Source organism: Rudaea sp. (assembly GCF_057139185.1).
On sequence record NZ_DBNHDN010000011.1, the window covers coordinates 1 to 81,810 of the forward strand.

Sequence of the window (81,810 nt, forward strand, 5' to 3'; positions counted from 1 at the left end):
TCGAGACTCGCGTCCTCCGGCACCTGCCCGGCCAGATAGACGACACCATTGTGGATGCTGGCCTCGGACATGCGCGGGCCGGGATCAATGCGTTGGATCATGAAGTTCCTGTGACTGGTTGCGAAAAGTCTACTCTGAAGACTCATGTCGCCGCCGCCTGCGCGTGGCGGTATGTTCGGACTTGCGAAGTTCTGAACATCCACTGTTCCGAATGCACTTCCCAACCAACGCCGAAACCAAACCCGGGACAGAGTCGACTTTCAATAAAAACCTGAAATTGGATTCGACCACACGCTACGCAGCAACCTGCTCAAACGAAAAATGCTTCGCGTCCATGCGTCGGCTCGCGTGCTCCATCGTCATCGCGCAGATGCGACCGTTGGCATCAAGCTCAAGCAATGTGTTTTCGTCGAGATCGCGCGTTTGCGCAATCGCATCGGCTCGAAATTCGATGTAAAGCGTATCGGTATCTTCGAAGTATTTGACTTTCATGGCTTGAAGTCCCGGTCAAAGAACGCGTTGTGAATCGTTTCGCCATCTTCGAGAAGCACAACGCGCAGATGGCGCCCTTCCGCCTCGTCGATCCTGACCCAGCGGCGGATTCGACCGTCGGACTGAACGACTTCCTTGATCGGCCTCTGGACGGCACGCTCGATCCACTCGTCGTGGATCATCGCACGATCCGGGCGCATGCGTGTAGCGAGAAAGTAGTGCGTGAATTTCATCCTTGAACCCTCGATCACATATTCCGCCGATACTCCCCACCCACCTCATACAACGCATGGCTGATCTGCCCTAGCGAGTAGTACTTCACCGCCTCGATCAACTGCGCGAATACATTCTTGCGGTCACGCGCCGTCTGCTGCAACGCACGCAACCCTTCCGGCATGAAACCGTTGCGGTTGCCGCGATAGGCTTCGATGTTGGCGATTTGCTGCCCCTTCTCTTCTTCCGTCGAGCGGATCAGTTCGATCGTGGTGGTGATGTCGCCGCCGTGTTCCTTGGGCAGGAAGGTGTTGACGCCGATCAGCGGCAAACTGCCGTCGTGCTTCTTGTGCTCGTAATACAACGACTCTTCCTGGATCTTCCCGCGCTGGTACATGGTGTCCATCGCGCCGAGCACGCCGCCGCGTTCGCTGATCGCTTCGAACTCCTTGTAGACGGCTTCTTCGACGATGTCGGTGAGCTTGTCGATGATGAAGCTGCCCTGCCACGGGTTCTCGCAGAAATTCAAACCCAGCTCGCGGTTGATGATCAGCTGGATGGCGACGGCGCGGCGCACGGATTCTTCGGTCGGCGTGGTGATCGCTTCGTCGTAGGCGTTGGTGTGCAGGCTGTTGCAGTTGTCGAACAGCGCGTACAGCGCCTGCAGTGTGGTGCGGATATCGTTGAACTGGATTTCCTGCGCGTGCAGCGAGCGGCCGGAGGTCTGGATGTGGTATTTCATCATCTGGCTGCGCTCGTTGGCGCCGTAGCGCTCGCGCATGGCGCGCGCCCAGATGCGCCGCGCGACGCGGCCGATGACGCTGTACTCCGGGTCCATGCCGTTGGAGAAGAAGAACGACAGGTTCGGGGCGAAGTCGTCGATGCGCATGCCGCGCGCAAGGTAGTATTCGACGATGGTGAAGCCGTTCGACAGGGTGAAGGCGAGCTGCGAGATCGGGTTCGCGCCGGCCTCGGCGATGTGGTAGCCCGAGATCGACACCGAGTAGAAGTTGCGCACCTTGTGGTCGACGAAGTACTGCTGGATGTCGCCCATCATGCGCAGGGCGAATTCGGTCGAGAAGATGCAGGTGTTCTGCGCCTGGTCTTCCTTCAAGATGTCGGCCTGCACGGTGCCGCGCACCTGGCTAAGCGTTTCCGCCTTGATGCGCGCGTAGGTTTCGGCATCGACGAGCTGGTCGCCGGTGATGCCGAGCAGGCCGAGACCGAGGCCATTGTTTCCGGCCGGCAGTTCGCCGCCGTAAGTCGGCCGCGTTTTGCCTTGGTAGAGTTCCTTGATCCTGGCTTCCGCCCCGGCCCAGCGCGTGGCATCGGCCTTGAGGTATTTCTCGACCTGTTGGTCGATCGCGGTGTTCATGAACATCGCGAGGATGATCGGCGCGGGGCCGTTGATCGTCATCGACACCGAGGTGCTCGGCGCGGCCAGGTCGAAGCCGGAGTACAGCTTCTTCATGTCGTCGAGCGTGGGAATGTTGACGCCGGAGTTGCCGATCTTGCCGTAGATGTCGGGGCGCCGATGCGGGTCTTCGCCGTACAGCGTGACCGAGTCGAACGCGGTGGAGAGGCGCGTCGCCTTCTGCCCCTGCGAGAGATAGTGGAAGCGGCGGTTGGTGCGCTCGGGCGTGCCCTCGCCCGCGAACATGCGCAGCGGGTCTTCGCCGGTGCGCCGGTACGGGTAGATGCCACCGGTGTACGGGTAAGCGCCCGGCAGGTTTTCCTTCATCAGGAAGGTGACGAGTTCGCCCCAGCTCTTGTAGGTCGGCGCCGCGACCTTCGGCACTTTCTGGTGCGACATCGATTCGACGTAGTTGCTGCCGTCGACCGGCTTGCCGCGCACGAGGTAGGTGTAGTGTTCGTCGCTGATCGATTTGAGCCGCGCCGGCCATTCGCGCAGCAGGTTGATCGCGTCGCTACTGAGTTGCTTGACCGCGTCGTTGTAATGCTGGCGCAGGGCGACGAGCGTGCCGCCGTCGTCCGTGTGCGCGGGGGCGAGCAGCGTCGCGTCGTAAAAATCGAGCGCCTTCGGCAAATGTTGGTCGCCGAGTTCCTTGAGCGCGGTCCACAAGGCCTGCGCGCGGTCGGCGATCCCGGCCTGGCGCACGATCTGGCCGTTGATGCCGCGGCCGCCTTCGGCGATCTCGGCGAGGTAGCGCACGCGGCTGCCGGGAATCAGCACGGTGGCGCGCGGTTCTTTGAGCGAGGTGTCGAGTTGCGGATCGAAGTCGCAGTGTTTCGAGGCGATGCCCTGCAGTTTCTCGCGCAGCAGCCGGCACAGGTTGACGAACATCCAGGTCACGCCCGGATCGTTGAACTGGCTGGCGATGGTCGGATAGACCGGCACATCCTCGTCTTTCATCTGGAACGCAACGCGGTTGCGCTTCCACTGCTTGCGCACGTCGCGCAGCGCGTCCTCGGCGCCACGCTTGTCGTATTTGTTGAGCACGACGAGTTCGGCGAAGTCGAGCATGTCGATCTTCTCGAGCTGGCTCGCCGCGCCGTAGTCGCTGGTCATCACGTAGATCGGGAAATCGACGAGATCGACGATCTCCGAATCGGACTGGCCGATGCCGGCGGTCTCGACGATGACGAGATCGTAGCCCTGCCCCTTCAAGAACGCGATGCTGTCTTTCAACATCACGCTCGTCGCTGCGTGCTGGCGGCGCGTCGCCATCGAGCGCATGAACACGCGCCTGGAACGCAGCGAATTCATGCGGATGCGGTCGCCGAGCAGCGCGCCGCCGGAGCGGCGCCGGGTCGGATCGACCGCGAGCACGGCGATGCGCATCTGCGGAAACGCGTGCAGGAAACGCAGCACGAGCTCGTCGACCGCGCTCGACTTGCCCGCGCCACCGGTGCCGGTGATACCGATCACGGGTGTCTTGCCGCCGGCGAGCTGCCATTCCTTGCGCAAGCGCGCGAGTTCGGCCTCGTCGTGGCGGCCTTCCTCGATCGCGGTCAGCGCGTGGCCGACGGCGATCTCGTCGTCGATCGCGACCTTGGCCTGCACGCTTGCGTGCGCCTTCGCTTCGCCGCCCAGGCGCGCATCCGCGGCCTTGCGCGCGCGCGCGACCACGTCCTCGATCATCTGCACCAGGCCCAGGTGCATGCCGTCGTTCGGGTGATAGATGCGTTCGACGCCGTAAGCCTGCAGCTCGGCGATTTCCTCGGGCGTGATCGTGCCGCCGCCGCCGCCGAACACGCGGATGTGCGCGGCGTTGTGCTGCTTGAGCATGTCGACCATGTACTTGAAGTACTCGACGTGACCGCCCTGATAGCTCGACAGCGCAATCGCATCGGCGTCTTCCTGCAGCGCCGCGCGCACCACGTCCTCGACGCTGCGGTTGTGGCCCAGATGAATGACTTCCGCGCCCTGCGCCTGGATCAGGCGACGCATGATGTTGATCGCGGCGTCGTGGCCATCGAACAGGCTCGCGGCGGTGACGAAGCGCAGCGGCGCGGCCTCCGTCGACGTGGCGCGCGCGGTGGGAATGGGCTGTGCGGTCGTGCTCATGGCGGATCCGTGTCGCGACGATCCGCCTATTCTACCCGCTGCGCCCGCGCGAAACTCCCGCGGACGCACACTTGCGCCGGGGCGATCAAACGATGCCGTACGGCAGGTTGGGCGAGGACACCACGCGTTCGCCGACGGTTTCGCCGCGCGCAAAACGCAGCGCCGCATCGATCACTTCGGAATCGTCGACGATGCGGTTGTGGCCGAGCCCGCTCGTGCTCAGCATGCGCGCGCCGGGCCAGTGGCGCGCGTAGCACTCGCCCTCTGCCCACGGCACTTCGCGGTCGCCGAGATCGTGCACGATCAGCACGGGCTGGCCAAGCGCGGGCAGATGCCGGAACGCCTGCATGTCGCGCGGATGCACGCCGGTGCGCTGCTCGCACCATGCGTAGAACGGCTCGCGCAGGCCGGGGCCGAGATGCATGAAGCGGAAGAAACGCTCGGCCGCGGCGATCATGTCGGCCGGCGGCGCGATCAGCACGAGACGGTCGGCATGCCAGGTTTCATCCAGTGCCATGCACACGGCCGGGCCGCCGAACGAGTGCGCGACCGCGAGCGCCGCATCGCCGAAGTGGCGGCCTACGGCCTGCACCGTGTCGGCGAATTCGGGCAGCGTGCTCAGCTCGCCGCTGCTGTTGCCATGGCCGGGCTGGTCGAACGTCACCACAGCGTAGCCGAGCGCGCGCAGGTGCGCGACCCAAGGCTGGAAGCGCAGGCCGAAGCTCGACCAGCCGTGCGCGAGCAGCGCATACGGCTGCGTCGCCGGATCGCCCCAGACGTAGGTCGCCACCGTGCGCCCGCCGCTGCGCAGCGACAGGCGCTGCATCTGTGCATCGAGTTGCGCCGCACGCGCGCGGCTGCGGCTGCTCGCGAACGGCGTGGCGAACAAGCGTGCCGCGCGCCGCGCCGTGCGCCGTGGCGCGATCACGCCGCCGATCGCAAAGCCGGCGCGCAGCGCGCCCAAGGTCAGAATGTTACGAACGATCGTGCTATTTCTTGCCGGAGTCGAGGTTGTCATGATTGACCTGCGGGGGTTTCAGCGGGAATGGGCGGCGATCAGGCGCTCGAATGCGCGTTCCGCCTGGGTACGGGCCAGCTTCGGATCGAACAGGCGCGTGTCCTGGTGCAAGGCAAGGGAAATGCCGAACACCTCGAATGCGAACTGGCGTGCGTCGGTGTCGGCGCGCAGCTCACGCGCGTCGACCGCGAGGGCTACCGCCTTCGCGCATTCGCTGCGCCACAGTTCCATCAGCGCGACGACACGGTCGCGCTGCGGCCCGGGGCGTGCGTCGTATTCGTTGACCGCGCCCATGAGCAAGCAGCCGTAACGGTTTTCGCGCACCCAGTCGAACCAGCCGTGGACAATCGCGCGCAGCCGCGGCAGGCCGCGTTTCTCACGCAGTGCCGGCACGAACACGCGTTCACCGAAGCGTTGCGCGCCGAATTCGAGCACGGCGAGCTGCAGTTCCTCGCGCGAACCGAAGTGCGCGAACACACCGCTCTTGGACATCTTCGCCGCCGCGGCGAGTTCACCGATCGACAGGCCCTCGAGACCCTTGCGCGAGGCCAGCACGTAGGCGCGATCAAGGATCATCTCGCGCGTCGCACTGCCCTTGTCGGTGGTTGCAGCGATTGCCATGAGCAGAGAATAGCACGATCGTTCGTTCTTTTCAACAAGCAGGGGCGATGTCGCACGCGCGCTGCCGCGGCGCCTTGCCAAGCCGCAGCGGCCGCTGCGCTATCATGTGCGTTCCACGTCGACCGGATAGTAAAGCATGCGCCCGTTCCCGCTCGGAGAAGAGCTCGACCTGCTGCGCGACACCGTCGCGGCGTTCGCGGACAAGGAAATCGCACCGCGCGCCAACGCGATCGACCACGACAACGTGTTCCCGTCCGACCTCTGGCGCAAGCTCGGCGAGATGGGCCTGCTCGGCATCACCGTGCCGCACGACTATGGCGGTTCGGGCATGGGCTACCTCGCCCATCTCGTCGCGATGGAGGAAATCTCGCGCGCCTCGGGCTCGATCGGCCTGTCCTACGGCGCGCATTCGAACCTCTGCATCAACAACATCCTGCACAACGCGAGCGAGGCACAGAAGAAGAAATATCTGCCCAAGCTGTGCAGCGGCGAATTCGTCGGCGCACTGGCGATGAGCGAGCCCGGCGCCGGCTCCGACGTGGTCGGCTCGATGACCTGCCGCGCCGAGCAGAAAAACGGTCACTGGATCGCCAACGGCTCGAAGATGTGGATAACCAACGGCCCCGATGCCGACGTGCTGCTGGTCTACATGCGCACCGCGCACCGCCCGGCCGGTTCGCGCTGCATGACCGCGTTCCTCGTCGAAAAAGGCATGAAGGGTTTCAGCACTGCGCAGAAGCTCGACAAGCTCGGCATGCGCGGCTCGAACACCTGCGAGCTGGTGTTCGACAATTGCGAGATCCCCGATGAAAACCGCGTGGGCGAGGTCAACGAAGGCGTGCGTGTGCTGATGAGCGGCCTCGACACCGAGCGCCTCGTGCTCTCGGGTGGTCCGATCGGGCTGATGCAGGCCGCGCTCGACATCGCCCTGCCCTATGTGCGCGAACGCAAGCAGTTCAACGCGCCGATCGGCACGTTCGGCATCATGCAGGCGAAGATCGCGGACATGTATACGGCGCTGCAGTCCTCGCGCGCCTATGCCTACCTGGTCGCGCAGAACTACGATGCCGGGGTGAAGTCGCGCATCGATCCGGCCTCGTGCCTGATGCACTGCTCGCAGAATGCCGTGCAGGTCGCGCTCGAAGCCATCCAGGCGCTCGGCGGCAACGGCTACATCAACGAATACCCGACCGGACGCATCCTGCGCGACGCCAAGCTCTACGAGATCGGCGCGGGCACCAACGAGATCCGGCGCATGCTGATCGGGCGCGAGCTGTTCCACGGCAAGAGTTGATTCTGCGCTTCCGCCGCCATTGCAGCGGCTGGGCGGAACGTCCGATTGCCGCACCGCGACAATGAGCCGATAATCGAGCCAACCACCTCCCCTTTTTTCACAAACGAGGAAATCGCCATGTCAGACGTCGTCATCGTAGGCGCCAAGCGCACCGCCATCGGTTCCATGCTCGGCCAGTTCACCGGCGTGCCGACGCCAACGCTGGGCGCGACGGCGATCAAGGCCGCACTCGACGAATCCGGGGTGCCGGCGGCCGACGTTTCCGAAGTCATCATGGGCTGCGTGCTGCCGGCCAACCTCGGCCAGGCGCCGGCGCGCCAGGCGGCGCTCGCCGCGGGCCTGCCGAAATCGGCCGGTTGCACCACGATCAACAAGGTCTGCGGCTCGGGCATGAAGGCGATCATGCTCGCCAACGACCTGATCAAGGCCGGCTCGGCCAGCGTCGTCGTCGCCGGCGGCATGGAGTCGATGACCAACGCGCCGCACATGGTCGCCGCGCGCACCGGCCTGCGCTACGGCGACGCCAAGCTCGTTGACCACATGGCCTGGGATGGATTGACGAATCCGTACGACGGCAAGTCGATGGGCGTGTTCGCCGAGGCGACCGCGGCCAAGTACGGCTTCACGCGCGAGGCGCAGGATGCGTACACGATCGAGTCGGTCAAGCGCGCGCAGGAAGCGATCAAGTCGGGCGCGTTCAAGGACGAAATCGTGCCGGTCAAGGTCGCGACGAAGAAGGGCGAGGTCGAGTTCGCCGTCGACGAGCAGCCGGGCAAGTCCGACGTGACGAAAATCCCGACGCTCAAGGGCGCGTTCGCGAAAGACGGCACGGTGACCGCGGCGAGTTCGTCGAGCATCTCCGACGGCGCCGCCGCGACCGTGCTGATGAGTGCCGACGAAGCGAAAAAGCGCGGCGTGAAGCCGATCGCGCGCATCGTCGCGCACGCGACCAATGCGCATGAGCCGGAATGGTTCACCACCGCGCCGGTCGGCGCGATGCAGAAGGTGCTTGACAAGGCGGGCTGGAAAGTCGGCGACGTCGACCTGTTCGAAGTCAACGAGGCTTTCGCAGTCGTCGCAATGGCGCCGATGAAGGACCTCGGTGTGCCGCACGAAAAGCTCAACGTCAACGGCGGCGCCTGCGCTCTCGGCCACCCGATCGGCGCCTCGGGAGCGCGCCTCGTCGTCACCCTGCTCAACGCGCTGCGCAAGCGCGGCGGCAGGAAGGGCGTCGCCGCACTGTGCATCGGTGGCGGCGAAGCGACCGCAATTGCGGTCGAACTGGTTTAAGCTAGGGGAGACGTGCACGACTGCCGCGGCCTGCGGCAGTCGTTTGTTTCGTTGCGGTTCCAACCAACCATGTGGAGAGGGAACATGAAGATCAAAGCCATCATTGCCGTCCTGGCGCTTGCCGTTACGCTGACCGCCTGCGACGACTCGAAACAAAAGGCGGAGCAAGCTGCGGCGCAGGCCAAGGCCGCCGCCGACAAGGCCGCCGCCGACGCAAAGGCTGCCGCCGACAAGGCCGCCGCCGATGCGAAGGCTGCCGCCGACGCCGCTGCGCAAAAAGTCGGCGACGCCGCGGCCGCGACGGGCGAGGCCGTCAACAATGCCGCCAGCACGGCCAGCGCGACCGCTGGCGGCGTGGTCCAGGACGGCAAGCAACTCGCCTCCGATGCCGCAAGTGCGACCAAGGATGCTGCCGGCAAGGCTGTCGATGCGACCAAGGCCGGCGCGCATGAAGTCGCCGAAGGCGCAAAGGCCGTGGCCGGTGACGTGAAGGACGCCGCGGTCAAGGCCAAAGATGCGGTGAAGGAGAAAGTCGAAAAACACTGACTTTCGATTGCATCTACGCGACGCCGGCCGCCACAGTGCGGCCGGTCTTGTTCAAGCTGGCAGCCATCCTGCCGACACCTGATAGAACGTCATTTCCGCTTTCACCGGGATGACGGCGGAGAATTACGTGCCCGCCATCGAATCGCAGATCGACCCGCGTAGCGACGAATTCCGGAGCAACGCGACGCAGTTGCGCGGCCTCGTCGATGACCTGAAAACGCAGCTCGCGCGGGTCGCGCAGGGTGGCGGCGAGAAGGCGCGCGCCAAGCACACCGAGCGCGGCAAGCTGCTCGCGCGCGAACGCATCCGCGCGCTGCTCGATCCCGGTTCGCCGTTTCTCGAACTCTCGCCGCTCGCCGCGCATGGCATGTACGAGGGCGCAGCGCCGTGCGCGGGCGTCATCACCGGCATCGGCCGCGTGCACGGCAGCGACGTCGTTGTCGTCGCCAACGATGCGACGGTCAAGGGCGGCACGTATTTCCCGATGACGGTGAAGAAGCATCTGCGCGCGCAGGAAATCGCGCTGGAGAACCGCCTGCCCTGCGTCTACCTCGTCGACTCGGGCGGCGCGTTCCTGCCGATGCAGGACGAAGTCTTTCCGGACAAGGAGCACTTCGGCCGCATCTTCTACAACCAGGCGCGCTTGAGCGCGCTCAACATCCCGCAGATCGCCGTCGTCATGGGTTCGTGCACCGCGGGCGGCGCCTACGTGCCGGCGATGAGCGATGAAACCATCATCGTCAAGGAACAGGGCACGATCTTCCTCGGTGGCCCGCCGCTGGTGAAGGCCGCGACCGGCGAAGTCGTCGACGCCGAGTCGCTCGGCGGCGCCGACGTGCACACCTCGATTTCGGGCGTCGCCGACCACTTCGCCGAGAACGACCAGCACGCGCTCGCGATTGCGCGTGACATCGTGGCGAACCTCAACCGGACGAAGAAGCTGCCGGTCGCGATCAAGGAACCTGCCGAGCCGAAATACCCCGCTGAGGAAATCTACGGCTGCGTGCCGGCCGATACGCGCAAGCCGTTCGATATCCGCGAGATCATCGCGCGCATCGTCGACGGCTCGGAGTTCCACGAGTTCAAGGCACGCTACGGCAAGACCCTGGTCTGCGGATTTGGCCATATATACGGCTATCCTGTCGGCATCGTCGCCAACAACGGCATTTTGTTCCCCGAATCCGCGCTCAAGGGCGCGCACTTCATCGAGTTGTGCAACCAGCGCAACATCCCGCTCGTGTTCCTGCAGAACATCACCGGCTTCATGGTCGGCAAGAAGTACGAACAGGCCGGCATCGCCAAGGACGGCGCGAAGATGGTCACCGCGGTCGCCTGCTCGCACGTGCCGAAGTTCACCATCATCACCGGCGGCAGCTTCGGCGCCGGCAACTACGCCATGTGCGGCCGCGGCTACCAGCCGAGGTTCCTGTGGATGTGGCCGAACGCGCGCATCAGCGTGATGGGCGGCGAACAGGCCGCCTCCGTGCTCGCCACCGTGCGCCGCGACGGCATCGAAGCCGGCGGCAAATCATGGGCGAAAGAAGACGAAGACGCGTTCAAGGCGCCGATCCGCGAACAGTACGAGCGCCAGGGCCATCCGTACTATGCCAGCGCACGCCTCTGGGACGACGGCGTGATCGACCCCGCGGATACCCGCCGCGTGCTCGGCCTCGCGATCTCCGCAAGCCTCAACTCCCCGATCGAGAAGCAACGCTTCGGCGTGTTCCGCATGTGACGTCCGCGGCGCGCCGAAGGCGCGTTGGCTGTCACCGGCTTTGCGTGTACCGGCGACGCGTGCGACGCCCCTGACTCTTCATTCCATGCTTATACGATCGGTTGCCAAAAGCAGACCTGATTGGCGTCGATCCTCAGCTCGTCATTCCCGCGAAGGCGGGACCAGCGCGAAGCGCGCAGAACAGCCGAAGGCTGGCTCCGAAGGGGCGAGCGAAGCGAGTCATCCAGCACCTTTGCTCCCTCGCTCGCGAGCAGTCAAAGCCAAGTCACTGGATGACCAGCCCTCCGGCCGTTGAAAGCCCCGTCATGCGTGGTTCGATCTTTTCATCAGCGGATTATCGACGGATCGTGTAAGCATGCTTCATTCTTCAACGCGCCAGGGGCGCGTTGAACTCGGCAACGCGGCCATCACGGTCGAAAACGATGCGGCCGCCGCTCTCGTCGGGGTAGTACCAGACATCGCCGAACACGCCGGTGATTTTCTTGCCCGCAGGACCGAGCACGTCCTTGACCTGGCTCCAACCCATTCCCTGCTTTATCTGCGCCCATTTTTCCGGACTTCCCCACACCGGCGGCGGTGCGGGTGCGCCGGGCTGCACGGCGTGCGGCACGACGGTTACCGCCGGCGCCTGTGCCGGCCTCGCCTCGAGTCTGGCCTCGAGCTCGGCTACACGCTGCTCCAGCGCTTTCACGCGCGCTTCCAGCGTGCCGTCGGCGGCCTTTTCCGCGCGAGTGACCAGCGGAACGCACAGCAGGACGCAGGACGCAAGCAGGGCGAGACGATTCGGCATGTCGACACCGGATGTGAGGATAGGCAAATACGTTACCACGCCCGGCACGGGTTTCATGCACGGGCGCATCGGTGGTCGATCATGCCGCCCGCCGCTCGCGTCGACCAGCGTACGTTGGTGCTATGCCGCGGCCGTCAGCCGGTCAACTCGATGTCCGCCTCCTCGACGGCCGCGTCGGGCACGAACTTGCCGCCGCGGTCGAGTTCGGCGAACAGGCCGCCGAGGCGCACGAGTTCGTCGTATTTTCCCTTCTCGACCAACTGCCCATCCTTGAGCACGAGGATCACGTCGGCGTTGCGCACGGTCGACAGGCGATGGGCGATCACGAACGTGGTGCGGTCCTTGGTCAGCGCGCCGAGCGCACGCTGAATGCGCGCTTCGGTGGCGTTGTCGAGCGCGCTGGTGGCCTCGTCGAGGATGAGGACCGGCGAATCCTTGAGCATCGCGCGCGCGATCGACAGGCGCTGGCGCTCGCCACCAGACAGTGAGCGACCGCGCTCGGCGACGAGCGTTGCATAGCCATCGGGCTTGACGATGACGAAATGATGCGCCTCGGCCGCGATCGCCGCCGCTTCGATTTCCGCCTCGGTCGCATCGGGCTTGCCGATGCGCAGGTTGTCGGCAATCGAACGGTAGAACAGGCCCGGATCCTGGAACACGACGGCAATGTGCTCGCGCAGCGAATGCAGGCTGACCTCGCGGATGTCGATGCCGTCGATCGTGATGCGACCGCCGCTCGGGTCGTAGGCGCGATAGAGCAGGCTCAGCGCCGTGGTCTTGCCGGCGCCGGTGGGGCCGACGATCGCGGCGGTCGCGCCCGCGGGCACCTTGAAATTCAGATGCTTGAGCGCGGGATGCGAGACTTCATAGCCGAACGAGACATCGTGGAACTCGACTTCGCCACGCACGTTCGGCGGCAGGTCGGGCGCGCCCGGCTTTTCGTGCAGCACCTCCTGGGTGTCGAGCACGGCGAAGAAATCGCGCAGCGAGTGGGTCTGGAAGAACAGGCTGGAAATGAAGCCGGCGAACTGCTCGAGGCGGCCGATCAGCTGCATCGAAAAGCCGACGAAAGTGACGATCGCGCCGACCGTGACCTCGCCCTTGCCGTTCAACTGCGCGCCGAGCGCGAACATGGCCACGATCGTGATCGTCGACATCGCGCGGTTCGCCACCGACAGCCAGGCCCAGCCGCGCAGCACGGGATATTGCGCGGTCAGCACCTTGCGCACCATGCTTCTGATCTCGGCGACCTCGGCGGAGATGCGCGAGAAACTCTGCACGACCATGACGTTGCCGAACACGTCGCCGACGCGCTCGGAAATCTCGTGGTGCAACTCCTCGACCTCGCCCTGCGCCTTGTGCGTGCGCCGCACCGCGATCGCATTGAACACGGCGAAGCTCGTCATCAGGCCGATCATCAACAAAGCGAGCTTCCAGTTCATCTTGATCGCAAGCGGGATCATGACGAAGATCGACAGCAGCGTGGTCAGGTGATCGCGGAAGAAGTTCAGCCAGATCTGGAACAGGTTGCTCGAACCCGAATGCATGATGCGCAACAGGCGCCCGGTATGGTGCTGGCCATGAAACGACAGCGGCAGCGCGATCGAGTGCTCGAAGAACTGGGTGATGACCGCGAGGCGGCGACGATGGGCGAGGCGGTCGGCATACAGCGAGACGAGCACGCTGGCAACGACGCCGGCAAAGCCAACCCCGGCCCACCAGCCGATGTAGCGCCACGCGTCGTTGTGACCCTGCGCGGTCAGCGCATCGACGACGCGGCCGAACAGCCAGGGCTCGAGGAAGAACACGCCGGCCAGGGCAAGGTTGGCAATCGCCAATGCGATCGCCAGCCATTTTTCCGGCGCGAGCAGCGCGAGCACGCGCAGATAGATTTTCAGTATCGACATGGGTATTCGCGACTACAGGCGGGGACGCCCGCTGGCGGCTAGCTTACCGATTTGTGCCGCGGGCGGCATCCCGGCCACGCCTGCGAACCGTTATGATGTGCGTCCCCAGACTGCGAGGTTGCAAACATGCCTGCCCCGCTTCAGGTCTCCATTCAGGGCCGCGTTGCCCGGCTGACTCTGGATCGTCCTGCGCACAATGCCTTCGACGATGCGCTCATCGGCGAGCTCGGCGCGGAACTCGGCAGGCTCGCACGCGATGCCGGAGTGCGCGCTTTGGTGCTCACCGGCAACGGCCCCTCGTTCTCGGCCGGCGCGGATGCCAACTGGATGAAGCGCATGGCGGCGGCGAGCGAAGCCGACAACCAGGCCGATTCCGAACGACTCGCCGCGCTGATGCGCACGCTGAATTTCTTCCCGAAACCGACGATCGCGCGCGTCAATGGCGCCGCGATCGGCGGCGGTGTCGGTTTGGTCGCCTGCTGCGACATCGCGATCGCGGCGGATACGGCAAAGTTCGCGCTCAGCGAAGTCAAGCTCGGCCTCGTGCCGGCAGTGATCTCGCCGTACGTCATCGCCGCGATCGGCCCGCGTCAGGCGCGGCGCCTGTTCGTCAGTGCCGAAATCATCGACGCGCACGAAGCGCTGCGCATCGACCTCGTGCACCGTGTCGTGGCGGCGGACAATCTCGACGAAACGATTGCGCGCGAACTGGACCTTCTGGCCAAGGGTGCGCCGCTGGCACAGCGTGAAGCCAAGCAGCTCGCACTCGCCATGAGCGGCATGACGAAGGCGCGCGCCGCGGCGACCGATACCGAAAACGCGGCATTGATCGCGCGCCTGCGCGTCGGCGCGGAAGGCCAGGCCGGGTTGAGCGCGTTCCTCGACAAGCAACCGCCGCCCTGGATCAAGGAGCCCTGACGATGGCCGCCAACGACAAGTTCGATCACATCGGCTTCACCGTGTCCGACATCGCACGAAGCAAGGCGTTCTACGCGCGAGCGCTCGCGCCGCTCGGCATCGGCCTGGTCATGGAAGTCACGGCCGAGATGACCGGCGGCCACGCGCACGCCGGCTACGGCCACGACGGCAAGCCGTATTTCTGGATCGGCAACGGCGACGGCGCGCTGCGCGGCAAGCTGCACGTCGCCTTCGCCGCGCCGAATCGGGCCACGGTCGATGCCTTCCACGCCGCGGCCCTCGCCGCGGGCGGCATCGACAACGGGGCGCCAGGCCTGCGCCCGCACTACCACGCAAACTACTACGGCGCGTTCGTGCTCGATCCCGACGGCCACAACATCGAAGCTTGCTGCCATCTGCCGGAGTGATTTTTAACGCAGATAAGATCTGATCGAAGCGGATAAGGGCGGATTGGTTCCAATTGACTCAACGAAGCCCCGCATGATCTTGGATGGAAATGGCTGGATCGATGCGGAGTTGACCGAACGTGTCATCGGCGTGTTCTACTCTGTTTATAACGAGCTTCAACCTGGGTTCGTCGAAAGTGTCTACGAAAACGCTTTGGCCTTTGCGTTACGAGAAGATGGGCTCCACGTTGCGCAGCAAACGCCTCTGTCCGTTACGTTTCGAGGCCAAATTGTTGGCGAATTTCGAGCTGATCTCGTTGTGGAAAGACGATTGTTGATCGAATTGAAAGTAGTCTCGAAGTTGAACGAGGCGCATGAAGCACAGCTTTTGAACTACCTGAAGACTACCGGCCTTCGCATAGGCTTGTTGCTTATCTTCGGCCCCGAAGCTCAAGTAAAGCGCCGGGTATTCAACCCCAAAAACCCGCTCTTATCCGCATCTATCCGCTCTGATCTGCGTTAAAAATCATGTTCAAAAAAATCCTCATAGCAAACCGCGGCGAGATCGCCTGCCGCATCATCCGCACGGCGCGGCGCCTGGGCATCCACACCGTCGCGGTGTACTCGCAAGCCGATGCGACCGCGCAGCATGTGCGCCTTGCCGATTTCGCGTATCCGATCGGCGGGCCGCGCCCGGCGGATTCGTATCTGCGCGGCGATGCGATCATCGAAGTCGCGAAGAAATCCGGCGCACAGGCGATCCATCCGGGCTACGGTTTCCTATCCGAAAATCCGGACTTCGCCGACGCTTGCGAGAAGGCCGGCATCGTCTTCATCGGTCCGTCGGCCGCGTCGATGCGCAAGATGGGCTCGAAAGCCGGCGCCAAGGAACTGATGGCCGGCCACGGCGTGCCGGTCGTACCCGGCTACACCGGCGAGGATCAGGACGCCGCGCTGCTTGCGCGCGAAGCCCAGCGCATCGGCTTCCCGCTGATGATCAAGGCCGCGTATGGCGGCGGCGGCAAGGGCATGCGCATCGTGCGCGCTGCCGAGGAATTCGCCGCGAACCTCGAATCCTGTCAGCGCGAGGCGAAGAGCGCGTTCGGCCGCGACCGCGTGCTGCTCGAGCGCTACGTGGAGAATCCGCGCCACATCGAGTTCCAGATCTTCGGCGACAGCCACGGCAACGCGATCCACCTCAACGAGCGCGAATGCTCGGCGCAACGTCGTTACCAAAAGGTGCTCGAGGAAACGCCCTCGCCTTTCCTCACCCCCGAGTTGCGCGCGAAGATGGGCGATGCGGCGATCAAGGCCGCGCGCGCGCTCGACTACGTCAATGCCGGTACGGTCGAATTCATCGTCGGGCCGCAGGGCGATTTCTATTTCATGGAAATCAACACGCGCCTGCAGGTCGAGCATCCGGTCACCGAAATGGTGCTGCATCTCGACCTCGTCGAGCTGCAGTTTCGCGTCGCCGCAGGCGAAGCACTGCCAGGCTCGTTGCTGCGCAACAAGTCGGTGCCGCAGGACGGCCATGCGATCGAGCTGCGCCTCTACGCCGAAGATCCGTCGCAGGGATTTCTGCCCGGCTCGGGCAAGTTGCAGCGCCTGCAACTGCCCGCAGCGAACGCGCATGTACGCATCGACTCCGGCGTGATCGAAGGCGACACGGTGACGATCTTCTACGACCCGATGATCGCCAAGCTGATCGTCTGGGACCGGGACCGACCTTCCGCGCTGCAGCGCATGCGCGAAGCGCTCGCCCAATGCGCGGTGACCGGGCCGAAATCGAACATCGATTTCCTCGAACGTCTGGTGCGCCATCCCGTGGTCACCGAGGGTCGCATCGACACCGGTTATCTCGACCGTCATCTTGCCGAATTCCTGCCGGCCGACGCTGCGCCCGATCACGCCACGCTGTTCGCCGCGGCGACCGCCGTGCTGCTTGACGAGGAAGCATCCGCACCGCAGCTCGCCCAAGCGAGCGGCGACCCGTACTCGCCCTGGGCGCGCGCCGATGCCTGGCGCATCGGTCACGCCGGCAAGCGCATCGTCTGCTTCGCTCACGACGGCCAGCGCATCGAAGTCGATGCGCACGGTTCCGAAGGCAGCTACGAATTGAACATCGGCGAGACGCGCTGCCAGATCGCGAACGCGCACCTCGCCGACGACGTGCTTACAGCCGAATTCGACGGCGAGGCACGCCGATTGCGCAGCGAAGTCGATGCCGACGGCGTGCTGCTGCACGACGGCGAACGCCGCGCCCGGCTCGCCCGCGTCGCCGCGTTCGCCTACGCGAAATCGGCGCAGACGAGCGGCGACCGCATTACCGCGCCGATGCCTGGCCGCATCGTGCTGGTCAAGGCCAGGCCCGGCGACGCCGTCGCCGAAGGCCAGGAACTGATCGTCATGGAAGCGATGAAAATGGAAATCACGCTCAAGGCCCCGCGCGCGACGACGATCGAATCGGTCAATGCCACACCAGGCGAGTTCGTCGAGGCCGATGCGGTGCTCGTGCGCTTCCGCTCTTGAGCCCTCCCCTTCAAAGGCGCGGTGCAATGAAGCGGCTCTGAAGCCCTCCCCTTCAAGGGGAGGGTTGGGTGGGGATGGTGTTGAAAAACTCACGGGCAAACGGAATGCAGTCATGCGAGGACAAACCAACCAGAAAATCCTTGGCGCGCACCTGCAGCGCAGATTGCGCAATGCGCCCACCAATGCAGAGTCCAGGCTGTGGCAACGCTTGCGCCACCGCCAACTCGACGGCTGCAAATTTCGCCGCCAGCATCCATTCGGCGACTTCGTTCTTGATTTTGTCTGCCTGGAACGCAAAGTCGTCATTGAGCTGGACGGCAGCCAGAATTTCGACGCAACGGCATACGATGAAAAACGAACACAGTTCCTCGAATGTGCCGGGTTTGTCGTGCTGCGATTCTGGAACAATGGAGTGTTCGAGAATATTGAAGGCGTGCTGGAAGTGATTCTGCGCAATCTGCGCGACAGAGCAACACCATCCCCACCCAACCATCCCCTTGAAGGGGAGGGCTAAAGCAGCCACACCATGAATGCAACTCCAGAAACAGTCCGCATCGTCGAAGTCGGCCCGCGCGACGGACTGCAGAACGAGAAGACCATCGTGCCGGCGGCGGCGAAGGTCGAATTGATCGATCGCCTTTCAGCGACCGGATTGCAGACCATCGAGGCGACGAGCTTCGTCAGCCCGAAATGGGTGCCGCAGCTTGCCGATGCCGCCGAGGTCTACACCGGAATCCGCAAGAATCCCGGCGTGCGCTATCCGGTGCTCGTGCCGAACCTGCAAGGCTACGAACGCGCGCGCGAGGTCGGCGTCGAGGAAATCGCCGTGTTCACCGCGGCGAGCGAGGCGTTCAATCGCAAGAACATCAACGCATCGATCGCCGAATCGCTCGAACGCTTCGCGCCGGTGATCGAACGCGCGAACGCGGACAAGGTAGCGGTGCGCGGCTATGTCTCGACCGTGCTCGGTTGCCCGTACCAGGGCGAGGTACCGCTGGCCGATGTCGTACGCGTGGCCACGGCGCTGCACGCGATGGGCTGCTACGAGATCTCGCTCGGCGACACGATCGGCATCGGCACGCCGGCCAGGGCGCGCGCGATGCTCGCCGCGGTCGCAGCGGAAGTTCCGATGTCGGCGCTTGCCATCCATTTCCACGACACGCGCGGGCAGGCGCTTGCCAACATCCTCGCCTGCCTCGAGCTCGGCGTCGGCGTGATCGACTCCGCCGTGTCCGGAGTGGGAGGTTGCCCCTACGCGCGCGGAGCCAGCGGCAACGTCGCCAGCGAGGACGTGGTCTACATGCTGCACGGCATGGGCATCGCAACCGGCATCGATCTGCCGAAACTGATCGAAACCGGACAATGGCTCAGCGCACAACTCGCGCGCGACAACGGCAGCAAGGTCGGCAAGGCGGCGTGACTCCCGCCCTGCCGGCCTGGCTATAATCGTGGTTTCCGCCATGCGAAGGAAACGTCTTGCCCGCCCGCCTCGCTCCCGACCAGTCCCGCGGTTATCTGATTCCGATCGGCACGCAGGCGCGACCCGACGGCTACGGCGAAGTCTTCCGCCGCCTGCTTGCGATGTTCAGTCAGCGACCGCAGGTGGTCGTGATCACTGCGCAGACTCCGGGCGAAGCGCCCGCAGACGAGGTTGAGACCGCGCTGCTTTCGCTCGGCGCGGGCCAGGTGCATCGGCTCGCGCTGAACAACCGCGGCGACTGCGATCATCCCGCCGCGCTGACGCTGCTCGAACGTGCCGACCTCGCCGTGCTCAGCGCCGACAATCCGCTGCGTCTGTCGACCTTGCTCGGCGGCACCCAACTCGCGCGCCTGCTGCGCCGGCGCAACGCGGACGGCGTCGCCGTCGCCGGCATCGGGCCGGGCGCGGCGATCCTCGCCGAGCACATGCTCGCCGGCGGCGCGCACGGGCCGACGCCGCGCATGGGCAGCGTCACTCTGGCGCCGGGCCTCGGCCTGTCGAACCGCCTCGTCATCGACCAGGGCGGTGCCGGCGCGGACCGGCTCGGGCGCCTGCTCGCCGCGCTCGCGCTCAATCCGTTCGCGCTCGGCATCGGCATCGATCCGGACACGGCCGCGTTCATCGGTCCCGACAACGTCGTCGACGTGGTCGGCCACGGCGGCATCACCGTGGTCGATCCCTCCGACGTCGGCCATTCCAACGTCGCCGAGGCCGGGCCGGCCGGGCCGATCAGCATCACCAACCTGCGCGTGCACGTGCTCGTGCACGGCTCACGCTACGACCTGGATTTCCGCCGTTCGATCAGTTGAGCGCCCGTTTGCACGCGATGCGAAAAAGTATATTTCTGGCATTCGGTCTGCTTCTGGCCGCCTGCTCCGCGCAGGCGGCGACGACGTTGCTGCGCCCCGCCCGTGTCTGGGCCGGCAATGCCAACGAGTCCGCGCACACCGGATGGGCCGTTCTCGTCGACGGCGAACGCATCTCCGCCGTCGGGCCGCTGGCAACGATCAGGGCGCCGGCCGGCACGAAGACAGTCGACCTGCCCGTCACGACACTGCTTCCCGGCCTGATCGACCTGCACGCGCACCTGTTCCTGCATCCGTACAACGAGACGAGCTGGAACGACCAGGTACTCAAGGAACCACCGGCCTATCGAACCCTGCTCGCCGCGCAGCATGCGCGCGACACGTTACTCGCCGGCTTCACCACCATGCGCGACCTCGGCAGCGAGGGCGCCGGCTACGACGACGTTTCGCTGCGGCGCGCGATCGACGAGGGCCTGATCGCGGGCCCGCGCTATTTCATCGCCACGCGCGCGATCGTCGCCACTGCCTCGTACGGGCCCGGCCCGCGCGGCTTCCGCCCCGACATCGATCTGCCCGGTGGCGCGCAGGAGGTCAGCGGCGTCGCCGCCGGTATCGCCGCGGTGCGCGAGCAGGCCGGCCATGGCGCCGACTGGATCAAGCTCTACGCCGACTACCGCATTGGCCCGGGTGGCGAAGTACGCCCGGCGTTCACCGAGGCGGAAATGAAAGCGATGATCGAGGCGGCGCATCTGTCCGGGCGGCCGGTCGCCGCGCACGCGACCAGCGACGCGGGCGTGCGCATGGCCGTGCTCGCCGGCATCGACACGATCGAGCATGGCGACGCGGCGAGCGCGGCCACGTTCAAGCTGATGAAGCAGCGCGGCGTCGCCTATCTGCCGACGCTGACCGCGGTCGAGGCGATCGCGCAGTACTTCGAGAAATACGAGGCCGGCAAGACGCCGCCCTCGAAGCGCATGCTGGAATCGGCCGATGCGTTCCGCACCGCATTGAAAGTCGGCGTGACGATAGGCTGCGGCAGCGATGTCGGTGTGTTCGCACACGGCACGAACTGGCGCGAACTCGAATGGATGGTCCGGCTCGGCATGACGCCAGCCCAGGCCCTGCTCGCCGCGACCAGCGTCGATGCGGCGATCCTGCACAAGCAGGACGAATTCGGCCGCGTCGCACCGGGGCTGCGCGCCGATCTTGTTGCCGTGAGCGGAGATCCGACGCAGACGATCGAGAGCGTGAAGCATGTGGTCTTCGTGATGAAGAACGGCGTGGTCTACCGCACCCCATGAACGCGGCCGCGAGGCTACGCGTGGCGACCGCCGGCGATGCCGCGGCGATTCGCGCGATCTACGCGCCGCACGTCGAGCACACGGCCGTCTCGTTCGAAACCGAAGCACCGGGCGTCGAGGCAATGGCCGCGCGCATCGAACGCCTGCTGCCGACGTACCCGTGGCTCGTCGCCCTCGTCGACGAGCGTGTCGCCGGCTACGCCTACGCCAGCCCGCACCGCGAGCGCGCGGCGTATCGCTGGTCGGTCGAAACCACGGCGTACGTGCATGCGGACTTCTACGCGCGGGGTATCGGCAAGCGCCTGTACGCCGCGCTGCATGCCGTGCTCAAGGCGCAGAAATACGTCAACGCGTTCGGCATCATCACGCTGCCGAACGCGGCCAGCGTCGCGCTGCACGAGGCCTGCGGCTTCCGCCGATGTGCGACTTTCCTCCACGCGGGGTACAAGTCCGGTGCCTGGCACAACGTCGGCTGGTGGCAGCTGCAGATCGCACCGCCCGCGCCGGTTCCGGCCGAACCGGTCGCCTTCGCGAAACTGGACCGCGCGACGCTGGCGCGGGCGTTGGGCGCAAACTGATCGCGCCGGCGCAAGTTCGCCAAGCGTGTCAACCGTCATCGTACGGCCGCGTTGCTTGAGCTATGCTCGGATCGGGAATCTGGAGCGACCTTCCGTTGCGGGAGTCTTGCATGCGACCGTTTTCTCTCCGCCGTTTGTTCTCCCGGCCCGGAACCGCGACCGCGATCGTTCCGGGCGGATGTGCCGGTCTCGCCGCGTTGCTGCTCTGCGCCAGCGCCGCGCAGGCTGCGAGCACCGCGCCGCGACTTCCGCTGCCGCCACACGATCCGACGCGCGGCATTCCCGGCCTCGATCTCGATGCGCCGGTGAACGACGCGCAGGCCGCGCGCTTCCTGACCATGGCCACATTCGGTCCGACGCCCGCGGCGATCGCCGAACTGCGCCAGCTCGGCTACCACGGCTGGATCGCCAAACAGCTCGCACTGCCGGCCACGCCGATGCGGCCCTATGTCGAATCGCTCGACAAGGCGGTGAAGAATCCGGGCCAGAACGACCGCATGGAGGCCTGGTTCAACAACGCGATCACCGCGCCCGACCAACTGCGCCAGCGCGTCGCCTGGGCGCTGTCGCAGATCATGGTTGTCTCCGACCAGTTCGCCGGGCTCAATCAGGACCCGATCGTCATCGCCGAATACTTCGACATGCTCGCGCGCGATGTCGGCGGCTGGACCGACGCGAACGGCATCGTGCATGCACCGACGTTCTCCAACCTGATCCAGGACGTCACCCTGAACCCGGCGATGTCGCGCATGCTTACCTACCTGCGCAACCAGAAGGGAAATCCGAAGATCGGCACCTCACCCGACGAGAACTACGCACGCGAAGTGATGCAGCTGTTCACGATCGGTCTCGTGCTCCTCAATCCGGACGGCTCGCAGAAGCTCAACGCGCAGGGCAATCCGATTCCGACCTACGTACCCAGCGTCGTCAGCGAATACGCGCGCGTGTTCACCGGCTGGAGCTACGCGAGCGGCTTCAACAGCAACCCGGCATCGTCCGACAACTGGTCCGTCGCCGAATACCAGCCATTGACCTGCTACGACAACTACCACGACTTCGGCGCGAAGACGCTTTTGAGCTACAGCGGCAACTACGGCGCGAACTCCGATGCGAAAGCACTGCCGGCAAGCCTGTCCTGCGCAGACGATCTCAGGCAGGGGCTGGCGATCCTCGTCGGCCATCCCAATGTCGCGCCCTTCATCTCGCGCCAGCTGATCGAGCACCTGGTCACGAGCAACCCGACACCGGCCTACATCACTCGCGTCACGACGGCGTTCAACGCGAGCGGCGGCGATCTCGGCCAGGTCGTCGCCGCGATCCTGACCGACCGTGAAGCATTGACCGGCACGATCCCGGCGCAATACCCGAACATCGTCTTCGGCAAGGCGCGCGAACCGCTGCTCAAGCTCACCGCGCTGTGGCGCTACTACGGCGCCGCCTCGACCAGCGGCCTGTATACTTTTCCCAGCCCGCAGTCGAGCTATGTCGAGCGTCCCGGCGGCGCTTCCTCGGTGTTCAACTTCTATTCGCCGAACTACCTGCCCCCGGGTGAGCTGGGCGACGCCGGTCTGTTCGGCCCGCAGTTCCAGATCCTCAGCGAGTCGAGCACGCTGAGCACGGCGAACGACCTGACCGCGCGCCTGGGCGCCTACACCGGCAACACGAAGAACACGGCAGCGACGATCGCGATCGACCTCACTGCGCTCATGGCGCTCGCCGGCGACGCCAACGCATTGGTCGAGCGTGTCAACCACGACCTGTTCTACGGGCAGATGGGCACCGCGACCAAGGCCAGCCTCGCGGGTGCCGTCGGCCTCATGCCGGCGAGCGACACCCTCGGGCGCACGCAGACCGCGCTGCAGCTCGCGCTCGTTTCCCCCGAATTCGCCATCCAGCGGTAAGCTGCCATGACTCCATTCTCGTCCTCGCGCCGCCACTTCCTGCGCAACGCCGCCTGCTCAAGCTTCGCCCTGTCAACCAGCGGCGCGCTGATGACCCAGTTCGGCATGCTCAACTCGGCACTGGCCCAGAGTTGCACGGGCTATGCGCCAGTCAGCGACTACAAGGCGCTGGTCTGCCTGTTCCTGCTCGGCGGCAACGACTCGTGGAACATGCTGATCCCGAGCGATAGCGCGCGCTACGCCACCTACAGCGCGGCCCGCAGCGGCGGCCCACCGACCGGCATGGCGATCGCGCAGAACACGCTTGTGCCGGTCAACGTGCTCGGTGGGCCCGGTGGTGAGAGCTACGGCCTGCACCCGAACCTGACCGAACTGGCAAACATCTTCAATGCCGGCAACGGTGCCTTCGTCGTCAACGTCGGTACCGCGCTGCAACCGACCAGCAAGACACAGTATTCGACGCCCGGTTATCCGTTGCCGCCACAGCTGTATTCGCACGCCGACCAACAGGCGCAGTGGCAGTACGGTCGGCCACAGCAGAACGGCGTGACCGGCTGGGGCGGCCTCGTCGCCGACCGCCTGCACGTGCTCAATCCGGGCATGAGCGTGCCGATGTCGCTGTCGCTCGCCGGGCAGAACCGCTTCCAGGTCGGCGAGGCCATCCAGCCGTACACCTTGACCAGCGCCGGCCCCACCGGCCTGTCCGGCTACAGCGGGACCAGCGGCGCGCAGCGCATGACTGCGCTCACCGACATGCTCGCGCAGACCTATGCCGACCCGTTCACGCGCACCTACGCGAAGACCGTGAGCAACTCGATCGGCTACTACCAGACCATGCAGAATGCCCTCGCCGCCGCGCCCGCGTTGACGACCGCGTTTCCGGCGAACAACCCGGTTGCGGCGGCGCTGCAGGAGATCGCGAAAATCATCGCGGTACGCGACAAGCTCGGCGCGAAGCGGCAGATCTTTTTCCTCGGCTACGGCAGCTTCGATTCGCACGACACACAACTGGTCAACCAGCCCAAGCTGTTCACGACGATCTCGCAGGCACTGGCGGCGTTCCATGCCTGCACCGTCAACGACCTGAAAATTCCGCAGTCGGTGACGACGTTCACCCTGTCCGAATTCGCGCGCACGCTCAACTCGAACGGCGACGGCACCGACCACGCCTGGGCCGGCATGCAGTTTGTCATGGGCGGCGCGGTCAAGGGTCAACGCCTGTACGGCGCACCCGCAGCGAGCGGCAGCGTGTTTCCGAACCAGGCGCTCAACGGGCCCGATTGCCTGTCGCGCGGGCAAATGATCCCCGCCGTGTCCTGCGACCAGTACTCGGCCACGTTGGCACGCTGGCTCGGCGTGGCCGACTGCGACATCGCGACGATTTTTCCGTATGTGAAGAATTTTCCGACCGCCGATCTCGGCTTCCTGTCCTGACCGGCAAGCGGCCGCTTGCCGCGCTACGGCACAAAGCGCACGACCGGCCCTGCCGCCGACTTGCCGGGCGGCAGATACGCCGGCGCGGGTGCACCGGCCGGGCCGAGCTTCTTCACGAACGCATAGATCGCCTTGAGATCGTCGTCGTTCATCGCACGCGTGTTGAACCACGGCATCGGCGGCCGTGGCTGCATCGTACGTACATGCGTGAGCCACTGCTGCTCGCTCATGTCGTTCATCAGCACGCGTAGGTTGGTCGCGTAGGTCGTGCCCCACGGACCTTGCCAGCCGAGCGCATCGCCGGTGAGCCACGCCTTTTCATCGACCTGACCGTTGTTCTGTACGTAGCCCGGCGTGTGGCAGTCGTTGCACCCGCTCACGCGAACAAGATAACGGCCGCGCTCCGCCTGCGTCGGTGCCGACGGCGTTTCCGCAGCCATCGCGGTGATGCTCGCACCGACCAGCGTCGCCGCGGCAGCCGCAAGCAGGGATTGCTTGAAGTTCATCTGGTGTTTCCTTTGCTGTCTGTCTTGCGATAACCATCGGAGCCGAACTGCCGGCCCGCAATAGGCAGCGCAGTCCGGCCCAATTCGGCTCATCGCCGCCGTCGCGACCGCTGCCATGGCGGGCGACGAGCCGGGTTTCCCTCGGCGCCGCCGACGCCGGCAAGGAAAATTGTTGCTGCGGCGACCCCGAAAACGAATGCCGTGATCAACGCACGAAGCTGCACCCCCGCGCCCACTTTGCGCTGCCCTGCCCCGCGATCTTGCCGCTGGCGAAACATGCGGTGAGCAGATAGCCGCCGGTCGGCGCTTCCCAGTCGATCATCTCGCCGGCGCAGAAGACACCGGGCAGCGAGGTGAGCATGAGGCGTTCGTCGAGCGCTTTGAAACGCACGCCACCCGCGGTGCTGATCGCCTCGACCAGCGGACGCGGGCGCGCCAACGTGAGCGGCAGCGCCTTGATGGCCGGTGCGAGATTTTCGGGATTCTGCATCGCGTTTTTCGCGAGCAATTCATAGAGCAGTCCGGTCTTCACTCCATCGATGCCCGCGTGTCGGCGCAGGTGTTCGCTGAGCGTGCGTTTGCCACGAGGCTGCGCAAGATCGCGCGTGAGGCGCTCGATGTCGCGCCCCGGCGCGAGATCGAGATGGACCGTCACGCCGCCATGCGCGGCAGCCGCATCGCGCAACTCGGCACCGAGCGCATAGATCAGGCTGCCCTCGACGCCGTGCGTGGTGATCACGAACTCACCCTGGCGACGAATCGTTTCACCGTTTGCGCCGCGCCATTCGATCACGACCGGCTTGACCGGCTGGCCGGCATATTTGTTCGCGAAGAAATGGCTCCAGCCCTCGACGCCAGCGCGCGCGATCTCGAAACCGCAGTTCGCCGGCTGCAGCGGCGCAAGGTCAACGCCGCGGGCCTCGAGAATCCGCGTCCACGATCCGTCCGTGCCGAGCACGGGCCAACTGCCGCCGCCGAGTGCGAGCACGACGGCATCGGCGCGCACGATACGCTCTCCGTCCGTATGCTCGAAGCGCAGCGCACCGTCGCCGCCCCAGCCCAGCCAGCGGTGGTGAACATGGAACTCCACTCCGCCCGAGCGCAGGCGGCGCACCCAGCCGCGCAGCAAGGGTGCGGCCTTCAGATCGACCGGAAACACGCGGCCGGAGGTGCCAATGAAAGTTTCCACGCCCAGCCCGCGCGCCCAGGCGCGCAGCGCTTCGGCATCGAATTGTTCCAGCCACGCGCGCATCTCACGTTCACGCCCGCGATAGCGCGCGACGAACCGCTCGAACGGATCGGAATGGGTCAGGTTGAGCCCGCCCTTGCCCGCGATCAGGAATTTGCGGCCGACCGAGCCCAGGCGCTCGTAGACATCGACGGCCACACCCGCCGCACGCGCTGTTTCCGCGGCCATCAGCCCCGCCGGCCCGCCCCCGATCACGGCAATCCGGCCCGATTGAACCTTGTTTTCGATCATCGATTTGCCGGATTCGGACGGACGCAGGGTTCCATTCATGCGGATTGTATCGGCACGTGGACCCAGACATGTTGTCAATGCCGTCCTCCGATCTGCGATCCAATCCATGAATATCGTCATTTGCCGCACCGGCGGGCACGTCGGCCGCGGCATCCTCAAAGAAGCGCTGGCGCGCGGCCACGACGTCGTCGCCGGCGTGCGCGATCCTGGGCGCGCGAACATCCGCGATTCGCGGGTCGGGCGATGCTGGCGATCCCGCCTCCTACAGCAGCGTACCGAGCGACGGCGATGCATTGATCGCGAGCCTGTCCGGGCACCGCGACGCCGATGCCGGCTGCATTCCGCAATACGCCGCGAGCCTGCTCGACGCGCTGCCGACTGCGCGCGTGAAGCGATTGGTCTGGGTCGGCGGCGCCGGCAGTCTCGAAACCGCGCCGGGCACACACGGCGGTATCCTCGTCGCCGCAGTTCCCGCAGGAATGGCTGCCCGAAGCGAACGGGCGGGCCGATGCGCTGAGAATCTTCCGCGCATCGAACGCAGAGGTCGATTGGACCCGCGTCAGCCCCGCCGCGCCGCCCGTCGATGGCGAGCGCGGCAGCACCTATCGTATCGGTGGCGACCAGTTGCTGGTCGATGCGAACGGCACGAGCCGCATCACGATTCCCGACTACGCGGCTGCCGTGCTCGATCGCATCGAGAAGCACGACAAGCCGCGCCAGCGCCTCACGGTGGCATACTGAAGCCATGAGCATCACGCGCATGCCCGTGCTGTTCGTCGGCCACGGCTCGCCGATGAATGCGATCGAGAGCAACGACTTCACCCGCGGCTGGCAGGCGCTGGCTGCGCGCCTGCCCAGGCCGAAGGCAATCCTCTGCATATCCGCGCATTGGGAAACGCGCGGAAACTTTGTCTGCGCCGCTTCGCAACCGCGGACGATCCACGACTTCTACGGCTTTCCGCAGGCGCTGTTCGACGTGCACTACCCTGCGCCGGGTGATCCCGCGCTCGCGCGCCGCATCGCCGGCATGGTGAAAAGCGCGAAAATGGAAGCGACGCCCGACCGGGGCCTCGACCACGGCGCGTGGAGCGTGCTCGCGATCATGTATCCGCAGGCCGACGTGCCGACGCTGCAATTGAGCGTAGACACATCGCGATCGGGCGCATTCCATCATGCCCTCGGCCGCGAACTCGGCGCACTGCGCGACGACGGCGTGCTGATTCTCGGCAGCGGCAACATCGTGCACAACTTGCGCGCGCTGAACTACCGCGATCCACGGCCCACCGACTGGACCGTGCGCTTCGACGAAACCGTGCGCTCGCGCATCGCCTCCGGCCGCGATGCCGAACTGTTCGACTGGCACGCGCTCGACCGCGATGCGGCGCTCGCCGTGCCCACGCCCGAACACTACCTGCCGCTGCTCTACGTGCTCGGTGCGCGCCGCGAGGACGATGCGGCGTCGTTCCACAACACCGGTTACTTCAGCACGATCTCGATGACCTCGGTGCTGCTGGCCTGACTAGAACCACAACCGCAGCCCGACAACGACCTGCGTTTCGCTGCGCATGACAGGCCCAAATCCGAACCCGTGTCCGTCGACGCCGCGCCGGTACTTGCGCACGACGCCGATGTACGGCGCAAGCTCGCGGCGGATCTCGTAGCGCAAACGCAGGCCGAGCTCGGCATCAGACAGTCCTGCCGCAACCGCGCGCGCGCGATCGCCGCGGCCGTAGAGATTGAGTTCGATCTCCGCTTGCAGGATCAGCCGCTGGCTCAGCAACAGCTCGTACTCGGCGCGGAAACCAAGCGCGGCGCGCCCTCCATCTCCGACATAGGCGGTGGCTTCGATTTCAAACCAGTACGGCGCCAAGCCCTGCACCCCGAACGCGGCCCAGTCGCGCGACGGGCCGTTGCCGGCATCGTGGCGCAGGCCGAGCTGCCAATCCCAGAAACTGGCGAAGGCGTGATTCCACAAAGCCTCGATGCGCGCATCGGTCTTCCCGTGCTCGCGTTCGCCTTCGCTGCGCAACAGCAGCTTGTCGAAATCACCGCCATACCAGGCCCGCGCGTTCCACGCGGTCGAATAGGCGTGGTCGCCCTTCGCGCGCTCGAACGTGTCGAGTTTGAACATGAACAGCTTCGCCGTGTCGTCCATTTCCATTGCGCGCGTCATCTCCGCATCCGACATCGGCGCCATCGGATGCTGCGCAGGATCCGGCGGGATGTGGGCATCAACGCTGACCTTGGCATCGTCGTGGACGGCCGGCGGCGTGGCGGCAGCGTCGTGGTGATGCGCCTGCCCGTCGCGGGCTTGCTCCTGCGCGGGCGCATCGAGCGACAGCACCATGAGCAGCCCCGACAACAACATCCGGCTTGCCGTACCCATCACCTCACCTCCACGACGCGGAACATGCCCGCTTCCATGTGGTAAAGCAGATGGCAATGATAGGCCCAACTGCCGAGCGCATCGGCGCTGACGCGATAGCTGAGCCTCTGCGCCGGTTGCACGACGATGGTGTGCTTCCTGACCTGGAACGCGCCCTGTGGCGTTTCCAGTTCGCTCCACATGCCATGCAAATGGATCGGATGCGTCATCATCGTGTCGTTGATGAGCGTGATGCGTACCTGCTCGCCGTGACTGAGCCGGATCGGCTGCGCATCGGAGAACTTTTTCCCGTCGAACGACCAGATGTAGCGTTCCATGTGCCCGGTCAGGTGCAGCTCGATCTCGCGCTGTGGAGCGCCGCTGATCGGTGCACCCGGCGTGTGCAGGTCGGCGTAGGTCAGCACGCGCCGGCCGTTGCCGCGCAGGCCCACTCCGGGGTCGTCGAGATCCGTGCGCGTCGTGGAGACGAGCATGTCGACCGTCGGCCCCATCTCCAGCGACGGCGTGGCGGCAGACATCGCCATGCCGCCACACCCCCCCTCCATGCCCTTCATGCCGGGCATGGCGCGATGATCCATGTTCGGGTGATCCATGCCCGGCATCGCGGCATGATCCATCGTGCCCATCATGTCGCGCATCGTCAGCAACGGGCGCGGATCGAGCGGCGGCACTTCGGCAAGCATACCGGCACGCGGCGCAAGCGTGCCGCGCGCGTAGCCCGAGCGATCCATCGATTGTGCGAAGATCGTGTAGGCCCGGTCAGCGTCGGGTTCGACGACCACGTCGAACGTCTCCGCATTGCCGATGCGGAACTCGTCGACCGTGACCGGTTCCACTTCCTGCCCGTCGGCTGCGACCACACGCATCTTCAGTCCCGGGATGCGCACATCGAAGAAAGTCATCGACGAGCCGTTGATGAAGCGCAATCTGACTTTTTCCCCAGGCGAGAACAGCCCGGTCCAGTTCGACGCGGGCGAAGCGCCGTTCATGAGGTAAGTGTAGGCGCATGCGGAAATGTCGGCGAGGTCGCTCGGGTTCATGCGCATCCGGTTCCACATGTGCCGTTCGGCGAGCGCGCCGCCCAAGCCCTGCGTACGCGCATCGCGCAGGAAATCGCCGACCGTCGGCTTGCCGAAATTGAAGTAATCGCCCTGCTTCTTCAACGTCGCGAACAGCCCCTCCGGATCAGCATCGCTCCAGTCGGACAGCAGCACGACATGATCGCGATCGACGCGCGTTCGTTGCTCGCGCGGTTCGATCACGATCGCGCCGTACAAACCGGTCTGCTCCTGGAAGCGCGAGTGGCTGTGATACCAGTACGTGCCGCTCTGGTTGACCTTGAAGCGGTAAGCGTAGGTCTCGCCGGGCGCGATGCCCATGAACGAGAGGCCGGGCACGCCGTCCATGTCGGCCGGCACGATCAGGCCGTGCCAGTGGATCGAGCTGGTCGTCGACAGCGTGTTACGCACGCGCAGCGTCACCGTGTCGCCCTCGCGCCAGCGCAGCACAGGCGCGGGCAGTGAGCCGTTGACGACCGTGGCGGTGCGCCGCGTGCCGGTGAGGTTGACCGGCAGCGTGCCGATGGCGAGATCGAAGTCGGTGCCGGCCAGCTCCGCGACTTGCGGTGCGGGCGCGGCCGTAGTGGCCGCCGGCGCGTCGAGGCCGAAGCCGACAGCGATGCCGCTGAGAGTCAGGCCCTGGACGAAGCGCCGGCGCGACGGCAGCGCGAGGCGTTCCGTCAAAGAGGTCCGGTTGTTTCTGTTCATGGTACTCATATGGTTTCGCGGCGCGCCGGGCGCGCCAGATCACGCGCACGCGCTTTCCGCGTGCGGAGCGAAGCGGACGAACGAGTCAGGCGATCGGCGGTCGCAACCGGCGCTCGCCGGCGGCATCGAGAAACGCGCTGCCGACCGGAATCGGCAATTGCGCCGGGGGAGCAGGCGCGAGATCGAACGAAATCGCAATCAACGCCGGCGAGCAGGAATGCAGGCAGACACAGGCACCGCCCACGCAACACGGACAGCCCTTGCCATGCGCGGACTGCTTCGCGCCGGTATCCGCCGCCGCAGCTGCCTCGTCGCAATGGTGATGCATCACGGCGGACGCCGACACGTGCGATGCGTCCATCCCGCGCACCGGAACGGCGGGCATTCCCCAGGCGGAAAGATTCACCAGCACCAGCAGCACCGCCATCGCATGCGCGAACGCGCGCGCGCAGGCACTACGCGCAAGTCGCTGCAAACGGAAGCGGCGGTGACGGCGACGGGTCATGCGCGCATGGTGCCCGCGTGCGGACCTCCATGCAAGCATGCGGATGCTACGATTCGAGCATGAACTACCGCCACGCCTTCCACGCCGGAAACTTTGCCGACGTCTTCAAGCACGCGATCCTGATCGGTTTGATCGACGCGCTCGCGGCCAAGCCGGCGCCGTTCTGCTACATAGACACGCACGCCGGCGCCGGCCGCTACGACCTGCGCGACGAAGAATCACGCAAGACCGGGGAGTTTGTCGACGGCGTGCGGCGTCTGCTCGTCGCGACGAGCCTGGCCGACAGCCTGCGCCCCTACTTCGACCTGCTGCGCGTGGCGAACTCCGCCGAGGCAAACGGCCATCTGAACATTTACCCCGGCTCGCCGCTGATCGCAGCCCTCGCCATGCGCGCGGGCGACCGCATCACGCTGTGCGAGGCGCAGGAGGCCGAAACGACTGCGCTCAAAAACCTGTTCGCCGGCGACCGCCGCGTCGGCGTGCACCGGCGCGACGGCTATGCGGCACTGTCCGGTTTCGTGCCGCCGCACGAGCGCCGCGGGCTGGTGTTGATCGATCCGCCGTTCGAAGCCCAGGAAGCGGAGTTCCGTGCCATCGAGTCCGCCCTCGCCGCCGCGTACTCGCGCTGGCCGACCGGCATCTACGCGATCTGGTATCCGATCAAGCTGCACCGGCAGGTGTTGCCGTTCCAGCGCTGGTTCGCCGCCCGCGACATCAGGAAGACCCTGGTCGCCGAACTGATGGTCGACGCTGACGACTCGCCGCTGCGCCTCAACGGCTGCGGCATGGTCATCGTCAACGCGCCGTGGCAATTCGATGCCTGCCTCGCACGGCTGCTGCCCGATCTCGCGCGCCTGCTGGCGCGCAGCCCGCGCGCGAGCCACCGCATCGAGTGGCTGACGCGGGAGTAAGCGCGAACCATACTGGAAACCACCGCCCGACCCACATGCCGGGTCGGCGAATTCCTACGCGATCGTACAGCCGGCACGCATATCGCAGTTCCGCGCCGCACCCTAATCTTGACCGCATCCTGACGAAGGAGTGGTCATGCGCAATTCTCCCGCGGCAAATCAGCTTGGCATCACGCTCATCGAATTGATCTTTACCCTTGCGATCGTCGCGGTGCTGGCCTCGCTCAGCGCACCGGCGCTCGGCAACCTGATCCAGCGCAGCCATGCGCGCAATGCGCACGACATGTTGGTCGGCTCGCTCAGCCTTGCGCGCACGAGCTCGGTCAGCACGCATCGTGAAGTGATCGTCTGCCCGAGCAATGACCATGCAACCTGCTCCGACGGCATCTGGTGGCAGCATGGCTGGATCGTGTTCGAAGACGCAAACCAGAACAACCACCGCGACGAAGACGAGCCGCTGCTCGAAGTCGTCGACAGTCAACCCGGCATCGCGATCGCGACCAGCAGCGGGCGCAAGTTCGTCCGCTATCGCCCGGACGGCAGCGCCAGCGGAACCGACCTCACGTACACGATCTGCGACCGCCGCGGCGCAGGCGAGGCCGCCGCCGTGATCGTCAGCAATCCCGGCCGCGTACGCGAAGCGCGGCCCGATCCGGCACGGGCCACGGTGGCCTGCGCAGGCCTCGGCCGATAACTTCTTTCCCCGAGCTATTGACTGAATTCGACGCGTCGAAGACAATAAGCGGCTCGCTTATGCGATTCCCCGATAGCTCAGTCGGTAGAGCAAGTGACTGTTAATCACTGGGTCGGCGGTTCGAGTCCGTCTCGGGGAGCCATTTCAGACAAGGGCCTGCGGAAACGCAGGCCCTTTCGTTTTGGCCATCCGCCCGGAGCCGGCCCGATGGCCCGCGTCGCCACATCATGAATCGCGCAGGGAAATCCATTTGCGCTGGCCGCGCCGGTCCGCAACGAACCGTTGCGCGCAGCGGTACCACACGACCAGTGGAGAGTGCGCGGCACTGCAGGCGAACGACTCCAGCGGTTCATCAAGCAGTCCCGTCGGCGGGTACTCCCCGGCCGCAGGCGCGTAGTAGGTGCCGAACAGCTTGTCGATGAACGGGAAGAATGTCGCGAAGTTCTTCGATCGGTGTTGCGGCAAAGTCGAGTGGTGGATGCGATGCCACTGCGGTCCGGAAATAACACCCGCAAGCACCCCGAAACTGACCCGCAGGTTTGCGTGGTTGACGAATCCCCAGAGACGGAACATGAGCACGCCGACGAGTGCGATCGGGTTCAGCGAGCCGAGCAGAAGCAGCAGGGGCACGTGGCAAATCAGGTTGAGCAGATAGTCGAGCAGATGGCGGCGGCCCTGCGTCGTCGCGTTCATCATCGGGTCGCTATGGTGAAACTTGTGCGTCTCCCACAAAAACGGCGACGCATGTTGCCAGCGGTGGATCCAGTAATGCCAGACGTCCCAGATCAGCGCGTAGGCAATGGTTGCCAGGATCCCGCCCGGCAGGGTCCGCGAGAGCGCGCTCGAGCGCCCGTTCCAACCGCTGTCGGCGACATGGGCGATGTAGTTGAACAACGGATCGAAGCTCGCTTGCAGACCGAGAACCAGCGGCAGTACCAGCGCAAGATAGACGCAGTTTTCCAGCCGATTTCGCCAGGTCGGTCGGATCGCGGCCGGATACAGATATTCCAAAACGCAGAATCCCGCGGTCAACGGAATCATCCACGCCAGCTGCGCCAGATAGACGCCTACCCCTGAACTCATTTCCCGCCCCCGATGAGTGCCTGGCAGTCTAGCTGGTCCCGGGTCCAAGTCCAGATCGAACGACGAATCGTTGCCAAGGCACCGGCGCAGGACATGCCGGGCGCATTCAGAAAATGTAGTGCAACCCCACTGACGCCGACCATCGTGCCTCGATCTGCAAGCCGTTGACGTGCTGGTGCAGAGGGAGTTGCGCGAACGTGTAGGCGGAAAAACGGCGGGAGAAGTTCCAGGTCACGCCGGGGCTGAGGTAGATCAGGGTCGCACCGCTGTTGTCGACGTCGGCATTCGCACCGCGCTCGCGCTTCTCCAGACGCGCGTTGACCTGCAATTGCGGCACGAAGGTTTCGTTCGCTGTGTAGCGCAGGCCGGCATTGAGGTTGAGGCCGGCACCCGGTTTGAAATTCTCGCGTGAATTCAGCGGCACCTGCAGCAGCGCCTGACCGAAATAGCCCCAGTCTGCGTTGAACGCACCGAAGTGGTAGATGCCGAGCAACAGGTCGGTCGTGCCGGTGCCGAGTTGCAAGCCGCGATCGACCGTCTCGCCCTGTTGCGGTCCACGCTCGAACTTTCTGTCGAACGAGCCGGTCGCGAGCTTCAGGCCGGTCTCGATGCCGACATCGCGCTGCGCATCAAAGCCGGAATAGTGCGCGAGCACGCGCACATCGCCGATGCCCTGGTCGTGCGAGGTCGAGACCGCGTCGTCTCCGGCCGCGATCGTGCCATGCGAACGGTTGAACCACGGCAACGCGACGCCGACGCCCCAGTCGCTGCCCGGGCTGTAGTCGAGGGCGAATGTGTAGTTGCGGTTGGTCGTGTACTGCTGCACTTCGCGCTCGTTCGGGATCGCGACGGCGGCACGACTCATGCCGTCGCCGCCCTCGCGCAGCTGATCCTGGTCGAAGAAGTCGAAGCGCGCATCGAAGCGCCAGCCCTTGGTCGTGGTCAAGCCCTGGCTGGCCCAGTCCGAACTCAATGTGCAGCCGCAAGCGGAACAGGCGAACGTGTGCGGTGAAAGGACAGTTGCAATCAAGCCGGGCAACAGACAACGGATACTTCTACGCATCGGGTCTCCTCGGGGAAAGTCCGTCCGGCAAATTCATCGCCGGAGCCGGACGCGCAGCCTAAGCGGCGGCACCATACGGAAAAAATGCGGCACGATGCCGCAAGGGCAAATGCGCGCCGATGCCACTCGCTCGTCGCGGAAGCCACGGGTCACCCGTTCGATGCACGCACCGCGCACCGCGAAACAACAACCTGTATTCCGCCTGTCGGGGGGAAAGTTCAGTCCGGCGGAATCCGGACGGAACATATCCGGCCACGAAGGCCTTTGCTCTCTTCCTCGCGCCCATATATATCGCGAGGGGTAATCCCACCTTTTTTTTATGGAGCACGCGATGGAACTTGGCATGATCGGTTTGGGCCGCATGGGCGCGAACATGGCGCAGCGGCTGGTGCGCGGCGGACATCGCATCAAGGGTTTCGACTTCATCGCGGACAGCCGCGCGCGCGCCGCGCAGAATGGCATCGAGCCTGCGGCGTCGCTCGCCGAACTCGTCGGCAAGCTCGCCACCCCGCGCGCCCTCTGGCTGATGGTGCCGGCCGGCGCGCCGGTCGATGAGACCATCGCCAACCTGTTGCCGCTGCTCGCGCCGGGCGATGTGCTCATCGACGGCGGCAACTCGATGTACAAGGACACGCAACGCCGCGCGCGGCAACTGGCCGAACGCAAGATCCACTATGTCGACTGCGGCACCAGCGGTGGTGTCTGGGGTCTCGAGGAAGGTTACAGCCTGATGATCGGCGGCGATGCCGCCGCCATCGAAGCGCTCACGCCGATCTTCGCCGCGCTCGCACCCGCACCCGACCGCGGCTGGGGTCGCGTCGGCCCGGTCGGCGCGGGGCACTACACCAAGATGGTCCACAACGGCATCGAGTACGGCATGATGCAAGCCTACGCCGAGGGCTTTTCCATACTCGAGCACAAGCAGGAATTCGCACTCGACCTCGCCCGGATCGGCGAGATCTGGCGACACGGCAGCGTGGTGCGCTCGTGGCTGCTCGATCTCACCGCCGATGCGCTGAAGAAGAATCCGGCGATGGAGGGTATCGCACCCTGGGTGGCCGACTCCGGCGAAGGCCGCTGGACGCTGGCCGATGCGATCGAACTCGGTGTGCCGACGCCGGTGATCGCGCTGTCGCTGCTCGAGCGTCTGCGCTCGCGCGACAAGGACTCATTTGCCGACAAGCTGCTCGCGGCAATGCGCAACCAGTTCGGCGGGCACGAGATGAAGAAGGAATGACGGCCACGTCGTGACGCGGAAACCCGCGTTCAGGGCAGCGCAGCCGTGGAGCCGCGCTCTGCGGCGAGCGCGCCGGTGAAGCGCTCGTTGCTGGTGCGTGCCTGGCGCGGATTGAGTACAGCGAACGCCGCCTTGGTTGTTGCCGCCAGACGCGCTTCGGCATCCGCAAGCTGGCGCTGCTCGTCGGCCAGGTCCTGCACGAGCCGTTGCGCGTCGGCCGGCACATCAGAACCATCCCGCCGCGGACGCGCACGCCTGAATTCCACGCACTCGCGCAACGCATCCTCCATCGCCGACCACGGGCCGATCTGGTCGGTGCCGAGCAATAGCTCAGCGCGCAGCTCGCGCGCCTGGACCAGCATTTCCGCCAGCGGGTCAGGTACCTGAGGTGACGCGTCGTTACTCTTCTGCGCCATGTCGGACGGACGATCGCCGTGACGGCCATGCCCGCCTCCGCCGTGGCCGCCCATGCCGCCACCCTGCATTTGCGCGGTCACGGGCCAGGGCAACATCGCCGCGGTTGCGACGATGGCGCCGAGGAGGAGCTGCGCCGTCGCGCCACGCTGACGGGCAGGCACGGGAGCGCGCAGAGGCCGGCCCGAACGAGCGGACGCGAAGGGATCGCGGCCAGCACCGGCCATCGCCGGCGCCGGCCGGTAGACAATCGGAGCGAAATTGCCGAGCCGGCGGCACCAGGAATCGGCGTCCTCCGCCATCGAGATCTTCGTCATCATGAACACGCTTCCGCTGGAGCTGGCGCGAGTCTGGGAAGCAAACGTGCAGGAAATGTGGACACCAACGGCATCCCGGCGTCGCGTTCAGCGCCCGGACATCTGCCGACCCGCGAAACTGCCGCGGGCTAGGTCAGGGTCTTGCGCAAAACAGCCTGCGACTTGGTCCGCACATAGCCTTCGCGCTCGTAGAAGCGATGCGCGCGCTCGCGAACTACGTTGCTGCGCACGCGCATCGCCGCGAAGCCCTGCCCACGCGCCCAGTCCTCGGCGGCAGCGAGCAAGGCGGCGCCGACACCGGTGCCGCGCACGGTCTCGTCGACGACGAGACCGGCAAGCTCGGCATGCGGCGCTTCCTCGAGCTGCAGTCGCGGTACGACATGGGTCCAGCCGACGACGCGCGCATCGGCCGCAAACGTGGCGACAAAGACTTCGCCCGCCTGCGCCGCGCGCACGCGCGCGTAGCGTTCGCGCGTGTCCGCCGCCGGCGTCGGGTAGCCGAGCTGCGCCGACAGCGCGGCTATCGACGAGAGATCGCCCTCGCCCGCGACGCGGACGATGATGCCGTCAGTCGCAGCAGCCATCCCCGCCCTTGACCGTGTGCGCGTGCGTCGCTGCGACACCGCGGGTCAGGCCGGCGACACTGGCCGCATGGTGATCGACGATCACCTTGGCCACGCACATCGACACACGCTTGCCAGTCGGGATATGGATGAATTCGTTCGGCCCGTGCGCATTCGAATGCGGGCCGAGCACGCCGGTGATAAGAAACTGCGCGCCGGGAAATTTCTCGCCGAGCATGCCCATGAACGGGATCGATCCGCCTTCGCCCATGCAGGCCGGCGGCGGGCCGAAAAATTCGCGCGAGGCGGCATCGACGGACTGTTCCAGCCATGGCGCGAGTGCCGGTGCGTTCCAGCCGCTGCCGGCCTTTTCCAGCTCGAACCTGACCCCGGCGCCGTACGGCGGGTCCTTTTCCAGCAGCGTCTTCAGCTCGGCGCCGGCTTTCACCGCATCCAGCGTCGGCGGCAGGCGCAAGCTGAGCTTCACCGCGGTGAACGGGCGCAGCACGTTGCCGGCCGAATCGAGCGCGGGAACACCACCAACGCCGGTGACCGCCAGCGCCGGGCGCCAGGTACGGTTGAGCACGAGCTCGGTGTCGTCACGACTCACCGGCTGCATGCCGGCGACGAACGGAAACTTCGAATACACCGCATCGCCCAGCACCTGCGCCGCCTGCTTCGCCTGCTCGACGCGCTGCGCGGGAATCTCGACATGGAACCCCGGCGGCACGATCCGGCCCGTGTCCTGGTCTTCCAGACGCGACAGAATCTTGCGCAGGATACGGAAGCTCGAAGCGACCACGCCGGAAGCATCGCCCGAATGCACCCCCTCGCCGAGCACGTTGACCGTGAGGTTGCCGCCGGTCATGCCGCGCAGCGAGGTGGTCAGCCAGAGCTGGTCGTAGTTGCCGCAGCCCGAGTCAAGGCAGACGATCAGCGATGGTTTGCCGATGCGCTCGGCAAGGTGGTCGACGTAATACGGCAGGTCGTAGCTGCCCGATTCCTCGCAGGCTTCGATCAACACCACGCAGCGCGCGTGCTCCAGCTTCTGCGCCTTGAGCGCGAGGATCGCTGCGAGCGAGCCGAAGATCGCGTAGCCATCGTCCGCACCGCCGCGGCCGTAGAGCTTGTCGCCCTCCATCACCGGCTTCCACGGGCCGAGATGCTCGGCCCAACCGGTCATCTCCGGCTGCTTGTCGAGATGGCCGTAGAGCAGCACGCAGTCATCGCCACTCTGCGCTCCGGCCGAGGCCGGCACATCGACGAAGATCAGCGGCGTACGGCCTTCGAGGCGCACGACTTCCACCGTCATCCCCTCGATCGCCTGCGCCCTGGCCCAGCCGGACAGCTGCGCGACCGCCTGGTCCATGTAGCCGTGCGCCGCCCAGTCCTTGTCGAACATCGGCGACTTGTTCGGAATCTTGATGTACTCGACCAGCTGCGGAACGATCTCGCCGTCCCAGCGCGTGGAAACGTCATTGCGGAGCAGACTGGCGTCCATATGGACTTCGCCTCGATAGATGCAAGGCCGCGATTTTAGTCTGCCCGCATCCCCCTGACGAGAGCCGCGGTAACTCGATCGACGCAAATCGGCAACGCCGCGTACACCCGACAGACCTAATGTACCCCCACGCGGAAGCAGCCGCGCGGAGTCGCACTATGCGCATCGCCATGGTCACCGAGACGTTCCCGCCGGAAATCAACGGCGTGGCATTGACCGTGGCCGGCCTCGCACAGAGCCTGCGCGAGGCGGGACACGCGGTACAGATCGTGCGTCCGCGTCAGGCGGGCGACGAAGCCGGTGCGGGCGAGAACGGAGCCGAAGTGCTCGCGCGCGGCGCGCGTCTGCCGAAGTATCCCGGTCTGCAGTTCGGTCTGCCGATCGCGCAGCGCCTGCGCAAGCTGTGGAAGAACGAGCGTCCCGACGCGATCTATGCCGCCACCGAAGGCCCGCTCGGCTACTCGGCACTGCGCGTCGCGCGCGCACTCGGCATTCCGGCAGCGACCGGCTTCCACACGCGCTTCGACGACTTCGCCCGCCACTACGGCTTCGGCTTCCTCACCCCGGTCGTGTTTGCCTACCTGCGCCGTTTCCATCGCCAGGCTGCGGCGACGCTGGTACCGACGATCGAGCTGCGCGAGTTCCTGATGGAGAACCAGTTCGGCAACGTCGTCCTGCTGCGCCGCGCGGTCGACAACGCGCTGTTCTCGCCGGCGCGGCGCGACGAGACCCTGCGCGCGCAATGGGGCCTCGAGCCCGGCCAACTCGCCGTGGTCTATGTCGGCCGTATCGCGACGGAAAAAAACCTGCCGCTCGCGGTGCGTGCCTTCCGCGAAGTCCAGAAGGTCCATCGTCACGCGCGCTACATCTGGATCGGCGATGGCCCCGCGCGCGCCGCGCTCGCGGCCGAGAATCCCGATTTCATCTTCGCCGGCATCCAGCGCGATACCGGACTCGCGCGCCACTTCGCCAGCGCCGACCTGTTCGTGTTCCCGAGTCTGACCGAGACCTTCGGCAACGTCACCCTCGAAGCGCTCGCCAGCGGCCTGCCGACCGTCGCCTTCGACTATGGTGCCGCGCGCGAGCATCTCACCCCGTGCTGCGGCCGCCGCGTGCCGTACGCCAACGAGGATGCTTTCGTGCGCGCCACGCTCGATCTCGTGCGTAGCGATGTCACGCGCACCGACCTCCGCGCCGCCGCGGTGGCCGCGGTCGCCGAACTGGATCCGATCACGGTCGCCGCCCAATTCGCCGAGCTGCTCGCAGGCCTCGCGCAGCCCGGCAACAACCAGATCGCCGGCAACGGCAAACTCCACGAAGGATCGAGGTGAGTGCAATGCAACTTCTGCAGACTGTCGAACTGCGCAGCCGCGAAGTGCGCCTGTGCAAGCGTGCTAACGGCTGGGGCACGCGGCGCACGATCGCGCGTTTCTTCGGCGCGATCAGCCGTCTCGGCGATGGCCCGTTCTGGTACACGCTGATGTTCGCGATCGCCGTGTTCGGCGGCGCGAAAGGCCGCTTCGTCGCGCTGCAGATGGCCTTGACCGGGCTCGTCGCCGCGGGCACATATCGCACGCTCAAGCGCTGGACGCAACGCCCGCGCCCGTTCCGCGCGCATCGCGACATCGTGCCGTTGGCGCTGCCTTTGGACGAATTCAGCTTTCCCTCCGGCCACACGCTGCACGCGGTGACGTTCACTATCGTCGCGCTCGCCTGGTTTCCGTCGCTCGCGCCGCTGCTGATCCCGTTCGCGCTGCTTGTCGCGGCCTCGCGCGTCGTACTCGGGCTGCACTACCCCAGCGACGTGCTCGCGGCAACGCTGATCGGCGGTGGCTTGGCGACCGCATCGCTGTGGGTCGCGTCACTCGATCGCTTCTGACTTTCCGATCCTCGGCTGATCGTTGCCGCGTGCACCGCAATCGCAACCGCCAGCAACACGCGGACCGTTGCTTCCCCGCCAACGCGGGAAAGGCCGGCAAGAACGCGCCGCGACGCAACTTGAACGCCGGAAAGACAAAGCGGCCGCCATTGCTGGCGGCCGCTTTGGACGAGGAGCACAGACGCGACTCAATGCTCCAAGAAGTTGGTACTTCAGCAATCGTCCCTGATCACGTGAATCGAGCGACGGACTCCTGTCCGCGTTTCTCGACGACGGCCGATTATTCGGCTGCGGTACCGTGTTTGGACAGATCTTCCTGAATGCGCGCCGCCTTGCCTTCAAGGCCACGCAGGTAGTAGAGCTTGGCGCCACGCACCTTGCCGCGACGCTTGACGTTGACCGAGTCGATCGTCGGGCTGTGCGACTGGAACACACGCTCGACGCCGAAACCGTGGGAAATCTTGCGCACCGTGAAGGCCGAGTTGAGGCCCGCGTTCTTCTTCGCGATGACCACGCCCTCGTAGGCCTGCACGCGCTCGCGGTTGCCTTCCTTTACCTTGACGTTGACGACGACCGTATCGCCCGGGCTGAATTCGGGCAGTTTGCGGCTGATCTGGGAAGCTTCGAATTGTTGGAGGAGATTCATGACACCGACCTGCTCAATGTGATGGAAAGGAAAGCTCTCTTGAAAAGAACGACCAAGGGTGGCCGCCTTACTGATCCTCGCCATCACGGACGACAGCGAGTATATCCCTAGATTTGAGCCGTTCTGACGGCTCACTTCACTACTGTTTCGTATCTTTTTGAAATTCAAACAAAAATAAATTTTCTTCCGGATCCAGCGCCGCCCGAGCCAGAAGATCGGGCCGGCGCAACCAGGTTCGTCCAAGTGCCTGTTTTCGCCGCCATTTCGCGATTTCCGCATGGTCGCCCGACAACAGCACCGCCGGTACCGCGCCGAGCTCGTGAACCTCCGGCCGCGTGTAGTGCGGACAGTCGAGCAGGCCGTCCGAGAACGAATCCTGCTGCGCCGAGGCCGCATCGTTGAGCGCACCGTCCTGCAGCCGTCCGATCGCGTCGATCAGCACGGCCGCGGCCAGCTCGCCGCCCGAGAGCACGTAGTCGCCGATCGAGACCTCCTCGTCGACTTCGTGCTCGATCAGGCGTTCGTCCACCGCCTCGTAGCGTCCGCACAGCAGGATCAGGCGCTCTTCCCGCGCGAGTTCGCGCACCTTGTCCTGCGTGAGCCGCGTTCCTTGCGGACTCAGGAAAATCGTCCGTACCGGTTTCGCATCCGCCGCGCGCGCTGCGCGCAACGCATCGCGCAACGGGTCGATCAGCATGACCATGCCCGGACCGCCGCCGAACGGTCGTTCGTCCACGCGCCGGTACGCATCGGTCGCGTAGTCGCGCGGATTCCAGCTCCGCACCGCAAGCAGGCCTCGCTCCTGCGCCCGCCCGACCACGCCGACCCTGGCCGCCGCATCGACGAACTCGGGAAACAGCGTGATCACATCAATCCGCATGGCGTCGATCTTCTTCGCTCGTCATTCCGGTTTTCGCCGGAATGGCGGCTTGATGTTGCTCAAAAATCCTTGTCCCAATCGACGACGATCCTGCCACCATCGATGTCGACTTCCTTGACGAAGTCTCCGGTCACGAACGGCACCAGCCGCTCACGCTCGCCTTTCCTGACCACGAGCACGTCGTTGGCGCCAGTCGAGAACAGATGGCTGACCTTGCCGAACGCGACGCCTTCGAGATTGAAGACATCGAGTCCTTCGAGATCGACCCAGTAATACTCGCCTCGCTTCGATTTCGGCAATGCCGAACGCGCTATGCGGATCTCCGCGCCGATCAGGGCCACCGCCGCATCGCGGCTGTCGACGCCGGGCAGACGGGCGACGATGCCCTTGCCCTGCGTCCTGCCTTTCACGTTCGCATACTCCACCATCGCATCGGCGCAACCGACGAACCAGGGCGAATACTTGAAGATCTGCGCGCGCGGATCGCTGTACGACTCGAGCTTGACCCAACCTTCGACGCCATACAGGCCGACGATCTTGCCGAGAACCAGCCTGCTCTTGTCAGGCGCGTCTTCGTCGCGCGCGGCCATCGCAGCGGCCTGCGTGGCGATCAGGCCGCAGCCTTCGCCTGCTTGCCGGCTTCCTTGATCAGCGCGCGCACCTTCTCGCTGGGCTGCGCGCCCTTGGCGATCCAGTTGTTGACGCGATCGAGGTCGATCTGAAGGCGCGTTTCCTTGCCGGCCGCGACCGGGTTGAAGAAGCCCACGCGCTCGATGTTGCGACCGTCGCGCGCCTTGCGCTCGTCGGCAACGATGACGTGATAGAACGGACGGCCTTTTGCGCCGCCGCGGGAAAGACGAATCTTGACCATGTTTATTTCTCGAGAATTTATCGGGTACGTTGTGCTCCCTTGCCGGCCGTGACACGCACGGCACGCCCGCAAAGCGGGCAACGGCAGTTCGGGAACTGCGTATTTTAGCTCAATTGGAAAAAAAATAAAGACTTTTCAGCAACGTGGCTGAAGCAGACGCGTGCCAGGGCGTTTCCCCGCATTCTCCGCCCTGGCGGGGGGCCACGGATTGACAACCCCTCGGGCCCTGAACACACTCCAACGTCTCGCACTCCGGGCGTACCGCATTGCTTCCCGTTTCAGGAATTCCCTTGACCTCCACGCCCACCGCCTCCGACGCCCCCTTCATCGCCGCCGACGTCGGCGGTACCCACGCCCGCCTCGCCCTGGTTCGTTTCAACGCCGAAGGCGCCGTGGCAATCCTGCACTATTCCGAATACATCTGCGCCGAATATCCCGATCTGGCAACGATCCTGCGCACCTTCATCGACACCCACGGCGACGCCCGCATAACCAGCGCCGCGATCGCGATCGCCGGCCTGCAGGTCGGCGACAGCCTGATCAACCCGAACCTGCCGTGGCATGTGTCGCTGTCGCAAACCCGCCAGGCCGCGCACCTGAAGGACCTCGCGCTGATCAACGATTTCGAGGCGCTGGCCCACGCCGTGCCGCACATCGACCTCGCCCCTGCCGAACTGCTCAGCGGCCAGCCGGTCGATCCGTCGAAGGTAACCACCCTCGTGGTCGGCCCCGGCACCGGCCTGGGCCAGGCCGCGCGCATCCCGCATCGGCCGCACCCGGTAGTGATCACGAGCGAAGCCGGTCACGCCGCGCTCGCGCCGGGAAACGAACTGGAACTGGATATCCTGCGCGAATTGTTCAAGCGCTGGTCGCACATCGACCGCGAACGCGCAGTGTCTGGCCCTGGCCTGCTCAATCTCTACGAGTGCATCTGCACGCTGCATGGCGTGCATCCGATGCTGAGAACCCCGGCCGACGTCACCGCGGCCGCGCTCGCCCATGCCAACCCGCAGGCGGTAACTACCCTCAGCGTATTCTGCGGCCTGCTCGGCAGCCTGATCGGCGACCTCGTGCTCGCCTACAACGCGCGCGCCGTGTTCCTCGCCGGCGGGATTCCCTCACGCATCCGTTCGTTCCTGCCGACCAGCAACTTCGTCGCGCGCTACCACAACAAGGGCGCGCTCGGGGACGTGATCAAGCACGTGCCGATCTGGCTGATCGAACACGGCCAGCTCGGCCTGATCGGCGCGGCGGCGTGGTATCAGGACCATCGCTCCAGCTGATTGGCTGGAGCAAAACCCAAAGCGCAAGAAGAGTTTCACCACGGATTGTATGGATAAAGCAAACACGCAGATAGTTTTGTTCTTGATCCGTGATATCCGTGTAATCCGTGGCTAAAAACTCTTGTCCCGCCTTGGCTCCACTCTCACCACGCTCCGATGAAAATCCTCGTCACCGGCAGCAGCGGCCATCTTGGCGAAGCGCTGATGCGCTGCCTGCGCGACACGCACCACGATGTCCTCGGTATCGACGTCCTGCCCTCGGCGTTCGCGGACAAGGTCGGCTCGATCGTCGATCGCGACTTCGTACATGACTGCATGCACGAGGTCGATGCGGTGCTGCACACGGCAACGCTGCACAAACCGCACGTCGCCACGCACGCGCGCCAGGATTTCGTCGACACGAACATCAGCGGCACGCTCAACCTGCTCGAGGAAGCCGTCGCCGCAAAGGCGAAGTCGTTTGTCTTCACCAGCACGACGAGTACGTTCGGCGACGCACTGGTGCCGCTGCCGGGGGCGGCCGCTGCCTGGATCACCGAAGACGTGACGCCGGTCGCAAAGAACATCTACGGCATCACCAAGATCGCCGCCGAGAACTTGTGCCGGTTGTTCCAGCGCAAGTTCGGCCTGCCCTGTCTCGTGCTGCGCACCGCGCGCTTCTTCCCCGAGGCGGACGACAGCAAGCACATGCGCGAGAGCTGCGCCGACGCGAATATCAAGGCAAACGAATTCCTCTATCGCCGCGTCGATATCGCCGACGTCGTCGATGCCCACCTGCTGGCGGTGGCCAAGGCGCCGGCCATAGGTTTCGGCCGCTACATCATCAGCGCGACGACGCCGTTTTCACGCGACGATCTGCCGACGCTGCGCAGCGACGCAGCCAGCGTGCTGCGCCGACTGTTCCCGGCCTGCGCCAAGGAATACGCACGCCGCGGCTGGCACATGTTCGACTCGATCGATCGCGTCTACGTCAACGATCTCGCGCGCCGCGAACTCGGCTGGCAGCCGCGCTACGACTTCGGCCACGTGCTCCAGTGCCTGCGCACGGACGAGGACTTCCGCAGCCCGCTCGCCCAGGCGATCGGCGCGAAGGGATACCACGAAAGCGTGTTCGAGGAAGGCCCGTTCCCCGTCGACCATCTGGACTGTCGACAATAGACGCGACGAATCTCGTTCGGTAGTTGAAACCTGCGGGTAGCGCCCCGAATCCGGTTGTTGCAAAAAAAATCGCGACACGAAGCGCCCCACGACGGGGTGCCGCCGGAGCGAACATCCCGGCAGCAACGTGCGGCATCGAACTATGGAAGCGTGCCGGACAAGTATGGGCGGGAGCCGGCAACGCGCGGCGCAATGAATGCGCTGTCATCAAATCCCGACAAACGCGGTCTCTTCGGATCGAAGGAGAGGCGAACATGATAATCGAACGACGTGAATTTCTTCGCTTGGCGACGACCGCCATCGCGACCGCTCCATTGTTGTCCTTGCCGTCGGTGACGACCGCGAACCGCTATTCGTACAAGTTTCTGGCATTCGATGCCTTTCCAATCTTCGACCCGCGCCCTGTTTTCGTCCTCGCCGAGGAACTTTTCCCGGGCCGGGGCGCGGAGTTGGGCAACATCTGGCGCACCAGGCAGTTCGAGTACCAGTGGCTGCGCTCGCTGACGGGCCGCTACGTCGACTTTCGGCAAGCGACCGACGACGCGCTTGTATATGCCGCAAAGCAACTGCGGCTCGATCTTACGGCGAACATGCGTGAGCGCCTGACGCTCGCGTTCGGGCGACTCGATGCGTGGCCGGAGGTACGTTCGGCACTCGGCACATTGAAGGAAATGGGGCTGCGTATGGCGTTCCTGTCCAACATGACAAAGGAGATGCTGGATTCGAACATCACCCATGCCGGTCTCGGCGGAATGTTCGAGCGCGTCCTCAGCACGGATCGGAACAAGGTATACAAACCGGACCCGCGCGCATACCGGATCGCACTCGATGACTTCGGCCTCAAACGCGAGGAAATCCTGTTCGTCGCGTTCGCAGGCTGGGACGCGGCGGGCGCCAGGATATTCGGCTATCCGACTTTCTGGGTGAACCGTCTCGGTCTGCCGGGCGAAGAACTCGGCGCGACTCCGGATGCTACCGGAAATGATCTGGACGACCTTGTCCGTTTCGTGAAAACCCGAGTTTGACTGTTGTGTATTCGCGCACCGCAAACTCTCCACATTCGCGAAACTCACCGTTACCCGACGCGGACACGGCGCAGGCAAATCATGAAGATAGTTCAAATAGCTCCGGCTGATGCCCCCATGGAACTGCTGCTGGAAGCCGATCCATCGATCGGAAAAATCCTCCACTACTTGGCCGGGGCGCAATGCTTTGTGGCGCAGATCGACGAGGCTGTCGTCGGCGTGTACGTGTTGAAGGAGACGGTGCCAGCCAAGTACGAGCTGATGAACATCTCGGTTGCACCGTCTCGCCAGCGCCGCGGCATCGGGAAAGCGCTGCTCGAACACGCGATCGCCCGTGTCCGCGAAGGCGCGGGCCTGCGCCTCGAGGTGGGAACGGCGAGCTTCGGCTACTACTTGACGTTTTATCAGCGCGCCGGCTTCAGGGTCAGCTCGGTGGAGAAAGACTTCTTTCTGGAAAATTACCCCGAACCTTTGTACGAAGACGGCATCCGGCACACGGATATGCTCAGGCTGACGCTGGACCTGTCGAAGGGAAAGATCGCCACATGAAAGACTTTTTCCCGCACCGCGTTCGTTTGGCCAACGTCGGACCGCATTGGTTCGCCATCCCGCTGCGTCTGATAGTCGGATACGGTTTCATGTCGCATGGTTACGCGAAGTTGGCCCGCGGGCCGGATTCGTTCGTGCACATCCTCGGTGCTCTGGGTATGCCCATGCCGGACCTGTTGGCCTGGGCAACGATACTTGTGGAATTGATCGGCGGCTTCGCCGTGCTCGCAGGTTGCTGTATTCCGCTCGCGAGTGTGCCGATGATCGGCGTGCTCTGCGTTGCCATTTTCACGGTGCACCTGCCAAACGGATTCAGTTCCATCAAATTGTTGTCGGTCACGGAAAGCGGCGCACACTTCGGCCAGCCGGGGTACGAAACCGATCTGCTCTACCTGGCGGCGCTGGTCGCATTGATTCTGGGCGGTAGCGGCCCTTTGTCGCTCGACGGACTCTCAGGAAGCATCGCGCGCCGGCGTGCCCTTGGCCCGCAATCAAAGCAGGCGTTGTGACATTCATGACGGCCGATGGCAAGGTTGCTTCGACTCACGGCGTCAACGTCAATGGCCTCGCGCACCGCGAACTCGGCTGGCGACCGCGCCTCGACTTCCGCCACGTGCTCCAGTGCCTGCGCGCGGACGAGGATTTCCGCAGCCCGCTCGCCCAGGCGATCGGCGCGAACGGATACCGCGAAAGCGTGGGCGAGGAAGGTCCGTTCCCCATCGACTGACACCGCAACGGGGAAGCCACATTGTTCACCGGCGCGGCGAACGCGGGAATCCGCTGCCATTGCCGTCCAGCACGACGAGTTCCGCAACAGGAGTCGCCGGATTCCCGCGTTCGCCGCAACCCGCTTGCCTGGAACCCGGGTCGAAACGCTCAAACGAAACCGAGATTCGCCGTCGCGAAGCGGCCGAGGTTCGGGAAGATCGTGGCGAGGTCGGAGGCACCGACGCCGAACCAGCTCGCCAGCGTCGCGGCGTACTGGTCGACCGAGGTCGTCGGCACGATCTGGCCATAACCGGTGTCGTCGGGATTTGCGTTCGGGTTCTGATTGGTGTTCAGCGCCAGCGACGGCATCGTGCCGTAGAAGCTGCCGCCGTGGACCGCGCCGCCGACGACGAAATGGTGGCCACCCCAGCCGTGGTCGGTGCCGGTCGAGTTGCTGGTGAAGGAGCGACCGAAATCGGACGCAGTGAACGCAGTCACGCCGTTGGCGACGCCGAGTTCCGCCGTTGCGCTGTAGAACGCGCTCAGCGCCTGCGACAGTTCGGAAAGGTTGTCCTGCTGGTTGCTCAGCTGGTCGCTGTGCGTGTCGTAGTTGCCGGCCGAAACGAAGAACACCTGGCGGCTCATGCCCAGCGTCGCGCGCACACGAATCATCTGCGCGACCATCTGCAGTTGCTGGCCGAGATCGCTGGCCGGAAACGTCGTCCGCAGCGCGGGCAGCGGCGGCACCGGGTTCAGCGCCGCGATCAGCAGATCGGCATTCGCCACCGCGAGCCGGGACTTGTCGGCGAACGCGCGCTCGAGCACGTGCGCCTGCGCGCCCTGCGCGATCAGCGCCTTGTAGGCCGCGGCCGAATCGGGATCGTTGCCGGTCGCGATCCAGGCTTCACCGCCGCCGAGGTAGCTCATCTGGCTGACTCCGCCCGGATCGACGCAATACGGGCTCACCGTGTTGCCGCGCTCGAACACGTTGTTGTTGCTCGTCGACACGACCATCGGCAGCGAGCCGGTGTTCGCGCTCGCGAGCAGATCGGAAACGCGCCCGCCCCAGCCGCCTGCGGTCAGATCGTCCGGCCGCGCGGTCTGCCATTGCGGTTGCTGGTCGGCGTGCGAGAACAGGCTCGGCGGTACCGGCACGCTGCCGGCGCGGAATTGCGCGCCGGTGATCGGCTGGATCAAGGTGCCTACGTTCGCCACGATCGCAGCCTTGCCGGCATTGAACAGAGCGCGCAAGCCGGCATTGCCACCGGCAGCGGTCTGATCGCCCAGCGCCGGATGCGCGCCATACTGACCGCCATCGCTCGGCGTCGCGTTGAGTGCATTCGCCTGCACGGTGGATTGGGCCAATGCGATCTGCGAGCGCAGACTGCGGTACTGGGCATAATGCGTCGCATCGTACGGCACGATCATGTTGAGTGAGTCGTTGCCGCCGTACAGAAACACGCACACCAGCGCCTTGTAGTCGCTGAAGCTGTAGTTGCTCGTGGCCGCGGCCATCAGTTTCAGATTGCCGAGCGCGGAATACAGGCTGACGCCGCCGAGCGCGGCGCCGAGGCTCTTGCGCAGGAATTCACGTCGATCGAAATGCATGGCGCGGCTCACTTCTGGATCGAGTATTCGGGGGAATTGAGAATCAGGTACAGCGCGTGCTGCACGCGGAACATGCCGGCGCTGGCGCCGCGGTTGCCGCTGGTGATCTTGTTGATGCGATCGAGAATGATGCCGCGCATGTAGCCCGACATCTGCCCGGACAGGAACAGCAGGTTGTACTGGTCGAGCAATTGGCCGGGGTTGCTCATCGCCAGCGCCGCATCACGCTGGATGTTGTTCTGGATCGTGCCGGGATCGTCCGCGGCCCAGCAATCCCCGCTGCCCGAATAGTTGCAAAAAATTTCGTGATACAGCCGGTCCGGCGTGTTCAGCGCATACATGTCGGTCAGGATCTGGAATTCCGGCGCCTTCAACCCGCGCTGCGCCGGTTCGCCCGGCTGGACGAAGAACGGGCTGAAGAAATTGAACACCGAACCGCTCGCCAGCGGCGCCTGGCCGATCCAGTCCTGCAGTTGCGGGTAGGTATTGAAATTGTCGATGCGGCCGCTCGACGACCGTGCCGCCATCGCGCGCCACAGGTGGGTGAACTTGATGATCGGTTCGCGCAACTTGCCATAGCTGTCGGCCATGCCCGGCGGGATCGAACGCGCCTCCGCATCGAGCAGAATCGCCTTGAGCACGGCGAGCAGATCGCCGCGCACGCCGCTGCCGTTGTCGTTGAACGCCGCCGCGACGCGGGCGACGTAGGCCGGCGAAGGATTGCTCGTGACCAGGCGCTGGATCAGCTGCCTGCCGAGGAACGGGCCGACGTTCGGGTGGTGGAAGATGTTGTCCAGCGCTGCCGTCATCTCGGCCTGCGCATCGCCGCCATGCACGAGCACGCCGTTGGCGAGCGCGACGCCGGGGTATTGCAGCAATTGCTTGTCCGAAGTCGAGTCGTGCCAGGCCTCGATCGGTTGCATCGGCAGTTGCCAGCGCGGCGAGTTGTAGGCGATGGCCGCACAACCCCAATCGAAATAGTGGTCGGCATCGCAGCAATTGTAGGTGCTCGGCCCGCAGCCGACGTTGGTGTAGTTCCAGCCGGTGAACACCGCGGCGAACCCGCGCACCGTGGTCTGGTCATAGGTCGGCAGCGGCTGGCCGTTCCCGTCGAGCTGGCGCGTGCCGTCGGCGTTCAGCTGGTTCAGTCCGATCGAGAACAGCTGCAAGACTTCGCGAGCGTAGTTTTCGTCCGGGTGGATGTTGAGCGATGCGTCCGCCTTGCGGTTCTGGATCATCGACAGGTAATTGCCCATCGCCGGGTGCTTGGTCACATCCTCGAGCAGGGTGCGGTAGTTCGCGAACGCGTCTTTCGCCAGCACATCGTAGAAGCTGCCCAGCGCCCATTGCTGGTACGACAGGCCGCTGTTCTGACTCGATACGACAAAAATCTCCGACAGCGCGAACGCCATGCGCTGGCGCAACTGATCGACATGCGCGTTGCCCGGAAAACCGGAACGGCTGGGATCGGGCGCGCCGAGCGCATTGATCGTCCAGATTTCGCGGCGCGGGTTCTGGTTGTTGTTGTCACCCGACGGACTGTCCCAGTCGAGATAGGGCTTTTCGAGGGAAACCGTCGCCGCAGCTTGCTCGTTGATCCAACCGAGATAGCCGACGCGCTGCAGGTGTGCGATGTCCGCATCGCTGGCGCCGAATGTGGCCTGAGCCAGAAAGCGTGCGGCATCGGCCCGGCTCGGCGATATCCATGGGCCCGGAGAAATCATGCCGGCGGCGGAATCGACACCCGCGTGCGCGGCACCCGCCATGCATGCGAACACACAGACAAAGACGGTTCGCCAAACGCCGCCGAACATGCCCATGGCTGTCTCTCCAAACGGTGATCACGCAACGGCCAGCACTTTAGTCCATCCGGCACCGCAGAAACATGCCTTGGTTGTCACTTGCCGGTGGCTTGCTACAATTCGCGCCGGTTGCTTTTTGCGTTCGGCCCTGATCGCGAAAATCAAGTAAAGCAGGCATCCTGCCTGCATTTTTCAACAAGAGCGGAAACTTCATGCAACTGGATCAGGTCAAGGCCATCGTCACCGGTGGCGCGTCCGGGCTGGGCTTCGGCGTCGCCAGGCAACTCGTGGCGCACGGCGCAAAAGTCGCGCTTTTCGACGTCAGCGCCGAGAAGGGCGCGCAGGCCGTCGCCGCGATCGGCGCTAGTACGCGCTACTTCAACACCGACGTGAGTTCCGAGGAACAGGTCGCCGCGAACGCGAAGGCGGCGCAGGAATGGCTCGGCGGCCTCAATGCCGCGATCAGCTGCGCCGGCATCCTCGGCGCCGGCCGCGTGCTCGGCAAGGAAGGCCCGATGCGGCTTGCTACTTTCGCGACCACGGTGACGGTCAATCTGATCGGCAGCTTCAATGTCGCCAAGGCCGCCGCCGACCTGATGCAGCACAACGCGCCGGGCGAGGATGGTGAGCGCGGCGTGATCGTCAACACGGCCTCGATCGCCGCATTCGAGGGCCAGATCGGCCAGGCCGCGTACTCGGCATCGAAAGGCGGCGTGGTCGGCATGACCCTGCCGATGGCGCGCGAATTCGCGCGCATCGGCGTGCGCGTGATGACCGTCGCACCGGGCGTGTTCCACACGCCAATGGTCGAGGGCATGCCGGAACAGGTATACAATTCCCTTTGTGCACAAGTACCCTACCCTTCGCGCCTCGGCACGGCGGAGGAATTCGCCGATACGGTAGCCTTCATCCTGCGCAATCGCTACCTCAACGGCAGCGTGATCCGCCTCGACGGTGCGATTCGGTTGGCGCCCAAATGAGTCCGGGACGAACTCATCCCGCGCGGCACAGGGATATGTGCTGACACGGGATCCATTTTCCACCCATTCCAGGACACAGGATTCCGGCATTCGCTGGAATGACGGGACAAATCATGAAAGCCTTCGAAATCAAACGCGGCAACGTCGTCGAATACAACGGCAAGGTGTACCAGATTCGCGAAATCGAACGCAGCTCCCCGCAGGGTCGCGGTGGCAACGTCACTTTCCGCTTCGTGATGTATTCGGTGCCGGGCGCGACCAAGCTCGACATCTCGCTGCGCGCCGACGACGACCTCAAGGAAACCGAGCTCGTGCGCCGCGCGGCGAATTTCTCGTACAAGGATGGCGATGCGTTCGTGTTCATGGACAACGAGGACTACACCCAGTACACGCTCGACGCTTCTTCGGTCGGCGATGCGGCCGGCTACATCGTCGAAGGTGTCGACGGTTACTACATCCAGTTGATCGACGACGCGCCGATCGGCCTGCAGGTACCGGCGACGGTGACGCTGCAGGTGGTCGACACCGCGCCGGAACTGAAAGGCGCCTCCGCAACCAAGCGCTCGAAGCCGGCCAAGCTCAACACCGGCATCGAGATCCAGGTGCCCGAGTACATCACCAACGGCGAAAACGTCTTCGTCAACACGACGACCGGCGAATTCTCCGGACGCGCATGATCGAAACGTACATCCGCAGCGCGACTGCGGCCGATGCCGCGGTCTTGGCTGCGCTCGCCGAACGCACGTTCCGCGACACCTTCGCGGCGGTCAACACAGCCGAAAACATGGCGGCGCATGCGGTTGCGTCGTATGGCGCGGACAAGCAGCGCGCCGAGATCGAATCGGAGCGGATCCGCACGCTGCTCGTCGAATGCGACGGCGGCATCGCCGGCTACGCGCAGCTGCGCATCGCTTCGACGCCAGAATGCGTGAAGGCCGATCGCGCCGTCGAACTCTGGCGCTTCTACATCGATCGCGACTGGATCGGCCGCGGCCTCGCGCAACGACTGATGGATGCGGCGCTCGCCGAAGCTGCCGCGCTCGATGCGCACATGCTCTGGCTCGGAGTCTGGGAGCACAATCCGCGCGCGATCGCGTTCTATCGCAAATGCGGCTTCGTCCAGGTTGGCGCACATGTGTTTCGGCTCGGCGACGATGCGCAGACCGACTTGATCATGCGACGCATGATCAGCGAAACAGGCAATTTCAAATCACGGGATTGCAATGTGCTTTGCCCCCCCCCTTTTTGCTGCGCGCGAGAATTTCATAACGATTGCCCCCTGCGCTATGCTGCGCGCACTTCGGGCAACTCGGGAGAAACGATGAATACCTTGCTGCGTGCCGGCCTGCTTGCCAGTGGACTGCTTTCAGTTCTTGCACTGCCATCGATTTCGCTGGCGGAAACCACCGCGCAGGCGATGCCCGAAACCATGGACATGCTGCGCCACGCGATCGCGATGCAAACGGTGCAAGGCAAGGGTCAGGTCCCGGAGTTCGCGCAATACCTCGCCGGGAAACTGCAATCGGCCGGCTTTGCCAAGTCCGACATCACGATCATTCCCGTCGGCGAAACCGCCGCACTCACGGTGCGCTACCCCGGCAGCGACAAGAGCCTGAAGCCGATCCTGATTTCCGGGCACATGGACGTGGTCGCGGCCAATCCGGCCGACTGGACCCGCGATCCGTTCACGCTGGTCGAGGAGAACGGGTATCTGTACGGCCGCGGCGTGGCCGACATGAAAACCGGCGTGGTCGCACTGGTCGAGACGTTCATGCGCCTGAAGCGTGAAGGCTTTGCGCCGAAGCGCGAGCTGGTCCTGGTGTTCTCGGGCGACGAGGAGACCGGCATGATCTCCACGCGTGAACTCGCCAAGCGCCATCACGATGCGGAGTTCCTGCTCAATGCGGATGGCGGGGGTGGCATCTACGACACCAACCTCAAGCCGGTCACGTTCGAAATTCAGGCGGCGGAAAAGACCTATGCCGATCTTTTGTTGACGGTGACCTCGGCCGGCGGTCATTCCAGCGAACCGGACCCGCCGAAAAACGCGATCTACCATCTGGCTCGGGCGCTCGAGCGCATCGCCGCATACCAATTTCCCGTGCAACACAACGACATCACGCTCGCCTCGTTCAAGGCCCTCGGTGCGCATGAAACCGGCCCGCTGGCCACAGCCATTCGCGCGTTCGCGGCGAATCCCGACGATGCGAAAGCCGCCGCCGCGATTTCCGCCGATCCGGCGTACGTCGGACAGATTCGCACCACCTGCGTCGCCACCATGCTGGACGGGGGGCATGCGCGCAACGCCCTGCCGCAACGCGCCGATGCCAACATCAATTGCCGTATCTTTCCCGGCACGCCGGTTGCCGCAATCAAAGATGCGCTCGAGAAAGTGATCGCCGATCCGACCGTCAGCATCACGGTACGCGAACCGCTTCCGGTCGGAAGTGCTGCGTCGCCGCTTCGCGCCGATCTCATGGGCGCTATCGCCGAGACCATCCACGAGCGCTTCCCCGGCGTGGAAGTCGTACCCGGCATGGCGGCCTATGCCACCGACAGCGTGCATTTCCGCGCGGCCGGCGTGCCGAGTTTTGGTGTCGCTCCGGAGTTCACCAAGCCCAACGATACCTTTGCGCACGGACTCAACGAAAAGCTGCCCGCCACGGAAGTACCGGCCGCGCTCGACTACTGGCACAGTCTGCTGACCAGGCTCGCGAAGTAGTCGCCGTCCGTCCCATTCGATCGGCGCGGGCGAGGCGCCATCGGATCGCAGCGACCGCCACTGCGTCGGCAAGGTGTGTGATCAGCGCAAGCTCAACCATTTTTGCGCCATGCGCCGCAGCGATGCATCGGCGCTTTCATCCGCCGCGAGCGTCGCGACGTCGCGCCACTCCAGCGCGTGCGATTCATCGCCGACGACGTATGCTTCATCTCCGCTCGCACGCACGACATGGCGCACGTCGTAGTGCCAATGCACAGGCTCGTTCCGCCGCGCCGGAATCTCGTGCCGGTCGAGGTCGAAAATCTCCGCTTCGACGACCAGACCCGTCAAACCGGACTCCTCCTCCGCCTCGCGCAACGCCACACGCGCGAGATCGACGTCGCCGTCGGCATGCCCGCCGAGCTGCAGCCAGCGGTCGAGCTTGCGGTGGTGGGTCAGCAAAACGCGCGTTCCATCCGCGCTGACCAGCCAGGCCGAACCGGTCAAGTGGCCGAGCGCGAGGCCGCGCTCGGCCGCATCCGCGTGCGTCGCGGCGAATTCTGCGAAAAGGGATATGACGGCGTGCTCCGCCGGATATCGCGCAGCGTAGCGCTCGAACGCGGCCAGCCAGCCGCGCTGCCATGGTTGCAAGGAATGCGGGGACGAGACGGTCAGCTTGTGCGTCACAGCTTGCCCGATGCGGAGGGGTCGCGTATTTTACCGGCACACGTTTGGGCCCGTGGGATCCGGGCACAATCATCGACAGCCGTAGTCGTCGTCACCAGCCGCTACCTCACAATCACATCCGGGGATACATAATGGTTTTCTGGCGCGTCAAGCCACTCGACAAGATTCTCGAAACCGCAGAAAAGAAATCGCTCAAGCGCCAGCTCGGTCCCGTCCAACTCACCCTGCTCGGCATCGGCGCCGTGATCGGCACCGGCATCTTCGTATTGACCGCCGAAGCCGCCCAGAAGGCCGGCCCCGGCATGATGCTCGCCTTCGTGATCGCAGCCGTGGTGTGCGGACTGGCGGCCCTCGCATATTCCGAAATCGCTTCGATGATCCCGGTCTCGGGTTCGGCCTACACCTACAGTTACGGCGTGTTCGGCGAACTGATCGCGTGGATCGTCGGCTGGGCGCTGGTGCTGGAATACGCCATCGGCGCGACCGCGGTGTGCGTCGGCTGGTCCGGCTACGTCAACGGCCTGCTCAACAGCGGTCTGTTCGGCCTGACCGCGCCGGGGGCCCTGTCGTTGCCGAAGTGGCTGCAGACCGGCTACTTCTCTGGCGGCGGCATCAACCTGCTCGCCCTCCTTATCGGCATCGCGGTCACTTGGCTGCTGGTGATCGGCACGTCCAAGAGCGCGCGCGTCAACGCGGTGCTGGTGGCGATCAAGATCATCGCCCTGCTCGGCTTCATCGGCCTCGCCCTGCCGGCGGCCAAGAGCAGCAACCTGGTCCCGTTCCTGCCCACCGGCTGGGGCAGCCCGACCGGCGGCGTCGGCGTACTCGGCGCGGCGGCTTCCATCTTCTTCGCCTATGTCGGCTTCGACGCCGTGTCGACGGCCGCGGAGGAAACCAAGAATCCGAACCGCAACATCCCGATCGGCCTGATCGGCGCGCTCGGCGTCTGCACCATCTTCTACCTGTTGGTCGGTTACGGCGCCGCCGGTGCCGCCGGCGCCCAGCCGCTGATGAGTGCCGCGGGCGCGGTGCTCGACCCGGGTACTCCGGAAATGGCCGCCGCCTGCGCCCTGCCGCAGAACGCGAATGCGCTGGTGTGCAGCAACGAACCGCTGGCCCACGTGATCCGCGTCCTCGGCTACCCGAAGGTCGGCAACCTGATCGCACTGGCCGCGGTGGTCGCACTGCCGTCGGTGATCCTGATGATGATGTTCGGCCAGACCCGCATCTTCTTCACGATGTCGCGCGACGGCCTGCTGCCGGATGCCCTGTCGAAGGTGCACGAGAAGTTCCACACTCCGCACGTCATCACCTACCTGACCGGTTTCGTGGTCTCGATCTGCGCCGCGCTGTTCCCGGTCGGCAAGCTGGCGGACACTTCCAACTCCGGCACCCTGCTGGCGTTCGCGATGGTGTCGATCGGCGTGCTGGTGCTGCGCAAGACGCAGCCCGATCGCCCGCGTCCGTTCCGCACGCCGCTGGCGTGGATCGTCTGCCCCCTCGCCGTCGCCGGCTGCCTGCTGTTGTTCGTCAACCTCAGCATGACGGCCAAGCTGGTGTTCGCGGCATGGGCGGTGATCGGCCTGGTCATCTACGCGCTGTACGGCTACAAGCGTAGCCAGCTTGTGGACGGCAATTGACGAGCCGCCACGTTGAACTCCGTGTCCGAACACGACTCGACTTGACCATGCCGACGAGGGCCGACGCACGATGTCGGCCCTCGCCGTTTACGAGAACCCGGGAACGACCATGCTCAAGCAACTCCTGCGCACCAAGCACCCGCTCGCCGTCAACAACGAAGCCGGCGAGATCGAACTGCGCCGCACGCTCGGCCCCTGGGGCCTGACCGCGATCGGCATCGGCGCGGTGATCGGTGGCGGCATCTTCGTCATCACCGGCAACGCTGCGGCGATGCATGCGGGACCGGCGATCATGCTGTCGTTCGTGCTCGCGGCGATCTGCTGCACGTTCTGCGCGCTGTGCTATGCCGAGTTCGCGGCGATGGTGCCGGTCTCGGGCTCGGCGTATTCGTACACCTACGCCACGCTCGGCGAAGGCGCGGCCTGGTTCATCGGCTGGATGCTGATCCTCGAATACGGCGTCTCGGCCTCCGCGGTCGCATCGAGCTGGACCGGCTACTTCGCCAGCCTGCTCAATCACCTCGGCATCCACCTTCCCGACGCGTTGATCAACGCGCCGCTCGACGCGCATCTGAAACCGACCGGCGCCTTCATCAATCTGCCCGCAATGGGCATCGTCGCCGTGCTGACCGGCATCTGCTATGTCGGCATCAAGGAATCCGCCGGGGTCAATTCGGCGATGGTCGCGCTCAAGATCATCCTGATCGTGCTCGTCATCTTCGCCGGCTGGAGCTACGTCGATACGCGCCTGTGGCATCCGTTCATTCCCGAGAACACCGGCGCGCACGAGTTCGGCTGGTCGGGCGTGTTGCGCGGCGCCTCGATGGTGTTCTTCGCCTACATCGGCTTCGAGGCGACCAGCGTGGCCGCGCAGGAATCGCTCAATCCCAAGCGCGACCTGCCGATCGGCATGCTCGCCTCGCTCGCGATCTGCACGGTGCTCTACATCGCGATGGCGGCCGTGCTCACCGGCCTGCTGCCCTACACCCAGCTCGGCACGAGCGAGCCCGTGGTCACCGCGGTCGCCGCGCACCCGCAGCTGGCGTGGCTGCGCTGGATCGTCGAAATCGGCGCGCTGATCGGACTGTCGAGCGTGATCCTGTGCATGTGCATCGGCCAGCCGCGCATTTTCATGATCATGGCAAAGGACGGACTGCTGCCGCCGGTGTTCACGCGCATCCATCCGCAGTACCGTACCCCGCATATCAACACGCTGATCACCGGCGCCGGGATCGCCCTGCTCGCCGGCGTGTTCCCGCTCGACATCCTGGGCGACCTCACCTCGATCGGCACGCTGATCAGCTTCGCCGCGGTCTGCGCCGGCGTTTGGATCCTGCGCGTGGCACACCCGGAAATTCCGCGCCCGTTCCGCATCCGCTACGCCCCGCTGGTCTGCTTTCTCGGCATCGCTTCCTGCTTCGCCCTGCTCTCCACGTTCAGCGGCTACAACTGGTGGCTGACCTTCATCTGGACGTTCGCCGGATTCGGGCTGTATTTCGCCTACGGCTACCGCAAGAGCAAGCTGCATCGTGAAGACAGCGGAGCGGCTGCCACGGCATCGACCTGACGCCCGGGAATCGACGTGCCGTTTTTCGTCCGGTTGCCGCAGCTGCCGAGGCATATCTGGTGGCTGCTCGCCCTGTATTGCTGTGCGAGCTTCGTTCACTTCGCGCACAACGCGGAATACCTCGCGTTCTACCCCAACATGCCGCACTGGATCACGCGCGAAAACGTCTACTGGGCGTGGCTGGCGATCACCGTTCCCGGAATCGCGGCGCTGGCTGCGGCGGCATCGGGATGGTGCACGATCGCGGCGCTGCTGCTCATCGTCTACGCAAGCTTCGGCCTGGACGGATTGGGGCACTACGCGCTGGCGCTGTGCTCCGAGCATACGCTGGCAATGAATTTCAGCATCTGGTTTGAAGTGCTTGCCGGAGCGATCCTGGCCATCTGCGCGGCGAATCATTTGCGCAAAATGGCAAGCGCTCACGGTTGACGCAACGCGTACTCGGGCGGCTCGGCACGCGAGCCTAGTTGTCCAGCCTGCCCTGCGCCTCGTCGAGTTGCGCCCGCTCGACCTGGCTTTCGGCAAGCGCCTTGCTTGTACGCGCACCCAGTTCACGCAGCTTCTCGACCTGACCGATCAGATTGCCGCGCCCGGTTTCGAGCTTGCTCGAAGCCGCCGCGAGCGCATCGTTGGCGGCATTGAGTTGTGCCCTGGCCTTGTTGAGATCGTCGATGAAGCCGACGAACTTGTCGTAGAGCTTGCCCGCGCGGTCGGCGATCTCGACCACGTTGCGGTTGCGGTCGTCGTTGCGCCACAGGCTGGCCACGGTTTGCAGCGTCGCGAGCAGGGTCGAAGTGGTGACGATGACGACCTGCTTCTCGAGCGCAAATTCCTGCAGGCCGTCATCGCGGTGCACGGCTTCGATGTAGGCCGCTTCGACCGGCACGAACATCAGCACGAATTCGAGCGAATGGACGCCGGGCAGGTCGCTGTAGCGCTTGTCGGCGAGTTCCTTGACGTGGCCACGCAGCGAGGCGAGATGGGCGCTGAGCTGCGCGCCGCGCTCGGCATCGTCGGCCGCAGCGCAATAGCGCTCGTAGGCAGTCAGCGACACCTTCGCGTCGACCACGATGTCGCGCCCTTCAGGCAGGCGCACGATGACATCGGGGCGTGCGCGTGCGCCGGCCTCGTTCTGGAACGTCGCCTGGGTTTCGTACTGCCGCCCTTTCTGCAGACCCGACGCTTCGAGCAGGCGTTCGAGCACGAGCTCCCCCCAGGCGCCCTGCGTCTTGCTCTCGCGCGTGAGCGCGCGGGTGAGGTTGCGCGCGTCCTCGTCGATGCGCTGGTTGAGGTTCTTCAGCGCATCGATCTCGGCCTTGAGCAGCTGGCGCTCGCGGCTTTCCTTGTCGTAGACCTCACCGACCTGCTTCTTGAATCCGTCGATCTGCTCGCGCAGCGGCATGAGCAGGTTGCCGAGCTGACTCTGGTTCTGCTCGGTGAATTTCCTGCTCTTCTCCTCGAGCAGGTCGCCGGCCAGCGCCTTGAACTGGTCGCTCAAGTTCTCGCGCACGCGTTCGAGCAGGGCGATTTTTTCCGCGGCGGCCTGATGCTGCTCCTGCGCGCGCGTGGCGGTTTCGGTGATGCGCTGCTCGGCGCGCTGCGTCGCCTCGCGCCATTGCTGCGCTTCGGCGCGCGCGGCGGAAAGTTCCGTGTCGAGCTGGGTGAGGCGCTCCAGGCGCCCGGTGAGATTCGCGTGTTCGTTGCCGAGCACGAACACTGCCTTGCGTTGCTCGACCAATTCGGCGGTGACGCCGTCGCACTCGCCACGCAGGCGGCGCGCTTCATCCATGGCCACGTCACGCTCCGATGCCAGTTGCGCCACTTCGACATCGCGACTCGCCCGTCCTACGATCACGGCGCGCGCGCGGGTCAGCACCCAGGCGACCAGCGCACCGAGTGCGAATGCAGCCAGCGCGATCAAGGCCCACAAGCTGTAGTCGTTCGCCATCGTCGCCACGTCTCACCTGTCGTTCAACCCCGGGAACGGATTGTGACAGTGCCGCGTCTCAGTTGGCGAGATCGTGCAGCGAATCAGGCGTCTTCGATCAGCGAGGTCTTCCTGGTGTCGGGCACGAAAACGTAGACCAGCAGCGAGCAGGCAATGCAGGCCGTGACGTACCAGTAGAAACCCCTTTCGTGGCCGATTTGCTTGAACCAAAGCGCCACGGTTTCCGCACTACCACCGAAAATCGCCACGGCCAGCGCATACGGCAAGCCGACGCCGAGCGCGCGGATTTCGACCGGGAACAACTCGGCCTTCACCACCGCGTTTATCGCCGTATAGCCGCTGACCACGAGCAGCATCAGCATGATCAGGCTCGCGGCCGCGTACGGATCCCGCGTCGCCTCCAGTGTCGTCAGCACGGGCACGGTCAACAGCACACCGAACACGCCGAACGCGATCAGGATCGGACGCCGGCCGATGTAGTCGGAGAGCCCGCCGACCAGCGGCTGCAGCAGCATGTAGCCGAACAGCGTCGCCGCGTTGACCAGCGTCGCCGTTTCCTTGTCCAGGCCGACGCTGAGCACGAGGAACTTCGACATGTACGTGGTGTAGGTGTAGAACGCGAGCGTGCCCCCCATGGTCAGCCCGATCACGATCAACGCGGCCCGCCAGTGCTCGAACAGCAGGCCGAGCGAGCCCCCGTTGCGCCTGGTCCCGGCGTTGCCCCGGCTGCCGGTGAAGGCGTCGGTCTCGGCCATGTTCCGGCGCAGATAGAGAGCCACGATGGCGATGAGCGCACCGATCGCGAACGGAATGCGCCAGCCCCAGGCCTTGAGCTGTTCCTCGGCAAGCACCCAATGCTGCAGCACGATCAGCACCGCGAGCGCGGTCAGTTGTCCGGCGATCAGGGTGACATAGAGGAAGCTCGACCAGAAACCGCGGCGCTTGATCGTCGCCATTTCGGCCAGATATGTCGCAGAACTGCCGTACTCGCCGCCGAGGCTCAGGCCCTGCAGCAGGCGCGCGAGCACGAGCAGGATCGGCGCGGCAACACCGACGCTCGCGTACGTCGGACATACGGCGATCAACAGCGAGCCCGCGCACATGAGCACGATCGAGCGCATCAACGAGGCGCGGCGGCCGTGGCGGTCGGCGAAGCGGCCGAAGTACCAGCCACCGATCGGCCGCATCAAAAAACCGACGGCGAACACCGCCGCCGCGCTGAGCGCCTGCGCCACGGCATCGCCCTGCGGGAAGAACGCCTGGGCGAAGTACAACGAGAACGAGGTGTAGACATACCAGTCGTAGTATTCGACGAGGTTGCCGATCGAGCCGCCGACGATCGACTTGAGGCGCTGCAGCGCGGACAGCGAAGGTGCGGGAGCGGATGGAACTCCGACAGCGGCGATGCTCATCCAGCCTTTCTCCAAGACGAAAACGCAAACGCAATCTAGTCGCGGCGGTCATCCCGATCAATACGCGACTGCGCCGATATGCGCCTGCGCAGTTGGAAGTCGGCCCTGCGTCCGCAACCCCCTCAATGCATTGTGCCACTGCCGCCGCTGCCGAAATTCGGCGTGATCGCAACCGGAGCCCCGACGGACACTGTCGCCTCGACCGGTCGATACAGCAGCGACTGGTGCAGCCACAACGAAGCAAGATGCACGCGATGCTCGTGCGGCAACGCGAAGCCGAGCCAACCCAGTCCGGGGTGGCGCAACATGAACAACACGCCGTTCGGCAGCGGCGAGGTGTGCCACGCCGGATTCACCATCGCCTCGGCCTGCTGCGGAGGCTGCGACGGCTGCGCCGGCTCCAGGATCGCGCGCCTCGCGGCCGCGCGTGCAATCAGCTCGTCGAGCTCGGCCGCGGACAAACTGGAAATATCGATATTCATGGTGCCTCTTCGTCGGATTGCAATTCTGCACGCAAGCGTAACGCTTCACGCGATCCGCGGACATGTGTTTGCCGCGGTCATCCGCTATAGTTTCTGTCCAGCCCGGGCACAGCAACTCCACGGAGCAGCACTTTGAGCTACACCGCGCAACAATTCACCGAACGTGCCGCCGCGATCGCCGCGGCCGGGCGCAAGCTCGGCGCACTCGGCCTGACCCCGGCGACGAGCAGCAACTTCTCGATGCGTCTTGACGCCGATCATCTTGCGATCACGATCTCGGGCCGCGACAAGGGCGCACTCGGCGCCGAGGACATCATGGTCGTCGACGGCACGGGCAAAGCCGTCGGCACCAACGCACGCCCCTCGGCCGAAACCCTGTTGCACACGCAGATCTATGCGCGTTTTCCCGAGGCGAACGCGGTGCTGCACACGCACTCGCGCACGCAAACCGTTGCTTCGCGCCTGTATGCGAAGGCAGGCATGATCCGCTTCGAGGGTTACGAACTGCAGAAGGCGATCGCCGGTCACACCACCCACGAATCGCAGCTCGACCTGCCGGTGTTCGCCAACACCCAGCACATGCCCGAGCTCGTCGCCAGGGTGGACACTTGGATTGACGCCGGCAAACCGCTATATGGTTATCTGATCGACGGCCACGGCATCTACACCTGGGGCCGCGACATGGCCGAAACCGAGCGCCACATCGAGGCGTTCGAATTTCTGCTCGGCTGCGAGCTGGATCTGCGGAGGTTGAGACAATGAGCGAGCTGCGCATCTATTCCGAAACCGACGGCAGCAAACCGCTGGGAACGTACACGAAGCACGCCGAGATCGCGCGCGAGCTCGGCGCCGTCGGCGTGCGCTTCGAGCAGTGGGAAGCGGGAAAACCCATCGCGCCGGGAGCCAGCCAGGACGAGGTCATCGCTGCCTACCGCAGCGACATCGAGCGCCTGCAGCGCGAGGAAGGCTACCAGGCCGTCGACGTGATCAGCCTCACGCCCGACCATCCGGACCGCGCCGCGCTGCGTGCAAAGTTCCTCAACGAACACACGCATTCCGAAGACGAGGTGCGCTTTTTCGTCGCCGGCCGCGGCCAGTTCACCCTGCACATCGCCGACAAGGTCTACGAAGTCCTGTGCCTGCAGGGCGACCTGATCGGCGTGCCCGACGGCACGCGCCACTGGTTCGACATGAGCGAAGCGCCTTATTTCGTCGCGATCCGCCTGTTCACCAACAAGGATGGCTGGGTGGCGAATTTCACCGGCAGCGACATTGCCGGGAAATTTCCGCGTCTGCCCGCCACGCCGCTCGCCGCATGAGTTACATTCTGGAATCGCTCGCAGCGGGCGAAACCCTGGTCGCGCGCTTCCACCTGCACTGGACGGCGAAGGGTCGGCTGATCCTCGGCATCGTGCTGATCCCGCTCGTGATCGGCATCTTCATCTCGATTTACGAGTGGCTGCGCCTGCGCGGCATCGAGCTCGGCGTCACCACGCAACGCGTGGTGCACAAGACCGGCATCATCGGCCGTGAGACCGAGGAGGTGCGCCTCAGCGCTATCGAAACGGTCGATCTCGAACAGAGCACCTGGGGGCGCCTGCTCGGCTACGGCGACGTGCGCGTCACCGGCCGCGGCGAAAGCAGTGTGTTGTTCGACCGTGTCGCCGATCCGGTCGGGGTCAAACGCGCGATCGAGGCCGCCTATTCGGCGCATGTCGAACATGCGCAGGACCCGTCGAACCGATGATCCGGGCCATCGTCACCGACATCGAGGGCACGACGAGTTCGATCGACTTCGTCAAGGACGTGCTGTTTCCGTACGCGCGTGAAAAGCTGCCCGCGTTCGTGGAGACGCACGCGGACAAGCCCGAGGTACAGCATTGGCTGCACGAGACCGCGCGCGAAGCGGGGCTCGTCTCGGCGAGCCGGCAGGAAATCATCGACCTGCTGATCCGCTGGATCGACGAGGATCGCAAGGCGACGCCGCTCAAGGCGCTGCAGGGCCTGATCTGGGAAGACGGTTATGCGAGCGGCGAGTTCCGGGGCCACGTCTATCCCGAGGTGGCGGAAAACCTGCAAAAGTGGAAAAGGCAAGGAATCCACTTGTATATATACTCCTCGGGCTCGGTCGCGGCGCAGAAGCTGCTGTTCGGGCACAGCGAGGCCGGCGACCTGACCCCGCTGTTCTCGGGTTATTTCGACACCGAAGTCGGCGGCAAGCGCGAGGTCGATTCGTACCGGCGCATCGCCGCCGCGATCAAGACGCCCCCGGACCAGATCCTGTTCCTGTCCGATATCGTCCAGGAACTCGACGCCGCAGCAACCGCGGGACTGCAGACCGTCCAATTGCTGCGCGCACCCGCGGAGGCATCCGCGAGCCGGCACGAACAGGTCGCGGATTTCAACGAGATTTCAACAGGTTGATTCGATTTCTTCAGATCGGCTCGGGGTGCGGCCGTGGTCGCCGCAACCGCGGGCAGACATTCGCCTTCGCGAGCCACAAATTATCTGCTGCAGCGCAACGTGCGATTTGTTAAAATATCGCTATTGCACCGTTTTGCAGCCTCGCCCCGGCCTTGATCCTCACCACCACCCGCCTGCTTTTGGTCTGCGTCTTCGTCCTCGCCTTCAGCGCGGGCGCGAGCATCGGTGTGGCCGCGCTGGACACGCATCCAGCCGATGCGCCGACACCTCCGAAAGTCGCAACCGAAAGCGACGACCAGCCCATTGTCTGGCCGGCCAACGTCGGCTCGCCCGAGCAGGTACTGTATGCGCAGGCGCAACGCGTGCAGGATGCGATCGACAAGCTCGCGCCGCGTACTCCCGGCAAGAGCAATCTCTATCTGATCTCGTTCGCCGGCGACGGCGAGGAGAACGTGTTTCGCAACGAGGTCGAATACGTCGAGAAGCTTTTCACCGAACGCTTCGACGCCAAGGGTCATGTGCTCACCCTGATCAACAATCCGGGCACGCTGAATCGTCGCCCGATCGCCAGCGTGTCCAACCTCGAACTCGCGGTCGACGCGCTCGGCAAGAAACTCGATCCGGACGAAGACGTGCTCATGGTGTTCATCACCACGCACGGCTCGCGCGAGCACGAACTCTATGTCAGCCTCGATCCGCTGCCGCTGGACCAGATCGTGCCCGAGGACCTCGCCGACGTGTTCTCCGAATCGCCGATCAAGCACCGCGTGTTCGTGATCTCGGCCTGCTACTCCGGCGGCTTCATCGACGCGCTCAAGGGCGACAGCACGATGGTCATCACCGCGGCACGCGGCGACCGCGCTTCGTTCGGCTGCGGCACGAGTTCGGACATCACCGACTTCGGCCGTGCCTTCTTCGTCGACGCGCTCAACCGCACCACGTCGTTCACCGACGCGTTCGCCGACGCCAGGAAGGAGATCGATACGTGGGAGACGCGCGACGAGCAAACCCATTCGCTGCCGCAGATCTCGACCACACCGGCGATCGAAGCCGCGCTGAAAAAATGGCGCGACGGGTTCAAGCCCGGGCCGCCCGTGCCCTTCCGCGTGGCGGCACGCGAGCGCGTCGCCCCGCCCAGGCTGCGCACCGACAAACCCGCCCACGATCTGCGCTGATTCCGTCCGCTCCGCACGGCAGGGGCGGCGCGTCTATTTGCCGCCAGTCAGCACCTTCAAGTAGCGATAGTAGAACTCGGCCGAGTCGTCGAATGACTTAGTGCGCACGCGCTCGTCGCGGCCGTGCATGCGATCGTCGTCACGGTCGATCGCGGTGCCGTTGAACCCGTACGTCGGAATGCCCGCGGCCATCGTGTAAATGCTGTCCGACGCGCCCACGGCCATGTCGACCACGATCGGCACGCCTGGCCACATCCTGCCTGCGACCGTGTCAAGCGCGTCGAACACGTCCTTGCGCGGCGGGGGTGGCGGCAGCGCCTTGTGCTCGGATGCGACATCGACACGCCGATCGGTGGCCGGGTCGACGTAGCGCACGGTCAACTTCGGGGCGGCGAGGATCTTGATCAGATCCCGGCGCACCTCCTCCGACGAATGACCGGGCAGGATACGGCAGTTGACGATCGCGCTCGCACGCTGCGGCAGCGCGTTGTTGGCGTGGCCGCCATCGAGACGCGTGGCGACGCAGGTCGTGTGCAGCGCGGAGTTGTAACGTGCGTCGGTGCTCAGGCGCGCAACCGCCCCGGCATCGGGCGGCGTCGCGAGCACGCCTTTGATGTCCCTGGCGCGCGCGCCGTCCTCGATTTTCTGCATGTGCTCGAGCCAGGCGCGCGTGACCGCATTGAGCTCGAACGGGAACGACGCCTTGCCCAGCCGCACGAGGGCTTCCGACAACGCATAGATCGGGTTTCCGGGTCGCGGCAGCGAGCTGTGTCCGCCGGCATCGGTGATTTCGAGCTCGTAGTCCGCGTACAGTTTCTCGGTCGCATCGACGTTGAGCGCGACCGGCTTGCCGGCGTCCGCATCGAGGCCGCCGGAATCCGGGTTCAGCGCGAACTCCGCATCGAGCAGATCGCGATGGTTCTTGAGCAACCAGTCGACGCCGTTGTCGGTTCCTCCCTCCTCGTCCGCGGTCAGCGCGAGAATGATGTCGCGGTCGGGCACGAAGCCTTCCTTCTTCATGCGCAGCAGCGCGGCGACGGCAACCGCATCGGAGTTCTTCATGTCCTGCGTGCCGCGGCCGTAGAAATAACCGTCCTTCTCGACGAACTTGAACGGGTCCAGCGTCCAGTCTTCGCGCCTGGCTTCAACCACGTCGAGATGGCCGATGATCAGCACCGGCTTGTGCTTGCCGCTGCCGCGCAGGCGCGCGACGAGATTGCCGCGCTTCGGATTCGCGCCGACCAGCACCTGCGCATCGTTCGGCGCGAAACCCGCGTCGAGGAAGCGCTTCTGCATCGCCCTGGCGGCATCGGTCGTGCTGCCAACCGAATCGGTCGTGTTGATCTCGATCAACTGCTTGAAGATCTCGCGCGCGAGCGGGTCGGGTGGCGCAGCGGCCTGGGCAACATTGATCGCGAACGCGATGGACAGGGCAAGCAGGGACTGGGACATGGCGGCTTTCACGGCGTTGGGAAGCCCGCATCATGCCATAGCCACGCAACCCGAAAGCAACGCTATTTGTGTCGCGCCCGCAGTTCCCCAACCACGTCGGCTAGATCGATGCCGCGCGCACGCAACAGCACGAGCAGGTGAAAGATCAGATCGGCCGCCTCGCCGCGCAACGCCGCCTCGTCCTGCGCCACGGCCGCCAGCGCGGTCTCGACACCCTCCTCGCCGACCTTCTGCGCGATGCGGCGGATGCCGCCCTCGAACAGCCTGGTCGTGTAGCTGCCGGCGGGCCGTTCGCGCTCGCGTCGCGCGACCAGCGCGTCGAGCTCGGCAAGAAACGCCAGCGGCGGTTCCGAACCGTCACCGAAGCAGCTTGGCGTGCCCTTGTGGCAGGTCGGGCCGATCGGCTCGGCCTGCACCAGGATGGTGTCATTGTCGCAGTCGGCGCGCAGCGACTTGCACAACAGGAAATGCCCTGAGGACTCGCCCTTGGTCCACAGGCGCTGCTTGCTGCGGCTATAGAACGTGACATTGCCGCTATCCCGGGTCCGCGCCAGCGCCTCTGCGTTCATGTAGCCGAGCATAAGCACCGCGCCGCTGCGCCAATGCTGCACGACGACGGGCAACAAGCCCTCGCCTTTGGCCCAGTCCAGCCGGGTGAAATCCAGATCAATCATGGTCGCACCGGAATGTTTTCACCGCGCAGGAAAGTCTTCAATACGGGGATCGCGATCGCGCCCGAGTGGAACACGCTCGCGGCCAGCGCGCCGTCCACATCGGCGATGCGAAACACTTCGTGGAAATGTTCGACTGCGCCAGCGCCACCCGAGGCGATCATCGGCACCTTGCACAGCGCGCGCGCGGCGCACAATTGTTCGAGGTCGTAACCGGCGCGCACGCCGTCGGAGCCCATGCAATTGAGCACGATTTCACCGGCGCCGCGGGCCTGAACTTCTTCGATCCACGCCAACGTGCGGCGCGCGAGCGCGCGGGTTCGGGTCGGGTCCCCGCTGTACTGGCGCACGCGCCATTCGCCATCGTCGTCGCGCAGCGAGTCGACCCCGACAACGACGCATTGCACGCCGAACGCCCCGGCAAGCTCGTCGATCAAGCCCGGCCGTTCGAGCGCGGGTGAGTTGACCGAAACCTTGTCAGCGCCCGCGTGCAACACCGCGCGCGCGTCCTCGACGCTGCGGATGCCGCCGGCGACGCAGAATGGAATGTCGATCACGCGTGCCACGCGCGCGACCCAGTCGCGGTCGACCGAGCGCTGCTCGGGGCTTGCGGTGATGTCGTAGAACACGAGTTCGTCCGCGCCTTCGTCGCGATAGCGCTGTGCCAGGTCGACGATGTCGCCCATCTCGACGTGATCGCGGAAACGCACGCCCTTGACGACTTTGCCGTCCTTGACGTCGAGGCACGGGATGATGCGCCGGGTCAGCATGCGAATGCCTCGGCCAGGGTGAATTTGCCTTCGAGCAGGCTGCGCCCGAGCACGACGCCGGCGACACCCTGCGCGCGCAACGCCTGCACGTCGGCGAGGTCTCGCACGCCGCCGGAAGCGATCAGCGACAGTTGCGGCGCGATGCGCTGCACCTGCGCGTACAAGTCGAGATTCGGCCCGGACAACATGCCGTCGCGGCTGATGTCCGTGCACAGCAGGTGCTTCGCGCCGGCGACGGCGTAGCGCGGCGCGAGTTGGTCCAGGGTGGCGCCCTCGCTTTGCGTCCAGCCGGCACTCGGCAGGCGCCAGATGCCATCCTCGCAACGCGTATCGAGCGCGATACAGAGGCGATCCTCGCCGTGGCGCGCGATCCACTTCTCCACGAGCGCCGGCGCGCGCACGGCGACGCTGCCGACGACGACGCGCGCCACGCCCGCATCGAGCAATCGCTGCACGTCGTCCTCCTCGCGCACGCCGCCGCCGGCCTGCACGGCAAGGCGCTCGCTCGCCGCAATTTTCTCGATCACGCGCAAGTTCTCGAACGCGCCCGAGCGGGCGCCATCGAGATCGACCAGATGCAGCCAGGTCGCCCCCGCGTCGGCATAGTCGGCGGCAAGCGTGCAGGCGTCGAATCCGTAGCGCGTTTCCTGCGCGTAGTCGCCCTGCTTGAGACGCACCACCCGACCAGCGCGCAAATCGATGGCGGGAATGATCAGCATCGTTGTGCCTGTCCTTGATCGCGAGGATCGCGAAGCGGCCATCCTCTGTCGCAACTTTCACGCAAAGCCGTCATTGTACGGGCACTCGCAAGCCGATGAAGTTTTGCAGCAGCCGCGCACCAACCGCGGCCGAACGCTCGGGATGGAACTGCGCGCCGAAGAAATTTCGGTGCTGCACGACCGCCGAGAACGTGCTGCCGTAGTCGCAGCTTGCCAACGTCCAGCCACCTGTCGGCGCGGCATAACTGTGCACGAAGTACGCGAACGCGCTGGTGTCGATGCCGGCAAGCAACGGCGATGGGCGATCGATGCGCAGCGAGTTCCAGCCCATGTGCGGCACGCGCAGTCCGTCGCCGGGCACAAACCGCCGCAGGCTGGCCGGAATGAGGCCCAGGCACGGCGTATCGCCCTCCTCGGAATGTTCGAACAGCAACTGCATGCCGAGGCAGACACCGAGCACGGGCTGGGTCAAGCTGCGCACGACCTCGACCAGGCCCGTGTCGTGCAGGCGCGCCATGCCGGGCGCCGCCGCGCCGACGCCGGGCAGGATCACATGCGTCGCCGCGCGGATCTCGTCGGCGTCGCTCGACAGCGGTGCGTCGACGCCGAGCCGCTGCAGGGCATAGCGCACCGAGCCGATATTGGTGCCACCGGCATCGATCAACACGACGTTCTCCATCACAGCGCCCCTTTCGTGCTCGGCAACTCCGAGCCCTCGCGCCGCAATGCGGCGCGCAGCGCACGCGCGACCGACTTGAAGCAGGCCTCGATCATGTGGTGCGCGTTGTCGCCACGCACAGCCAGGTGCAGGTTGGCGCCGAGCGTATCGCACAGCGAACGGAAGAAGTGCGGCACGAGTTCGGTGGGAATGTCGCCGACGCGATCGCGCGGAAAGCCGCCGTCGAACACGAAATAGGCGCGCCCGGAAAGATCGAGTGCCGCGCGCGCGATCGTTTCGTCCATCGGCAGGACGATGTCGACGGCGGCCGCGCCACTCTTCGCTTCCGCCGCCGCGCCGTAGCGGCCGATGCCGCGCTTGTCGCCGAGCGCCTGACGCAGCGCCGTGCCGAGCGCCAGCGCGCAGTCCTCGATTGTGTGGTGCTCGTCGATGTGGGTGTCGCCGTCGCAACGCAGATCCAGCGCGAAGCCGCCGTGCTTGCCAATCTGCTCGAGCATGTGGTCGAAGAAGCCCAGACCCGTATGCACCCTGGGTTCGGCCACACGATCGAGGTCGACGGTTACCGCGATGCGTGTCTCGCGCGTGTCGCGCCGGACCGAGGCGCGCCGCGGCGCGTCGCACAACTCATGCGCGATCGCGCTCCAGTTCCACTCGCCGGTGTCGAGGCGAAAGCTGCGGATGCCGAGGTTCGCCGCGAACTGCGCATCGGTTTCGCGGTCGCCGACCATGGCCGATTGCGCACGGCTCCAACCGTCGTCGGCGAGATGGTGGCGCACGAGTCCCGTGCCGGGCTTGCGCGTGCCACGGCCTTCGTGGGCGAAGCTTGGATCGATCAGCACCTCGCGGAAGCGAATGCCCTGCGAGGCGAAGATGCGCATCATCAGTTCGTGCGGCCCGTCGAACGTGTGCCGCGGAAAGCTGTCGGTACCGAGTCCGTCCTGATTGGTGATCATGACCAGTTCGTAGCCCGCCGCAACGATGCGCGCGAGCGCGGGAATCACGCCCTCGACCAGCGCGAGCTTCTCGTAGGCGTCGATCTGGAAGTCGGCCGGCTCGACGATCAGCGTGCCGTCGCGGTCGACGAAAAGAATCTTGCGCTGGCTCATGCCGCCGACTCCCGCAGACCGAGTGCGCCGAGCAGGCTCGCGTTCTCCTGCGGCGTGCCGATCGTGATGCGCAGGCAATCGGCCAGCCCCGGATAGCGGCTGACGTCGCGCACGATGATGCCGAGGGCGAGCAAGGTTCGATAGGCCTTCGGCGCGTCAGCGAAGCGCACGCAGAGGAAGTTCGCCGAGGACGGATACACCGCGAGCACACCCGCCGCCGACGGCAGCGCACGCGCAAGGCGTTCGCGTTCGCCCAGCAGGGTCGCAATGCGCTCGCGCGCTCGCGCGACACCCTGCGCCGACAGCGCCGCGAGGGCGGCATCGGCGCACGGTGCGGGAATCGGATACGGCGCCTGGATACGGCGCAACAGCGCGACGATCTGCGCATGCGCGAGCAGCGTGCCGACACGCGCACCGGCCAGCGCATAGGCCTTCGACAGCGTACGCAGCACAGCGAGGTTTTCGTGGCGACCGAGCAATGTCGCAGCGCTGGCCGCATCACCGGCAAATTCGAGATACGCCTCATCGACGACGACCAGCGCGCGGTCGCGCAGGGCCAGTGCGAGCTTTTCCACCACCCCCGGCGGCACCAGCGCCCCGGTCGGATTGTTCGGCGTGCAGACAAAGACGAGCTTGGTCGAGTCGGAGATCTTCGCGAGCATGGCATCGGCATCGACGGCGAAATCCGCGCCCAGCGGCGCCTCGATCACCGCCGCTCCCTGGGTACGCGCGGCGACGGCGTACATGCCGAAGGTCGGCGGCGAGATCGCGATCGTGTCGCGGCCTTCGCGGCAGAACGCACGCACGAGCAGATCGATCGCCTCGTCGCTGCCACGTCCGACCAGCACCTGCTCGGCGGCGATACCGTACAACTCAGCCAAGCGGTTGCGCAACGCGGGCGGCTGCGGATCGGGATAGCGATTGAGGCCGGGCCCGGCGTCGCCGGCCGGTGCCCAGGGCGATTCGTTCGCATTGAGCATGATCGTCGCCTGCCCCGCCTCCATGCGTGCCGACGAATACGGCTGCATCGCGAGGATTTCAGGCCGCGCGCGTTCGAGCAGTTTCAGTGGTGTCGACGCACTCATCGCTTCGATTCCAGATCGGCCAGGCGAAGTGTCACGGCTCGCTCATGCGCGTTCAAACGTTCCGCCCGGGCCAGCGTCGCCGCGCAGGCGCCGATCGCACGCAGCCCATCGGCGGACAATTCCTGTACCGTGATCTGCTTGACGAAGCTCGCAACCGACACGCCGCTCCAGGCGCGCGCATAGCCGTAGGTGGGCAACACATGATTGGTGCCGCTGCAGTAGTCGCCGACCGCCTCGGGCGACCACGAACCGAGAAAAACCGATCCCGCGTTCTCCAGCTGAGGCAGCAGCGCGCGCGGATCGCGCACGTTGAGGATCAAGTGCTCGGGCGCATACTCGTTGCTGATCGCGACCGCTTCGGCCAGCGAGGCCACCCGGACCAGGCGACTCTTCGCCAGAGCGGCGCGCGCGATGTCGGCGCGCGGCAACAACGCGAGCTGGCGCGCGAGTGCTGCACGCGTCGCATCGAGCAGCGCGCGGTCGTCGGCCAGCAGCAACACCTGCGACTCCGGCCCATGCTCGGCCTGCGAAAGCAGATCGGCGGCGACGAATTCCGGATTCGCCGCTGCGTCGGCGATCACGAGCACCTCGGACGGCCCGGCCGGCATGTCGATGGCCGGGCCACCCAGCAACGCCGACGCCTGACGCTTGGCCTCGGTGACATACGAATTGCCCGGCCCGAACAACTTGTCGCAAGCGGGAACCGACGCGGTGCCGAACGCCATCGCAGCGATCGCCTGCGCGCCGCCGAGCTTGAATACATGACGGATGCCGCACAGCGCCGCGACGTACAGCACCGCCGCGTCGGCACGCCCGTCCTTGCCCGCCGGGGTGCACATCACGACCTGCGGATTCTTCGCGATCTGCGCCGGCACGCCCAGCATCAGCGCGGTCGATGGCAGCGGCGCACTGCCTGCGGGCACGTACAGGCCCACGCGTGCGATCGGCCGTGTCACGCGCTCGCAGACCACGCCCGGCGCAGTCTCGACCCTCACCACTTGCGGCGCGGCGGCACGATGGAACGTTTCGATGCGTCCTTTCGCGTCGGCGATCGCCCGTTTCAGCGCCACATCGAGACCGGCTTCGGCTTCGGCGAATTCGGCCTCGCCCACTGCGAACGTCGCAAGCTCGCAGCCGTCGTAGCGGCGGGTCAACGCGCGCAGACTGGCGTCGCCGTCGGCGCGTACCTGGTCGAGGATGCGCGCCACAGCGGCCGCCAACTCCGTACTGCGCTCCTGCACGGGGCGGCGCAACGCGGCACGACGCGCGTCGGCATCGAGCGCGGCCCATTCGACGCACGCCAGTTCCAGGGTTTCCTGCTGCGCGTTCATGCCAGAATCTTCTCCACCGGCAATACCAGCAACTGGCTCGCACCGGCGCGTTTCATGTCTTCGAGGTGGGTCCACGTCACTGCGCCATAGCACACGGCCTGCAAGGCGACCTGATCCGGGCTGCCTTCGATCGGCAGCAGGGTCGGCGTCTGCGCATTCGGCAGAATGGCGCGGATCGCCTCGACTGCAGAGCGCGCCGCGTGCAGCATCACGAGTTTGGATTCGCGCACCTGGATCACGCCGTCGATGCGGCGCAGCAGCAGTTCGCGCAGTTCGCCACGCTCGTCGAGCGGCAGTTCTTCGGGGCCGGCGATGACCGCCTCGCTGTCGAGCAGCACGACCGCTTCCTTGAGCTGGTTCGCCGCGAGCGTCGCGCCGCTGGACACGAGGTCGCAGATCAGGTCCGCGGTGCCGAGGCGTGGCGCGATCTCGACCGAGCCGGCGAGGAACACGACCTTGGCCTCGACCCCGTTGCGCGCAAGCCAATCGCCGAGCAGCGCCGGATACGACGTGGCGATGCGCTGGCCCTGCAACTGCCGCGGACTCTCGTACTCCATCTCCTGCGGCACCGCGATCGACAGGCGGCAGCGGCTGGTGTTGAGCGGGCGCAGCTCCACGCCGGGCGCGGCGTCGCCGTTCGCGCGCGAAGTCAGCGCCTGCTCGGCGAGCACGTTGCGGCCGACGATGCCGAGGTCGCACACGCCCTGCGCGATCAAACCGGGGATGTCGTCGTCACGCACCAGCAGCAGGTCGATCGGCATGCTCTCGCCGAAACAGAACAGCTTGTCTCTACTCTGGCGGAACTTCAGGCCGCAACGCGCGAGCAGATCCTGCGACACGTCGGCCATGCGCCCGGATTTCTGGATCGCGATGCGCAAGCGATCACGGTTCTTTGCATTCGTCATCTTCTGCTATCTCGGCAAAAAGAAAGGCGGGCTTCCTGCCCGCCCGTCCCGATCAAACGGTTTTCCTGGCGGGCGTCTTCGCGGGTCGACCGCGCTTGCGCAACGAAGGCACCGCATGGTGCTCGATCGCGGCGCGATATCCGCCGTTGCCCTCGGCGAGGAAGCGCGCCACGCGCCCGACCGTGGTCACGCTGACCCCGGTGCGTTCGTGGATCTCGCGATAAGCCATGCCGTCGAGCAGATACGGCACCACGCGCCAACGATCGATCAGCGCCTCGAGCTCTGCCGGCGTGCACAGATCGCGCAGGAACGAGCGCATCTCGCCGATGCCGCGCATGGCCAGCAGCGCCCGGCACAGGTTGTCTTCGGCTGACTCCTTGGTGGTTTCGGGATCGATCTGCTTGCGTTTCATGGGTGCAGGCTAGCAGATCGGAAAGCGCAAATCAATGTAATAGTGCACTAATACATGAAATCAGAAAAATGCAGCCGCTGCTCTCGAATTGCCGTCCATGGGTTGCGGCCCCGCAACGCCGCGCTTGACCGCAGCGCCGATTTGCCGAAGATTGCAGCAACTGGCGCAGCGGCCATATCACGACGTAGCCATGGAACCCGAACTCGTCACCACGGCAGAGATTGAGCCCGTTCTCGCGGAACTCCGATCGCGCGAACCGGTCTTCCATCACCCCGAATTCGGCATGACCCGCGCCGATTTCGAGCGCATGACCGATGCGGCGTTCTGGGAAATCGGCGCCTCGGGCCGGCGCTATTCGCGCGAGTACGTTCTCGATGTGCTCGAGGAGCGCGGACACAATCCAGGCGACGACGAATGGGATGTACGCGACTTCCATTGCGCCGAGATTGCAGCGGACAACTATCTCGTCACTTACACATTGCGGCAGGAGCAACGCATCACGCGCCGTGCGTCGATCTGGCGCCGAACGGAGGAGGGATGGAAGATCGTCTTCCATCAGGGCACGGTCGTCGCCGAGGGCTGAACCATCCCGGATTCGGCATTTCGGCGCAAGCTGAAGTGACGAACGAAAGCGGCGAAGCCGTGGATCAGCGCATCAGCCCTCCGGGAGGCATTCCACCGCCGCCCATGCCCTTCATCGCCGCACCCATCTGCCGCATCAGGCCTTTCATCCCGCCCGCGCCCATCTTCGACATCATTTTTTCCATCTGCATGTACTGCTTGAGCAGGCGGTTGACGTCGGCCGGCTGGGTACCCGAGCCCTTCGCCACGCGCGCCCGCCGTGAACCATTCAACAGGTCGGGGTGACGGCGCTCCTTCTTCGTCATCGAGTTGACGATGGCGATCATGCGGTGGACTTCCTTGTCGTTGACCTTCGACTTCACCGCATCGGGCAGGTTGCCGACACCGGGCAGCTTGTCCATCAGCGAGGCCAAGCCGCCCATCGACACCATCTGCTGCAACTGGTCGCGCATGTCGTTCATGTCGAAGCGCTTGCCCTTCATCACTTTCTCGGCAAGCTTCTGCGCCTTTTCCTTGTCGACGTTCTGCTCGACCTGTTCGACCAGTGAGAGCACGTCACCCATGCCGAGGATGCGCTGGGCGATGCGGTCCGGATGAAACGCATCGAGGCCATCGGGTTTTTCCGACACGCCGATGAACTTGATCGGGCGCCCGGTGATGTAGCGCACGCTCAACGCCGCGCCGCCGCGCGCATCGCCGTCGGTCTTGGTCAGCACGACGCCGGTCAGCGGCAGCGCTTCGGCGAAGGCCTTGGCCGTGTTCGCCGCGTCCTGGCCGGTCATCGCATCGACCACGAACAGGGTCTCGATCGGATTCAGCGCCGCGTGCAGGCGCTTGATCTCGTCCATCATCTGCGCATCGATCGCGAGACGACCCGCGGTGTCGACCAGCAGCACGTCGGCGAAATTCTTCTTCGCTGCATCGAGCGCGCCCCGCGCGATCGCGACCGGATCCTCATCGCCCGTGCTCGGATGGAACAGCACGCCGACCTGTTCGGCCAGCGTGCGCAACTGCTCGATCGCCGCCGGGCGATACACGTCGGCGCTGACGACCATGACCTTTTTCTTCCTGCGGTCCTTGAGGAACCTGGCGAGCTTGGCCACCGTCGTCGTCTTGCCGGCGCCCTGCAAGCCGGCCATCAGCACGATCGCCGGCGGCGCGGCGGCAAGGTTCAGGTCGGTGTTGACCGAACCCATCACCGCGGTCAGCTCGTCGCGCACGACCTTGACCAGCGTCTGTCCCGGCGACAGGCTCTTCAACACCTCCTGCCCGACCGCGCGCACCTGGATGCGCTGGATCAGCGCCTGCACCACGGGCAGCGCCACGTCCGCTTCGAGCAGCGCGATGCGCACCTCGCGCAGTGCCTCGCGGATGTTCGCGTCGGTCAGCCGCGCGCGACCGCGCAGGCGCTCGATCGTGGTGGAAAGGCGTTGGCTCAGGGATTCGAACATGGGTCTTGCCGGGATGGAAGCGAGCCGCGGATTATACTGGCTGATCGCCCCGACCGCTCCCGTGGCGCTATCGATCACGCCCGGCCGATGGACAGTCCGCGACCGGGCTGCCGGGCGCGTGGCACGGCCAACGCGATATGCGACACTTGGCGGATGTTCATCACGATCTCCTCCCTGCTCGCCACCGCGCTGTACCTCATCGCCGCGGCGATTCTCTCCCTGCCCCTGCTGCACCGCCAGGCTCAGCCGCGCGCGGTCGGGCTGGGTTTCGGCGCATTTGCGGTCGTGCTGCATTTCGCCGCCCTGCTCGGCGCACATCGCGGCGGCGTGGATCTGCACTTCTTCGCCGCATTGTCCCTGGTCGCGGCCTGCATCGCCGCGCTGTGCCTCATCGTCAACCTGAGCCGGCCGGTAGCGACGCTGGGCGTGATCGTGTTCCCGCTCGCATCCTTGCTGCTCGGGGTCGATGCGTTTCTGGCCCCGTCGACGCAACCGATGACGATGGAGTGGCAGATCAAACTGCATGTGATCTTCGCCCTGCTCGGCTACAGCGTGCTCAGCATCGCTGCCGTGCTCGCGATCCTGCTCGCGCTGCAGGAGCGCGCGCTGCACGCGCGCCGCTTCGACGGCCTCGTGCGCACGCTGCCGCCGCTGACCCTGACCGAAGCGCTGATGTTCCGCCTGATCGGCGCCGGTTTCGTGCTGCTTACGCTGACCCTGGTCAGCGGCATCCTGTTCGTCACCAACCTGTTCGACCAGCATCTCGCGCACAAGACGATTCTTTCGATCGCCGCGTGGCTCGTGTTCGGCGCCCTGCTGTTCGGGCGCTGGCGCCATGGCTGGCGCGGCCGCCGCGCAGTCAACCTGACGCTGATCGGCATGCTGTTGCTGCTGCTCGCGTTCTTCGGCAGCCGCTTCGTGCTGGAAGTCGTTCTCAAGCGAGTGCAGTAGTACGATGGCGGGCATGCCCGCGCACCGCCACGCCATCGCGATCAAACGCGCCTACGCCGCGCCGGACGAGGACGACGGGTATCGCATCCTCGTCGATCGCCTCTGGCCGCGCGGACTGGGCAAGGACGCCGCGCATGTCGATCTTTGGCTCAAGGAGATCGCGCCGAGTCCGGCGCTGCGCGTCTGGTTCGGCCACGACCCGGCGCGTTTCGCCGAATTCAGGCGGCGCTATGACGCGGAACTGAAGTCGAACACCGCGGCAGTCGCGCAGATGGACCGGATCCTCGCGCAGACGCCCGTCACGCTCGTCTATGCCGCGAAAGACGAGACACACAACCACGCGATCGTGCTGAAGAATTTCCTCGAATCGCGCCGGTAATAACCCTGCGAGCGAAGCCCGCGCCGACGGAAGCAACGGTGCGGTGCTTGCGCGGGAATCCGTGCCGCAAGCACCGCCATGTCAGTAATCGGCTCCGGACGGCGTAACCCCCTGTGGAGGACGTCGATCGTCTTCGTGCACCGGCAACGGATCCCGTGCCGCGGGTTTCTCCGTCGTTCCAGGGCAGGCAGGCCACCCGCGGCGAAGGAAAACCTCTGTCGTGGAACGGGACGCCGGTCAACCAAGCTTGGTACCTCAACCATCAGGAGCAAGATCATGCAATCGAATTCGACCAATTGTTTGACGCTCTCGGCCTTGACCTTGGCCGTTTCCATGGCTTGCGCACCGGCGCAAGGTGCGCAAACCGCCGCGCCTTCCGGCCCGGCCACCCGTTCGCCCGGCACAAGCGCGCCGAAGTACGCCGCCGCGCTGGCGGCGGCGCAGCAAAAGCTGGCGCATGCCCAACGCGTCGTGCAGGGCTTCACGTCCCGGGCAGCCGCCGAAGGACTGACGGATGCCTGGCGCATCGACCTGCTCAATTCGCTGATGCAAAGTCCGGAGACGAGCTTCGACCAGGTGGCGGCGGCCGCGACGGCACGCGATGCGCTGGCCGCCGCCGGCGCGGCCAGCGCGGCCGGGCAGCAGAACCTGACCTCCGATCGGTCCGGAACCACCGCCGTCACCCCCGATTCGCTCGGAACCGATCACTACGACCTGACCTACATTCCGATCTACGCATCGTGCCGCCTGGTCGATACCCGCGCCAGCGGCGGCGGCGGTCCGATACTCGCCGCAACCTCGCGGAAATTCGGCGTGAACACCGCCGCGGCCCAAGGCGGCACCTGCAACGCGTACAGTGCCTATTTCGGCATCAACAGAAATCCGCCGGCCGCGCTCGCGATCAATGTCACCGTCGTCTCCATGGGTTACTCCGGCGTGGACGGCGCCTATCTGCAGGTCTATCCGGACGGCACCACTCCGGTGAGCAGCTGGATGAACTACAACCCGAACGAAATCGTTGCCAACGCCGGCATTCTGCCAATGACGACAACCAACCCCTACTTCGACGTGTTCGCCTCCACCGAAACGCAAGTCGTCGTCGACGTCGTCGGCGCGTTCGTGGCGCCGAATCCGACGCCGCTCGCATGCACGCAAGTCAACAACTCGGCGACCAACGGCAATGGCGCAGGCTTCACCATTACGTCGCCAAGCTGCCCATCCGGTTACACGGTTACGGGGGGATCGTGCTATTCATCGCCGGGCGGCTTGATGGGAGACACGCGGCTGGTTTCGAGCTACCAAAACGGCGGCGCCTGGACCTGCGAGTTCTATGGCAATACCGTGAACAACTATGCCGGGGCCACCGCGACCTGCTGCAAAGTACCCGGAGGCCCCGATACGCCGTAACCGAACTCCATCCGTTCAGTCCACTGCGGCGAGCGCTTCTGCGAGGCGCTCGACCGCGACGATCTCCATCTCGCCGATCTTCGCCTTCTTCGGCGCGTTCGCCTTCGGCACGATCGCCTTGAGGAATCCGTGCGTCGCCGCTTCGCGCAGGCGTTCCTCGCCGTTCGGCACGGGACGGATCTCGCCCGACAAGCCGACTTCGCCGAACGCAACGAGTTTCTCCGGCAGCGGCCGGTCGCGGAAACTCGACAGCACTGCGAGCAGCACCGGCAGGTCGGCCGCCGTTTCCTGCACGCGGATGCCGCCGACGACGTTGACGAAGACGTCCTGGTCGTAGACCGCGATGCCGCCGTGCCGGTGCAGCACGGCGAGCAGCATCGCGAGCCGGTTCTGTTCGAGGCCGAGCGCGACGCGACGCGGATTGCCGAGCGAGGATTGATCGACCAGCGCCTGCACCTCGACGAGCAGCGGCCGCGTACCTTCGCGCGTCACCATGACGGCGCTGCCCGGCGTCGGCGCACTGTGCGCCGAGAGGAAGATCGCCGACGGATTCGGCACCTCGCGCAGCCCCTTGTCGCCCATCGCGAACACGCCGAGATCGTTCACCGCGCCGAAGCGGTTCTTGAATGCGCGCAGCACGCGGAAACGCGAACCGGACTCGCCTTCGAAGTAAAGCACGGCGTCGACCATGTGTTCGAGCACGCGCGGGCCCGCGATGCCGCCCTCCTTGGTCACATGGCCGACGAGGAAGATGCTCGTGCCGGTCTCCTTGGCGTAGCGCACCAGGCGCGCGGCCGACTCGCGCACCTGGCTGACCGAGCCGGGCGCCGCGGTCAGCGTTTCGGTCCAGACCGTCTGGATCGAATCGATCACGAGCGCGCGCGGGGCATCCTTCTGCGCATGCTCGACGATGCGCTCGACGCAGGTTTCGGCGAGGCAGCGCAGCGGCTCCAGCGGCAGGCCGAGGCGCTGCGCACGCGCGGCGATCTGAGCGAGCGACTCCTCGCCCGACACGTACAGCGTGCGCAGGCGCGCGCCGAGCGCGCCGAGCGTCTGCAGCAGCAGCGTCGACTTGCCGATGCCCGGGTCGCCGCCGACGAGCACGACCGAGCCTTCGACGAGGCCGCCGCCGAGCACGCGGTCGAGTTCGCCGATGCCGACGCGCACGCGCGTCTCCGCTTCGGCGGCAACGTCGGTCAACGCGAGGATCTTCGCCGCATCGCCCGCGCCGGCGTAGCCCGCGCGCCGCACCGCGCCGCTCTTCGCCGCCGGCTCGACCACGAACTCG

At 65.4% G+C, this 81,810-nt stretch carries 81 protein-coding genes, 1 tRNA gene and 1 pseudogene; 43 read left to right on the top strand and 40 right to left on the bottom strand.

Annotated features, from left to right (window positions below; translation table 11 throughout):
• The 6 genes and pseudogenes from AC16HO_RS03875 to AC16HO_RS03900 form a co-directional block, all read right to left on the bottom strand.
• Positions 1 to 101, bottom strand: a pseudogene (locus AC16HO_RS03875) (RidA family protein); the annotation flags it as partial.
• 193 nt (positions 102 to 294) lie between these two features.
• On the bottom strand, positions 295 to 492 hold the full coding sequence (locus AC16HO_RS03880; protein WP_395642360.1) for a DUF2283 domain-containing protein: 198 nt from the start codon (positions 490 to 492) through the stop codon (positions 295 to 297).
• Positions 489 to 725, bottom strand: a complete 237-nt coding sequence (locus AC16HO_RS03885; RefSeq protein ID WP_395642361.1) for a hypothetical protein — start codon at positions 723 to 725, stop codon at positions 489 to 491. Before AC16HO_RS03885 ends, AC16HO_RS03880 begins: the two co-directional genes overlap by 4 nt.
• A 14-nt stretch (positions 726 to 739) precedes the next feature.
• A complete protein-coding gene (locus AC16HO_RS03890; protein ID WP_395642362.1) occupies positions 740 to 4,234 on the bottom strand; it encodes a methylmalonyl-CoA mutase family protein in 3,495 nt (1,164 codons plus the stop codon).
• An 85-nt stretch (positions 4,235 to 4,319) separates the two neighbouring features.
• Positions 4,320 to 5,198: an alpha/beta fold hydrolase gene (locus AC16HO_RS03895; RefSeq protein ID WP_395642363.1), complete on the bottom strand. Its 879-nt coding sequence runs from the start codon at positions 5,196 to 5,198 to the stop codon at positions 4,320 to 4,322.
• Positions 5,199 to 5,270: 72 nt separating this feature from the next.
• Positions 5,271 to 5,873 (bottom strand): TetR/AcrR family transcriptional regulator, encoded by a 603-nt coding sequence (locus tag AC16HO_RS03900; RefSeq protein ID WP_395642364.1) that lies wholly within the window; start codon positions 5,871 to 5,873, stop codon positions 5,271 to 5,273.
• A gap of 136 nt (positions 5,874 to 6,009) precedes the next feature.
• Here AC16HO_RS03900 and AC16HO_RS03905 point away from each other — a divergent pair, with 136 nt between their 5' ends.
• The 4 genes from AC16HO_RS03905 to AC16HO_RS03920 all read left to right on the top strand — a co-directional run bounded on the left by AC16HO_RS03905 (position 6,010) and on the right by AC16HO_RS03920 (position 10,738).
• Positions 6,010 to 7,167 carry an isovaleryl-CoA dehydrogenase gene (locus AC16HO_RS03905; protein WP_395642365.1) on the top strand — a complete coding sequence of 386 codons (1,158 nt, stop codon included), beginning with the start codon at positions 6,010 to 6,012 and terminating at the stop codon, positions 7,165 to 7,167.
• A 117-nt stretch (positions 7,168 to 7,284) separates the two neighbouring features.
• Positions 7,285 to 8,457 carry a thiolase family protein gene (locus tag AC16HO_RS03910; RefSeq protein ID WP_395642366.1) on the top strand — a complete coding sequence of 391 codons (1,173 nt, stop codon included), beginning with the start codon at positions 7,285 to 7,287 and terminating at the stop codon, positions 8,455 to 8,457.
• A gap of 84 nt (positions 8,458 to 8,541) precedes the next feature.
• A complete protein-coding gene (locus AC16HO_RS03915) occupies positions 8,542 to 9,003 on the top strand; it encodes a hypothetical protein (protein ID WP_395642367.1) in 462 nt (153 codons plus the stop codon).
• Between the two features lie 127 nt (positions 9,004 to 9,130).
• A complete protein-coding gene (locus AC16HO_RS03920) occupies positions 9,131 to 10,738 on the top strand; it encodes a carboxyl transferase domain-containing protein (protein WP_395642368.1) in 1,608 nt (535 codons plus the stop codon).
• A gap of 367 nt (positions 10,739 to 11,105) precedes the next feature.
• On the opposite strand, the gene AC16HO_RS03925 is transcribed toward AC16HO_RS03920, so the two are convergent.
• Positions 11,106 to 11,528 carry a hypothetical protein gene (locus tag AC16HO_RS03925; protein WP_395642369.1) on the bottom strand — a complete coding sequence of 141 codons (423 nt, stop codon included), beginning with the start codon at positions 11,526 to 11,528 and terminating at the stop codon, positions 11,106 to 11,108.
• A gap of 134 nt (positions 11,529 to 11,662) precedes the next feature.
• Positions 11,663 to 13,435, bottom strand: coding sequence for a glucan ABC transporter ATP-binding protein/ permease (locus AC16HO_RS03930; RefSeq protein ID WP_395642370.1), 1,773 nt, complete (start codon positions 13,433 to 13,435; stop codon positions 11,663 to 11,665).
• 126 nt (positions 13,436 to 13,561) lie between these two features.
• Here AC16HO_RS03930 and AC16HO_RS03935 point away from each other — a divergent pair, with 126 nt between their 5' ends.
• The 11 genes from AC16HO_RS03935 to AC16HO_RS03985 all read left to right on the top strand — a co-directional run bounded on the left by AC16HO_RS03935 (position 13,562) and on the right by AC16HO_RS03985 (position 24,771).
• Positions 13,562 to 14,353, top strand: a complete 792-nt coding sequence (locus tag AC16HO_RS03935; RefSeq protein ID WP_395642371.1) for an enoyl-CoA hydratase-related protein — start codon at positions 13,562 to 13,564, stop codon at positions 14,351 to 14,353.
• Positions 14,354 to 14,355: 2 nt separating this feature from the next.
• Positions 14,356 to 14,760, top strand: coding sequence for a VOC family protein (locus AC16HO_RS03940; protein WP_395642372.1), 405 nt, complete (start codon positions 14,356 to 14,358; stop codon positions 14,758 to 14,760).
• 73 nt (positions 14,761 to 14,833) lie between these two features.
• Positions 14,834 to 15,262, top strand: coding sequence for a GxxExxY protein (locus tag AC16HO_RS03945; RefSeq protein ID WP_395642373.1), 429 nt, complete (start codon positions 14,834 to 14,836; stop codon positions 15,260 to 15,262).
• 5 nt (positions 15,263 to 15,267) lie between these two features.
• A complete protein-coding gene (locus AC16HO_RS03950; RefSeq protein ID WP_395642374.1) occupies positions 15,268 to 17,271 on the top strand; it encodes an acetyl/propionyl/methylcrotonyl-CoA carboxylase subunit alpha in 2,004 nt (667 codons plus the stop codon).
• A 112-nt stretch (positions 17,272 to 17,383) separates the two neighbouring features.
• Entirely contained in the window at positions 17,384 to 17,785 is a 402-nt protein-coding gene (locus AC16HO_RS03955; protein ID WP_395642375.1) for an endonuclease domain-containing protein, read from the top strand.
• Between the two features lie 12 nt (positions 17,786 to 17,797).
• On the top strand, positions 17,798 to 18,691 hold the full coding sequence (locus AC16HO_RS03960) for a hydroxymethylglutaryl-CoA lyase (RefSeq protein ID WP_395642376.1): 894 nt from the start codon (positions 17,798 to 17,800) through the stop codon (positions 18,689 to 18,691).
• 56 nt (positions 18,692 to 18,747) lie between these two features.
• A complete protein-coding gene (locus AC16HO_RS03965) occupies positions 18,748 to 19,560 on the top strand; it encodes a cyanophycinase (RefSeq protein ID WP_395642377.1) in 813 nt (270 codons plus the stop codon).
• A 17-nt stretch (positions 19,561 to 19,577) separates the two neighbouring features.
• Complete coding sequence (locus AC16HO_RS03970; protein WP_395642378.1) at positions 19,578 to 20,858, top strand: metal-dependent hydrolase family protein; 1,281 nt, start codon at positions 19,578 to 19,580, stop codon at positions 20,856 to 20,858.
• Positions 20,855 to 21,436, top strand: a complete 582-nt coding sequence (locus AC16HO_RS03975) for an arsinothricin resistance N-acetyltransferase ArsN1 family B (protein WP_395642379.1) — start codon at positions 20,855 to 20,857, stop codon at positions 21,434 to 21,436. The genes AC16HO_RS03970 and AC16HO_RS03975 overlap by 4 nt, the downstream gene beginning before the upstream one ends.
• 110 nt (positions 21,437 to 21,546) lie before the next feature.
• Entirely contained in the window at positions 21,547 to 23,337 is a 1,791-nt protein-coding gene (locus tag AC16HO_RS03980; RefSeq protein ID WP_395642380.1) for a DUF1800 domain-containing protein, read from the top strand.
• 6 nt (positions 23,338 to 23,343) lie between these two features.
• The gene (locus AC16HO_RS03985; RefSeq protein ID WP_395642381.1) at positions 23,344 to 24,771 is read left to right on the top strand and encodes a DUF1501 domain-containing protein; all 1,428 of its coding nucleotides are present in this window, start codon (positions 23,344 to 23,346) and stop codon (positions 24,769 to 24,771) included.
• A gap of 23 nt (positions 24,772 to 24,794) precedes the next feature.
• On the opposite strand, the gene AC16HO_RS03990 is transcribed toward AC16HO_RS03985, so the two are convergent.
• Together AC16HO_RS03990 and AC16HO_RS03995 are read right to left on the bottom strand one after the other, a co-directional pair.
• The gene (locus tag AC16HO_RS03990) at positions 24,795 to 25,277 is read right to left on the bottom strand and encodes a c-type cytochrome (RefSeq protein WP_395642382.1); all 483 of its coding nucleotides are present in this window, start codon (positions 25,275 to 25,277) and stop codon (positions 24,795 to 24,797) included.
• A 205-nt stretch (positions 25,278 to 25,482) separates the two neighbouring features.
• Complete coding sequence (locus AC16HO_RS03995) at positions 25,483 to 26,757, bottom strand: TIGR03862 family flavoprotein (protein WP_395642636.1); 1,275 nt, start codon at positions 26,755 to 26,757, stop codon at positions 25,483 to 25,485.
• Between the two features lie 745 nt (positions 26,758 to 27,502).
• Here AC16HO_RS03995 and ygiD point away from each other — a divergent pair.
• The gene (gene ygiD / locus AC16HO_RS04000) at positions 27,503 to 28,276 is read left to right on the top strand and encodes a 4,5-DOPA-extradiol-dioxygenase (protein WP_395642383.1); all 774 of its coding nucleotides are present in this window, start codon (positions 27,503 to 27,505) and stop codon (positions 28,274 to 28,276) included.
• On the opposite strand, the gene AC16HO_RS04005 is transcribed toward ygiD, so the two are convergent.
• The 3 genes from AC16HO_RS04005 to AC16HO_RS04015 form a co-directional block, all read right to left on the bottom strand.
• The gene (locus AC16HO_RS04005) at positions 28,277 to 29,143 is read right to left on the bottom strand and encodes a copper resistance protein B (protein WP_395642384.1); all 867 of its coding nucleotides are present in this window, start codon (positions 29,141 to 29,143) and stop codon (positions 28,277 to 28,279) included.
• Positions 29,143 to 30,909 (bottom strand): copper resistance system multicopper oxidase, encoded by a 1,767-nt coding sequence (locus tag AC16HO_RS04010; protein ID WP_484335298.1) that lies wholly within the window; start codon positions 30,907 to 30,909, stop codon positions 29,143 to 29,145. Before AC16HO_RS04010 ends, AC16HO_RS04005 begins: the two co-directional genes overlap by 1 nt.
• Positions 30,910 to 30,994: 85 nt before the next feature.
• On the bottom strand, positions 30,995 to 31,414 hold the full coding sequence (locus AC16HO_RS04015; protein ID WP_395642386.1) for a hypothetical protein: 420 nt from the start codon (positions 31,412 to 31,414) through the stop codon (positions 30,995 to 30,997).
• 59 nt (positions 31,415 to 31,473) lie between these two features.
• On the opposite strand from AC16HO_RS04015, the gene AC16HO_RS04020 reads away from it, so the two are divergent.
• The 3 genes from AC16HO_RS04020 to AC16HO_RS04030 all read left to right on the top strand — a co-directional run bounded on the left by AC16HO_RS04020 (position 31,474) and on the right by AC16HO_RS04030 (position 33,161).
• Complete coding sequence (locus AC16HO_RS04020; RefSeq protein WP_395642387.1) at positions 31,474 to 32,325, top strand: 23S rRNA (adenine(2030)-N(6))-methyltransferase RlmJ; 852 nt, start codon at positions 31,474 to 31,476, stop codon at positions 32,323 to 32,325.
• A 136-nt stretch (positions 32,326 to 32,461) separates the two neighbouring features.
• The gene (locus AC16HO_RS04025) at positions 32,462 to 33,019 is read left to right on the top strand and encodes a GspH/FimT family pseudopilin (RefSeq protein WP_395642388.1); all 558 of its coding nucleotides are present in this window, start codon (positions 32,462 to 32,464) and stop codon (positions 33,017 to 33,019) included.
• A gap of 66 nt (positions 33,020 to 33,085) precedes the next feature.
• Positions 33,086 to 33,161 (top strand) — tRNA-Asn (locus AC16HO_RS04030).
• An 83-nt stretch (positions 33,162 to 33,244) separates the two neighbouring features.
• Here AC16HO_RS04030 and AC16HO_RS04035 read toward each other — a convergent pair.
• Positions 33,245 to 34,102 carry a sterol desaturase family protein gene (locus tag AC16HO_RS04035; protein WP_395642400.1) on the bottom strand — a complete coding sequence of 286 codons (858 nt, stop codon included), beginning with the start codon at positions 34,100 to 34,102 and terminating at the stop codon, positions 33,245 to 33,247.
• 106 nt (positions 34,103 to 34,208) lie between these two features.
• Positions 34,209 to 35,165, bottom strand: a complete 957-nt coding sequence (locus AC16HO_RS04040; protein ID WP_395642401.1) for a TonB-dependent receptor — start codon at positions 35,163 to 35,165, stop codon at positions 34,209 to 34,211.
• Positions 35,166 to 35,496: 331 nt separating this feature from the next.
• Here AC16HO_RS04040 and gnd point away from each other — a divergent pair, with 331 nt between their 5' ends.
• Positions 35,497 to 36,402, top strand: coding sequence for a phosphogluconate dehydrogenase (NAD(+)-dependent, decarboxylating) (gene gnd, locus AC16HO_RS04045; RefSeq protein WP_395642402.1), 906 nt, complete (start codon positions 35,497 to 35,499; stop codon positions 36,400 to 36,402).
• A 29-nt stretch (positions 36,403 to 36,431) separates the two neighbouring features.
• Here gnd and AC16HO_RS04050 read toward each other — a convergent pair whose 3' ends face one another.
• The 3 genes from AC16HO_RS04050 to AC16HO_RS04060 all read right to left on the bottom strand — a co-directional run bounded on the left by AC16HO_RS04050 (position 36,432) and on the right by AC16HO_RS04060 (position 39,197).
• Positions 36,432 to 37,136, bottom strand: coding sequence for a hypothetical protein (locus AC16HO_RS04050; RefSeq protein ID WP_395642403.1), 705 nt, complete (start codon positions 37,134 to 37,136; stop codon positions 36,432 to 36,434).
• Between the two features lie 125 nt (positions 37,137 to 37,261).
• Complete coding sequence (locus AC16HO_RS04055) at positions 37,262 to 37,717, bottom strand: GNAT family N-acetyltransferase (protein ID WP_395642404.1); 456 nt, start codon at positions 37,715 to 37,717, stop codon at positions 37,262 to 37,264.
• Positions 37,701 to 39,197 carry a M20 family metallopeptidase gene (locus AC16HO_RS04060; protein ID WP_395642405.1) on the bottom strand — a complete coding sequence of 499 codons (1,497 nt, stop codon included), beginning with the start codon at positions 39,195 to 39,197 and terminating at the stop codon, positions 37,701 to 37,703. The genes AC16HO_RS04055 and AC16HO_RS04060 overlap by 17 nt, the downstream gene beginning before the upstream one ends.
• A gap of 158 nt (positions 39,198 to 39,355) precedes the next feature.
• Between AC16HO_RS04060 and AC16HO_RS04065 the strand changes: the two genes are divergently transcribed.
• Both AC16HO_RS04065 and AC16HO_RS04070 read left to right on the top strand, forming a co-directional pair.
• On the top strand, positions 39,356 to 40,528 hold the full coding sequence (locus AC16HO_RS04065; protein WP_395642406.1) for a glycosyltransferase family 4 protein: 1,173 nt from the start codon (positions 39,356 to 39,358) through the stop codon (positions 40,526 to 40,528).
• 5 nt (positions 40,529 to 40,533) lie between these two features.
• Complete coding sequence (locus tag AC16HO_RS04070) at positions 40,534 to 41,076, top strand: phosphatase PAP2 family protein (RefSeq protein WP_395642407.1); 543 nt, start codon at positions 40,534 to 40,536, stop codon at positions 41,074 to 41,076.
• 280 nt (positions 41,077 to 41,356) lie between these two features.
• Here AC16HO_RS04070 and rplS read toward each other — a convergent pair whose 3' ends face one another.
• The 4 genes from rplS to rpsP form a co-directional block, all read right to left on the bottom strand.
• Positions 41,357 to 41,722: a 50S ribosomal protein L19 gene (gene rplS, locus AC16HO_RS04075; RefSeq protein ID WP_395642408.1), complete on the bottom strand. Its 366-nt coding sequence runs from the start codon at positions 41,720 to 41,722 to the stop codon at positions 41,357 to 41,359.
• Between the two features lie 139 nt (positions 41,723 to 41,861).
• Positions 41,862 to 42,602, bottom strand: coding sequence for a tRNA (guanosine(37)-N1)-methyltransferase TrmD (gene trmD / locus AC16HO_RS04080; RefSeq protein WP_395642409.1), 741 nt, complete (start codon positions 42,600 to 42,602; stop codon positions 41,862 to 41,864).
• Between the two features lie 59 nt (positions 42,603 to 42,661).
• On the bottom strand, positions 42,662 to 43,192 hold the full coding sequence (gene rimM, locus AC16HO_RS04085; protein WP_395642410.1) for a ribosome maturation factor RimM: 531 nt from the start codon (positions 43,190 to 43,192) through the stop codon (positions 42,662 to 42,664).
• 20 nt (positions 43,193 to 43,212) lie between these two features.
• Positions 43,213 to 43,473 carry a 30S ribosomal protein S16 gene (rpsP, locus tag AC16HO_RS04090; protein ID WP_395642411.1) on the bottom strand — a complete coding sequence of 87 codons (261 nt, stop codon included), beginning with the start codon at positions 43,471 to 43,473 and terminating at the stop codon, positions 43,213 to 43,215.
• Between the two features lie 290 nt (positions 43,474 to 43,763).
• Here rpsP and AC16HO_RS04095 point away from each other — a divergent pair, with 290 nt between their 5' ends.
• From AC16HO_RS04095 to AC16HO_RS04120, 6 genes are all read left to right on the top strand, one after another.
• Positions 43,764 to 44,756, top strand: coding sequence for a glucokinase (locus AC16HO_RS04095; protein WP_395642412.1), 993 nt, complete (start codon positions 43,764 to 43,766; stop codon positions 44,754 to 44,756).
• Between the two features lie 156 nt (positions 44,757 to 44,912).
• Positions 44,913 to 45,914: an NAD-dependent epimerase/dehydratase family protein gene (locus AC16HO_RS04100; protein ID WP_395642413.1), complete on the top strand. Its 1,002-nt coding sequence runs from the start codon at positions 44,913 to 44,915 to the stop codon at positions 45,912 to 45,914.
• 23 nt (positions 45,915 to 45,937) lie between these two features.
• Positions 45,938 to 46,939, top strand: a complete 1,002-nt coding sequence (locus tag AC16HO_RS04105; RefSeq protein WP_395642414.1) for a haloacid dehalogenase type II — start codon at positions 45,938 to 45,940, stop codon at positions 46,937 to 46,939.
• 117 nt (positions 46,940 to 47,056) lie between these two features.
• Positions 47,057 to 47,488, top strand: a complete 432-nt coding sequence (locus AC16HO_RS04110; protein ID WP_395642415.1) for a GNAT family N-acetyltransferase — start codon at positions 47,057 to 47,059, stop codon at positions 47,486 to 47,488.
• Positions 47,485 to 47,997, top strand: a complete 513-nt coding sequence (locus tag AC16HO_RS04115) for a DoxX family protein (protein ID WP_395642416.1) — start codon at positions 47,485 to 47,487, stop codon at positions 47,995 to 47,997. Before AC16HO_RS04110 ends, AC16HO_RS04115 begins: the two co-directional genes overlap by 4 nt.
• Positions 47,998 to 48,002: 5 nt before the next feature.
• Positions 48,003 to 48,215 carry a hypothetical protein gene (locus AC16HO_RS04120; RefSeq protein WP_395642417.1) on the top strand — a complete coding sequence of 71 codons (213 nt, stop codon included), beginning with the start codon at positions 48,003 to 48,005 and terminating at the stop codon, positions 48,213 to 48,215.
• 149 nt (positions 48,216 to 48,364) lie between these two features.
• Here AC16HO_RS04120 and AC16HO_RS04125 read toward each other — a convergent pair whose 3' ends face one another.
• Positions 48,365 to 49,816 carry a DUF1501 domain-containing protein gene (locus tag AC16HO_RS04125; RefSeq protein ID WP_484335299.1) on the bottom strand — a complete coding sequence of 484 codons (1,452 nt, stop codon included), beginning with the start codon at positions 49,814 to 49,816 and terminating at the stop codon, positions 48,365 to 48,367.
• The gene (locus AC16HO_RS04130) at positions 49,813 to 51,624 is read right to left on the bottom strand and encodes a DUF1800 domain-containing protein (RefSeq protein WP_395642419.1); all 1,812 of its coding nucleotides are present in this window, start codon (positions 51,622 to 51,624) and stop codon (positions 49,813 to 49,815) included. The genes AC16HO_RS04125 and AC16HO_RS04130 overlap by 4 nt, the downstream gene beginning before the upstream one ends.
• Before the next feature lie 194 nt (positions 51,625 to 51,818).
• Here AC16HO_RS04130 and AC16HO_RS04135 point away from each other — a divergent pair, with 194 nt between their 5' ends.
• The 3 genes from AC16HO_RS04135 to AC16HO_RS04145 all read left to right on the top strand — a co-directional run bounded on the left by AC16HO_RS04135 (position 51,819) and on the right by AC16HO_RS04145 (position 55,308).
• A complete protein-coding gene (locus tag AC16HO_RS04135) occupies positions 51,819 to 52,586 on the top strand; it encodes an SDR family NAD(P)-dependent oxidoreductase (RefSeq protein ID WP_395642420.1) in 768 nt (255 codons plus the stop codon).
• Between the two features lie 113 nt (positions 52,587 to 52,699).
• Entirely contained in the window at positions 52,700 to 53,263 is a 564-nt protein-coding gene (gene efpL / locus AC16HO_RS04140; RefSeq protein WP_395642421.1) for an elongation factor P-like protein EfpL, read from the top strand.
• Positions 53,260 to 55,308, top strand: coding sequence for a M20/M25/M40 family metallo-hydrolase (locus tag AC16HO_RS04145; RefSeq protein WP_395642422.1), 2,049 nt, complete (start codon positions 53,260 to 53,262; stop codon positions 55,306 to 55,308). Before efpL ends, AC16HO_RS04145 begins: the two co-directional genes overlap by 4 nt.
• A gap of 81 nt (positions 55,309 to 55,389) precedes the next feature.
• Here the strand turns inward: AC16HO_RS04145 and AC16HO_RS04150 are convergent, their stop codons facing one another.
• Positions 55,390 to 55,974, bottom strand: a complete 585-nt coding sequence (locus AC16HO_RS04150) for an NUDIX hydrolase (RefSeq protein ID WP_395642423.1) — start codon at positions 55,972 to 55,974, stop codon at positions 55,390 to 55,392.
• Between the two features lie 131 nt (positions 55,975 to 56,105).
• Between AC16HO_RS04150 and AC16HO_RS04155 the strand changes: the two genes are divergently transcribed.
• The 3 genes from AC16HO_RS04155 (at position 56,106) to AC16HO_RS04165 (ending at position 59,610) form a co-directional block, all read left to right on the top strand.
• On the top strand, positions 56,106 to 57,614 hold the full coding sequence (locus tag AC16HO_RS04155) for an amino acid permease (RefSeq protein WP_395642424.1): 1,509 nt from the start codon (positions 56,106 to 56,108) through the stop codon (positions 57,612 to 57,614).
• 109 nt (positions 57,615 to 57,723) lie between these two features.
• On the top strand, positions 57,724 to 59,181 hold the full coding sequence (locus AC16HO_RS04160) for an APC family permease (RefSeq protein WP_395642637.1): 1,458 nt from the start codon (positions 57,724 to 57,726) through the stop codon (positions 59,179 to 59,181).
• A 15-nt stretch (positions 59,182 to 59,196) separates the two neighbouring features.
• A complete protein-coding gene (locus tag AC16HO_RS04165; protein ID WP_395642425.1) occupies positions 59,197 to 59,610 on the top strand; it encodes a hypothetical protein in 414 nt (137 codons plus the stop codon).
• A gap of 34 nt (positions 59,611 to 59,644) precedes the next feature.
• On the opposite strand, the gene AC16HO_RS04170 is transcribed toward AC16HO_RS04165, so the two are convergent.
• The 3 genes from AC16HO_RS04170 to AC16HO_RS04180 all read right to left on the bottom strand — a co-directional run bounded on the left by AC16HO_RS04170 (position 59,645) and on the right by AC16HO_RS04180 (position 63,023).
• Positions 59,645 to 61,129, bottom strand: a complete 1,485-nt coding sequence (locus tag AC16HO_RS04170) for a DNA recombination protein RmuC (protein ID WP_395642638.1) — start codon at positions 61,127 to 61,129, stop codon at positions 59,645 to 59,647.
• Positions 61,130 to 61,212: 83 nt separating this feature from the next.
• The gene (locus AC16HO_RS04175; protein WP_395642426.1) at positions 61,213 to 62,541 is read right to left on the bottom strand and encodes an MFS transporter; all 1,329 of its coding nucleotides are present in this window, start codon (positions 62,539 to 62,541) and stop codon (positions 61,213 to 61,215) included.
• Between the two features lie 122 nt (positions 62,542 to 62,663).
• Complete coding sequence (locus AC16HO_RS04180; protein ID WP_395642427.1) at positions 62,664 to 63,023, bottom strand: hypothetical protein; 360 nt, start codon at positions 63,021 to 63,023, stop codon at positions 62,664 to 62,666.
• Positions 63,024 to 63,155: 132 nt separating this feature from the next.
• On the opposite strand from AC16HO_RS04180, the gene AC16HO_RS04185 reads away from it, so the two are divergent.
• The 5 genes from AC16HO_RS04185 (at position 63,156) to AC16HO_RS04205 (ending at position 66,622) form a co-directional block, all read left to right on the top strand.
• Positions 63,156 to 63,785 (top strand): methylthioribulose 1-phosphate dehydratase, encoded by a 630-nt coding sequence (locus AC16HO_RS04185; protein WP_395642428.1) that lies wholly within the window; start codon positions 63,156 to 63,158, stop codon positions 63,783 to 63,785.
• Positions 63,782 to 64,342, top strand: coding sequence for a 1,2-dihydroxy-3-keto-5-methylthiopentene dioxygenase (locus AC16HO_RS04190; RefSeq protein ID WP_395642429.1), 561 nt, complete (start codon positions 63,782 to 63,784; stop codon positions 64,340 to 64,342). Before AC16HO_RS04185 ends, AC16HO_RS04190 begins: the two co-directional genes overlap by 4 nt.
• Positions 64,339 to 64,770: a PH domain-containing protein gene (locus tag AC16HO_RS04195; protein ID WP_395642430.1), complete on the top strand. Its 432-nt coding sequence runs from the start codon at positions 64,339 to 64,341 to the stop codon at positions 64,768 to 64,770. The genes AC16HO_RS04190 and AC16HO_RS04195 overlap by 4 nt, the downstream gene beginning before the upstream one ends.
• Positions 64,767 to 65,447 (top strand): acireductone synthase, encoded by a 681-nt coding sequence (gene mtnC / locus AC16HO_RS04200; RefSeq protein WP_395642431.1) that lies wholly within the window; start codon positions 64,767 to 64,769, stop codon positions 65,445 to 65,447. The genes AC16HO_RS04195 and mtnC overlap by 4 nt, the downstream gene beginning before the upstream one ends.
• Before the next feature lie 152 nt (positions 65,448 to 65,599).
• Entirely contained in the window at positions 65,600 to 66,622 is a 1,023-nt protein-coding gene (locus AC16HO_RS04205; protein ID WP_395642432.1) for a C13 family peptidase, read from the top strand.
• A gap of 33 nt (positions 66,623 to 66,655) precedes the next feature.
• On the opposite strand, the gene AC16HO_RS04210 is transcribed toward AC16HO_RS04205, so the two are convergent.
• The 10 genes from AC16HO_RS04210 to AC16HO_RS04255 form a co-directional block, all read right to left on the bottom strand.
• The gene (locus tag AC16HO_RS04210) at positions 66,656 to 68,074 is read right to left on the bottom strand and encodes a M20/M25/M40 family metallo-hydrolase (RefSeq protein WP_395642433.1); all 1,419 of its coding nucleotides are present in this window, start codon (positions 68,072 to 68,074) and stop codon (positions 66,656 to 66,658) included.
• Between the two features lie 62 nt (positions 68,075 to 68,136).
• Complete coding sequence (gene hisIE, locus AC16HO_RS04215) at positions 68,137 to 68,748, bottom strand: bifunctional phosphoribosyl-AMP cyclohydrolase/phosphoribosyl-ATP diphosphatase HisIE (RefSeq protein WP_395642434.1); 612 nt, start codon at positions 68,746 to 68,748, stop codon at positions 68,137 to 68,139.
• Positions 68,745 to 69,515 carry an imidazole glycerol phosphate synthase subunit HisF gene (gene hisF, locus AC16HO_RS04220; RefSeq protein ID WP_395642435.1) on the bottom strand — a complete coding sequence of 257 codons (771 nt, stop codon included), beginning with the start codon at positions 69,513 to 69,515 and terminating at the stop codon, positions 68,745 to 68,747. Before hisF ends, hisIE begins: the two co-directional genes overlap by 4 nt.
• Positions 69,509 to 70,234, bottom strand: a complete 726-nt coding sequence (gene hisA, locus AC16HO_RS04225) for a 1-(5-phosphoribosyl)-5-[(5-phosphoribosylamino)methylideneamino]imidazole-4-carboxamide isomerase (protein ID WP_395642436.1) — start codon at positions 70,232 to 70,234, stop codon at positions 69,509 to 69,511. Before hisA ends, hisF begins: the two co-directional genes overlap by 7 nt.
• 70 nt (positions 70,235 to 70,304) lie before the next feature.
• A complete protein-coding gene (hisH, locus tag AC16HO_RS04230; protein WP_395642437.1) occupies positions 70,305 to 70,913 on the bottom strand; it encodes an imidazole glycerol phosphate synthase subunit HisH in 609 nt (202 codons plus the stop codon).
• Positions 70,913 to 72,019 (bottom strand): bifunctional histidinol-phosphatase/imidazoleglycerol-phosphate dehydratase HisB, encoded by a 1,107-nt coding sequence (hisB, locus tag AC16HO_RS04235; protein WP_395642438.1) that lies wholly within the window; start codon positions 72,017 to 72,019, stop codon positions 70,913 to 70,915. The genes hisH and hisB overlap by 1 nt, the downstream gene beginning before the upstream one ends.
• Entirely contained in the window at positions 72,016 to 73,104 is a 1,089-nt protein-coding gene (gene hisC / locus AC16HO_RS04240) for a histidinol-phosphate transaminase (protein WP_395642439.1), read from the bottom strand. Before hisC ends, hisB begins: the two co-directional genes overlap by 4 nt.
• On the bottom strand, positions 73,101 to 74,435 hold the full coding sequence (gene hisD, locus AC16HO_RS04245; protein ID WP_395642440.1) for a histidinol dehydrogenase: 1,335 nt from the start codon (positions 74,433 to 74,435) through the stop codon (positions 73,101 to 73,103). Before hisD ends, hisC begins: the two co-directional genes overlap by 4 nt.
• A complete protein-coding gene (gene hisG / locus AC16HO_RS04250) occupies positions 74,432 to 75,340 on the bottom strand; it encodes an ATP phosphoribosyltransferase (protein ID WP_395642441.1) in 909 nt (302 codons plus the stop codon). The genes hisD and hisG overlap by 4 nt, the downstream gene beginning before the upstream one ends.
• A gap of 52 nt (positions 75,341 to 75,392) precedes the next feature.
• Positions 75,393 to 75,752 (bottom strand): YerC/YecD family TrpR-related protein, encoded by a 360-nt coding sequence (locus AC16HO_RS04255; RefSeq protein WP_395642442.1) that lies wholly within the window; start codon positions 75,750 to 75,752, stop codon positions 75,393 to 75,395.
• A 190-nt stretch (positions 75,753 to 75,942) separates the two neighbouring features.
• Between AC16HO_RS04255 and AC16HO_RS04260 the strand changes: the two genes are divergently transcribed.
• Positions 75,943 to 76,335 (top strand): nuclear transport factor 2 family protein, encoded by a 393-nt coding sequence (locus AC16HO_RS04260; RefSeq protein WP_395642443.1) that lies wholly within the window; start codon positions 75,943 to 75,945, stop codon positions 76,333 to 76,335.
• A gap of 64 nt (positions 76,336 to 76,399) precedes the next feature.
• Here AC16HO_RS04260 and ffh read toward each other — a convergent pair whose 3' ends face one another.
• Positions 76,400 to 77,785, bottom strand: coding sequence for a signal recognition particle protein (ffh, locus tag AC16HO_RS04265; protein WP_395642444.1), 1,386 nt, complete (start codon positions 77,783 to 77,785; stop codon positions 76,400 to 76,402).
• A 153-nt stretch (positions 77,786 to 77,938) separates the two neighbouring features.
• Here ffh and AC16HO_RS04270 point away from each other — a divergent pair, with 153 nt between their 5' ends.
• From AC16HO_RS04270 to AC16HO_RS04280, 3 genes are all read left to right on the top strand, one after another.
• Complete coding sequence (locus AC16HO_RS04270; RefSeq protein ID WP_395642445.1) at positions 77,939 to 78,736, top strand: cytochrome C assembly family protein; 798 nt, start codon at positions 77,939 to 77,941, stop codon at positions 78,734 to 78,736.
• Between the two features lie 13 nt (positions 78,737 to 78,749).
• Complete coding sequence (locus AC16HO_RS04275) at positions 78,750 to 79,115, top strand: DUF488 domain-containing protein (RefSeq protein WP_395642446.1); 366 nt, start codon at positions 78,750 to 78,752, stop codon at positions 79,113 to 79,115.
• Between the two features lie 78 nt (positions 79,116 to 79,193).
• Positions 79,194 to 80,522, top strand: coding sequence for a hypothetical protein (locus AC16HO_RS04280; RefSeq protein WP_395642447.1), 1,329 nt, complete (start codon positions 79,194 to 79,196; stop codon positions 80,520 to 80,522).
• 15 nt (positions 80,523 to 80,537) lie between these two features.
• Here AC16HO_RS04280 and radA read toward each other — a convergent pair.
• Positions 80,538 to 81,810: DNA repair protein RadA (radA, locus tag AC16HO_RS04285; RefSeq protein WP_484335300.1), on the bottom strand; the 1,273-nt coding region annotated here is incomplete at its 5' end.

Coding starts and splice junctions, on each gene's coding strand:
- AC16HO_RS04195 (WP_395642430.1), top strand. CDS start 64,339: ATGAGTTACATTCTGGAATCGCTCGCAGCGGGCGAAACCCTGGTCGCG.
- AC16HO_RS04155 (WP_395642424.1), top strand. CDS start 56,106: ATGGTTTTCTGGCGCGTCAAGCCACTCGACAAGATTCTCGAAACCGCA.
- hisB (WP_395642438.1), bottom strand. CDS start 72,019: ATGAGCCAGCGCAAGATTCTTTTCGTCGACCGCGACGGCACGCTGATC.
- AC16HO_RS04255 (WP_395642442.1), bottom strand. CDS start 75,752: ATGAAACGCAAGCAGATCGATCCCGAAACCACCAAGGAGTCAGCCGAA.
- AC16HO_RS04010 (WP_484335298.1), bottom strand. CDS start 30,909: ATGAACAGAAACAACCGGACCTCTTTGACGGAACGCCTCGCGCTGCCG.
- AC16HO_RS03990 (WP_395642382.1), bottom strand. CDS start 25,277: ATGAACTTCAAGCAATCCCTGCTTGCGGCTGCCGCGGCGACGCTGGTC.
- AC16HO_RS03975 (WP_395642379.1), top strand. CDS start 20,855: ATGAACGCGGCCGCGAGGCTACGCGTGGCGACCGCCGGCGATGCCGCG.
- hisF (WP_395642435.1), bottom strand. CDS start 69,515: ATGCTGACCCGGCGCATCATCCCGTGCCTCGACGTCAAGGACGGCAAA.
- AC16HO_RS04100 (WP_395642413.1), top strand. CDS start 44,913: ATGAAAATCCTCGTCACCGGCAGCAGCGGCCATCTTGGCGAAGCGCTG.
- AC16HO_RS03940 (WP_395642372.1), top strand. CDS start 14,356: ATGGCCGCCAACGACAAGTTCGATCACATCGGCTTCACCGTGTCCGAC.
- AC16HO_RS03955 (WP_395642375.1), top strand. CDS start 17,384: ATGCGAGGACAAACCAACCAGAAAATCCTTGGCGCGCACCTGCAGCGC.
- trmD (WP_395642409.1), bottom strand. CDS start 42,602: ATGCGGATTGATGTGATCACGCTGTTTCCCGAGTTCGTCGATGCGGCG.
- AC16HO_RS03905 (WP_395642365.1), top strand. CDS start 6,010: ATGCGCCCGTTCCCGCTCGGAGAAGAGCTCGACCTGCTGCGCGACACC.
- AC16HO_RS03970 (WP_395642378.1), top strand. CDS start 19,578: ATGCGAAAAAGTATATTTCTGGCATTCGGTCTGCTTCTGGCCGCCTGC.
- AC16HO_RS04130 (WP_395642419.1), bottom strand. CDS start 51,624: ATGGGCATGTTCGGCGGCGTTTGGCGAACCGTCTTTGTCTGTGTGTTC.
- AC16HO_RS04060 (WP_395642405.1), bottom strand. CDS start 39,197: ATGGACGCCAGTCTGCTCCGCAATGACGTTTCCACGCGCTGGGACGGC.
- AC16HO_RS04135 (WP_395642420.1), top strand. CDS start 51,819: ATGCAACTGGATCAGGTCAAGGCCATCGTCACCGGTGGCGCGTCCGGG.
- AC16HO_RS03995 (WP_395642636.1), bottom strand. CDS start 26,757: ATGATCGAAAACAAGGTTCAATCGGGCCGGATTGCCGTGATCGGGGGC.
- mtnC (WP_395642431.1), top strand. CDS start 64,767: ATGATCCGGGCCATCGTCACCGACATCGAGGGCACGACGAGTTCGATC.
- AC16HO_RS04110 (WP_395642415.1), top strand. CDS start 47,057: ATGGAACTGCTGCTGGAAGCCGATCCATCGATCGGAAAAATCCTCCAC.
- AC16HO_RS03985 (WP_395642381.1), top strand. CDS start 23,344: ATGACTCCATTCTCGTCCTCGCGCCGCCACTTCCTGCGCAACGCCGCC.
- AC16HO_RS04025 (WP_395642388.1), top strand. CDS start 32,462: ATGCGCAATTCTCCCGCGGCAAATCAGCTTGGCATCACGCTCATCGAA.
- AC16HO_RS04115 (WP_395642416.1), top strand. CDS start 47,485: ATGAAAGACTTTTTCCCGCACCGCGTTCGTTTGGCCAACGTCGGACCG.
- rimM (WP_395642410.1), bottom strand. CDS start 43,192: ATGGCCGCGCGCGACGAAGACGCGCCTGACAAGAGCAGGCTGGTTCTC.
- AC16HO_RS03910 (WP_395642366.1), top strand. CDS start 7,285: ATGTCAGACGTCGTCATCGTAGGCGCCAAGCGCACCGCCATCGGTTCC.
- AC16HO_RS04260 (WP_395642443.1), top strand. CDS start 75,943: ATGGAACCCGAACTCGTCACCACGGCAGAGATTGAGCCCGTTCTCGCG.
- AC16HO_RS04180 (WP_395642427.1), bottom strand. CDS start 63,023: ATGAATATCGATATTTCCAGTTTGTCCGCGGCCGAGCTCGACGAGCTG.
- ygiD (WP_395642383.1), top strand. CDS start 27,503: ATGAGCATCACGCGCATGCCCGTGCTGTTCGTCGGCCACGGCTCGCCG.
- AC16HO_RS03935 (WP_395642371.1), top strand. CDS start 13,562: ATGCCTGCCCCGCTTCAGGTCTCCATTCAGGGCCGCGTTGCCCGGCTG.
- AC16HO_RS04055 (WP_395642404.1), bottom strand. CDS start 37,717: ATGGCTGCTGCGACTGACGGCATCATCGTCCGCGTCGCGGGCGAGGGC.
- hisD (WP_395642440.1), bottom strand. CDS start 74,435: ATGAACGCGCAGCAGGAAACCCTGGAACTGGCGTGCGTCGAATGGGCC.
- AC16HO_RS03915 (WP_395642367.1), top strand. CDS start 8,542: ATGAAGATCAAAGCCATCATTGCCGTCCTGGCGCTTGCCGTTACGCTG.
- hisC (WP_395642439.1), bottom strand. CDS start 73,104: ATGAGTGCGTCGACACCACTGAAACTGCTCGAACGCGCGCGGCCTGAA.
- AC16HO_RS03980 (WP_395642380.1), top strand. CDS start 21,547: ATGCGACCGTTTTCTCTCCGCCGTTTGTTCTCCCGGCCCGGAACCGCG.
- AC16HO_RS03885 (WP_395642361.1), bottom strand. CDS start 725: ATGAAATTCACGCACTACTTTCTCGCTACACGCATGCGCCCGGATCGT.
- AC16HO_RS04040 (WP_395642401.1), bottom strand. CDS start 35,165: ATGCGTAGAAGTATCCGTTGTCTGTTGCCCGGCTTGATTGCAACTGTC.
- AC16HO_RS03960 (WP_395642376.1), top strand. CDS start 17,798: ATGAATGCAACTCCAGAAACAGTCCGCATCGTCGAAGTCGGCCCGCGC.
- AC16HO_RS03930 (WP_395642370.1), bottom strand. CDS start 13,435: ATGTCGATACTGAAAATCTATCTGCGCGTGCTCGCGCTGCTCGCGCCG.
- ffh (WP_395642444.1), bottom strand. CDS start 77,785: ATGTTCGAATCCCTGAGCCAACGCCTTTCCACCACGATCGAGCGCCTG.
- AC16HO_RS03945 (WP_395642373.1), top strand. CDS start 14,834: ATGATCTTGGATGGAAATGGCTGGATCGATGCGGAGTTGACCGAACGT.
- AC16HO_RS04070 (WP_395642407.1), top strand. CDS start 40,534: ATGCAACTTCTGCAGACTGTCGAACTGCGCAGCCGCGAAGTGCGCCTG.
- AC16HO_RS04190 (WP_395642429.1), top strand. CDS start 63,782: ATGAGCGAGCTGCGCATCTATTCCGAAACCGACGGCAGCAAACCGCTG.
- AC16HO_RS03950 (WP_395642374.1), top strand. CDS start 15,268: ATGTTCAAAAAAATCCTCATAGCAAACCGCGGCGAGATCGCCTGCCGC.
- AC16HO_RS04065 (WP_395642406.1), top strand. CDS start 39,356: ATGCGCATCGCCATGGTCACCGAGACGTTCCCGCCGGAAATCAACGGC.
- efpL (WP_395642421.1), top strand. CDS start 52,700: ATGAAAGCCTTCGAAATCAAACGCGGCAACGTCGTCGAATACAACGGC.
- AC16HO_RS04270 (WP_395642445.1), top strand. CDS start 77,939: ATGTTCATCACGATCTCCTCCCTGCTCGCCACCGCGCTGTACCTCATC.
- AC16HO_RS03925 (WP_395642369.1), bottom strand. CDS start 11,528: ATGCCGAATCGTCTCGCCCTGCTTGCGTCCTGCGTCCTGCTGTGCGTT.
- hisH (WP_395642437.1), bottom strand. CDS start 70,913: ATGGAGAACGTCGTGTTGATCGATGCCGGTGGCACCAATATCGGCTCG.
- AC16HO_RS04005 (WP_395642384.1), bottom strand. CDS start 29,143: ATGGGTACGGCAAGCCGGATGTTGTTGTCGGGGCTGCTCATGGTGCTG.
- AC16HO_RS04275 (WP_395642446.1), top strand. CDS start 78,750: ATGCCCGCGCACCGCCACGCCATCGCGATCAAACGCGCCTACGCCGCG.
- rpsP (WP_395642411.1), bottom strand. CDS start 43,473: ATGGTCAAGATTCGTCTTTCCCGCGGCGGCGCAAAAGGCCGTCCGTTC.
- AC16HO_RS04020 (WP_395642387.1), top strand. CDS start 31,474: ATGAACTACCGCCACGCCTTCCACGCCGGAAACTTTGCCGACGTCTTC.
- AC16HO_RS04170 (WP_395642638.1), bottom strand. CDS start 61,129: ATGGCGAACGACTACAGCTTGTGGGCCTTGATCGCGCTGGCTGCATTC.
- hisIE (WP_395642434.1), bottom strand. CDS start 68,748: ATGATTGATCTGGATTTCACCCGGCTGGACTGGGCCAAAGGCGAGGGC.
- hisA (WP_395642436.1), bottom strand. CDS start 70,234: ATGCTGATCATTCCCGCCATCGATTTGCGCGCTGGTCGGGTGGTGCGT.
- AC16HO_RS03900 (WP_395642364.1), bottom strand. CDS start 5,873: ATGGCAATCGCTGCAACCACCGACAAGGGCAGTGCGACGCGCGAGATG.
- hisG (WP_395642441.1), bottom strand. CDS start 75,340: ATGACGAATGCAAAGAACCGTGATCGCTTGCGCATCGCGATCCAGAAA.
- AC16HO_RS04210 (WP_395642433.1), bottom strand. CDS start 68,074: ATGTCCCAGTCCCTGCTTGCCCTGTCCATCGCGTTCGCGATCAATGTT.
- AC16HO_RS04050 (WP_395642403.1), bottom strand. CDS start 37,136: ATGATGACGAAGATCTCGATGGCGGAGGACGCCGATTCCTGGTGCCGC.
- AC16HO_RS03890 (WP_395642362.1), bottom strand. CDS start 4,234: ATGAGCACGACCGCACAGCCCATTCCCACCGCGCGCGCCACGTCGACG.
- AC16HO_RS04280 (WP_395642447.1), top strand. CDS start 79,194: ATGTCAGTAATCGGCTCCGGACGGCGTAACCCCCTGTGGAGGACGTCG.
- AC16HO_RS03880 (WP_395642360.1), bottom strand. CDS start 492: ATGAAAGTCAAATACTTCGAAGATACCGATACGCTTTACATCGAATTT.
- AC16HO_RS04015 (WP_395642386.1), bottom strand. CDS start 31,414: ATGACCCGTCGCCGTCACCGCCGCTTCCGTTTGCAGCGACTTGCGCGT.
- AC16HO_RS04145 (WP_395642422.1), top strand. CDS start 53,260: ATGATCGAAACGTACATCCGCAGCGCGACTGCGGCCGATGCCGCGGTC.
- AC16HO_RS04160 (WP_395642637.1), top strand. CDS start 57,724: ATGCTCAAGCAACTCCTGCGCACCAAGCACCCGCTCGCCGTCAACAAC.
- AC16HO_RS04035 (WP_395642400.1), bottom strand. CDS start 34,102: ATGAGTTCAGGGGTAGGCGTCTATCTGGCGCAGCTGGCGTGGATGATT.
- AC16HO_RS04175 (WP_395642426.1), bottom strand. CDS start 62,541: ATGAGCATCGCCGCTGTCGGAGTTCCATCCGCTCCCGCACCTTCGCTG.
- rplS (WP_395642408.1), bottom strand. CDS start 41,722: ATGAATCTCCTCCAACAATTCGAAGCTTCCCAGATCAGCCGCAAACTG.
- gnd (WP_395642402.1), top strand. CDS start 35,497: ATGGAACTTGGCATGATCGGTTTGGGCCGCATGGGCGCGAACATGGCG.
- AC16HO_RS04120 (WP_395642417.1), top strand. CDS start 48,003: ATGACGGCCGATGGCAAGGTTGCTTCGACTCACGGCGTCAACGTCAAT.